Origin of the sequence: Kangiella spongicola (genome assembly GCF_003194565.2) — a bacterium.
Lineage (GTDB): Bacteria > Pseudomonadota > Gammaproteobacteria > Enterobacterales > Kangiellaceae > Kangiella > Kangiella spongicola.
The window spans coordinates 575,833-691,175 of the sequence record NZ_QICH01000001.1; the positions used below are offsets into that span (position 1 = coordinate 575,833).

Consider the following 115,343-nt stretch of genomic DNA (forward strand, 5'->3'; position numbering starts at 1 on the left):
AGAACATATAAACCATACGAAACAGTGAAGTTACTAATGCCAATTAATACTTTAGTAATACCGGGAAGCTCTTCGCCCATGTGTTGAAATTGTTCAACAACTTTAGGCACGGCAAAAACCATTAAGCCCGCAACCACACCAACCGCAACTATAATTAACACGATTGGGTAAACCATTGCTGCTGAAACTTTGCTACTGATTTTTTGGCGTCTTTCGGTGTAGTCGGCCAGTCGATTTAATACTTTATCTAAATGCCCCGCACGTTCACCAGCAGCAACCATCGAGCGATATAACTCGTTGAATACGGCAGGAAACTCAGATAAACCATCGGCTAAGGTATGCCCTTCCATAACCTTTGCGCGCACGCCCAAGAGAATTGTTTTTACTTTAGACTTATCGGTTTGTTCGGCGACTGCTTTAAGCGACTCTTCGATAGGTAGAGCTGCCCGTACTAAGGTGGCTAACTGCCTGGTCACTAGTGCTAGTTCAGCAACACTGATTTTAGGCGCAAAAAAACTCGCAGCGCCCTTCTCGTTTTTTTTATTTGCATCGCCAATATGGTTGACGTCTAGTGGCGTCAGGTTTTTATCACGAAGTTGCTGGCGAATTTGTCGTGCCGTATCACCTTCTAATACACCTTTTTTCTGCTTGCCTTTAACATCAAGCGCAACATACTCGAACGCAGCCATTAATCCTCCCGAGTAACCCGCAGAACTTCTTCTACCGTGGTAATTCCTTGAAGAATACGATGACGTCCGTCAGCACGAATGTTGGGCGTGGTTTGACGTGCGTGGCGCTCCATTTCTTGTTCACTGCTATTATTGTGAATCATGGTGCGCATTTGTTCGTCGATTAAGACCAATTCGTAAATACCTTGTCGACCGCGGAAGCCTTGTTGATTACAAGCGTCACAACCGACAGGGTGATAAATCGTTGGCGGCTTTTGTGGGTCGAAGCCCATCAACTCACACTCTTTAGCATTGGCTGTCGCAGGCTGCTTACATTCGTCACACAACTTTCTCACTAATCGTTGCGCTAATACTCCGAGTAAGCTCGAAGAAAGCAGGAATGGCTCAACGCCCATATCTTGCATACGAGTTACCGCGCCGATGGCGGTATTAGTGTGCAACGTAGACAGTACTAAGTGTCCCGTCAAACTCGCCTGAACCGCAATCTGAGCAGTCTCTAAATCTCGAATCTCACCAATCATGACCACATCAGGGTCCTGACGTAGAATTGCTCTCAAACCACGAGCAAAAGTCATGTCTACTTTAGGGTTGACCTGTGTCTGGCCAATACCATCAAGCAGATATTCGATAGGGTCTTCTACCGTAAGAATATTGCGCGAGGTGTTATTCAATAAGGATAAGCCCGCGTACAGCGTGGTTGTTTTACCAGAACCAGTTGGGCCTGTTACTAATATGATGCCATGCGGTTTATGCAGTAAGTCACTCATCAGTTCCATAGTGTCAGGCTGCATACCGAGGTGAGAAAAATCGAGTCGACCAGCTTCTTTGTCTAATAAACGCAGTACTACTCGCTCACCATGACTCGATGGCATGGTAGAAACACGCACATCGACCGCGCGATTTGCGATTCGAAGTGCAATTCGACCATCCTGCGGAATTCTTTTTTCTGCGATATCAAGCTTACCCATAACTTTGATACGGGAAACTAATAAAGGGGCGAGCTTACGACTTGGTTGTAACACTTCGCGTAATACACCATCAACGCGGAAACGTACCGATAGCGTTTTTTCAAAGGTTTCGACGTGAATATCCGATGCGTTTTCTTTTATCGCTTCGGTTAATAAAGCATTAATAAGCTTAATAATTGGAGCGTCGTCTTCGGCTTCTAATAAATCTTCCGTTTCTGGCAACTCTTCCGCCAATCGGAACAAATCCATCTCATCGCCCAAGTCTTCCATGGTTTGACGCGCATCGGTAGCCCCAGATTGATAGTAAGCACTGAGTTCTTTTTCAAACGCTTCTTCATCTAACCACTCAAGATTAAAGGTTAGTGGATAATGCCTTCTGACTTCGAGCAACGCTTGTGGCGAAGCACCTTCGCGCATAAAACATTTAACGCCGTTGTCAGTTTCGAGCAAAAAGACACCATGTCGCTTAGCAAAACTAAACGGCATGGTCCGGAAGCGCCCAATGTCACCTGTATTTTCGGATTCCGGACTTAATGCTTCTGCTGTATCTAACTGCTCAGACATTAGTCTTCATTTGCCTCTTCTTCTGACTGCGGCTCCTGCCCCTGATCAAGCAACATTTCCTTATCCATGTATGCTTCAAAACTTGGCGGTAATACTAACGCTTCATCATATGTTGGCATCACTGGCGAGTCGACCGTTGGCATTAAGCTAATACCTTTATTCGCTTGCTCAAGCTGCTGCGCTCGCATATAGCTGTATTTTGCATTACTGATTTCACGTAAATCTTTGTCGTCACGCAAAACCCTTGGGTGGATAAACACCATCAAGTTGTTTTTCGTTTTTTGTGTACGCTCAGACTTGAAAGCGTGGCCTAAAATAGGGATATCGCCTAACAAAGGTACTTTTTGCGAACTTTGCTGAATATCATCTTTAATCAAGCCGCCGAGAACAACCAAGCCGCCATCTGGAACCAGGACTGACGTTTTCACTTCACGCTTATTGGTTACAACGTCAACGGCGGTGGTACCGGCTAGCGACGATACTTCTTGCTCGATGTTCAAGCGAACATAGTTACCTTCATTGATTTGCGGAGTAATTTTTAGCATTACACCGACGTCTTTACGATCAACGTTCTGGAACGGGTTGTTATTATTATCGCCGAGCGTTGAGCCTGTAATAATCGGAATCTCCTGACCCGCTTTGAAAATAGCTTCTACGTTATCCAGCGTAGTCACACTCGGACGCGCTAAAGTATTCGAGTCGGTCACACCTTCTAGCGCTTTAATGAACGCCGCCCAGCTTAAGCCCGATTGGCTCATTCGTGCGATACCCAAGCCTGCGCCTTGTAGCCCACCAAGTACTTCAGCGAGCTTAACCCCATTGTCACCACCAGTATTAATCGTTTCCGTTCCGGTTATTCGGCCATCTTCGTCTCGCGTAAAAACCTCTTCCTCTTGTCCACGGTTTGCAAGCGCACCACCAGCAATCTGACCAATACTGGTTCCTGTGTTATTGAAGTTAATAATTCCCGCTGGCTGCGTGCCTGAGCCCGCTGGAGAGAATAACCACTGGATACCAAGCTCTTTCGCTGTGTTATCCGAAATTTCAACAATAATCGCTTCCACATGAACTTGCTTACGGCGAATGTCTAGACTGCGGATCACTGAATCAAACTCACGCATAATATCGGGTGGAGCAGTCAGAACTAAAGCGTTAGTCTCTTCGTGGAACTGAACTGAATAGAGCGAACGTTGCGAAGCGCCACCGCCAGCACCGGCTGCACGACCTGAGTTAGCCGCTTCTTCTTTCTGCTTAATTTCACCAATACCCGACAGAACATCAGCAACCTGCTCAGCATTGGCATATTTTAAAAATATGGTTTTGGTGTTACCGGTAGAATCTAACTGACGATCAAGGCTATGAATTAATGCTCTTAGTCGAACGCGCTGACGATTACCAGCACTCAATAAAATACTGTTAGTACGCTCGTCAGCAACATACTTTGGTGCTTTAACTTGATTAACACGCTCTTGTTGGCCACCACGATTTAAGCTTTCTAAAATACGCACGATTTCGCTGGCTGAGGCGTGCTTTAGTGGAATAACTTCAATTTCTTCGTCATTCGCCTTATCGGTGCGCTCAATAATTTTAGTAATGCGCTGCACGTTTGATGCTGAGTCATGCAAGATCAGAGTGTTGGTACCTTGTACCGCAAATAAATGGCCTGACTGCGGTGATACCAACGGGCGCAACACGTTCATGATTTGCTGTGCATCAACATTTTGTACTGGAATCACTTGGGTAATCGCCTGGTCACCATAGTCGCTTGGGTTAGAGACATTCACAGGCGAGGCTTCATAACGTGCTTTTTGATCTTGTACGATTTTAATAACGCCATTATTTTCAATAGCTTGGAAACCATGAATCTGAATTGACGAGACGAATATGTTGTAGATTTCTTCTTTGCTAAAGTCATTATTCGAGATAATGGTGACCTTCAAGCCTTTGACCCGAGGGTCAACGATCATGGTTTTACCAGTGATCCGTGCAACCGTTTCAACGACTTCTCGAATATCGGCATCACGAACATTTAATCGTTCAGCCTTGGCCATTACTGACGATAGTAATAGCACCAAGGAAAACAGCCCCATGACCGCGCCTTGTTTCCATTTAAGTCGACTCTGTTGATAACTATCCTGACTATTTAATTTGTGTTGCATTGCCTTCTCTCTTGTCTAAGTTCGGCTCTATATTTGGTCTTGAGCGAGGAGGTGAATCTGCTCTTGAGCGCCCATTATTGTTTCCTGAAACCCCTAATAATAATGTTACGGGCTGGCCATTTCGCTGAATCGTTACTTCTACCGACTCAGCATTATTTAGTTCGTTTAATATTCCCATCATTCCCTGACCGTTAAGGTCTTGCCCATTAACCGAAGTAATCACATCATTTCGGCGCAGGCCTAAGCGGGTAAACATTCGAGGGTCTTTACCTGGAGATACTTTAAAGCCAGTAACCTGCCCGCTACCATCTACTACCGGCTGGACATTGGCTATTTCTTGCAAAGCCTGAGGGTTGCTATAAACCTTTTCCTTCATTTCAGCCAGCTCTTGGCTAAGGCGCGCATCGCGACGCTTGTCGATGGTGCGCTCTGGTCCAGCTTTTACTCTCGGTTCGCTCTTTTTAGCCGAAGACATCATTTCTTGGTTTAGGTTTTCGACTAAAGTTAGCGTTTCATACTTGCCACCGTTTTTAAGGATGACCTGCAAAGTATCTACCTGATGCAAAGTGACTTGGCCCCTTACTTTTAGCTTGTCGCCAATAAAGTAAACCCCTTCTTGGCTGCCGTTAGCCTCAATAATGGCGCTACTTAATTTTTCGTCAGACGAAACGTAAGTGCCTAATAACTTTAGATTTAACTGAGTTTCTTCCGCCTCAACTTGCTCTTCTACAGGCGCGTTGGCTTGTCCGAACAAATGCATACTAGCAAGACGTTCGACATTAACCTTTTTCGTTTGGGTAGGGATTGGTGCTGACTTTATTGGCGCGCGCTCTGGCGGCGGCTGAAAATATTCAACCCACAGCCAAACCAGCTTAGCCAAGATATAAAGACTTATAATAGCCAATACCAAGGCTACAATTCGTGCTATTAACCTACCCCGTTGTTGCACGAATTGGGTAACATTGTTCATCATTGAATTCATTTATATTATTTGTGTGGGTGCCCACACAATCCTGAGTAAAGTCCTCAAATATTCTTTAGCCATCTTTCTCTGAGATAGCTTATAATGGCATATTCCCACTGAAAACGCGGAAAAGCAAGACAAGATACTGTAAAGATAAGTAAGGTTCAAGATGACAACTGACAATTCTGTGAGGTTGGACAAGTGGTTATGGGCAGCCCGATTCTTCAAGACTCGATCTATCGCCAAAGACGCTATCGATGGCGGTAAAGTCCATTGTGATGGAGTAAAAGGTAAAGCCAGTCGCGCAGTTACTGTGGGTATGAGCTTAAAAATACGCCAAGGCTCTCACGAAAAAACCGTCATCGTCCAAAGCTTATCCGACAAAAGAGGACCTGCTAAAATAGCTCAGGAACTTTATCAAGAAACGGCTGAAAGCATTAAAAATCGTGAAACCTTGGCTTTACAAAGGCAGTCCATGCCTAAGACTGAGGGTAAACCCGATAAGCGCCAGCGTCGCCAGATTCACCGCTTTAAGCGCGAAAATAGCTAAGCCATCAGCCTATACAGAGAATTCAACAGACACACAGCGGATTTTTATATGTCAGACTCGATTCAAAGATTCACATTTTCACAGCTGCCAATACGCGGCGAGATAGTAACTCTTGAAAACAGTTACCAAACTATTGTCGAGCAACACCAATACCCAGAGGCACAGCGCCAATTGTTGGGTCAAGCTTTGGCAGCCAATGCCTTATTAGCTGAAATGATCAAGATCGAAGGTAAAGTTGCACTACAACTACAAAGCCAGTCAGCCGTTAAGCTGCTGCTGACAGAGTGTACTCACAAGGGCGACCTGCGCGGCTTGGCAAAAATTAATGCAGAACAAGCAACGGAGCAATTGGATTTTCAGCAATGGACACAAAACGGTCAGATGGCGATTACCATTGAACCAGAGCAAGGTAAACGCTATCAAGGCGTGGTGCCCCTAGAAAGCCCAGAGCTTGCTGAGTGTTTGCAGGATTATTTTGAGCGCTCTGAGCAACTGCCCACCCATATTCAGCTGTTTGTCAGCGACAGCAAAGTATTTGGCTTATTTTTACAGGTATTACCGGGCAACTTACAACAAGATGTTAGCGCCGAAGAAAAGTCAAAAGCCTTTGATCATGTTAAGGCCTTAGCCGAAACCTTAAGCGCAGAAGAAGCTTTGGGATTAAACCACCAGGACTTGCTCTACAGATTGTTCCACCAAGATGAAGTGGTGCTATATCCTGAAAAATCGCTTCAATTTCAATGCGTTTGTTCTCGTGAGCGGAATGAAAAAGCGCTTGGAACTATCGAGCCGAAAGAGCTTATTGAAATGGTGCAAGACAGTGGCGGTCAGCTTGAGCTCGCTTGTGACTTCTGTAATAAGAAAGAAATCTTCACCGAGCAAGATATTATGACTTTTTTAAGCAATAGCGCCTCAAGCGACAGTATTAACTAAGCTTATACCTTGCTTCTAATTGGAAATTCTAGGCGGGCTTCAAGTCCGCCTTCTTTACGATTATGAAGCGATACTTTGCCGCGGTGTAACTCAGCAATTCTCTGAACAATAGCTAGTCCCAAGCCAGATCCACCACCACTACGCGCACTATTACCGCGCGAGAATGGCTGGAACAAACGCTCCATTTCTTTTTCGTCGATGCCAGGGCCTTGATCAAACACTGAAACTCTTACGCTATTCCCGACTACCGAAGTTTTTACTTCTAATGGGGCTCCAGCGTATTTTAGACCATTCATAATAAGGTTCGTCACCAAGCGCTTCATTGCCATCGGCTTAAAAGGTAATGGTGGCAACTGATCAAACTCATAACTGATATCTTGGGTTTGTATTCGAGCTGACTTGATACAGTCTTCGACTAGGGCGTTTAGATCGCCCACTTGATCGCGCTCATCACGACCATCACGGACAAAAGAGATAAACTGATCGATAATCTGATCCATATCCTCTGTATCTCGTACGATGCCTTCTCTTACTTCTGCTTCGTCTTCGCCCATAAACTCAGTAGCTAAACGAATACGAGTCAAAGGGGTGCGCAAATCATGAGACACACCGGCCAGTAACAATGTCCGATCTTCTTCGAGCTGCTGTACGTTTCGCGCCATCTGGTTAAAAGCCCGAGTCACAGTAACCATTTCCTCTAAGCCTTCTTCTTTTAGTTGGCCGGGGTTATCACCGCGCCCGATTTCTCTGGCCGCAAACTCTAGACGCCTCAAAGGACGACTGATTTGTTTAGTGAAGATCCAGCCACCTAATAAACTGAGCAGCAGGATTGCCGTAAAATATACAATTGGCGGGTGAATATAGAAGCCTTCGAAGGGCTCCATCGCAATACGGAACCAGACGTTGTTATGTTTCGGTGACTTAATCCAATAATAGATTTTATCCGACTCTTCAACGCGCATCTCTGTGCTCTCTTCTGGCACACCTAAGCTATCCGCCAGCTGCGAAGTCAGTACCGTGTAGAGCCTGGCCTCGCGTAATTGTTTGGGATCGCCCATACGCGTCGAAACCATTTGGATACGCTGATCGTCCATGATTTCAAGGCGCACCTCATTGCTCATTTTCCCCTCAATCTCTAGATCCTGCATGCTCATGGCCGTCTTAACGTCTGACGCCAACAACTGAACCAGCTGTTTCATCGAAGGCTGAGCAACGTACCAGGATATCGACAAATAAGAGACCCATTGGTTAATCAGCAATAGTACGCCGACCAATAAGGCAATTCGTCCAAAGGCACTGTTGGGTAAAATTCGCATAGGCTTAAAGGGCGGTTAGCAAAGCTTAAGCTTCGCCTCCATCAGGAACGAAAACATAACCCACGCCCCAAACGGTTTGAATATAACGCGGGTGCGCCGGGTCTTCTTCAATCAATCGACGCAAGCGCGATACCTGCACATCAATACTACGCTCTAGCGCCGAATAGTCACGACCACGAGCAAGGTTCATCAGTTTATCGCGTGACAAAGGTTGGCGTTGATGCTCGACTAAAGACTTTAGAACCGCAAACTCACCACTGGTCAAAGATATCGACTTACCATCATCCGTCATCTCACGCGTCGCAAGGTTAAGCGTAAAGCGACCAAAGCTTACGATTGATTCAGAGTTACTCGGCGCGCCTGGGATATGCTTTGCCTGACGTCTTAAAACAGCACGAATACGGGCTAGTAATTCACGTGGGTTAAAAGGTTTGGCTAAATAATCATCAGCCCCGACTTCAAGACCAACAATTCGATCGACTTCGTCGCCTTTGGCCGTCAACATGATGATCGGGATCGGGTTATTATTCGAGCGTAAACGACGACAAATCGACAAACCGTCTTCGCCCGGCAACATCAGGTCTAAAACCATAAGATGATAATTTTCGCGCTCTAAGAAGCGATCCATTTGTTCGGCACTTTCGACCGTACGAACGATAAAATCCTGCTCCTTCAAATAGCGCTCAAGCAAGCTGCGTAAACGCACATCATCATCAACCACTAATATTTTCGGTGTTTCCTCAGTCATGGTCTTCCCCATCCTTACCAATCACATATCAAATAAGTCACGTTTTTTTATCAATAAGCACTAAATATGACAATTTGCTGATAATAACCACGGAATGTCGAATTTAGACTTTTTTCATATTTCCACAAGCACTATACTATGACGCCATATTTTTCCCAATACACGAAAATAAGATGTTACAAATTAACCAGCAAATTGCTCAAGAGCTTAATGTCCGCCCTCAACAAGTTGAAGCGGCCGTCAAGCTTCTCGATGAAGGCTCAACCGTACCGTTTATTGCGCGTTACCGTAAAGAAGTTACTGGTGCATTAGACGATACCCAACTTCGTGATTTAGAGCAGCGACTGGGCTATTTGCGCGAGTTAGAAGATCGCCGTAGCGCCATCTTAAAAAGTATTGAGGAGCAGGAAAAGCTCACGCCAGAGTTGGAAAAGGCCATCAAAAGCGCCGACACCAAAAGCGAACTGGAAGACTTATACCTTCCTTATAAGCCTAAGCGACGTACCAAAGCTCAAATCGCTCGAGAAGCAGGTTTAGAACCTTTGGCACACGCCTTATGGCAAGATCCTACGCTTGATCCTGAGCAAGAAGCAGAAAAATACTTGAACGAATTTGACGATAAAGACAAAAACATCGCCACCACTAAAGATGCGCTAGATGGCGCGCGTCAGATTTTGATGGAAGAGTTTGCGGAAAATGCCGATTTACTCAAGCAATTGCGTGAATACTTATGGGAAAACGCTTATATCCAAGCCAAAGTGGTTGAAGGTAAAGAGCAAGAAGGCCTTAAATACTCAGACTATTTCGACCACAACGAAGCTTTCAACGCGATTCCTTCGCACCGAATTTTAGCGCTGCTGCGTGGCCGTAACGAAGGCATCTTGTCGCTACAGATGGTGTCGAACAAGAAGCTGATTGAAGACGAAGACGGCGCTGATCCTTGCGTAGGTACCATTGCGCAACATTTCAATATCCAAGATCAGGGTCGCCCAGCGGACAAGTGGTTACAGCAAGTGGTTCTGTGGACTTGGAAAATTAAACTTCATCTTTACATGGAAACCGAGTTATTAACTAAGGTTCGTGAGCAAGGTGAAGCCGAAGCCATTCGGATTTTTGCTAAAAACCTCAACGACCTATTAATGGCGGCGCCAGCTGGTGCTAAAACCACCATGGGCCTCGATCCTGGTTTACGTACGGGCGTTAAATCAGTGATCGTCGATGATACGGGTAAACTACTTGCGCACAGCACCATATTCCCACATGCGCCACAAAAGCAATGGGATCAGTCACTGCGTAAGCTTGAAACCATGTGTGAAATGCACAAAGTGGAACTTATTAGTATCGGTAACGGAACTGCTTCGCGTGAGACTGACAAGTTAGTGGCTGAGCTGATGAAAAAAGCGCCACAGCTTAAACTACAGAAAATTATGGTCAGCGAAGCTGGTGCATCGGTTTATTCCGCTTCTGAGTTAGCGGCTAAAGAATTCCCCGATCTGGACGTTAGCTATCGTGGCGCCGTTTCCATCGCTCGTCGTTTACAAGATCCGCTCGCAGAGCTAGTTAAAATCGAGCCTAAATCCATTGGTGTAGGCCAATACCAACACGACGTCAGCCAAAGCCAATTAGCCAAAAGCCTAGATGGCGTGGTCGAGGACTGTGTAAACGCCGTTGGCGTTGACTTGAATATGGCGTCTGTTCCTTTGTTAACTCGAGTTTCTGGTTTAAGCAAAACCTTAGCGCAGAATATTTATAACTGGCGAAATGAAAACGGCCGCTTCAGCTCGCGTCAGCAATTATTAGAAGTTGACCGCATGGGTCCTAAGACTTTTGAGCAAGCGGCAGGTTTCTTGCGTATCACCGATGGTGATAACGCTCTAGACAGCTCTGGCGTGCACCCTGAAACTTACCCAATCGTTGAAAAGATTATCAAAGATCTGCAATTACAAGATGTCCACCAGTTAATTGGTAACGACAAGCACTTGAAACAGATCAAGCCAGAAAACTACACCGATGAGCAATTTGGCGAGCATACTATTAACGATATTATTAAAGAGCTCGATAAGCCAGGACGCGACCCTCGCCCAGAGTTTCGTATGGTGCAATATAAAGACGGTGTAGAGACACTTAAGGATCTAAAGGTCAATATGGAGCTTGAGGGTGTCGTCACTAACGTTACCGCTTTTGGTGCTTTCGTTGATGTTGGCGTACACCAAGACGGTCTTGTGCATCTATCGGTGATGGCAAACAAGTTCATCAAAGACCCAAGTGAAGTGGTGAAGGCTGGTGACATTGTTCGCGTCTGGGTTAATGATGTTGATTTACAAAGAAAACGCATCAGCTTGTCTATGATTGGTCCAAACACAGAGAGCCAAGCTAAGTCGAGCGCTCCAACGCAACACAAAAAATCAGGACAGCACAAACCGGCCAAGAAAAAACCGCAGAAACAACCTCAAGGCGCTTTTGCAGACGCACTTTCTGCGGCATTAAAGAAGAATTAGTCACTCGAATGTTAGAGCAGGATTGCGCTGATAGCCCCTGCTCAAGCCTTCGGCAAGCCCCTGCAGGGCGCTAACACTTGCACTTTTTATCAAGTCCATGTAGTGTGCGCTAAATTGCTTGCTCAAACTGAGCCTGTGAAAGAGTCTAAACTAATGAATTTAAATAATCGTGGCTGGAACTTTTTTGGCGCATTTATCTGCTACCAGCTTATCATTACGGCCCTGTACTTTCAGTACGTTGACGGCCTAGAACCTTGTCCTTTATGTATTTTCCAAAGAGTGATGGTGGTTGCCCTTGGCGCAATTTTACTGCTAAACGCAATCCACAACCCCAGCATTCACTCCTGGGCCAATAGGATCTACCAAATTCTAGCACTACTCCCTGCTATCGGTGGCATTATCGTGGCCGGTCGCCATGTGTACTTACAGCACCTGCCTGAGGATGAAGTGCCCGCTTGTGGTGCGCCGCTAGAAACCTTGATGGATGTATTGCCATTTACCCAAGTTATCCAAACGGTACTGTCTGGAGACGGTGAATGCGCAAAGGTTAGTTGGAACTTCTTAGGACTTTCCATGCCTGAATGGATGCTTGTTATTTTTATCATTGCAACTTTGGTCATTGGATTTAGACTTGTTAGGTCTTTCCAAAAACCAAAACCATTTTAACTTTCTACTTTATTAGGTGTCCCAATGGTTCGTATTATTATTGAGCGTAACATTCTCGATGGTAAGCTCGATGACTATCATGCACTCATTCGCCAAGCTAAGAACAAAGCGAGTAACTTACCTGGCTTTTTATCGGGTGAAATCTTTCATGTGAAAGATCAACCTCGCCAAGTAATCGTTATGTCTTGCTGGGATTCTTTTGAAACGTGGGAGGTTTGGGCTGAATCTGAAGAGCGACAAGATTTGCTCGATGCCATGCGCCCGCTACTAGACTCTGATGAAAAAGTGATGGTGTTAGAAGCAACTAGCCTCAAGAAAGATTAGTTTTAATTTCAACTAGTTAGTACCATATACAAAGCCGCTTAGAGCAAATTCTAAGCGGCTTTTTTGATCCCCAGAGCATTTCTGTTGCAGTGCCCTAAGTAAATATATATTGACTTTAGGTTAAATATTATTAACATAGAGTTAAACTTTGTTACTTAAGGAGTCATTCCATGCTCAAGGATTTAACCTTTTCAGAAAAAAGTGCGTTCATTCATATCACGGCTTTAAGCCTCTTATTAATATTCACGCTAGCCACTATATGGCCATTCTTTAGCGGCTTTGAAGAATCTATCTTAGTAGTCAAACCGCTCTGGGTTGCTTTAGTAATTTTTATTCTGATAGAAATAATTGGTCATTCTGTGGTTGCCGCAAGAAACAACAAAGAAGCTAATGCTGATAGCGACGAACGCGAGCGCTTGATAGTGCTCAAGTCGAATTATTACTCTAGCCACCTACTTGGGTTTTGTCTGATTGGTTATCTTCTGATTAGCATGATTTTTCAGATCCCTTTCCTAAGCATATATTTTGTTTTTATTATTTTTGTGGTGGCTGAAATCGTCAATTATGCCTCACAACTGATTTTATTCCGCCGTGGAGTATAGTCATGGCGAAGCAAATACCAATTGACAACAATATCAAGACCTTACGCTTTTTAACCGGCGAGATGACCCAGCAGGAATTAGCCGAGCAACTAGGCGTAACGCGGCAAACGGTGGCGGCGATTGAACAACGTAAATATTCGCCGTCGCTAGAGGTCGCTTTTAAAATTTCCAAGATCTTTGGTAAGTCGTTAAACGAAATTTTTACTTATGAAGAGTCTTAGTTATGGAAGGAGAAGCTCATCAGAAGTATTTCGGCCACTCATGCTTCAAGCGCCCAGTCAAAGCGTAATAAAACATTTTATAATCTGCCGCTAACGACCAAAAGGGGTAGGTAAATGTTGCAGGCCTGTTTTTCTCAATGAAGAAGTGTCCAATCCATGCAGGGCCATAACCCGCGATCAGCACTAGAGGCAGTAACCACCACTTTTGTGCAAGGATCAGCCAAATCAACAAGGTAATTGAAAGGAAGGTTCCGATATAATGCAGGATGCGGTTTCTGGGCAAGCGGTGCTCGCCCAGATAATAAGGCCAAAACTCTGAGAAACTTGTGATTTCTTTCTTAGCCATTACTTTATAACAACTTATTTATCGCAAGCTAGTTATCACTTGAGGTACTAAGTTGGCGACTACTGATCGTCAGCAGTAGCTTCCTCAACCTCTTCTTCAGCTTTGTCTTTTAGCTCATTAAGCTCTGCTTTCGCCTCTGCGGCTGCTTCGCTCGCCTTTTCTTCAACCGCTTCCGCCGCAGCTTCAACCTTCTCTTCTACAGAGGCTTCCGTTTCCGGTGCTTTGTATGGTTCGGTTGGGTTTATGGCTAGTAACTCTACGTCAAAGATCAATGTTGAGTTACCAGGGATTTGTGCACGATCATTCTCGCCATAAGCTAAATCAGCTGGAATAACAAACTGATATTTATCGCCAACAGTCATGTACTGAAGACCTTCCGTCCAACCTGGAATTACGCCATTTAAGTTGAAGTCGATAGGTTTGTTACGGCTGTATGAACTATCAAACTCTTTACCATCGATGAAGGTACCACGATAGTGAACACGCACTGCGTCTTCTGCTGTTGGGCTTTCTGTACCTTCTGCATCTTCGATTACACGGTACATTAAGCCTGATTCTGTTTTAGTTACGCCTTCTTTCTCAGCGTACTCAGCTTGGAACTCTTGACCTTTCTTCAGATTCTCTTCAGCAGCTTTCTTGGCTTCGGCTTCGAGCTCAGCTTGCTGTTGCTTAATCTTCTCGTTTAGGTCGTTTTGGAACGCATTAATATTTTCTTTAACTTCTTCGTCATTAAATTGTGCATTACCCGCAAAGCCATCGCTCATGCCTTTAACAACAAGCTCTTTGTTGATGGTAATGTCGTACTCTTTTAATGAATCAAAGTTTGCCGACATTTGCTTAGAGAATTGCACGCCCATAGAGTAGGCAGCTTTCTCGTGCATATCTTTAAATTCAGTTTTTGTGGCTTCAACTTTTGAATCACCTGATTTATCGGCTTTCTCACCGGTATCACAGGCAGCTAATGCACCGACTAAAGCAAGTGCTACTGCTGTTTTCTTGATCGTTAATTGTGTCATTGACGATTCCCCAAATGGTTAATTAATTATTAAGACATCATATTCTGCATAGAATTCTTAAAATTGCGAATCTAATCACTCAACTTTTGAACCAGAGCACCAAGCGTTATGGCGTCTTGCTCCGCTTCCTCGCTACCGTTCATGGCGCGAACATAAGCAATTAGATTAGGCTCAACGGTATTTTTTTCAAGAATTGAATTGTTAAATCCTAGTAAAGTTTCTACTGCTTTAGATTGAACAAGGTTTTCGCCTTTTAATTCAAGCTGTAGCAGTTCCTCATACTTTTTGCGGTCGGTAAGCTTGATTTTACGCCTGCGTTGGCGCAATTTATCGACTCCTGCGCGTATGGCTTCAGTGCGCTTTCCGATTAGGCGCCAGCCGGTTTTGGATATGAGGTAGTTTCGTTGCCCTAGCCAGATAGCTAATAATAGGAAGTTTACGTTGCAGTTAAAACGATTTTGCATGGCTAAACACAGCGTCTGCACTTCACCATCGGCATAGACCACACAGGTCCAATCCCAAAATTCATCAGCCCAGTCCGCGGCCGATATGTTTTTTTCTTCGAGTACTAAATCCAGGTTACTCATGGTTTACTTTTTCTTGTTTCCCAAAAATTGCCCATATTAAAGCGATCCAGCTCGAAATAAGCAAGACACCACCTACCGGAATGATACTTCTTACCCACTCTTCCTGCGTGATCGCGTAAAAATATAAACCACCACTAAAGCCGACAATGCCCGCGAACATCATCCACCCCGAAAATAGAGTCTTTTTGTTAGGGAATTGCGCAAAAATAATGCCTATCGCTAGTAAGCCAATCGCATGATAAACCTGATAATTAACTCCAAGGTTAAACAGGTACATCGATTTCTCGGTGAGCTTACTTGATAGCGCGTGGGAACCAATCGCCCCCAATGCCACCGCTAACGCCATGAACATAGCGCCATGTAGCAAAAAGTTCTTTTTCATGATGGTGTCTAGTGTTTTAAAGTGACTCGCATTATGACAAAAATTACAGTCGTTGTAATTGCCATCTTACGCGGTAAAATAGCGAAAACACTAACTTTTTACCTATTTTGTCAAACGCTAAAGGTTCACTCAGCTCGCGCATCGGCTTAGGCTTTGCATTCGGCCTCCTCAAGTTATTTGCCAAACTTCCCTATCCAGTGGTTCTAGCCACCGGTCGTTTATTGGGACGTTTACTTTATCGTATCAAGAGCCGACGCCTGATTGTCGAAGCTAACCTGCGTTATTGTTTTAGTAAAAAAGACTTTAACCAGCGCCAAGAGATGACTAAAAAACACTTTTTAGCATTAGGCGAAGGCTTCGCTGAGTTAGCCCTGGCCTGGTATAAACCCTTTAAGAAGCTCGAAAAGTATCATGAGATTAAAGGCTTAGAGCATTATCAAAAAGCTAAAGAAAGTGGTCAAGGAATCCTATTTTTAGGCTATCACACTACAAGCCTTGAGCTCGCCGGCGCCATCATGGCGCGGTATTTAGATTTTGCCGCCTTTTATCGCCCCAATAAAAACCCAGTGCTTGATGGTCATATCCAAGCTGGTCGTAATAACCGCAGCAAAACCATGGGGCGCAATGATATTCGCTCTATTGGCAAGTGGCTAAAAAGTGGTGAAGGATTATGGCTCATGCCAGATCAAGATATGGGTCGCCATAGCACCGAATTTGCCCCTTTCTTTGGTAATCCAGCCTGCACCCTAACCTCGCCACAACGTATCGCAAAGCTAGGAAAAGCTAAAGTTTTACCCGTTAGTTATCACAAAGACGACAAAGGAGTGATGAAAGTCGAGGTTTTGCCTGAGATTGAGTTCACCGGCGATGATTATATCGACTGCACCATGACCAATAAGATCCTCGAAGCTTGTATCATGCAAGCGCCAGAGCAGTATTATTGGGTACACCGCCGCTTTAAAACCTTACCCGAGGGTCAGCGCAGTATCTACTTCCAAAAGCCACCAAAGCTAAAGCTCATCGACAGTAAACAACACGATGGCGCCCTTTATTCCGGTAAAATCCTATCGAGAAGCGATGGTATGCCAAAATTGGTGCGCACTGTAGATGGACAGCTACTCAATGTGTTCTACCGCGGCACCAGCTTAGGGGTTGATTTAACCCGAAAAGAGCTACGTACTATGCTTGATAAGTGCGCCATGCTCACTTTTCGCGGCTTTTACACCATATCGCCGAAAGAATTTACTTATTGTTCCGAGCGCAATGCCTATATGATCCGCTACCAAGAAGCACCGGGCGTGGCTCTACATCATATTCCACAAAGCCGTCGCCACCCGACGGCGATCGTTTTAGGTAACTGGTTAGCACAGCTGCATAACGAAGGGATTCGCCTCGGTGACATTCGAGAAGCTAACATTCAACTGCTACCAAACGGTAGCCCTATTCTACTGAATCCACGTAACTGCGAATTCTATCATCGAGAAATCAAAGAGAGCTTGAGAGAAAAGGATATTGTGGCCTTTATCAACGCCATTGGCTTTATCGAACAGGACGACACCAGCCAACAACTATTCCGTGAACAATATCAGTTGAATCGACTCAACGAGGTTGATAGCCCTTCTAAGTAGAAGGGTTAAAAGTTAGCGAGCACTTGCTTAATTTTTTCTATGACGTCACTTACAGTGATTAATTCCATCGCTTGTCGATCATGAACTCGGGTTCGCCATGGCACCTGTTTAGGATCTTTCTTCAGCAAGGTTTCAACTGCTAACTCGAACTTATCAATGGTTAGGTCGCGGAACAAATAGGGCCCAGACAGACGACTGGGTGCCACTGCATAGAGTCCAATCACAGGTGTCGCCATTGCATTGGCGATATGAGCAGGCCCTGTATCCGGTGCAATGCAAAGGAGGGCATCATCCAAAGTAGCCGCCAACTGCTGCAAACTTGTTTTGCCCACTAAATTTATAACTTGTGTTGAACACTGGCTGCTAATTTCATGAGCCAGCTCTAGCTCAGAGTGAGCTGGCCCTCCAGTTAAGACAGTCGGCAAGTTATATTTATCAGCACAATACTCAATGACATCGACATACCTTTGCTCCGACCAGCTTCTTTCGAGTTTGCTAGCGGCAGGGTTAATTGCTATATAGCGCTGTGGGAGATTAAACTTTTTGTGGTCTTCGGATAGACTGATTCTCCAGTCCAGATCATCAGTGTCCACACCGAGTTTTTGTGCAAATTGGCAAAAGCTATCGTGCAAATGCTCATTCTTAAAGTCGATTGCCTCATTGGTAAAAATCCACTGTAGCTCTCTAGCACGCGTGTTATCGAAGCCTATTTTTCGCCTTGCTTTCACCATAGGGTAAATCAAGTTGGCACGAGTGCTGGCCTGCATTGCCAACAAAACATCGAAAGATTCACCAAGTTTGCGCTTAAGCGAACGATAATCGGTTAATGTTCTAGGCTTATCAATGGCAATAAACTTTAAACGGGGATGTGCCGAATTTTTGAGTAGCTGGTAAGCATCTTTTCCTATTAACCAAGTAAGCGTCGCCTCAGGCTTTTGTTCCAGAATTGCTCGAACCACTGGCAAAACGAGGGTGCAATCGCCAATAGCTGATAACCTTACCAGTAAAATATTCATCCACGGCTCCTGACAAACTGGTTAATGGTTTCTAGCGGAATGTATCGACCCGCTAGAATGCCGCGACGCAGGAACCAGAAAGAGGTTATCGCTCGCATACCAAGGAAGGCGATAAAGGCCCACCAGAGTCCATGATTGCCAAAATCTTTAGTTAAGAAATACAGCGGAATAAAACCCACAAATACAGCTAATATCATGGAGTTACGCATGGTTTTTATGGCCGATGCCCCGATGAAAATACCGTCCAACCAAAAGCCCCAAATAGCGACCAGTGGGATAATAATAATATAAATATGATAGGGCTCTGCTTGCTGTCTCACGGCTTCGATATCAGTGACCCAGCCGATAAAAGTTTCGGTAAACAATAAAAAGACTAAGCAGAAAAGGACACTTGTAACTATCGACCAAAAGCCGCCGACATTAACGCTGGCGCGGAAATCCTGCCACTTATTTCGCCCTAATGCGCGCCCCACTTGTGCCTCTACCGCATTGGCAAAGCCATCGAGTCCATTTGAAATAACTAATAAGAAGTTAAGTAGGACAGCGTTGACCGCCATCACTTCGTTGCCAAGCTCGGCTCCGCGCGCGTGTACGGTAAAAAACACTAACTCCAGTGATAGGGTTCTTAGCAACAGGTCGCCATTTAATCCGAGCAACCTACGAAGCTTTAACCATGCTAATTGTAACTTTTCAGTTATGGGGTGCTCGCTGAGCAATTTCTTTAGACAAATCGCTGCATAAATAAAACCGAGGATTTCAGATATAACGCTGGCAATGGCGACGCCATCAACGGTCATGCCTAGTCCTAAGACAAAAACCAAGTCTAAAACCACGTTACACAAGTTGATGATAAGCAACATCACAAAAGGAATACGGGCATTTTGCATGCCGATAAACCAGCCAATCATCACCGCATTCAAAAGTGTAAAGGGCAAGCCCCAAATACGGGTATTCCAATAGGTTAAGACGCCCTGCTCGACTTCGCTCGACCCATCGACCCACCACAAAATAGCATCAATAATCCAGGGATTAAATACTAAGGTGACCAGCGCCACCGATAAGGCGAGAATTGAAGACAGGTAGAGCCACTGGCGAATATCGTAATGATTACCGGCACCATAAGCCTGCGCCACTAGGCCGGTGGTAATCATTCGCAAAAAGCCCATGGTCCAGACGATAAAGGTAAACAAGGCCGCGCCAAGGCCAACGGCTGCTAAATGATAAGGCTCTGGCAAATGCCCCATAACCGCAGAATCGACAAGACCAACTAACGGTACCGTCATATTCGACAACAACATCGGCGCAGCGATACGCCAAGTACTTCTGTGTTGCTGCTTGTCGCCTAAATCATGCTTAATGTCGCGTAGCGACCATATGCTCACAATGTGCCCTTAACGGTTGTGACAAGGACTTTCAGTCTAGCGGCCAGCGGCGTGAATGTCGCCCGCCTGATCGCGCAAGATGTTGTAATCCTCGGAAACTGTTTTAACTAAATCTTTCTGCTGAGGCGTTTGATCAGGAGAAATATACGCATAGCGACGACCTAGTGGGTCGATAACGAACCAACGCGCGGTATGCTCAACCAAATAGTTGTCAGGGTCGTCGTGACCTGGAACCTTAAAGAAACTCACGCCAATCGATTTAGTGAGCTTACGAGTTTCCTCAAGCCCCGCGTTTACACCAATAAAGTCAGGGTTAAACGCAGGTACATACTTCGCAAGTTTGTCTAATGTGTCGCGCTCTGGGTCAACCGAAACCATAACCACCTGAGTATCTTTTAAGTACTCTGGCTCGATGTTCTTCATCATACCGTTGATATTGCTCAACGCCGTCGGGCAAACGTCGGGACAGGTCGTAAAGCCAAAAAAGACGATGCTCCACTTACCTAAAAAATCGGTTTCAGTGAAACTCTCACCCGTATGAGCTTTGCCTTCAAAGGCATCCACTGAGCGTGCCTGATCGAAGGTGCGGATAATTTCCATACGCTTTTCTGCGAACAGGATTTGATAACTCAAAACGCCCGCCACTAATGACAATAGCGCCACTAGAATGATAATTAAACGCGCAGAACCTAGTTGTTTTTTCATAATCAAACTCGCCTAAGAATCGGTTAAATGAATGGATCGACGTAATGATCAATCAATAGTACCGCAAACAATAGCGTCAGGTAGCCAATGGACACGCCAAAGGTTTTCATCGCTACGCCGTCTTTTTCGCGATATTTCAAAATAATGGTGTAATACAGGAACCACAAACCAAGCCCGACCGCACCAATCAAATAAATAATACCTGACATCTGTGTCAAATAAGGCAGCAAGGTCGATAAAATCAGTAAGATAGTGTACAAGACAATCGAGGTTTTGGTGAAGTCTTCACCGTGGGTCACGGGCAACATCGGAATTTCTGCTTTTGCATAATCCTCAATACGATGAATCGACAGAGCCCAGAAGTGTGGCGGAGTCCAAGTAAAGATGATTAAAACCAACAGCCATGCATGCGGATCCGCACTGCCTGTAACCGAAGTCCAGCCCAATAATGGTGGGATCGCCCCTGAAAGCCCGCCAATCACAATATTTTGTGGCGTTGCACGCTTTAAGAACATGGTATAAACAAAGGCATAACCGACTAGGCCACCAAGCGTTAGTACCGCTGTTAGTGGATTAACTAAAAACCACAACAACACCATAGCGATAATCGCTAAAGTCGCCGAGAAGATAATCGCCTTTCCTGAGCTTACGCGTCCTTGTGCCACCGGTCGTTGCTGAGTTCGAGCCATAAGCGTATCGATCTTCGCATCAACCACGTGGTTCACCACCGCAGCAGCACCCGAAGCAAAAGCAATACCAATAGTACCGAAGATCAGGGCATTAATAGGCGGCAACCAACTCTGGGTCACATCATTCGCTAAAAACATACCAACCACAGCGGTAAACACCAATAGATAGACCACTTTCGGTTTTGTCAGCTCATAATAGTCGCGCCATGTAATCGGACGCGGGTTTGGATAATTTAATTCAGCTGACATTCTTCCCCCTAAATTGCCAGTTGACGACAAAATTCACGGTGATGAGAGCCAATAGTAATATGGCACCACCACCATTGTGTGCCACCGCCACGTAAAGCGGTAAGCCAAATACGATGTTGCTTATTCCCAGTAACATTTGCGCTATTAATATCAATAACACAGCACGTCCTATATGGCGCAACAAAACGCTATCGCGCTCACGAATAAGCAATATTGCGAGCAGGCCTACCAGTAAAAACACAAGGTAAGCGCCGATTCTGTGGGTCACATGGATCGCGACTTTAGCGCTATGATCAAGTACGCCACCTTCATAGTTAATAAAAGATTGCCCTCGTGCATGAGCGAGATCTGCCTGCATTTTTTCCAGCTCGTGAAGCTTAAACTCATCAAAATCGAAGCCTTTTTGCCATAAATCAAAAGCGCCTGCAAAGTCAGCATTATCGGTCCAGCCGCTATTACAGAATGGCAATTCGGTACATGCGGTAGCTGCATAGTTTGATGCAGTCCAACCACCCAGTGCAATCTGAGCAATCACCAAAACCAAACCAACCATGGCAAACTTTTTGAATTTTTTAGCCACCACTTGCGACAATGACACTATCTTCGGACGTAGCTGCAACACATAAAGGAATAGCAAGCTGAGTATTGAAAAGCCACCAAGTAAATGCGCCATAACGATAAAAGGATGAACTTTTAATGTTACCGTCCACATGCCCAGCAGGCCTTGGAAAATAACCAATGGCAATAAAATAGAGGGTAATAAAACCGGAATGCTGGGGTCTTTGCGTCGCCCCACCAGAGTGCCGATAAATAGAATCACGATGACCAAGCCAATGCCTGAAGCAAAGTAACGGTGAATCATTTCTGGCCAAGCTTTTTCGGCTTCAAACTTCTGATTATATTTTAATTCTGCGGCATTAATGAATTCCGCATCGCTTGGCACTGTGTAATGACCATAACAACCTGGCCAATCAGGACACCCCAGTCCTGCGTCACTCAAGCGTGTCCATGCGCCTAATAGAATTACGCATAGGGCTAAGAAGCAGCCAAATATCGCCAAACGGCGTAATGTTCTTTTTTGCATTGCTCTCCCGCTTACTCTATTTTTTATTATTAAGGGCTATGTACTCGTTTTTACCCCACCACTTTCGCTTAATTATTGATTTGCTTCTTGATGCTATTGGCTCTAAAAGCTTAAAGCCCGGTAACCTTGATTGCCTTACGCACATCATCACGCAAACCTTTACTGCTAGCAATCGCCTCATCTTGATTATTGACTGGCTCATACTGCATAAAGACATTGCCGTGGGGGTCCATAAGATAGACCTTACCACGCTCAAGGCTAGTGTCCTTACCTTCGGCACTACCTTTAGCGAGAATGATTTTTTCCGCATTCTCGACTTTATCTTCATAACTAACGTCACTTGGAAAAACCACCAAACGCTTTAATTTATCAGCATTTTTGCCTAAAGCCAGATGATTTCGCGTAAGCCACTTCACCGTAAGGTCGCAAGTTTCCAGACACTCGTTTGATTGAGGCAGATAAATCCACCACCACAAAGTCTCAAAATCACGAAAGTGTAACTTCTCACCGTCTGCGTTGGCCCATTCAAACTGCTCAAAATGCGGATAAGGAGCTTCTAGTAAGGTGCCATGATTCTGTGTCGCAACTTTAAACCACCCCATGTAGTGGGCGACATAGGCTAAGATAACTGGCGCTGCGAAGAGTAACACTAACCCCGATACTACCTTTCGATTTTGCGCTCGTTGCTTTGGATCAACTGCTTGTTGACTCATTATTCTTTACTCGCTTCAAGTTCAGTATGATAAATAATAGGACCAAGGCCAAAGCCATGGCAAACCATTGAATTGCATAGGCGATATGTTTTTCTGGTGGGCTCGCTATCAACTCCCACTGACGCACAAACTCACTGTTATCATCCGCTTTTAAGCGAATGATAAATGGGGCGCTATCATACCCCATCTGCTTCACTTTTTCTGCCAATGTTTGAAAATCGAACTGCCCGATAAGCCAAACACCTTCAAACTGTTGCCACTCAGCATTATTCGCCACAACTGGATTATGCCCTTTTGAATAATACAAGCTGCCTTCGACTGTGTTACCTTCAAACGCAGGAATCTGTGGCACTTTTTGGTAAAAATCTTTGCGTGGTAACCAACCCCGACTAATGATGATGGGCTTATCAACGTTCTTCGCTTGCCATAGACCATAAACTTCATAGCCAAGGCGACCGTTTTTGGTTTGATTGTCGGTAACTAAAGTAATGTTAGGAATGAGTCGTCCTTCACTCGTCACAGGCATCATGTCAGGCTTTTCCTGTTTCAGCGCCTTCGCTAATGGTATGGCTTGGGCTTGTGACTGCTGTTTTAAATCGCTAATTAATTGGTGCTTCTCATCCGCACGGTCGAGCTGCCAGACTCCTAAGCGCAATAATACTGGAAGCAATAGCAGGAACCCAAGCGTCGGCACTATGCTCGGCGAAAAGACTCGCCCGCCTAGCTTCAACTGGAATAATGGTTTTTGCCAAATTTTCTGTTTTTTAGAGGGTTTGGGCAAAGCACTTCCTTCGTAATTTGTTCGCTAAACGGCTGGGCTCCTAAGATTCACTTTCACTCACCATCTTTTCTCGTATAATGAATCCCACAAAGATTCTAATCGCCGTCGAGCATTGTATGTGGATTAAAGTTGTCGTAATTATATTAATACTGGCTATATTATTCAGCCTTTTCCGTGGACTGTTCTTTTTAACAAAAGGCGGCGAAGAAAACAGTAAAAAACTTCTAAAAAGTTTAACTTGGCGTCTCGGCCTCAGTGCCTTGTTGTTCATAGCAGTTTTATTGTTGCATTACTTTGAGGTGATTAATCTACGCCAAACAGTGCTCCCTGTCGACCAAACACAACAAGAAACCCGCACAGATAAGTTAGATCATGAGCAACAACAACAGCCGTAAGAATATAGCAACAAACGACCCAAAGTACTGCCAGCATTGCGGGCAAAAAAACTTTCGCCCGCACCGTAGCGTCAAGGAGCTGGTGTTCGAGTTTGTCGAAAACTGGTTCGGATATGACTCAAAAGCCTTCAAAACCGCACGCGCACTGTGCAGACCTGCAGCCCTGACACTCGATTACTTTCGCAATTCACACCACCATAATCATTATGTAACGCCGATACGGCTCTATATCTTTCTATCGATTATTTTCTTTTTACTAACTAAATTTGGTGGTTTTAACGTTGCCAAAATTGATTTCGAAGAACACACGGGTAATCAAGCCGAGCAACAAGTGCAGCAAGCGGTTACGCAAAGTCCAGTGATTGATGAAGAAGTTAAGCAAAAAATTGCCGAAGGTGACGCCGAACCAACCGATATTCTAGATAAAGATTTATCAAAGGCTGAGACCAGTGACGACTTTGCTAATATGTGCCAAGACCCTGACAGCATGTTCGAGCTGTCCATATCATGGCTTGATAGCTATGTCGACAAAAGGGCCCAATCACTCTGTGAAAGTTACAATAATATCAATTACTTACCTAAAGAAAAACAAGTAAAAGCCAAGGTCTTGTTTGTACTAACTATCGTCCAAAGTGCTATAGAGTCTTTACCCCAAACCTTTTTGTTCACCACGCCCTTATTAGCGCTAGTACTCTTTTTACTCTACCTCAGAAGTCAGCACCTTTATGTCGAGCATTTGGTGCTACTGATCCATTCGCATTGCTTTATATTTGCAGCAATTCTGACTTATCTCGGGTGGCATCAAATCGTTGGTGTCATTCCCTGGCTAGGGTATGTGCCTTTGGGATGGCTTTTGTTGCTGTGGGTCTTCACCTATTTATTTGTCTCGATGAAGCGCTTTTACCGTCAAAGTTACAAGATGACAATTTTGAAATTTGTTGTGTTTAGTATGGTCTATATGGTGGTATTTGGGCTTATAACATTTTTCGCCATTATGGCAGCCCTAATGTCGCTTTAAGCTAAACGAAAGAGCAAGTTTAAGCTTGCTCGTAACCCTGCATCAGCAAATCCCAGTCTGGGCTGCGCCAATGAAACTGAGGGTGTTTACGGCTTTCCTTCATTAAAGAACGTTTAAGACGACTTAGGTTTCCTTCTAAGAGAGACGCATTCGGCTCCACAAAGCGTCCTTTATCAAAATCGATGAGCCACATTTTCCCTGAATCGCTCAGCAAGATATTATGAATATTGAGATCCGAATGATAGACACCTTTATTATGAAACTCTTTGATTAATGCTCCTACACCAAGCCACTCATCGTCAGTAAGCGCTCGCTTACGTAGAATATGAAAAAGATCTTCAGAGTCACTGATTAAGCGAATAATGATAGAAGCTTGGTAAACTAGCCCTTTTTTATGAACCAACATCGCGACTGGCGGTGGAACCGGCAAACCAAGATTATGCATCTTCTCTAGCATGGCCTGTTCGCAGTAGGCGCGCGTCTTGCGGATCCCTAAGTAGAAATAGCTATCTTCGACCCATTTTGATAATAGGCCGCCTCGAAAGTATTGTCTTAATACAAAACCTTCACCTGCTTTTTCAAAAAAATACGTGGTGCTGCGTCCTACAGATTGACCTATAACTTCTTTATTATGTTTTAATCTTTCCGGGTCAAACCAATCCTTTGTGATCCTGTCACGGTACTCTTTGATAGCTACCAGGTAATGGTTGTTATCAATCTGCTGAATTTTCACTCAAACTCAATCAATGACGCGGTTGGTTTAGCGGATACTATACCGCAAAATCTCTGTGATCCCTAGAATCTCTTGTCCTATAAGCTTCTGCCATTTCAATAGATTGATTTTTTGTGTAGATCTAAAGCACTAACTTTATTTTATCCACGACGGTGATAACATACCCTTAGTAACAATGAACCCTTGGACACAACATTGCCTACACCACCAGTCAACACACCAAATTCTATTTGCGTTTTACGCTTGTCAGCGATAGGCGATGTTTGTCATGCGGTCTCGACGGTTCAAGCCATTCAAAGAACTTACCCTAAAGCTAAAATCACTTGGGTTATTGGTAAAGTTGAAGAAAAGTTGATTGGCGATTTGCCAGGAATAGAGTTTGTTGTTTTTGATAAAAGCCTAGGTTGGAAAGCGTATCGTCAGCTAAGACAGTCCATGAAAAATCGTCGCTTTGATGTGTTACTTCACATGCAACTGGCTTTTCGTGCAAACTTGGCGGCCTTTTTTATACCCGCTAAAACTAAAATAGGCTTCGCTAAAAGCCGTAGTAAAGAGTTGCACTCCTTATTCGTTAATCAACACATTAGCGATAGTCGTGGCTTCCATGTGCTTGATGGCTTTCGTGATTTTGCTCGCGCTATTGGCGTTGATGAAGGTTTGCCTGAGTGGGATATTCCGATTCCACACGAAGCAAAGGCTTGGGCAACCAATTTTCTGCCGAAAGAACCTTTTGTGGTGATATCTCCGGCAGCCAGTAAAGCAGAACGAAACTGGGCGACTGAGCGTTACGCTGCTATTTCAGACTATTGCCACGAGCTTGGCTATCAAGTATTACTGACCGGCGGGCCAACTTCTTTTGAGAAGCATCTGTGCGCCGATATTTCAAAGGCATCACGCGCCTATACTATTAATTTGGCAGGCCAAACCGATCTCAAGCAATTGCTACTGACGTTGCAAAAAGCCCAGCTCGTAATCGCGCCTGATTCTGGGCCAGCCCACATGGCGGTTACACAGAACACCCCCGTCATTGGACTTTATGCTCACAGCAATCCAAATCGCACGGGGCCCTACCTCTATCAAAGGTTTACCGCGGACGCATACACGGCACTTGCCTGCAAGGAGCTTGGCGTGGAGCGCCAGCAGATCCCGTGGGGTTACCGCCTAAAGGGCGACAACCTGATGTCTGCGATTAGTGTTGAACAAGTCAAATCACTTATCGATCAGGCCATCGACTTTTACGGGCTAGAGCAACCAGCAGCCGAGCAGTCAAATCCTGAGTAGTTTATAGAGCGGCGTATAACACCATGCCAATTAACAGGATCCCAATAACCGCTTTACAGACATCAAGGAAAATTCCTTCTACGTCATATTCGTGGTCAAGTTCAGTACCTAATTCGCTTTTGTTTTTCATAACGTCATCCCCTACTGATGATTACATTTACTGAAGATGTAGCCTAGTTCCTTCAGTCCATGAATCCATCAAACACTATTTTTAGTGAAGGGGGTGTTTATAAATGTAAATAGCTGTGTCGGTTGCTTACATTTGAGAAAAGATTCAACCACTTAGCCTAAAACCCTTTCAAAATATGTCAAAACACAAAGTTTTAGGTATTTATCTAAGGGTTAAAAACTTGTTTTTAGGGTGATACTGACATCAAAGCCACTTAGGTAGTCTGAATTTAGGGGCGTGGCAAAATCAACGTTGATCACTTTACGTCCACTGGAGCGTGCTATGAATAGTCTCAAGCCGACACCAGCGCTAGCGAGCACTCCATCTTCTTGATTAGGATAAGGCGTATTTCCGCTAACCTGCCCCACATCCACAAAGGCAGCATAACCGACGTTGAGGAGCTTGAACCAAGTGGTACCGGGATAAAATCTGCGCTCTAGATTGAGCAAATAGCTGTTTTCACCATGCTGATACTCTAAAGGATACCCTCTAAGCCCAGACTCCCCTCCTAGCGAAATTGGTCGGTCGATATAGGGATTATCGGCACCACGGTAATGAAATCTTGTGTACCAAATGTGCTCTGGACGAGAATGATAGAAATGCTCAACACCTGCGCTGTAATAAGAAGTACGCCCCAAATAGTTTCCGAGAGTATCTCTACTTTTACCTTCTGCGCTCAAGTTCGCGAATAGGTGCACTAAATGTTTATCGTTAGGTTTAGAAACGTAGCGCCCTTTCCAAAACCCTACGGCACCTTTTTCTTTGCCCAGCTCAGAAGTGTTATAACCAAGCTTTAATCGCTGATACCAGCCAAGTTGGACGTCTTCCCTACGCCCGATCAAATACAAGTTTCGTGTTTCAATAAATTTATCTTGCTGATACTCAAGTCCTGCCCAAAAATACTCAAGTCCACGGTCATAGGGCAATACTTGGGTGCTGGTTAAAGGATCGAAATAGTTCTCTTCATGGCTGTAGCCAAATAAGTAACGTAAGGAATGATCACCTCGTAAACCATGCGATATACCGTAACTAAAATCATACTCATCCACTTCCTGTTCGAAGATATTGACCGCCTCGTCATTACTATAAATGGTATCTCTCAGGCGCTGTGAATTGTAAAAAACACCAGCCGTCCACTTGTCTTCTAAGGTGTAGAAAGGCTTGCGTACAGAAAGAGAGTATTGTTCGCCATCGGAATTGTTAGATAAGGCAACCGCCGCTTGAATGTGATGCTCGGTGGAAACATCCGAGGCCATAATAAAGGTATAACCGGAGCGGTCGTCTTCTTTAAAATATTCTAAGGTTGCTCGAATACCATGACCGAGTAAGTTGTCATCCTCAATGCCATAAGCATACTCAGTAACACCACCTTCACGGCTAATATCGACGGTAGGAACCAGTGTCCAGGTTTCCCAAGTCTCAACAGTGACATCAATGCCCTCACCATTGCTTGTAGGTTTCCAACTCACCTTAGCATCACGTAAAAATCCTTGTCGCCTTAAAATCCGCCCCGCTTCTTTCAATAAGCGTTTATTGACGGTTTCCCCTTTCTTAAAAGGTAGTAAGCGTTCAATCACATAAGGTTTGGTATCAATATGGAGCTCATCGGCAGTTTCATAGATCCAGCCAGTCCGTTCTTCTTCACTGAAAATAGGGTGAATCACGACTTTAATATCGTTAATACGATAACTGCTTTTCTTAGCTGCCTCAGCCACTGATAAACTAAGCGCTAATAGCAACAGTCCTATAATACGTCCCATACATTCCTTATCGTTGTTATCACACCACTAAAAATTATCGAACATTATTATGAATAGTCGATGCCAAGTGCAAATCATAGCCTACCTTTTACAACCCAGTTCACACAAGCATACAGCTTTAAATTTAACTTTTTATAACAATGAATCAGTCAGAAGCAACAAAGTAATATGGAGTCACCATCACCTCTGACCACGAAGCTTATGATAAAAAACAGTTGCAGTACCAGAACACTGTGGTAGGCTTTCAGCATTAGTGAGGGCATTTCCCTCGAGATAAACTCAATCAGAATTTATACATGATAAAACAAGCCCTAAATACATTTTCAATTAACCCAACATCAATTATTGCTGTTGTGATTATTATTGTGGACATTTTAATTCCGCAACGAGGGCGCGTGTGAGTTTATAAATTTAAAAAATACCGAAGCCCTCGAACTGAAAAGTCCGGGGGCTTTTTTTTGGCTTCATGAATATTAATTCGAACTTAACTTAAGGAGATAAAAGCAAACTGACAATTAAAAAAGTATGGCAAAGCAAGACCTAATACGAAGCAGCGCCAAGACTATGTTTATATAGCTTTTTTACTTATGAATATTTTAACCAGCATTATTATCGTCTTCATTATTGTGGTGATTATTTTACCGCAAGGGGGACGCTATTGAGCTAGAAAAATATACCAATACTCAAGCCCCCGCACTGAAAAGTCCGGGGGCTTTTTTTTATCTAATTCAAACAACTATTTAGGAGCAATTATGCAAGTACAATACGACAGCAGCATCAATACCGAGGTCTTAAAGGATAAAAAGATCGTGGTCATAGGCTATGGTTCACAAGGCTACGCTCACTCTAACAACCTGAAGGACAGTGGCTTCGACGTTAAGGTTGCGCTACGAAAAGGGTCGAAAACTTTTAGCAAGCTCGAACACAGTAATTTACCCAGCGCAGAGCTCGAAGAAGCAGTAAAAGACGCTGACTTAGTGATGCTACTGCTTCCAGATGAAAACCAACCCGACGTTTATCGTCAGTATCTAGAGCCACACCTAAAACCTGGCGCCAGTTTAGGTTTCGCCCATGGGTTCAATATTCATTTTAATCAAATCAAACCGCGTGAAGATCTTAATGTTTTTATGGTTGCGCCAAAGGGACCGGGACATACCGTACGCTCAACCTATACCGAAGGCAGTGGTGTGCCTTGTTTAGTGGCGGTTCACCAAGACGTCACTGGCGATACTAAAGAGCTCGCTTACGCTTACGCTAGTGCCATCGGTGGTGGCCGTGCTGGAGTCATAGAAACGAGCTTCAAGGAAGAAACCGAAACCGACTTGTTTGGTGAGCAAGCGGTACTTTGTGGAGGCGTTACAGCACTAGTTCAGGCAGGCTTCGAGACGCTCACGGAAGCTGGATACTCCCCAGAAATGGCCTACTTCGAATGCTTACACGAACTAAAACTGATCGTTGACTTGATGTATGAAGGCGGCATCAACACCATGCGCTACTCCATTTCGAATACCGCAGAGTATGGCGATTTAACTCGTGGAAACCGCTTAATCACAGATGATACCAAGCAAGCCATGAAGAGTATTTTGTCAGAAATACAAAGTGGCCAGTTCGCTAAAGAGTATGTCGATGATTGCCGTAACAATTACCAAAAACTGCACCAGCTTCGTGACTCTCATTCAAAGCATCAAATCGAAACCGTTGGTGAAAAACTTCGTGACATGATGCCTTGGATAAAGAAGAAACCGCTGGTTGATCAAGCCATAAATTAATAAGGGTGGAATTATGCGTGGTGCAGATTATTTAGTGAAAACCTTAAAAGACCATAAGGTCGAAACGGTTTTTGGCTACCCAGGCGGTGCCATTATGCCGGTTTATGACGCTCTATACGAAAGTGGCCTTCGCCATATACTTTGTCGACACGAGCAAGGTGCCGTGTTCGCAGCAGATGGCTACGCCCGCTCTAGTGGTCAACTCGGGGTATGCATTGCAACATCAGGGCCGGGAGCGACTAACCTCATTACCGGTATTGCAAATGCTCAGTTGGATTCGGTGCCCTTGCTGGCTATCACTGGGCAAGTTGCCTCAAACTTTATTGGTACTGATGCATTTCAAGAAATTGATACCTATGGTTTATCGCTGTCTGTTGTTAAGCACAGTTACTTGGTGACCAACATCGAGGATTTACCGCGAATGTTGAACGAAGCAATTTCTTTGGCGCAAAGTGGTCGCCCAGGGCCTGTTTTAATCGACATCGCTAAGGATGTACAAATGGCGGAAATGCCGGCTACAACTTTAGCTTATTGTGAAAAGTCTTCGCCTCATCAAGACGATCAACAAGTCCTAGTTCCGCCATCTGAGGTTATCAGCAAAGCAGCGAGCCTTTTAGCTTCGAGTCAAAAACCATTAGTTTATGCTGGTGGCGGTGTTGGCATTGCACAGGCTTCGGAGTTATTAAAAACACTGGTTGATACATTTAAATTACCCACAGTAACGACGCTAAAAGGCATCGGCTCTATCGAGGGTTCTCATCCCTATAACCTCGGTATGTTAGGTATGCACGGCACTAAATCCGCCAACCTTGCCGTTCAAGAATGTGACCTATTGCTGGTGGTCGGTGCGCGGCTGGATGATCGCGCCACTGGTGACTTAAAGCAGTTTGCTCCCTATGCCAAAGTCATTCATATCGACTGCGACCAAGCAGAAGTCAGTAAGCTGCGGCTTGCAGACGTCAGTTTAGTTGGCGAAATGAAGGAGATATTGAGTGCTATCATTGAGACCGTTTCAGGCAGCTTCGTTCATCAAACAGCTCATCAGTGGCGCCATTCATGTCTAACCAACAAAGAGCAACTGGGCTTTCGTTACGATGCGCCCTTTAGCACTATTTATGCCCCACTGTTACTACAAAAGCTATCACAACGCTTTCAGCAACAGCCCGCCATTGTCGCCTGTGACGTTGGCCAACATCAAATGTGGGTTGCACAGCATATGCAGTTCGACTCATGCCAGCACCACCTGAGTAGTGGGGGTCTTGGTACTATGGGTTATGGCCTGCCAGCAGCGTTAGGCGCGAAGCTTGCCAACCCTGAGCTTACCGTGATCAATGTGTCAGGCGATGGTTCTATCATGATGAACATTCAAGAACTGGCCACTTTAAAGCGCTATAACATCCCCGTAAAAATATTGTTACTCGACAACCAACGGCTCGGCATGGTTCGCCAGTGGCAACAGTTATTTTTTGAAAACCGTTACAGCGAAACGGATCTTTCTGACAACCCTGACTTCACCGAGCTGGCTCATGCCTTCGGCATCCAAAGCAAAAGTATTCATCTAGCCGCACAAGTAGATGATGCGCTGGACGATTTCCTCAGCTCAGAGCAAAGCTTCCTTCTGCACGTGGCGATTGATCCCGATGAAAACGTCTGGCCACTCGTCCCCCCCTGGCAAAAGCAATGCCGACTTTCTCGATGAACAGTCGGCTAACTGCGATACATCTTCAACACAATCGAGTAAGGACTTCCGATGAATACCAATACCTATAAAGTAGTAACTCGGCATGCTAGTGGGACTCTTGAGAGGGTTTTACGTTTAGTGCGCCACCGTGGCTTCGAGGTTAATTACTGCTTTGCCCAAGGCAGTGAAGCGACCAACCACGTAGAAAAAAATATGGAAATCATATTGCAGCTAAGCAGTGACCGCTCTGCCGATAACCTCTACCACCAACTACACAAGCTAGTCGATGTTATTGAAGTTCGTCATTATAACGCGGCGAGCATAAGGAGCAGCCTAAGCCATGAATAAGAAACTATTCTTGTATGACACCACATTACGCGATGGCGCTCAATACAAAGGCATTAGCTTTTCTTTACAAGATAAGCTCAAAATCACCAAGCTGTTGGATGACTTTGGTATGGATTATATCGAAGGTGGTTGGCCCGGTTCTAACCCAAAGGACGAAGCCTATTTTAAGCACGCTCAATACTTAGGGTTAAAGCATTCTAAATTGGTTGCGTTTGGTGCGACACGAAAACCCAATACAGCGACTGGTAAAGATCCACAGCTGGCCTCTTTGTTGAATGCACAAACACCTGTCGTCGCTTTAGTCAGTAAGTTTTGGCAGTACCATGTTAAAACTGTTCTGCGCACTGAGACTTCTGAAAACCTCAAAATGATTTATGACAGTGTCGACTTTTTTAAGTCACGGGGGCGTGAAGTTATCCTAGATGCTGAGCATTTTTTCGATGGCTTTAAGGATAATTCAGACTACAGTTTTCAGTGTCTTAAGGCGGCTATCAAAGCTGGCGTCGACAATGTCACTTTATGTGACACCAACGGCGGCACTATGCCGGATGAGATCGCTACGATTGTCGCGCAAGTAAAAAGTAAATACCCACAACTGAGCCTTGGCATTCACTGTCACAATGATTGTGAACTCGCCGTAGCAAACAGCTTGGCTTCTGTGAATGCCGGCGTGACTTTATTGCAGGGCACAGTCAATGGATATGGTGAGCGCTGTGGTAATGCAAATTTAATATCATTACTCGGAAGCTTATTGCTAAAGCCTAGCTTTAATCAAAACTTTTCATTAAACCCTAAGATTCAAGCATCACAACTTACGACATTATCCCAAAAAGTCGCCAACGTGGCCAATATGCCACTTAAAAATGATGCGGCTTATGTGGGCAACCATGCTTTCAGCCATAAAGGTGGCATCCATGTCGCCGCTATCGCAAAGGCAAGCCAGACTTATGAGCATATTGACCCCGCCCTAGTTGGGAATCAACGTGACATTAGTATTTCTGAGCTCTCCGGAAAATCAAACGTGCTCCTGCAAGCCGAAAAACTGGGGCTCGATGTATCGCAAAACTTTAGCCAAGTATTAAGCAGTATCAAGTCGCTTGAACAAAACGGCTTAACCTTAGAAAACGCTGAAGGTTCCTTTGAAATGTTAGTTCGCAAGCATGAGGAAGGTTTTGCTCCTCTATTCACTGTGGAGAATATTCAAATCACGGTGACTAACCTCAAACGATCATCAGAACTAGACACTGAGCTGTGTACTGCCAGCGTAAAACTCAGCGTAAAAAACAAAACGACTCATATGGTCGAAGAGGCGACTGGACCAGTTGACGCACTCAATCGCGCGCTCAAGAAAGCACTGAGCAACTTTTTCCCTCAAGTCGAACAGATGTTGTTAACGGATTATAAAGTATCAATTTTAGATCCAGAAAATGCTTCGGCAGCAACGACTCGTGTTTGGCTTCAGTCCGGCTATGGCGATGAGCGCTGGGCAACGATTGGTTGCTCAGACAATATTCTAAAAGCCAGCACACAAGCTCTTATCGACAGCTATCAATTGTTTTTAATTAAATTTCAAAATAATGGAATGACAAGTGCTTCTGACACTGACTCACAACACATTAACTTAGACACCAATAATTCTCACCAAGAGGTACAAAACAATGGCAACCTTTAATCCCCCTGAAAATATCTGGTTCAATGGCGAACTAATGCCTTGGCAAAATGCCCAGGTGCATGTACTTACCCATGCACTACATTATGGCTCGTCCGTATTCGAGGGTATTCGCTGCTACCAGACCCATAACGGCCCTTCATTTTTTAGACTTAGAGAACACATAGAACGTTTATATTTGTCAGCGAAAATCTATCGTATGCAAATCCCCTACTCTTTTAATGAGCTAGTAAGCGCTTGTCATGAAGTGGTCAAAAGTAATCTATTGGAGAATGCCTATTTACGACCCGTGGCTTTTTTTGGTTATGGTTCGATTGGCGTCAATCCTAAACATAATCCCGTGGAAGTTTCAGTGGCTGCATTCCCTTGGGATTCGTATTTGGGCAATGATTCGATCGAGCAAGGTGTTGATGTGTGTATTTCTTCGTGGAATCGAGTGGCGCCAAACACTATCCCAGCAGCGGCAAAAGCCGGCGGTAACTATTTGTCTTCGCAGTTGATCGTTGAAGAAGCTACTCGCAAAGGCTATATCGAGGGGATTGCGCTTGACGTTAATGGCTACATCTCTGAAGGCTCAGGCGAGAATGTTTTTGTGGTAAAAAATAATACCCTATACACACCGCCTTTTACCGCTTCGATTTTACCGGGCATTACTCGAGATACCATTATGCAACTCGCGCGTGGTTTAGGCTACGACGTTCAGGAACAAAACATGACACGCGAAGCCTTGTATCTAGCCGATGAAGCCTTTATGACGGGCACTGCGGCCGAAGTGGTGCCGATTAAAAGTGTTGATGATATGCCTGTAGGTTCAGGCTCGCGCGGCCCAGTTACGCAGCAATTACAAGAAGCATTTTTTGGATTATTTAATGGCACAACACAGGACGAGCAAGGGTGGTTAGAGCCGGTTACTACAGTTAAGGATAAAGAGTATGCCTAATTACCGTTCTAAAACATCCACTCATGGTCGAAACATGGCGGGGGCACGTGCTTTGTGGCGCGCGACCGGTGTTAAAGATGGTGATTTTGGCAAACCCATTATCGCCGTTTGTAATTCTTTTACCCAGTTTGTACCCGGTCATGTACACCTTAAAGACATGGGGCAACTTGTCGCTCGAGAGATTGAAAAGTCTGGTGGTATCGCTAAAGAATTTAATACCATTGCAGTAGACGATGGTATTGCCATGGGCCATCAGGGCATGCTTTATTCGTTACCATCGCGTGAAATTATCGCCGACTCTGTTGAGTATATGGCTAACGCACACTGTGCCGACGCTTTAGTTTGCATTTCTAACTGCGACAAAATCACGCCTGGGATGTTACTCGCTTCTATGCGCCTTAATATCCCTGTAATTTTTGTCTCAGGCGGCCCGATGGAAGCTGGCAAGACCAAGCTTTCCGATCAGCTCATTAAGCTTGATTTAGTGGATGCAATGGTAGCTGCTGCGGATGACAATGTTTCTGAAGAAGACAGCAACAATATCGAGCGTAGCGCCTGCCCTACCTGTGGCTCATGCTCGGGTATGTTTACTGCTAACTCCATGAACTGCTTAACCGAAGCTCTTGGGCTAGCCTTGCCAGGTAATGGCACTCTACTGGCCACTCATAAGTTTCGTGAAAGTTTTTTTTTACAAGCGGGCCAACACATTGTCGATCTTTGCAAACGTTACTATGAGCAAGATGACGAGTCGGTTCTGCCTCGCAATATTGCTAATCGCAGCTCTTTTTTGAATGCTATGTCTTTAGATATTGCCATGGGCGGCTCCACCAATACAGTGCTCCATCTTTTGGCTGCAGCTTACGAAGGCGAGATTGACTTCACGATGAAGGACATTGATGCTCTCTCTCGACAGGTTCCAAACCTGAGTAAAATCGCGCCAGCGACAAAAGAATACCACATGGAAGATGTCCACCGCGCAGGCGGCGTAATGGCGATTCTAGGAGAGCTTAAACGTGCAAACCTTTTGGATCTCAATCAACCAACGGTTCTTAGTAAGCCCATAGGTAAAGTCATTGCTGAGTGGGATATCACCACCACTAGCAACCCGCATGTTAAAGAGTTTTATCGCGCCGGCCCAGCAGGCATTCCCACCCAGCAAGCCTTTAGTCAAAGTTGCTTATACGATGATTTAGATCTCGACCGTGAGCATGGTTGTATACGCAGTGTTAAAAATGCTTACAGTCCAGATGGAGGGCTGGCTGTTCTCTATGGCAACCTTGCCAAAAACGGTAGCATCATTAAAACGGCAGCCGTTCCTTCTAAGCTAATGACCTTCACTGGCCCAGCTCGCGTCTTCGAGTGCCAAGACAGCGCCGTCAAAGCCATTCTCAACGACGAGATTTGTAGGGGTGATGTGGTTGTAATCCGCTACGAAGGTCCTGCTGGCGGTCCCGGTATGCAGGAAATGCTCTATCCAACCAGCTATCTAAAATCTAAAGGTCTTGATCAATGTTGTGCATTAATCACTGATGGTCGCTTTTCTGGAGGAACCTCTGGTTTATCAATTGGGCATGTATCACCCGAGGCCGCGAATGAAGGTGTGATTGGTTTAGTAGAAGATGGGGATACTATCGCTATCGATATTCCGAATAGATTCTTAAGCCTTAATGTTAGTGATTCCCTGTTAGAACAGCGACGCCTGCGTCGTGAAGTTGTAGGATGGCATCCTGAACACCGTCAACGAAAAGTCTCTACTTCTTTAAAAATCTATGCAAAACATGCTCTGAGTGCTGACAAAGGTGCTGTTAGGGTGGTTTGATATTTTATGTAAGTTTTTTATTTTGACAAAGCTCTATGGGCTGATAGCAACGTCTTACTGTCAGCCCATATTCCTGCTAGAAAAAAATCAATTATCCGAATACTGCATATCCAACTACAGCTAGAAGTAGTATGACAATTAAAGCGCGACAAAGGTCGAGAAAGATACCTTCCGCATCATGCTCCGCACGTTCTTTTTTTGGGGCTATTATACTTTTCATACGCAAATCCTCTTTTGCTAAGCAATGAAAAAGTCAACGATTACTCTGCTGGCTCACCTAACGAAAGACTATTATACAAGACTAAAAACACGTCTCACAGCAGTCCCTCTCTATAATGAGACACACCATTTATATTCCAAAAATATATTACTATTTCTTTCCCTTCCTGCTGTTTTATGTAAAAAAAATAAACAATCCATCCTTCGTTAAAGCTGTCATATTATTTAACATTTATCCTTGTTGACGTTTTATTTTTATACAATTCAAAGGTTTGTATTCACACTCTAACTCAAACATTTACCTATTCAACAAGTCAGATTTGCATACGTTGACACAAACAAAATCTTCAATTAGCATGAATTTTATACAAAGGATTTTTGTTGTTAACCCAGAGCAAATACAAGGAGTATGGTATGTCTGGATCAAAAGAGGCCGTCGAACTGGCCACCCACCTACCGGAAATTGGTTTTCCGGAATTCACCACCAAGCTCGTTAGTGATGTTTTCGACTCACTCATTGCATCAAACCTTCGACAAACAGAAGCTTACGTTGAACTTTTAAAGCAAACGAGCAAAAACCTCAAAACCTTCATTAACGATACCCGCGATGATATTAGTGGAGAAATGTTATTACAGTTCCTTGGCAGAGTGCTAGGCGCAGACAGTGATAACAACAACCCTGACCTAAAGATAGGTGATTCTTTAACCGCTCAACAAGCAAGTTCACTGAACGATGCATTAGAAGTAAAGGATGCGGATATAGCTTCAGACAATAAAGTCGCAGCTGCCGGTAATGTCACCGAGAATAAGTTTCAAAGCATTCTTGATGCTGTCGCAAACCGCTTGGCCGCCGATAAATATACCCTGCTTAAAGAAATGGTTAAGCAAGGATTACTGCGACTGGTTGTTGAAAACGGTGAAATAGAAACTCGTCTGACTTTTAACACTTATGGTTCATCCTATTACCAAAACCGAACTACCGATTATCAAAGGAAAGACTTTAACTTTAGAGCTAAAGCAAAAACCGGAGGCTTACTTTCTGGTTGGGTCAAGGCATCTGCTTCAACCGCTTACAACAGCGTCAAGATTTCGACAGCCACTAAAACTGATGTCGATCGCTCGAGTAGCAGTGTCCAAATATACGGTCGTGTTTTTATTAATTTCAAAACTGACTATTTACCCTTAGATCAAAATGAAGGTTAGTTAAATGTCTAATGATAATTTAACTCCTATTGATATGGGTTTCGCCGAGTTTGTGGCGAAGCTCATTTCAGAGGTCTTCGATGCGGTAGTGACCTCACAAGCGGAGCAACAAGAAAAATTTAATGAGCTACAAGATCTCATGGCCTTACCGCACGAATCTTTTATCGATCACCTATTACAACAAGATTCTTTTATTCAACAAGTAGATGAACTTTTAGCGGAGCACTTCCCCGCGAATAATGATGAGCAGCTACATGCTATCTACTCAGGTGCTCCTTACCAACCAGCATCTGGCAATACACCCGAGTCTCCAGCAGTGTTTGACAGGCTCGGTATTAAAATGACTAAGTCCGACTTTCATGGTAAGAGTAAAACTCTGTCTGATTCTGGGGTATTAAAGATTTATCGCAAAGCGGCCGAACCCTATGCCGTCCAAAAGCGCAACATCATTATCAAGCTTATCGAACAAGGCCTCTCAAACATTGTAGTCGATAGTGGCAAAATAAACGCCAAGCTAACCTTTAGTACTAATATTGCCAATGGCACCTCTGCTGAAGAAGAGTCTGATACCCAAGCAAATAAATCGAAAAGTTCAGAAGAAACTATTCATAAGGCTTCTAAAGCCAAGCTACACGCAGCCACCATTTCTAATCTAGCCTTAACTAACAAACTAGATCCAATCCAACCGGTAAATCGTTTTGTTGGCATCCTAAAGCCCAATATCAATAAACAAGTGCGATTAACGGTTAAGCCTGCGAGCAACAAGTCACCTCAAGATGTAGAAACAAAAGCTAACATCTTTAGCGAAGTTGAGCTTCATTTTAAAACTATACGTTAGTGCTTGAGAATGTCTAACTTTAGCGTTGAAGATATCTTATTGCTGATTCATGGAGAAATTGCTACTGCAGTCACTAGTGCTGAAGTGTATGGTGCTAGCCCTGGTATAAAACTATCTAATGTGCGTGTTCGTATGGGACAAAGCACACAAGGCCAAGAAGACCGTTCGATATCATTGGATACGGAGCGCTTTCCGCCAGCTGAGCAGGGGTGGCTGATTGATGTAATTTACAGCCCTACAGATAACACTAACCAAGCGCCGATTACTGACAACAACCAGATTCTGCCTAGCCAGCTATCCAAATTTCTTGCTCTTTCCTCTGTCGAAAAACTTAGTGGTGTTGGTAAGCACTACCAAAGTTTATTGAATCGAATCAATATTCAAAGCATTCAAGATCTTGCAGAACTTCAATCGGGAATTAAAGCTTTGGAAGGAATAGCTATCACACCGAGTCAGCTTAGACGCTTCCAAAGCCTCGCACATTTGGCGCTATCAGTGCCTGCCACCAGTATTCCCGTAGATCTTGCAGCGATAACACTTGCCGACCTTCTAGAGCTGTTATGGTCTAAAGCTCATGACACAAGATTATCATCCCTTTCTGGGGAAGCTAAAGGCCAAGTTTTACGTTGGTTACAGCAATTGGAGCTGTGTCTTGATAATGACTTTTTTAATCAGCTTACCTTGCAGAAAATGCTTGAAGAATCTTAAACAATACAGCGCTTCAGGGGTTTGCTTTTATCGTTGTAGCGCAACCGCTTTGAGCATCCTTAGTATTACAGCGCGACCAAACAAGAATCCATTGAAAACAGTTATATTTACATAAAAAAAAGACGCCTTATGGCGTCTTTTTTTTAAACTTTGGTGCTCAGAGCGGGACTTGAACCCGCACGGCCTACGGCCACTACCCCCTCAAGATAGCGTGTCTACCAATTCCACCACCTGAGCTAAATCGTTTTTAGTTGTCGTCTTCTTTCGACTTTTCAGCATCTTCTGCTGCGGCATCGATTGACTCAGCAATTGTCTCTTGATCAGCTGTTGGAATTTCTGTGCTAATTTCAGCTTCGGTTTCAGCTGGAATTTCTGTGCTGATTTCTTCACTAGTTTCGCTAGGGATTTCCGCTGAGCGAGCTGATTCGCCAGTTTGCTCAGTTTGAGCAGCTGCGTCGACTAGGCTAGATTTATTAGCTTCTTCGTTGTTATTGATTGCGCTAATCGCAAGAGCAATAGCAAAGAATACAATTGCTAATATCGTAGTGCTTTTTGTCAAAAAGTTACCTGAACCTGGTGCGCCAAATAGCGTACTAGAGGCTCCTGCACCAAAAGAGGCTCCCATTTCGGCGCCTTTACCTTGTTGGATCAAAATAATACCAATCAGTAGTAGGGCTACTACTAACAGACTGATCATTAAAAATAATTCCATACTCTTAACCTGCTTCTCTTAACCTGCAATTTTACAAATTGCGATAAACTCATCGGCCTTAAGGGATGCTCCCCCTATTAAACCGCCATCAATATCTTTTTGCGCTAGTAATTGCTCAGCATTCGCCGCTTTCATACTACCGCCATATAAAACCTGTACTTTTTCCGCTACCGCTTCATTCATATCTGATAAATACTGACGAATTGAAGCATGTACGTCTTGCGCTTGCTCAGGACTTGCTGTGACACCTGTTCCGATGGCCCATACAGGCTCATAAGCAATCACGCATTGTCCTAGCTTGTCTAATCCTTCAGCCTTATCCTGATAGAAGGTTATTACTGCGTCAATTTGGGCTTTAACGACATCTAATGTGGAGCCATTTTCACGCTGCTCAAGCGTCTCACCCACACATAATACAGGAATTAATCCAGCTTCTAATGCCTTCGCGTATTTCGCGGCTACTAGCTCATTAGTCTCATGATACAGACTACGACGCTCGGAATGACCTACTAAAACGTATTTAGAGCCGATATCTTTAAGCATATCGCCGCTGATTTCGCCGGTGAAAGCCCCTTGGTCCTGCTCCGATAGATTCTGCGCACCAACGGCAATGTTACTACCTTTAGTGAGCTTAACCGCTTTATCTATATGTATAGAAGGTGGGCAGACAAGTATATCGCATTGCCAACTATCATCTAACTGACCTTTAATGCCACTAATCAAGCTCTCTACGGAGTCTAGATTACCGTGCATCTTCCAATTTCCTGCGATCAAGGTTTTACGCACTTCACACCTCTTCTTCTAAGACTTTCGGCTTCTTACCGCTACTACTTAATGTATTAAGGATTGAGCAATCTTTTGAGCTCAAAGGCCAGACAATAAGGAACCCACCTTTTTACAAAAGGGCGCAAATATTAACTGAGCCTTGGCTTTAACACAAGCATTGATGCTTAAGATTTAGAGATTTTAAGTTCAATCCTTGGTTTTATCCCGAAAATCATGGATTTTACCGCTCTGATCCAAGTATAATACGCGCCGTTTGAGGTTATTGAACATTTTTTGACCTCAATGTTGAGCGATTGTAATGGAAATTGACCAAAAAACAATAGATTAGACTGGTTACAGAGTTCTGTACACCAGGTTTTTGTTTTTCATCAATACGACGTTGCAATTATTGAAGTGACAACCATCAGGTATTATTTAAGTAGCGACCTATGATTAAGATTAAAAAAGGCCTGGATCTTCCTTTAGAGGGAAAGCCAGAGCAAACGATCTCAACTGGTGCTACGGTCAAAACCGTCGCCATCTTAGGCGAAGATTATGTTGGCATGAAACCGACCATGCACGTTCAGGTTGGTGATCAGGTTAAGAAAGGCCAATTAATCTTCGAAGACAAGAAAACTCCCGGGGTAAAATACACAGCTCCTGCGGCAGGAACTATTTCTGCTGTAAACCGCGGTGCAAAGCGTAAATTGCTTTCAGTTGTGGTTGAAATCGCAGACCAAGAAGAAGCCGTGTCTTTTAACAAATACTCAGCGGACCAAATCTCAGGCCTTGACCGTCAAGCCATTGTTGATCAAATGGTTGAGTCTGGCATGTGGACTGGTTTGCGTACCCGCCCATTCTCGAAAGTCCCAGCGATTGATTCGACTACTAAGTCGATTGTTGTTAGCGCAACAGATACTAATCCGCTAGCGGGCGATCCAGAAGTGGTGATTAAAGAGCGTAACGCTGACTTTAATCTGGGTTTGGATATCTTGGCTAAACTGGCTGAAGACAAAGTCTTCGTCGCTACTAAAGCCGACTCCAACATTGAGAAGTCTTCTAACGCCAAAGTAAACTACGAAAGTTTCTCTGGCCCACACCCTGCGGGGCTAGTTGGCACTCACATCCATCACTTATGCCCTGCATCAGCCGAAAATGTTGTATGGCACATGGGTTACCAAGACGTTATCGCGCTTGGTCGACTATTTGCGGATGGTGAGCTTTTTGTAGAGCGCATTATTGCTTTAGGCGGTACGGAAGTTAAAAACCCTCGTTTGGTTCGTACCCGTCTAGGCGCTAACGTTGATGAGCTTCTGCAAAACGAAATCAATGATAACGACAATCGCAAAATTGCTGGTTCTGTATTGAACGGTGTTAATGCGGTTGAAGCGCGCGCTTTTGTTGGTCGCTATCATAATCAGGTTACCGTTATCCCAGAAGGCCGTGAAAAAGAATTCTTCGGTTGGGCGATGCCAGGTAAAGACAAGTTCTCAGTAACTCGTGCTTTCCTAGGTCATATCTTCCCTAAGAAGACTTTCAAACTAAGCACTTCTACGGGTGGTTCACACCGCGCAATCATGCCAATTGGTAACTATGAGCGTGTTCTTCCTCTTGATATCCTACCTACACAGCTAATCCGTGCATTAGTGTGTGGCGATACGGATACAGCTCAGCAGCTTGGCTGCTTGGAGTTGGATGAAGAAGATCTTGCTTTATGTACATTCGTTTGCCCAGGCAAATACGAATTTGGCTCAATTCTCCGCGAAAATCTGACTAAGATTGAGAAGGATGGCTAAGATGGGTTTAAAGAATTTAATTGAAAAGAATGAACCGCATTTTGAGAAAGGCGGTAAGTGGGAAAAGTGGTACGCTTTATATGAAGCGGCAGCCACCATCTTCTACACTCCGGGTCACGTCACTAAAGGCGCTACCCACGTTCGAGATAATATCGACCTAAAACGTATCATGATCATGGTGTGGTTCGCTACTTTCCCTGCCATGTTCTGGGGTATGTGGAACGTCGGTTATCAAGCTCAAATTGCATTACAGGCAGGCATGAGCCTTCCTGATATGTGGCAAGTTGACTTCTTCCAGTTCATGGGCGGCGCTATTACGCCTGAGACTGGAGTCTTTGGCCTTATGTTCTATGGCGCGTGTTTCTTCCTGCCTATATATGCTGTGACGTTTATCGTCGGTGGCTTCTGGGAAGTATTATTCGCTACAGTTCGCGGTCATGAGATTAACGAAGGCTTCTTTGTTACCTCAGTGCTATTCGCTCTGATTCTTCCAGCTAAAATTCCACTGTGGCAAGTTGCCCTAGGTATTTCTTTCGGTGTGGTTGTCGCCAAAGAAATCTTCGGTGGTACTGGTAAGAACTTCATGAACCCAGCATTAGCAGGTCGTGCCTTCTTATTCTTCGCCTACCCAGCAGACATTTCTGGTGAAACCGTTTGGGCAGCTGTCGACAGCTACTCAGGTGCAACTCCACTAGCATCTGCAGCGGCTGGCACTATCACTGATTACAGCATCAACGCAAGCTGGTGGGACGCTTTCATGGGTCGCATTCCTGGCTCAATTGGTGAAGTTTCAACATTAATGTTGATGATCGGTGGTTTATTCATTATCTACATGCGAATCGCTTCATGGCGTATTGTTCTGGGCGTGTTGCTTGGCATGATTGCTACCAGCTATATCCTTAACGGTATCGGTAGTGAATCGAATGCAATGTTTGCGATGCCTTGGTACTGGCACTTAGTTACAGGTGGTTTTGCCTTTGGTATGTTCTTCATGGCAACAGACCCTGTATCTGCGTCACTAACTAACAAAGGTAAGTGGATCTTTGGTGCCCTAATCGGCTTCATGGTTGTGATGATTCGTGTCGTCAACCCAGCCTTCCCGGAAGGTATGATGTTGGCCATCCTATTCGCTAACTTGTTTGCGCCGTTAATCGACCACTTTGTGGTACAGGCGAACATCAAACGGAGGACTCGTCGTAATGTCTAAGAAAGAAAGTCCTATCAAAACGATTGTTGTCGCAGTTGTCTTGAGTTTGGTTTGCTCGGTAGTCGTATCTTTTGCGGCTATTCAGTTAAAGCCAAAGCAAGAGCTTAATAAAGAACTCGACCGTAAGCGTAATATTTTGATTGCAGCACGTTTGCTTGAGCAAGGTGGTACTCAATCTGAGATTGATGAGCTATTCAAGCAGGTAGAAACAAAGGTTGTTGATTTATCGAGCGGTGAGTTCATTGAGCCACCTAAAGGCTTTAACCAGCGTAAGTTTGCTAAAGACCCAAAAACTAACAAGGTTTTACAGGGCCAAGAAGATATCGCGGGCATTAAGCGTCGCTCACAGTTTGCTAACGTTTACTTAGTGCACAACGGTGACGAGCTCGACACTATCGTACTGCCAGTACATGGTTATGGCCTATGGTCGACTATGTATGGTTTCCTAGCTCTTGAGCCTGATACTAAAACTGTTGTTGGCTTTAAATATTACGAGCAAGGTGAAACTGCGGGTCTGGGTGGCGAGATTGAAAACCCAACTTGGTTGTCACAGTGGCCTAATAAGCAGGTTCTTAATGAGCAAGGTGACCCAGTAATTAAGTTAGTTAAAGGCTCGGCTCAAACTGAAAACCAAGTAGACGGCCTTTCAGGTGCAACCTTAACCAGTAATGGTGTTGAAAACACACTTCACTACTGGTTAGGCGAGGATGGCTTCGGTCCATTCTTGGAACGTGTAAGAGCGGGAGAAATTTAAGATGGCATTTGATAAACAAGAAGCCAAATCGGTCTTATTTTCACCGATTTTCAATAACAACCCGATTGCTTTGCAGGTACTGGGTATCTGCTCTGCGCTAGCGGTTACGAGTAAGCTTGAAACAGCTTTAGTAATGAGCTTGGCTCTTACTGTGGTTGTTGCTCTTTCGAACATGCTGATCAGTATGATTCGTAAGCAGATTCCATCAAGTATTCGAATCATCGTGCAAATGACGATTATCGCGTCATTAGTAATCCTGGTTGACCAGGTACTTAAGGCATACGCCTATGAAGTATCTAAGCAGCTATCGGTCTTTGTTGGCTTAATTATTACCAACTGTATCGTTATGGGTCGTGCCGAAGCCTACGCTATGAAGAATGGCCCTTTTATGAGCCTTCTTGATGGTCTTGGTAACGGTCTGGGTTACTCGGTGCTCTTGATTGTGGTCGGTATCATCCGTGAACTATTCGGTTCAGGTGAGTTACTGGGTTACACAATCCTACCTTCGACTGCAAACGGTGGTTGGTACGAGACAAACGGTATGTTGGTTCTTCCAGCAAGTTCATTCTTTATTATTGGTTTCCTTATCTGGGCACTTCGTGCTTGGAAAAAAGACCAAGTGGAGGATAAAGAATAATGGAACATTATTTATCATTATTTATTCGCTCTGTTTTCGTTGAAAACATGGCATTGGCATTCCTTCTGGGAATGTGTACTTTCTTAGCGGTTTCAAAGAAAGTTCAGACGGCAATTGGTCTTGGTATCGCGGTTATCATCGTGCAAACCATTACCGTTCCAGTAAACAACTTATTGGTTCATTACCTTTTAGCTGACGGCGCTTTAGCGTGGGCAGGCTTCCCAGAAGCTGACTTAAGCTTCCTAGGCTTAATTGTCTATATCGGCGTTATCGCAGCATTGGTACAAATCTTGGAAATGACTTTAGATAAGTTCTTCCCAGCACTGTACCAATCGTTAGGTATCTTCCTACCATTGATTACGGTTAACTGCGCCATCATGGGTGGTTCACTGTTCATGGTAGAGCGTGACTACGACTTTGCTGAGTCTGTTGTATTCGGTCTTGGTTCAGGTTTTGGTTGGGCCCTAGCAATCGCAGCTTTAGCGGGTATTCGTGAGAAAATGAAGTATTCAGACGTTCCAGATGGCTTACGTGGTTTAGGTATTACCTTCATCACCGTTGGTTTGATGGCGATCGGCTTCATGTCATTCTCTGGTATTAAATTGTAATTTATAAGGAAACAACCAATGAGTGAAATTATTCTAGGCGTTGCCTTATTTACCATAGTAATCCTAGCGCTGGTGATGATTATTCTATTCGCACGCAAGCAGCTAGTGGCTACTGGTAACGTTACAATTAACATCAATGACGACGCTGAAAAATCTATTACAACTGAAGCTGGCGGTAAGCTACTCGGTGCGCTAGCTAACAATGGCATTTTCGTATCATCTGCATGTGGTGGCGGCGGTACTTGTGGCCAGTGTATCTGTAAAGTTACAGAGGGTGGCGGCTCTATTCTTCCAACAGAAGAAAGCCATATCACAAAGAAGGAAGCCGCTGAAGGTTACCGTCTTTCGTGCCAGGTCGCGGTTAAACAAGACATGAAAATCGAAGTGCCTGAAGAAGTTTTTGGTACTAAGAAGTGGGATTGTGAAGTTATCTCTAACGATAACAAAGCAACGTTCATTAAAGAGCTTGTGTTACGTATTCCTGATGGCGAAAGCGTTCCTTTCCGTGCCGGTGGTTATATTCAGATCGAATGTCCTCCGTACAAATTGAAGTACAGTGAGTTTGACATTCCTGACGAGTATCGTCCTGACTGGGAACAGTTTAAGTTATTCGACGTAGAAGCCGAGTCTAAAGAAGATGTGATTCGAGCTTACTCAATGGCGAACTACCCAGAAGAGGAAGGCATCATTATGCTAAACGTGCGTATCGCAACGCCTCCGCCACGCGATATGTCACTACCAGCAGGTAAAATGTCATCTTACATCTGGAAACTCAAACCAGGCGATAAGGTTACTATTTCTGGTCCTTATGGTGAATTCTTCGCCAAAGATACCGATGCTGAAATGGTCTTTATTGGTGGTGGTGCTGGTATGGCTCCGATGCGTTCGCATATCTTTGACCAACTACGTCGTATTAAGACAGACCGCAAGATGACGTTCTGGTACGGTGCTCGAAGCAAGCGCGAAATGTTCTACGAGGAAGATTTTGACATGCTTGCGCGTGAGAATGACAATTTCAAATGGCATGTGGCGCTTTCAGATCCGCAACCAGAAGATAACTGGGAAGGTTATACGGGCTTTATTCATAACGTCTTGTATGAAAACTACTTGAAAGACCACCCAGCTCCAGAAGATTGTGAGTTCTACATGTGTGGACCTCCAATGATGAACGCAGCATGTATTAAGATGCTAGAAGATTTAGGCGTAGAGCCAGAAAACATCTTACTTGATGACTTTGGTGGCTAAACACTACTAACTCTTTTAAAATAGGCGGCCTTAGGGTCGCCTTTTTTGTTTCTGCTTTTCGCAGTTTCATACTTTTCGCTTAGGTACTATGATTATGCGCATTATCTTACTTTCCTTTCTTAGTCTGCTATGTATTTCATGCTCAGAGGAAATTCCATACAGTAAAATTTCTGGCTCAACTATGGGTACGACCTACAGCGTTATCCTAAGATCCGATTCAGTATCGCCCGAAGTTGTGTATAAAGACATAGAAACCGAGCTGAAAGCTATCAACCAGCTGATGTCGACTTATATCCCCGATAGCGAAATCAATCGATTTAATGCGTTAACCAATAACAGTTGCTTTCGTTTTTCAGACAAAAGTTGGGAAGTGCTTGTCGCTGCGCAGAAAGTCTATCAGGCCACTAATGGTGCCTTTGATATTACTATGGGCCCACTAATTTCTCGCTGGGGCTTTAACGTTGAAGAATATGAAGAAAAAGTACCTTCCGCAGCCGAGGTCCAAACACTGTTAACAACAACGGGAAGTGATAAGTTACATTATGACTTCACTAATCAGTGCATCAGCAAGTCACTTCCAGGAATTACGATTAACCTATCGGCCATCGCAAAAGGTTTTGGCGTCGATCGTGTAGCTCATATCGTGGAACAGCATGGCGTTGTTGATTACTTGGTTGAGATTGGCGGGGAGACTAAAGCAAAAGGGCGCAATCCGAACGGCAGTGACTGGCGCGTAGCTGTAGAAAACCCATCAGCAGTTGCACAGCGTAAAATGCTTGTAGTGGGCCTTACAGAGAGCTCTATAGCCACATCTGGTGATTATCGAAACTATTTTACCATTGATGGTAAACGTTTTTCCCATACCATCGATCCTACGACAGGCTATCCAGTCGAACACTCACTAGCATCTGTATCAGTTATACACCCACAAAATATGTACGCAGATGCTTACGCAACCGCTTTTTCAGTGATGGGCGTTAAGCGCTCTCTAGAGCTAGCAAACAGTTTAAACTTAGCCGTTTTTATGGTGGAACATAGCAGTAAACAGGATGAAGAAGCGAAAGTGCACAGTAACGAGGAGTTTGATAGCTATATACTGACTCATTAGATCCTGTGAAAAGAGCTGTAACAGTATTCTTGGCCGTCACTGTTGGTATTCAAAATACTATAATCTGTTTGTTTTTTAATCTGTATATTCGCCATTGGAGTATGGTAAAATGTACCCACTTAACCAAATCTTAGAGTCATTATGAGCAGTACATTTTTATTAGCTTTTGCCCTTTTTATTGGCGTCATAATTATTATGGCCGTTGGTTATATTTTTCAGCAAAAGCGTATTAGCGGCAGTTGTGGTGGATTAGATGCACTTGGCATCGAAAAAGCCTGTGATTGCGATAAACCTTGTGCAAAAAAACGTGCACGTATGCGAAATAATGAACACCGTTTAGATATTACAGTTATTGAAGAGTAATTCAAAAGAATTACTCTTACTCATTCTTAGAGTAATTATACAGAAGGTATTTTACGAGAAGTGTTGGAAAGCCTTAAGTATGCTTTGTCTTGAGATCATTCCAACTAATTGACTCTTTTCGACTACCGGATACATTCGACAGCTATCTTCTAAAAATCTTTCAGCAACATCAGCTATATTGTCATCAGGATGTACCGTTCGCACTTCCTTCGCCATTCTATCAACCACCTGATCACCTAAATCACCATGGTAAATAGCGCTTAATACCGTATGTAAGCAGTCCTTTTCTGATAAATAACCCACTAATCGGTTATGGTCATCAACTACTGGGGCACCAGTCAATCTGTATTCCATCATCGTTTGTGCGGCTTCAACGACATCAGTTTCTGGCTTCAAAGTAATCATCGCAGAAGTCATATAATCACGTACCGTGACTGATTTTAGCATAGGCGGCTCCTTTTCAATTAGGCTTTATAGTTATCACGCTTCATTTGATAGTAGCCTATTTCCTATAAAAAACAAAGCCCAGCAATTGCTGGGCTTTGAACTATCATAACTACTGGGAGTTATTATTTTTTAGTTTCTGCGTGAGCTTCTGCACGACGGTTAAGGGCACGGCCTTCAGCAGTTGAGTTATCTGCAATCGGACGCTCTTCACCGTAACCAACAGCGCTTAAACGAGAACCATCAATACCGAAGTTATTGATTAAGTAATCCTTAACAGCTCCTGCACGACGCTCAGATAAACCTTGGTTGTATTGGTTCGAACCAGTGCTATCTGTGTGGCCTTGGATTTGTGCGTTAACGTCTGGATACTGACGTAAGAACTCTGCAACTTTCGCAATCTCAGAAACCATCTCTGGCTTGATTTGGTACTTATCAACGTCAAAGTTCAAACGCATGTCGACGACTACTTCTTCTTTTGGCTCAATCTTACAGCCACGCTCGTCAACTTTTGCACCAGCTTCAGTACCTGGACATGCGTCCTTGTAGTCCGCTACACCGTCACCGTCACTATCAAGTGCACAACCGTATGCGTCTACTGCAGCACCAGCTGGGGTACCAGGACAACGATCGTCAGCGTCTAATACACCGTCGCCATCAGAATCTTTAGCTTCTTTCTTAGGTTCAACTTTTGGTGCTGGAGCGCCTGCGCGAACCGTCTCACCAAAGAAGTAACCGATGTTGAAATAAGCCATTTTATCGTCGCCACGCTCACCTGAATCTAGGAAATCATAACCTACACGCAGAAATACATTGTCGTTAGCGAAATGCTGAATACCCAAACCAACTTTGTAAAACTCATCTTCAAAGTCAGGGTGGTAAACTTCATACTTGTCTTCGTGCTTACCATAACCAACTTTTAGGAATGGATGTGTTTGCGCACTTCCTAACCAGTTAGTGTCATTGTATAGAACATCTAAGCCATAGGTAATAATATCAGTGCGGGCACTAATAGCATTATTGTAAGCATCATCGGTGTAACTGTATAAGCCTTCAATTTGCCAATTCTTATTGAAAGCCCAACCGAAACCAAAATCGCCACCCATTCTTTCATTAGTTTGGCGGTGTACATCTAAATCTAAGTCATGAAGACCCACATATCCATAGAAACCATGGCGGTCTTGTACTTCACCTTCTCCAGCATAAGCTGTTGAACCTAAGGCCAACAAACAAGCTGCTGCTATTAACTTCTTCTTCATAGTTTTGCCCTCTTCCTTTATTTCTTGAGTTTAAAGAGTACAGCTATTATACATGAAACAATAACTTACACTCCGAAATATACGTAACTTTCAACAATTTTACAATTTTCTATATCAGTTCTTGGACCTTATTAGCTATGCGTTTCGCGCTATTTTGCGCCAACTGTTCTTCAGTAGCCTCTACCATAACTCGTATTAACGGCTCAGTTCCAGACTTTCGAATAAGTACCCGACCTTTATCACCTAATTGAGTTTCAACGTCTTTAATAACCGTTTGTAGCTCTGCTTTTGCTAATATTTCGTCCGCATCTTTAACTCTGACATTGATCAACGTTTGTGGAAATAGCGGATGACTTTCAACAAACTGCTCTAACGTCTGACCCTCATCATTTAAAGCCTTTAAGACCTGTAAAGCCGAGATTATACCGTCACCTGTTGAGTTGTAATCCAAACATATTACATGTCCTGATGACTCACCACCGAGTTTCCAACCGTTCTTTTTTAACGACTGCATTACATAACGGTCGCCAACATTGGTTCTTTCAAAATCGATATTGTGTTTCTTAAAATCTACTTCGATTGCCATATTAGTCATTAAAGTCCCGGCAACACCACTAGAGTCTATATCACTTTTACTCAATGACTTTGCTAAAATCCAAATCAGCTGATCGCCATTTACAAGTCGCCCTTTCTTATCGACCATCATCACGCGATCACCGTCACCATCGAATGCTATTCCTAAATCGGCGTTGTGTTCTAACACAGCTTCTGACAGTGCCTTTGTATCTGTAGCTCCACAGTCTAGATTGATATTCAGCCCATTGGGTTCACAGCCAATTTTTATAACTTCCGCGCCCAACTCTTTGAAGACGTAAGGTGCTATGTGGTAAGTTGCTCCATGTGCACAATCTACCACCAGTTTCTGTCCTTTTAATGACAGATTATTCGGAAAACTGGCTTTACAAAATTCAATATAACGCGCTGATGCATCTTCTAGTCGGTATGCCTTACCTAGCTTGTGGCTTTCCTCTGTGGTCATATCCTTATCAAGTAACGCCTCTATCTCAAGTTCTACTTCATCAGGGAACTTAGTACCATCTGCAGAAAAGAACTTAATGCCATTATCATGATAGGGGTTGTGCGACGCACTGATTACAATGCCAGCATCAGCCCTGAAGGTTCTCGTTAAATAAGCAATTGCTGGTGTTGGCATAGGTCCCACCAACATGCTATTAACTCCAGAAGCAGTTAAGCCAGCTTGAAGTACTGATTCAAACATATAACCTGAAATTCGAGTGTCTTTACCAATGACAACTTTTCCTTTATTCCCCAATACTTGCCCCAAAGCCCAACCCAGCTTTAAAACAAACTCAGGCGTAATTGGAAACTCCCCTACAGTGCCTCGAATACCATCAGTACCAAAATATTTTCTCTTACTCACTTTATGTCCTATTATTATTTGTCGTTATTGAAAAGCGTTTATGATTCTCATTGCCTGCACCGTTTCCTCGACATCATGCACGCGTAAAATCTTCGCTCCATTTAGCGCAGCATAAGTAGCAGCGACAACGCTACCCAAGCCACGTTCAGCTATATCTTTATCCAATATCTGCCCAATCATGGTTTTCCTTGAAACTCCGACCAGTAACGGGCAGTCAATTATTCTAAAGCTCTCAAGTTGCTTCATCAATTGGCAATTGTGCTCTAATGTTTTACCAAACCCAAAGCCAGGGTCAATAATTATTCTGTTCTTCGAAATCCCTTTTTCTTCGCATTCTGCAATGCGCTTTATTAACGCTTCCTGAACCTCAGTGACAACATTGTCATACTGTGGGTTCTGTTGCATGGTTCTAGGCTCGCCCTGCATATGCATGATACATATATGGACATCAGAACTGGAAACAACCTTTAATGCACCAGGAGCTGTAAACGATCGCACATCATTTATGAGGTCGACTTCAAGCTTTAACGCTTCCTGCATCACTTCTGCTTTACTGGTATCAACCGAAACTATGGCGTCATTTTGCTTAGCACACTCAATCATCGGCAGGACGCGGTCTAGCTCCTGCTGCACCGACACTTCTGTCGCGCCTGGTCGCGTGGACTCCCCCCCGATATCGATAATTTCAGCGCCAGCCTCAATCATAGATTTGACCCTAGCTTCGGCAGAAGCCTTATCGACAAATTGACCACCATCAGAAAACGAGTCTGGGGTTGTATTCAGAATCCCCATCACAAGGGGCTCAGGTCTTTGCAGTAGTTTTGCAAGTTTACTCATTATTAACTTTCTAACTCCATAAAAAAAGGGCCTCGAAAGGCCCTTGTTTTAATCTTTTAAGAACGGTCGTCTTCTGTATGATTATCGTCAGGCTCGTGAGCTGATGTTTGCTCTTTGCTCTCCTCTTCACGAGTATTATCTTGACGACTTTGTGTGCTTTTATCCGACCAATCAGCAGGAGGTCTCGGCTCCTCGCCTTTCATAATGTCTTCAATTTGCTTAGCGTCGATGGTTTCGTACTTCATTAACGCTTGCGCCATTGCATGTAACTTATCAATTTCTTCATTAAGAATCTTCTTAGCACGATCATAGTTACGGTCAATAAATTCTCTAATCTCGGCATCGATGATTCTTGCAGTATCATCAGAAATATTCTTATGCTGGGTCACTGAGCGACCTAGGAATACCTCGCCTTCATCTTCCGCGTAAGATAGAGGTCCTAACTTTTCTGACAAGCCCCACTTAGTCACCATATTGCGTGCTATATCGGTGGCCCGTTCAATATCGTTAGAAGCCCCGGTTGTTACTTGATCCGGTCCATTTAAAATTTCTTCAGCAATACGCCCACCAAATAAAGAAGACAGCTGGCTTTCTAGTGCTTCCTTAGATAATGAGTAACGGTCTTGCTCAGGCAAGTACATGGTGACACCCAATGCACGGCCTCTAGGAATAATACTGACCTTATATACTGGATCATGGCTTGGTACACGCAGACCTACAATCGCGTGTCCCGCTTCGTGATAAGCAGTATTCAACTTTTCTTCTTCGGTCATCACCATTGAGCGACGTTCTGCGCCCATCAAGATCTTATCTTTGGCTTTCTCGAACTGCTCCATACCAACCGTACGTCGATTATCACGAGCAGCGAATAGCGCCGCTTCGTTGACAAGATTGGCTAAGTCCGCACCTGAGAAACCTGGCGTACCACGAGCGATCAAACTTGGCTCTACATCGTCACCCACTGGAATCTTTCTCATGTGAACTTTAATAATTTGTTCACGGCCTTTAATGTCCGGCAAGCCTACGATGACCTGACGGTCAAAACGACCTGGGCGTAATAATGCTGGGTCTAATACATCCGGGCGGTTCGTCGCGGCTATAACAATAACGCCTTCACCACCTTCGAAACCATCCATTTCAACCAGTAATTGGTTCAAGGTTTGCTCACGCTCATCATGACCACCGCCAAGACCAGCGCCACGATGGCGACCGACCGCATCAATTTCGTCGATAAAGATAATACATGGTGCATGTTTCTTCGCTTGTTCGAACATATCACGAACACGAGAAGCACCAACACCCACAAACATCTCAACGAAATCAGAACCTGAAATGGTAAAGAAAGGAACTTTTGCTTCGCCAGCGATAGCACGGGCCAATAAGGTTTTACCCGTACCTGGAGGGCCTACCATCAAAACGCCGCGTGGAATTTTGCCACCTAGGCGTTGGAATTTGCGAGGATCGCGCAGGAAGTCAACTAACTCGCCCACTTCTTCCTTAGCTTCTTCTACGCCCGCAACGTCAGCAAAAGTTGTTTTCACCTGATCTTCGCTCAACATGCGAGCTTTGCTTTTACCAAACGATAGCGCACCGCCGCCTTTTCCACCGCCTTGCATCTGGCGCATGAAATAAATCCAAACAGCGATCAATAATAAAATGGGGCCAAAACTTAATAAGAAAGTACCGAAACCACCAGTTTCGCGCTTTTTACCTGAATACTGAACTTTATTCTCGAGAAGAATTTCATTCAGCTTTTCATGGCCGCCAGGAGGAATTTCGGCATTAACCGAGCGATTTGAGCCTGAATCTTTACCTGAAACCGTGCCGGTATTAGGGTCAATTAAGACATTATCCACTTGTTTTGCTTCAATCCTTTCAACAAACTCAGAGAATGCGATTTTACTATCGTCTAGCTGCTTCTCCTGAATGGCATCGATAACGACGAACAAAATAACAGCCGCTATTACCCAAAATAGAATATTTTTCACTAAATCGCTCAAAATTTGACCTCAACTCCGACAGCTACCTGTCTTTACTTACTGACTCAGTATTATGCCACGCTTTATGATATTGGTAAGCCCAATGACTTAATAAATTGGCATAAAAACAAGCCAGTATCTTAACAAAACGTAACCATTTCCATAATGTTTTTTCTAGCAGAACTTGATTAAATACTGCCGAACACTCGCAAATTTAGCCCTTAAAACCCTGTGCAACCACATAGACTTCTCTGGAGCGAGCTCTAGAAGCGTCGGGTTTCCGAATCATGACCTTAGCAAAAGAGTCTTTGCATTGCCTAATATATTCGTCAAAACCTTCGCCCTGGAATACTTTAACCACGTAACTACCACCTTCCGCCAACACATCTCGTGCTAACTCTAGTGCCAGCTCAGCCAGGTACATTGCTTTCGGCTGATCAATAGCATCCATCCCACTCATATTGGGGGCCATATCTGATAATACAAGGGTTGCTTTCTGTGCTCCGATCAGGTCCATCAGCTCATTAAGCACTGACTCTTCTCTGAAATCGCCTTGAATGAATGATACGTCGGGTAAAGGGTCCATCGGCAATATATCAAGCGCGAAGATTTTTCCTTTACTGCCCACCTTATAGGCGGCGTATTGTGACCATCCGCCTGGTGCGGCACCTAGATCAACAATAGTACAACCTGGCTTAATAAGGCGATACTTAAGATCCAGCTCTTCCAGCTTGTAGACAGCACGCGAACGATACCCGTCTTTTTGCGACTTTTTGACATAAGGATCATCGAAATGTTCCTTCATCCAGCGCTGACTGCTTTTTGTTCGTGACATAGCTTAGAAAAATACTTGTATTGATTAAAACTAGTCTCTATTGTACCGTTTTTAAGGTAAAATAACCGCAATTCATAACCATTAAGTCTATTAAATGTCACAAACAAACAAGCCGTTAAGCAAAACTCAAATCAAATTTTTGCGTAGTAAAGCGCATAAACTTAAGCCTGTCGTCATGATCGGTGATAAAGGTTTGACTGAAAACGTATTAGAAGAGATCAATCTTGCTCTAAGTCACCACGAGCTTATTAAAGTTCGCATTCGTACCGAAGAGCGCGACGACAAAAAGGCGATGATTTCTGAAATATGCAAACAAACAAAAGCCCAAGAAGTTCAAGTTATTGGTCATGTCGTGGCTCTGTATCGCCGTTCTGACGACGTGAAAATTGTATTACCGAAATAAAAACTAGTTCTGCCAGAGAGTAACTGACAGAGATTATCAAAGGAGTCATCAGTGGCATATAGTGTTTTACTGGTTGAAGATCATGCAGAACTGGCAGCGACAACTGGCGAGTTTTTGGAGCTTTGCGGTTATATCGTGGATTATGCCAATGACGGTCAAACCGGTTTAAATCTGGCTCTCGAAAATAGCTATGATGCTCTCATCCTTGATGTCATGCTACCTGGCATGAGTGGCTACGACATTTGTCGCAAAGTTCGCCAAGAAGCCAAATCTGATATTCCGATTCTTATGCTAACGGCGCGAGATCAGCTGCAAGATAAGCTAGAAGGCTTCGACACTGGTGCGGATGACTACCTAATCAAGCCCTTTGACTTTGAGGAGCTAAATGCTCGTCTAAATTCTATTATTAAACGACATAAAGGCGACTTTAGTAGCAAACCACTTAAAATCCACGACCTTGAGCTTGATCTTAAAACCATGACCGTGACCCGCGCTGGCAAAAGCTTGAAGCTATCGCCGACAGGTCTGCAAATTCTTAAAGTTCTGATGAGACGCTCGCCAGAGTTGGTTACAAGAGAAGAAATTGAGCGTGAACTGTGGGGAGACTTGGTGCCCGATAGTGATGTTTTGCGCAGTCATTTATACAATTTACGCAAGGTTATTGATAAGCCTTTTGATTGCGCATTACTACAAACAGTACCAAGCTTAGGTCTTAAAATCATACCGCCAGACAATAACTAAGCTCAGCAGTCTAGGACACGCTTTCAGGTACCGTTAGCGTTACTTTGGTGCCTTTCCCCTTCTCACTTTCTATAGACAGTTTCCAGCCCATTTGCTGACAGACTCTATTAACAATTGGTAGCCCAAGCCCAAAGCCTTTAACTTTCATGCTTTCGCGATCTTCGCGAAAAAAGGGCTCATAAACGCGCTTTAATGCATCTGGATGAATGCCACAACCCGTGTCTTCAACTATGATATCGCGTCCCTTCAGAGTAATGACTATTTCACCTTTGTCAGTGTAATTAAATGCATTACTAATGATGTTATTGAGACAAATACAAAACAGGCGTTTTGAGACTTTGGCTTTGATCTGATCTTGGTAAACAGTAGTGACTTTAATATCTTTATCGGCATTAATTTTCTCGATTTGCCTTAATTGCTGTTCGACTAGGTCATTGAGCAAAACTGGCTTGTCTGAAATTTCCGGCGTTTGATCACGTGACAAAAGCAACAGAGCTTCGAGTAATCCTTCCATATCCTTAATCATGGGGTGCATTCGGTTGACCACCGTTTGCTGACGCTCGTTTAAGTCTTGCCGATCAAGTACAGACAGTGAGCCTTTTAAAACAGCCAAAGGGGTTCTCAATTCGTGGCTGGCGTAACGCGTAAAGTTTTTCTCCCTTTCGACATACTCCGCGACCTGTCTGGCATACTTTTTAAAAGCATTGAGCAATACATCAACTTCAGCATTGGCATCATTTTCAATATCAGAAAAATCAATTTCAAAGCCCTCTTTACCGTCTACGCTCTCCATTTTACGCGATAACTTTATCACTGGTGAGACTGCACGCTTTGCCATGTAATAGCTAATCCAAGCGGGTAGGTAGATAATAAGTAGGACAAGGGCGAGAGGCGTTATTCCAAAGAAAAGGGCAAGCTTCGCTACCTGTCCTTCTTCGAACACTAAATACAGCTTTTTACCATGTCGCTCAGAAACGTGAACTAATGGTCTCTTTTCCCGTGTTTCTAGCCGTTGATACCCGATTGGGAGTTGCGCTAAGTCTTCTGGTACAGCTTGCTTGTCACCATCTTTTTCCAGGTAGCCGGTCAAGTTTAATGTTTTAGGTAGGTTACTATTGGGATCTTGCTCATAATGTTGCCAGTAAAATTCAGCCTCACCCTCTAGCGCTTGTTTAATTAATACTTTTTCTACGACTTTACCTGCGCCATAAACACTGAGCAGAGTAACACCACTGATCAGCACAAGCTGAATCAGCATTGCCTTAATCAATTTGTGGTGTATTCGTTTCTGCTTCTTAGCCATTATTTGTGCATTTATTTCTTAAATCGATAGTGAGCGACTAGCCACTCATTGCCATTGTTTAAACCGAAAAGCTCAGCACAAGACATGAAAAATATCCGCCATCGTTGTAACCAAACTTTACCTTCTTTTTCACCATACACTTTTTTAAATAGGCTTAATATAGTTTCCTTATTGCGATCCGTGTTTTCTAACCAAGCATTTGATGTTTTTTCATAATGCTGACCACTTAATAGCCACCGTTTTTCCAGGGTTAAGCCTTGTTGAAAATTTAAAAATGTATCTGCCGCTGGCATCTGACCACCACTAAAGAAGTACTTACCCATCCAGTTGTCGTCACCCTCCTCTTCAAAAGGATACATTAAATACCGGTGACAGAATATGTGAATGAAGCACTTGCCCGAGTCGCTCAACCATTGCTCCATACGCTTAAAGAGTTGTTGATAATTTCTAACATGCTCAAACATTTCGATGGATATAATGCGATCAAATGATTCATTAGTATCAAACTCGTTAATATCCACTGTAATAATTTGAACATTTCCCAAACCTCTTTCTTGGGCTTTCTGCATGATAAATTCACGTTGCGAGTTTGAGTTTGAAAGCCCTGTAATTTGGCTATTTGGATATTTCTTGGCGAGATATAATGTTAAGGAACCCCAACCGCAGCCAAGCTCCAGAATCTTTTGCCCATCCTCAAAATCTCCACGCCTGGTATACAGCTCAAGCATATTGGCTTCTGCGCTAGTTAAATCTTTGGTCTCTTCATGCCACAAGCAGCTGCTGTATTTTAAATGCTCACCTAAAGCTAGCTTGTAGAAATCTGCCGGTACCTCATAGTGCTGTTCATTGGCTTTATCGGTCTTGATAGCTATATCACTGTTGCGTAGCTCCTCTAAGAATCGATTATATTGCTCTCCCTGTGCTTCAATATCATTAACGTGCTCATCAATCAGTCGTTGTTGACATAGTTTTCGAATCCCAGCACGAATAACCGTGTCTGGTAAAGTGCCAGACTCCATAAGTTTAATAATCGTTTGAATCACAGTTAGCTCCAGAGCATTTATTTATTTGGTGGGCCGAGGAAAAATTTATTGGTTCGCTTTTGATACTGACGATAAGCGTCCCCCTTCGAGCGTAAATTTTGTTGTTCGTTAAAGGGGATTCCAGTCAGCTTTAGTAAAAACAAAAGCATAATGAATGGGAATAGAAGCATTAACCAAAATAGTTCGCTATCTATCAATAACAATGGGTATGCGAACCAGTGGGTCCATTCGAAAAAGTAATTTGGGTGGCGTGAGTATTTCCACAGCCCTTGGTCACATACTTTTCCAGAGCCTGACGAGCGTTTCTTGAATTGATGGAGTTGTCGATCTGATTGCCAAACTCCAAAATAAGACAATATAACTACAGCTATAGCGACAAACTCAAATCCGCCGAACTCTCCCTGGTGATTCGCCAACACTGACGCGGGGAAACTAAATAAGCTGATAATGATGCCTTGCCCTACAAAAAAGAATAAGAATTTTAATTGTGTATTCTCTTTCCAATAGCTTCTTAAATAGGCGTAACGACCATCTTCTTTGGATAGATCGTAGCGTGATACTAGGTGCCAGAATAGCCTAAAGTACCAAGCAACTGGAGTCAACAAAACCATGAACCGATAAAACCAGTCACCTTTTGAAATGAAGAAAAGTATGAGGCCATTGACCACTATCATGCCAGACCAAACAACATCCACAATGTCGGCGTGTTGATGTTTTTTTTGCCAAAACCAAGCTATGAGTTGCGCAATTAAGTTTAAGCATAACAATGCAAGGAGTAGTTTAAGACTAGGCATCGGCTACCCACCATTTCTGAAATTGATGAAATCGTTTTGCAACAAAGGTCAACAAGAACCCGGTTAAAAACCAGCCCACTGCCATTAAGCTTAACGTCAATATTGGCGTGTTAATCTCCACAGCGCCAATCCGCTCAGCTCCTAAGTATGAAAGTGGCCCACCTATAGCAAATAAAAGACCCGCTAGGTATGGGCTTGATTGCACCCACTCTAACGAATGGTTAAAGCTAGCTCCTAGCGCAACCCATAGTGCCAATATCCACCAGGGGGCTATACCGGCGGAAGGCCAGTGGTTTTTATAAAGAATTAAATCACTGCTTGACCAGATCGAAGCCAGCACAAATCCAGCCACTATTGAAGCCACAATAACCACGAGGTCGCTATCTTTTCTTACATTGGATCTCAGTTGCCAGCCCATCATCAGTAAAAAAACCAATAAACCTACCCAAACGTAGCCATAAGTTACGCCTAAAATAAAAGCAGCCCATACTAGCTGTAGCAGGATAAAGTTTATAATTTTGTCGCACTTCACTGTTGAGCCAGCCATTGTTTTCTTTTGTTCAGTGGTTTTGCAAACAGTAAGTGGGTGTCACTAATCGATTTTTCGATAAATCCACCTTCACAATAGCTGAAATAGAACAACCACATTCGAATAAACTCTTCGCTGTAGCCTTGCTCTTTTACTTTGTCGAGGTTCTGATTAAAACGGGCTTTCCAGTGATTTAAGGTTTTTGCGTAGCTTTCGCCAAAGTCTTCTAGATTAATTAATCTTAAATCTGATACTTTTGCAGCACTTGATACGACAGCTGAAACACAAGGAATAAAGCTTCCTGGGAAAATATATCGTTTAATAAAATCAACAGACTTCAGCGCTTGTTTGTAGCGGCGGTCTTCGATTGTTATCGCCTGAATCAAAGCCAGTCCATCCGTTTTTAGGAGTTTGCTACATTGCTCAATATAAGTGTCTAAGTAATGATGACCAACAGCTTCAATCATTTCAATCGAAACCAACTTGTCATACTGACCTTTTAGCTCACGATAGTCTTGTTTCAGTAGAGTAATCTTATCGCTTAATCCTTCTTCGGCAATTCTTTGTTTAGTATATTGATATTGTTGTTCTGAAATAGTAGTTGTGGTGACATGGCACCCATAGTTTTTTGCAGCATAAATCGCCATCCCGCCCCAGCCGGTTCCAACTTCAATTACTTTATCCGTTTGCTGTAATGATAACTTTTCGCAAATCGTCTTCAGTTTATATTCTGAAGCCTCTTCTAATGATTCATCACCTTTAAAAATTGCTGAGGAATACATCATGTGTTGATCTAAGAACAGCTTAAAGAAATCATTTCCAAGATCGTAATGTGCAGAAATATTATCTTTACTCCCACCAACGCTGTTCTTGTTGAAATAATGCCAGACTTTTAAGATGCTATTTTTCAACCAAGCCAAGCCACCTTCCATAGCATCTAACAGCTCAATATTTCTCACTAGAATTCGAACAAGGCCAGTAAGGTCATCAACTTCCCACTTGCCATCAATGTAAGCTTGTGCCGCTCCATTACTTCCTTCAAGCGCAACTAGTCGGTAGAAATCTAAATCTCGGATCGTTAAAACAACAGATAGGTCGGTTTGCTGATCACCACAGGCATAAGTTTCGATAGGATCAGCAATAATAATGCCACCTTGAGTAATACCCGCCAAAGTGTTCTTCACTTGCTGCCTAATAATTCGCATCATGCCGCGATTGAGCTCAGCCGGCTCACCACCATTGTTTTCTTCTTTTTCTGCTTGTGTCGCTTGTGACATTATCGCTCCTGATTCTAGTGATGCTTTGGATGGTCATAAACTTTAAATCTTTTCAGCCACAGCTTGAGTGCTTGCCAATAGATTAAAAAACTCATTTTTTGTGGCTGTAAAGCATGCTTAAATGCATAGTCACGCATAGCCTTCTTGTTTAATGGTAAGAGCTTAGCTGTGAAGGTTGTGTCAAAGTACTTTTCACCTTGGGCACTATAGATAACCATGTGCACTCGCAAACTGTCAGGCGCCACCATAAAAGTCCATCGGTAATGCATGTCCATTTTTATAAATGGTGAGACATGAAACTGTTTATTAAATTTAAACTGCATTAACGAACGACGCTTTGAACTATTATCTGCTTCACAATCAAAGATATAACTGTGTCGCTCCCCCCAAGGAGTGTTTGTGATTTCACTAACAATAAACTGAAGATTATCACTTTGGTCATAACAGTAATAAAAGCACACTGAGTTAAAGTTATAGCCATAATTCCTTAAGTGCGCCATCATAAAAATTCGGCCGTTAAAATCCTTGCCTTTTTCTTTCTTAATCGAGTGAATAATATTTTGCTTAGTTACTTCTGGTGGAGTGCGTCGGTAGCTTTTGTCGTTATCGCTTTGATGAAAGTCTGCTTGTCGATAAGAAATTATATTAGCTCTCTCAATACTCCAGAGTTCAGACTTTTCAAACTGCTCTTCTACCTTATCCAGGTCTAAAAGTGTCCATGTCATGTTATATTCGAACTGGTGTTTCTTGGGCTTATATCTGCGATGCCTAACCCAGCCTTTGACTAAGGCATTATTCAGCATAGCCTATATCCTGTAGCAATTTTTGTGCAGCTTCTAAGCCGCTTCTAGCACCGTCTTCATGAAAACCCCATCCCCAATAAGCACCGCAGAAGTAGCTAGATAACTGACCTTGTAGCAAATGTCTTTTCTTTTGCGCTTCTATGGTTTGCTGTGTATATACTGGGTGCTCATACTCGAGGTACTTCCAGACTTTTTCTTTGTCCACTAAATCATTCATATTCAAGCTGACAATGACTGGCGTTTCGGTATCTAATGTTTGTAATAGGTTCATGTAGTAACTTACTGTACAGTTCTCTTTACTTGCTTCACTGCGAATGACGTTCCAACTGGCCCAGGCTTTCTTTTGACGGGGTAGAAGGTTGATATCCCAATGTAAGCAGACATCATTGTGTTGATACTTGATTGCGCCTAGTATTTCTTTTTCATCAGCGGTTGCTGTTTCAATTAGTTTTAAGGCCTGATCGCTATGACAAGCAAAAATCACCTTATCGAACACCTCATCCTCTGCATCATGTGTCTTAATAACTACATTTGTGTCACTTCTTGCCACTGAATGAATCGATGCATTAAGTTTCACCTTAAAGTTTGAGCTCTTCTCAATCTCTTCTAGATACACACGCGAGCCACCACTAATCGTTTTCCAAATAGGTCTATTACTGATTTGCATCATATTGTGGTTTTGCATAAAAGCGACTATATAACGTGCTGGAAATTTTAAGATAAGCTCCGCTTTGCCCGACCATAAAGCACTCGCCATCGGCACTATGTGTTCATCAATAAAGTATTCGCTGTAATGATTCTGGTTTAAATAGTCACCAAGACTGATGTCATTATCAGGCTCACTAAGTAGTGATTTAGCTTCCTTATAGAAACGCTTTATATCGCTAATCATTCGATAAAACTTCAAGTTGAAGATGTTTTTACGCTGACAAAACAGTTTGCCAATAGATGTAGCGTTATACTCCAAACCGCTGAAGCGGTTTGAAACAGCAAAGCTCATATCGCTATCTTTATAAGGCACATCATATTTCGTTAGAAGTTCAGTAAACCTTGGATAGTTCTCTGGGTTAAAAACTATAAAGCCAGTATCAACATCCACTTGCAATCCATCTACATCAATGGTTTGCGTGTCTGCATGGCCACCAATTTTGTCATTTTTTTCAAAGACAGTGACTTCGCAACGCTCTGACAAATACTCAGCTGCCGATATGCCAGAAATCCCCGAACCTATGATCGCCACCCTCATAATTTATGCTCTCTTATTTTTGCTACCTCGGGTTTACGCAGGTCCCAAACTAATCCCAGTTTCTCCATTAACCATAAAAAATAGTAGCTAATATCGATTTCCCACCAACGCAGCCCCTGCCTCACCGATGCTGGAAATTTGTGATGATTGTTATGCCAGCCCTCACCCAACGTTAGGATCGCCAACAATGGGTTGTTGCGGCTGTCGTCGTCGGTATTAAAGGTTCTATAGCCCCAGCGGTGCGCTAAAGAATTAATTAGAAAAGTGACATGCGACAACAATACTGTAGAGACAAAAAAGCCCCAGATTAGAATTTGCCACTTGCTTGCCCCCAAATTTGGATGGACATGCTCTATATATGTGCCTATCATCAAAATAAAAAATGCATAGAGAATTGGCGGTATCACGTCATAGCGGTCGAGCCACTTTAGCTCTTTATATTGAGCAAGGTCTTTAACCCGCTCTTCATTGGTGGCAAAGTTTTTTTTCGTTAAGAACCACAGGGTGTGGCTCCTCAAGAATCCATGTCGTGGAGAATGAGTGTCTTTTTCTGTGTCGGCATGCTTATGATGATGTCGATGGTGTGCAGCCCACCAAAGGGGGCCCCGCTGTGTTGCTGTGGTGCCGATAAAGCCGAAAATAGCCTGCATCACACGGCTTGTCTTAAAGCTTTTGTGCGAGAAGTATCGATGGTAGAAAGCAGTTATTGCAAACATTCTTAGAATGTAACTGGCTATAAAAATAACCACTGCGATCCAACTCACTCCAACTACGAAGATGAAAAGGCAGGTTAGGTGTAGCAATATGTAAGGAATTACCCTCGGCCAGTCAATACCGTCATCGGTCAGAGAGTTAACTGCTTTATTGTCAAACCACTGTTTCAATACAATTAATCCTTTATTAGTTATATAAACAGAATACGGTTTTTGCCGTGAAAATACTGTGAACCATTTGTTCACGAATATTTGACGTTGCCAGCTATATCCTAATATAACATCACAAAGCAGGTACCGTAACAATGAAGCTTCTTAAGCTCTGTATTTTCTTATCATTGAGTTTTCTAATCATTTGCTGCTCGTCTGGAGGAGATCGTATGTACAACGAACGTGTTGAAGATTTTTTATCGGTTATAAAAACCATTCCTTCCACCAGCTCACATCCAGACCCCGCTGCGCATTTTGAAATTGTCTTTAAAGACTTCCACAAAGATGCCAAGGAAAGCAATATTCGCGAAGTTTATGCCGACTCTTTCTATTTCAACGATACTTTTAAAACCTTCCGCAGTATTGACGAGTTAATTCCTTATATGGAAGAAACCGCTGAGAATGTTACGGTCACAACTGTAGAAATACTTGATATTAGTCGTAGTGAAACTGATTATTACTTGCGCTGGAAAATGGTCATGGACTTTAGTGCAAAGGGTCGCGACATACACTCTGTATCGATTGGCATGACCCAGTTGCGTTTTAATGATGAAGGTAAAATTATACTCCACCAAGATTATTGGGATGGTGCAGAAGGCTTTTATCAACACTTACCCTATATCGGCTACTTTGTCCGTAAAGTTAGGGATAGTCTGTAATGAAGATTATTCCATATACATTACTGCTGCTTTTCTCTACAACCTTAAAAGCTCAAATTACCAATACCATACAATACGATAATCAGACCTTCGAGCTTTGCGACAAAGAGCGTGTAACTAAGCTGTGGTTTGATATCGTCGATATTGGAGTTTATTACAAGGATTGCGCTTCAGCCGAAAACATTTTCGATCAAAAATCCAAACTTCTTAGGTTTTCATACTTGCGTGAAGTCAAGGGTAAGCAGTTTACCGAGGGTGCCATTGAATACCTTGAAGCTAACTTGTCTCCCAACAGAAAATCTCTATGCTCAGCCTCATTTGCCAACCTCAATAACGCTTATCAGACTGTCGGGAACGGAGATGTTTATGATTTATATATCCTAAAAGATGAAGGCATTAAGCTTTATCTCAACAAAAAACACCTTCACACCATGCCTAATACAGAGTGTCGCTTAGACTACCTTAATGTTTGGTTTGGCGAAGAAACCATGGATAGCCAATTTCACGCACTAGCGAAGCGAATTAACAACAGCGAAGCGAATCAATAATTAGGCCAAAAGTTCCAATGCTTTTTTTCGAGCTTCTTTATAGTCAATGATCGGCTCAGGATAGCCTAAGCTTTCCCTTTGTGCCTTGCTTGGCTCATGGATTGATTTTTTGTCTAACTCTTTCAGTTCGGGGACATACTTTCGAATAAAATCACCGTTGGCATCAAAGCGCTTAGATTGAGATAGTGGACTCATGATTCTGAAGTAAGGAGCACTATCTGCACCTGTGGAAGAGCACCACTGCCAGCCACCATTGTTTGATGCGAAGTCACCATCTATTAAGGTTTCCATGAAATAACGCTCGCCCCAACGCCAATCCACCAGACAAAGCTTGTTAAGAAACATGGCAGCGTTCATACGTAGACGATTATGCATCCAGCCAGTTTGGTTAAGTTGTCTCATGGCAGCATCAATGATCGGAAACCCTGTCTGCCCTTGTTTCCAAGCTTCAAACAAGTCCTGCCCCCCAGTCCAAATCTCTTTTGCGTCAAGATTATAGGCTTCGTGCTTTGCCAATCGTGGGTTATCTATTAATAATTGTCGGTAAAACTCTCGCCACACTAACTCAGAGAACCAGGTATCACCGTACAGTTTAGCCTCGTCGCCTTCATAGTGACGTAACAAAGCATGAATACATTGCTTTGCAGAGATGGCTCCTATAGCAAGATGTGCAGATAGCATGCTTGTGCCCGCTACCGACGGTATGTCTCTTTTATCCTTGTATAAATCTACGTCATTTAAAAAACTTTCGAGTTTTTCATAAGCTGCGTTTTCTCCCGCACTCCATAAATCGTTACGGTATTCTTGTGCAAATTCACTTGTGACTTGCTCTGTCAGCTCATGATTTTGTTTATTAGGCTTTGGTAGGGGTTCTATTGGCGCAGTTTTATGTTTTTCTATCCAAGCTTTTTTATAAGGGGTAAAGACTTTATAGGGTTCGCCCTGCTTATTTTTCACTAATCCAGGCTCTAGCGCCAGATCACCATGAAAACGTTGTACTCCAACTCCACACTCTTTGAGCTTAGCTTCTAGAGCCGCATCACGCTTCGTTTCGTTTAACGGGTACTCGTTATTGAAGTAGATATCATCGACATTATTTTCTTTTATGATTTCACAGAGTAGCTCTACCTGATCTTCAAAATAATCACAGCTTAAGATATCAAGAGGAATTCCAAGTGCGTTAAGCTCTTTACGAAGCTCAATTAAGCTGTCGTATATAAAGCCAACTTTAGCCTCGGCCTCATGATGCTGCTGACGCTGTTTCCGTGCCTCTATAAAGACCCCGATAACCTCACCATCCTGTGACGCTTGATACAACGCAGGATTATCATGAATTCGAAGATCTTGCCTAAACCACACCAATTTTTTTCCCACGCCAAAATTCCTTAAATCTAGTTCTTAAAGTTAGCTCTTAATATAGCTCTTAAATATAGTTTCTTAAGCCCAGCTCAATCGGGTGAGGATTCAAATACGCTTGTTGTGCAATATAGTCATTCCCATACTGCTTAATGTAATGATTCAGTAGTGTAACTGGTGCGATCAAGGTCAATGAACCATTACGATACTGCTCTATGACATTGACTAACTCTTTTTTAGCCTCAGGTTGCAAGTCCTCTTTTAGATAACCCAAAATATGATATAGCACATTACTATGGGACTTAGGGTTCGCTATCTTCTTTAAGCACTCCATTAACGCGAGCTCATAATTAGCGATTAACTCACTCAGCTCTAAGCCATCGTTGTTAGCAACTAATTGGCCCAGTTTTTTATAATCTGCATAGTTATGAGCCATCACTAAGTATTTATAGCGACTATGAAATTTAACTAGCGCATCCACAGAAGGCTTATCTTTTACGCTATCCTTAAAGTCCTGATAGGCAAATACTCGAGTGATAAAGTTTTCACGAAGCTTCACATCTTGCAATCGCCCCTCTTCCTCAACCGGAAGCTCTGGTCGACTTTTCATGATCTCTTTAATATAGACGCCGCGGTCTGACTTACCGGCTGGATTACCATTTTTGTGATAAACCTTCACTCGCTCCATTCCGCAACTGGGAGAATTGCGAATTACGATATAACCACAAATATCGTCTAGCTCAGGCAGTTTATTCTCTGCATAAGCTTTTAACTCATCGGTGACATCAAAAGACTGGTCATCGACCTGCACAACTCGAATATCGCCCTCATCATCGATCAAACGAATAGGCGGTCGAGGCGCAGGCATACCAATCCCCATTTCAGGGCAAATCGGCTGATACTCAAACCAATCATTTAACGTATCCAGGCAATACTTGGATTGTTTATGTCCACCATCGAAGCGGACTTTGTTTCCTAACAAGCAGGAACTTATAGCTATAGGTATTTTCTTCATAAGTAAATTATTCTTAACTCCGTGTGAAAAAGCCGTGAATTTGTTCGAATTTGTCAGCTTCCTTGTTGTCAATTTCTCCCTAAGCTCACCCCCTTTTTAACTACCCCTTACCTGAGTCTATTTATTTCAATCTCTTCAAATGTTTTTGATTATCTCTACTCAATAAAAGGGGAGTATTTCATTGTCTTTAACAGTTTTCTCTTCTTAGGAACCTATACTGCAGCAAGTAATAACAATTAATATTTTATAATTCACTGTGCCATAAAAAAAGGCTCCCAATTAGGAGCCTTTTTTATTAAAAGTCATGATTAGATATAAAGCACTTCGCCGACTTCATACTCCACTTTACCGCCTGGAGTTTGAATGTTGGCTATGTCGCCCTCTTCTTTACCTATTAAACCACGGGCAATCGGAGAGTTAATTGAGATCTTGTTTTGCTTAATATCCGCTTCATCATCACCAACGATCTGGTAACGCACTTCCGTTTCATCGTCGTCCTCTAGATTAATAAGAACCACTGTTGAACCGAAGATTACTTTTCCGGTGTTAGTAATTTTAGTGATATCCACAATCTGGGCATTTGAAAGTTTCGCTTCAATTTCTTGAATACGGCCCTCAATAAAGCCCTGTTGTTCACGCGCAGCGTGGTATTCGGCGTTCTCTTTCAAGTCGCCATGCTCACGCGCTTCAGCAATGGCAGCGACCACTTTCGGACGCTGCACTTTTTTCAGATCATTCAACTCTTCCTGAAGCTGTTCTGCACCAGCCGCAGTCATAGGAACTCTGCTCATACTGTTTTAACCTGCTTATGTAATTCTTGTACTGAATTAATCGTACTGCGGGTATGCTCTCTCATTGCGGCACATGAAGCCACTGCGCCCGCCAAAGTCGTTGTATATGGAACCTTGTATTGTAAGGCGCTACGACGAATTAAGAAAGAGTCCTTAATTGCTTGCTTGCCTTCGGTCGTATTAACGATGTAGTCAACCTCACCATTTTTGATGTAATCTACGATATGCGGACGGCCTTCAAACATTTTGTTAATACGCTGACAAGGGATGCCGGCTGCGCGAATCGCACGCGCTGTACCGCTTGTCGCCATCAACTCAAAGCCCTGATCAACCAACTTTTTAGCAACATCGACTAATCCAGCGCGGTCTGCTTCACGAACACTGATAATTGCGCGGCCAGATAATGGAACCGTTTGGCCACTAGCACCACCCAGTTTCGCTTTGTAGAAAGCGTCACCAAAGGTTTTACCAACGCCCATCGCTTCACCCGTCGATTTCATCTCAGGCCCTAAAATTGGATCTGAACCTGGGAATTTATTGAATGGGAATACCGGCTCTTTCACTGAGTAGTAAGTTGGGATGACTTCTTTAGTATAACCAACTTCCTCTAAAGTCTTGCCAGCCATGACAGAAGCAGCAATTTTCGCCAACGGCGTACCCGTTGCTTTAGAGACAAAAGGAACCGTACGTGATGCACGCGGGTTCACCTCAAGGATAAAGATCTTATCGCCTTGAATCGCAAACTGTGTGTTCATCAAGCCACGAACCTGAAGCTCTTTCGCCATTTTTAACATCTGATGGCGCATCTCGTCTTGAATTTCTTTATTCAGACTAAATGGTGGAATCGAACAGGCTGAGTCACCCGAGTGTACACCCGCTTGCTCAATGTGCTCCATAACCCCGCCAATTAAGATATTTTCACCATCAAAAATAGCGTCCACATCAACCTCAATCGCATCGTCTAAGAAGCGATCCAGCAATACTGGCGACTCGTTAGACACGCTAACAGCGTCGTTCATGTAGCGGCGAAGTTCATCTTCGTTGTAGACGATTTCCATGGCGCGACCGCCCAGTACGTACGAAGGACGAACTACAAGAGGGTAACCAATCTCTTCCGCTAAACGCACGCCTTCTTCGATGTTTCGCGCCGTACGGTTTGGTGGCTGCAATAAACCTAAGCGGTTAATCGCACGCTGGAAGCGCTCACGGTCTTCCGCACGGTCGATGGCATCTGGTGAAGTACCTATAATTGGAACACCAGCGGCCTCAAGATCACGCGCTAACTTTAGTGGCGTTTGGCCACCATAGTGAACGATGACGCCTTTTGGTTTTTCAACATCAACAATCGCTAAAACATCTTCAAGCGTTAGCGGCTCAAAATAGAGTCGATCGGACGTATCGTAATCCGTCGAAACCGTTTCTGGGTTACAGTTAACCATAATGGTTTCGTAACCGTCGTCACGCATGGCAAAGGCCGCATGAACACAGCAATAGTCAAACTCAATACCTTGACCAATACGGTTAGGTCCGCCACCTAGAATCATGATTTTTTCACGATCCGATGGATTTGCTTCGCACTCTTCCTCGTAGGTTGAGTACATATATGCAGTACTGGTCGCGAATTCTGCGGCACAAGTATCGACGCGCTTATAAACTGGTGTCACGCCAAGCTCTTTACGGCGCTTGCGAATCTCTTGCTGTCGACATGCGAAAATATCCGCCAAACGTTCGTCAGAGAAACCTTTACGCTTTACATGGCGCATCAAGGTTGCATCTAAATCGGACAATGATTTGCCTTTCAGCATTTCTTCGATTTTGATGATTTCTTCAATTTGCACCAAGAACCAGCGGTCGATACCGGTTAAGTCATAAACCTCATCGATTGACCAACCTTTGCGGAAGGCGTCACCAAGATACCAGATACGATCTGTGCCTGGTACACGCAAGTTTTGACGAAGAGTATCAACCCACTCAGGGCTATCTGGATCGAGCTTAGGCTCAAAACCATTCGAACCAACTTCTAGGCCACGAATGGCTTTTTGCATCGACTCTTGGAAAGTTCGACCAATCGCCATCACCTCACCCACAGACTTCATCTGTGTGGTTAGCGTAGCGTCAGTGTTAGGGAACTTCTCGAAGTTAAATCTTGGAATCTTAGTAACAACATAATCAATGCTTGGCTCGAACGATGCTGGAGTTTTACCGCCTGTGATTTCGTTCTGTAGCTCGTCTAGGGTATAACCCACAGCTAGTTTTGCTGCTACTTTTGCGATAGGGAAGCCCGTTGCTTTTGATGCTAGTGCCGATGAACGCGATACACGTGGGTTCATCTCAATGATCGTCATACGACCATTCTCAGGGTTAATCGCGAACTGAACGTTCGAACCACCCGTTTCAACACCAATTTCGCGCAACACCGCAAGCGACGCATCACGCATTCGCTGGTATTCTTTGTCGGTTAATGTTTGTGCTGGCGCTACGGTAATCGAGTCACCCGTATGCACACCCATTGGGTCAAAGTTTTCAATCGAGCAGATGATGATACAGTTGTCGTTCTTATCGCGAACCACTTCCATCTCATACTCTTTCCAACCAATTAACGACTCATCAATTAACAACTCGTTCGTTGGTGATAAATCTAAACCGCGTGTACAAAGCTCTTCGAACTCTTCTTTGTTATAGGCAATACCACCGCCTGTACCACCCATGGTGAATGACGGGCGAATAATACAGGGGAAGCCGACTTCTTTTTGAACTTTCCAAGCATCTTCTAACGTTCTAGCAATATCTTGGCGAGGCTGGTCTAAGCCAATTTTAGCCATCGCTTTAGCGAATAACTCACGGTCTTCCGCTTTATCAATCGCTTCACGGTTAGCACCAATCATCTCCACGCCATGGATTTCAAGAACACCGCGCGAGGCTAAGTCTAGCGCACAGTTTAGTGCAGTCTGACCACCCATGGTAGGAAGGATCGCGTCAGGCTTTTCTTTTTCAATAATTTTCGAAACAACTTCCCACTCAATTGGCTCGATATAAGTCGCATCGGCCATGTTAGGGTCAGTCATAATGGTTGCAGGATTAGAGTTTACTAAGATAACTCGGTAACCCTCTTCTTTTAACGCTTTACACGCTTGCGCACCTGAGTAATCGAACTCACACGCCTGACCGATGATAATTGGGCCAGCGCCTAAAATTAAGATGCTTTCTATATCAGTACGTTTTGGCATATTCTTTATCTCTCCTAGGCTTTGGCTTGTTCCATTAGTTCAATGAAATGATCGAACAATGGTGCGGCATCTTGTGGGCCAGGGCTGGCTTCAGGGTGTCCCTGGAAGCTGAATGCTGGCTTATCTGTGCGATGAATACCTTGTAGAGAATCGTCGAAAAGCGATCTATGAGTAGCTACCAAGTTTTCTGGCAAGCTCTTTTCATCAACCGCGAAGCCGTGGTTTTGGCTCGTAATCATTACGCGATCTGTTTCTAGCGTCTTCACCGGGTGGTTTGCCCCGTGGTGACCAAACTTCATCTTAATGGTCTTCGCGCCACTTGCTAAGGCGAGTAGTTGATGGCCTAAGCAAATACCAAAAATAGGAATGTTAGTCTCTAGAAACTCTTGGATAGCTGTAATCGCATAGTCACATGGCTCTGGGTCACCTGGGCCATTCGACAAGAAAACACCGTCCGGATTCATAGCCAACACATCCTTAGCTGGTGTTTCAGCTGGCACAACGGTTAAATCACAACCGCGGTCCGCGAGCATGCGAAGAATGTTTTTCTTCACACCGTAGTCATAGGCGACTACTTTAAATTTTGATTCTTTGCGTTCGCCGTAACCTTCGACCAAGTCCCAGCTGGTTTGATTCCACTGGTACTGCTCTTTAGTACAAACGACTTTAGCTAGGTCCATGCCCTTTAGGCCTGGGAACTCTTTAGCTAGCTCAAGAGCTCGCGCTTCATCAACCTCGCCAGCAATGATACACCCGCTAAGGGCACCTTTATCGCGCAAGATTCGAGTTAAGCGACGAGTATCGATATCTGCGATAGCGACTTTTTTGTTACGCTTAAGATAGTCAGTTAGCGACTCTTCGCTACGCCAGTTGCTGTGTAGCAATGGCAAATCACGAATAATCAAACCTTCCGCCCACACATGGTCAGACTCAACATCTTCACTGTTGATTCCTGTGTTTCCAATATGGGGATAAGTTAGAGTGACTATTTGTTTAGCGTAAGAAGGGTCGGTTAAAATCTCTTGGTAGCCAGTCATGGCTGTGTTGAAAACTACCTCTCCGACAGCTTGCCCATCAAAACCAATTGATGAACCATGAAAAACGCTACCGTCTTCGAGAACTAAAATGGCGGGTTGCAGACTTGAAAGTAGCTGCTGAGACTCTTGTGTTGGCAAAGAAACCTCCGTTTTTTAGGCGCAAAAAAATCGGATTCATTCAGGGTCTTGTTAGATTAGACCCCATTGACTCCGCACATTTTTTACAAGAAAGACAAATATTCGGCAAATTCCATGTATTGTAAGGGATCACTATATTCATGTCTATGCGCGTGAACTAACAAAGATGAAAAATAGTGTTAAGAATTTACGAAATTTAAATGGTTTCTTTATTTGCGTCCTAAAAATGAAAAGGGCGGTAGTCCCGCCCATTTTCGAATGGCCTCATGCCTTTTTCACGTTGCTCCCTGCGACTTCCTGTTTCACCAAGTCCCTCGGCTAGTCTTCCTTATGTGCGTCCCTTGCACAACTATTACTCTACGCTTAATTTTCTAAAGTACAAGAGCATTAATTTTTGAAGAATTCTAGGTAAATTATTTTTTTCTATTTATTTACAAGGGTTTATGCGTTTAATTATTGCTAGATCGCCAATATCGACTTGTCAATTCCGCTCGAGATTACTTCTGTTTGAGATATCTCTTACAAACCGAATGGACGATCTCCTACAAATATTGGTTGCTCAGTGCCTGATATAAGGCTTGTAGCTCAAGACTGTGTAGCCAAAGTGGCTACAACCCGAGTACATCCTGCATGCTATATAAGCCAGCAGGCTTATTCTCGAGCCACTTAGCAGCAACTACCGCACCACTAGCAAAGCATTGTCTCGATTGCGCCTCATGTCTTAAAGTCACCATCTCTCCGTTTAGGGCAAAGACCACATCGTGGGTTCCGACTATATCGCCGGCTCGCATCACGGAGAAACCAATATTGCCTTCTTTTCTAGGTGACTCGCCTTGACGTGTCCACTCAGCAATATCTTTGAGATCCTCTCCTCGTTCTTTAGCCACGGCTTCGCCAAGCGCTAAGGCAGTGCCCGAGGGCGCGTCTTTTTTATGCTTATGATGGGCTTCGAATATTTCGATATCAGCTTTATCGCCGAGCAAAGCCGTCGCCTGCTTCACTAAGCCAATAAGGCTGTTTACCCCGACCGAATAGTTGGCCGCTAAGACAATTGGGATTTCTTTTGCAGCGTCTTCTATTTGTTGTAGCTGTTGCTGTGAATAACCTGTAGTGCCGATAACCATTGGTGTCTTTGCCGCTACACAGTGCTCTAAGGACTTTATTGAGTAATCTGGCAGACTGAAGTCAATGAGTACCTTATCGGCGCTTAATACATGCTGTAAATCAGCGCTAACAGCCACACCTTGTGTCTCCGCCCCGATTAAGTAAGCAATATCATTGCCCACCATAGGATGATCTGCGCGCGCAATAGCACCGACCAACTCCGCATCTTTGTCATTGACCGTCGCAATCAGTAGCTCTTTGCCCATACGCCCCGTTGCGGCATTAATGATTATTTGTGTTTTACTCATAATGATTATCTTCTGTTAGAGTGCGCCCTGCTCTTGAAGCAGTTCATAAATAGTTTCAGCTAATACTCGGTAGCCTTGGTTATTAAGATGAATTGAATCGGACTTGTAAGATCGTGTTTTCAAGAGATCTGACATGGTTTCACCATCAAACACCACCTTATGCTCACGCGCTAATTCTTCGTAGAACCCCGCCGAATCTGAAAACAGGTTTTTCTCTGGAATACCCATCAATACAACGTCCGCACCAGACAATCGAATCATTTCTATCATTTTCGAAAGGTTTGCCTTGGTCTGAGCTTGGTTTAGGTTACGAAGTATGTCGTTGCCACCTTCCATTAATATCACTAGCTGCGGGTTATGTGTTTCCAATACCAAGGGCAGTCGCTGTACACCTTCTGCGGTCACTTCACCGGATACCCCAGCATTAATCACCTCGAGCCCCGTCAGCTCAGATAAGACATCAGGGTACGCCTTCCCTTCGGATGCGCCGACGCCATCGGTCAAGCTATCACCAAAAGCAACAATAGTTGCATCACTAGCTAGCGGCTCTAAGCTTTGTTCTCCCGAACAAGCAGCCAGCAACATTAACATCGCCCCTAAAAGGAGCATCTTAGTCTTAAATAAAAGCTCTATCATCTCAACTCATCAGCTACATGATAATATGCCCATGAGCATAAATGTTTTTTCTAACAAACACAAAAAAAGCCCACACAGGGTGGGCTTTAAATATAAATTTAAATAGACGACTTAGCTGGTCATAGTATCCCAGAATTTTTTAACGCCATCGAACCAAGAGGTTTGTTTCGGGCTGTTCTTACCGCCCGAGTCATTAACCGTTTGTTGGAACTCTTCAAGAAGCTCTTTTTGCTTCTTGCTCAGCTTCACCGGCGTTTCAAGAATCACGCGACATAGCAAATCACCAACCATGCTGCTGCGAACGCCTTTAACACCCTTACCTTTCAAGCGGAACATACGGCCTGTTTGTGTTTCGGCAGGGATGGTTAAAGCCACCTTGCCATCAAGCGTTGGTACATCAAGCTTGCCGCCGAGCGCCGCCGTCACAAAGCTCAAAGGAACTTCACAATACAAGTTAACGCCGTCACGCTTAAAGATTGGATGCTCTTTTACGTAAACCTGAACATACAAATCACCTGCAATGGCACCGGGTCCGCCAGCTTCGCCTTCGCCACTTAAGCGAACGCGCATACCGTCATCAATTCCTGCTGGAATCGTGACTTTAAGTTCTTTTGTCTTGTGTACGCGACCTTGACCATGACAATCATTACAAGGGTCTTTAATCACCTGACCTGTGCCCTGACAGTCTGGACAAGTTTGCTGTACTGAGAAGAAACCTTGGCTCATGCGAACAGCACCCTGACCGGCACAAGTAGTACAAGTCGTGGTACCAGAACCTGGTTTAGCACCATCGCCGTCACAAGTATCGCAGTTTACGTAAGTCGGAACTTTAATTTCCTTCTCGACGCCTTTAACCGCTTCTTCAAGCGTTATCTCTAAGTTGTACTGTAGATCATTACCGCGAGCTTGGCGTCTGCCACCTCCGCCGCGACGACCACCGCCACCACCGAAGATATCGCCAAAAATATCACCAAAAATATCGTTAAAGTCGCCACCGCCGCCGAAGCCACCTGCGCCTCCACCACCCATGTTTGGATCTACGCCAGCATGACCATACTGATCATACATTTGACGCTTTTGTGGATCGCTCAAAACCTCATAGGCTTCTTTCGCTTCTTTGAAGCGTTGCTCAGCTTCTTTATCATCTGGATTACGATCCGGGTGGTTTTTCATCGCTAAGCGACGATAAGCCTTTTTTAATTCGGCTTTGTCAGCGCCTTTCGACACACCCAATACTTCGTAATAATCGCGTTTCGACATAATTAGCTACTTTTTCTTCAATCTTTTTAAACCGCAAACGCAGGAAACAAATCCTGCGTTTACCTTAACTCTTATCCATGGATATCGCATCCCAAAGATAATCTTTTAAAACGAGCTATTTGGCTTGAAAGCGAGGCGCTGAGTTTTCGAGAAGCGGAGTTTACTCAGGTAAATGAGCACTCGCAGAAAACTCAGCAACAAAGCTATCGAGTCAAAAAGACGTTTTAATTACGACTTAGATTTGTCGTCCTTAACTTCCTCAAACTCAGCATCAACAACATCATCACCAGCATTGCTATCAGATGTTTGCTCACCACCAGCCTGTTGGCCAGCTTCAGCTTGCTGCTGCGCGTTTGCGTACATACGCTCAGCCATCTTCGCAGATGCTTGGCTTAACGCTTCAGTCTTCGCTTTAATATCTTCTAAGTCGTCGCCTTTAATCGCTTCTTCAAGCTCATTAGCAGCTTTTTCAATCGCTTCTTTCTCGCCGTCTTCGAACGTAATACTTTCATCGTTCAATGATTTACGAGAAGCGTGAACTAGGCCATCCGCTTGGTTACGCGCTTCGACCAGCTCCTGGAACTTCTTATCTTCTTCAGCGTGCGCCTCAGCATCTTTTACCATTTGCTCGATTTCTTCATCGCTCAAACCTGAAGAGGCTTTAATCTGAATCGATTGCTCTTTACCAGTCGCTTTATCTTTCGCAGAAACGTGCATGATACCGTTGGCATCGATGTCGAACGTTACTTCGATCTGTGGCGTACCGCGTGGTGCTGGCGGAATATCAGCTAAGTCAAAACGACCTAGTGACTTATTCTGCGAGGCCATTTTACGCTCACCTTGAAGTACATGAACCGTTACTGCTGTTTGGTTATCTTCTGCTGTTGAGAAGGTTTGCGATGCCTTAGTCGGAATCGTTGTGTTCTTATCAATCAGTGGAGTCATTACCTGACCCATTGTTTCGATACCAAGCGTTAGAGGCGTTACGTCTAGTAGTAGAACGTCTTTCACGTCACCACCTAGTACCGCACCTTGAATCGCTGCACCAACTGCTACTGCTTCATCAGGGTTAACGTCTTTACGAGCATCTTTGCCGAAGAATCCAGAAACAGCTTCCTGTACTTTAGGCATACGAGTCTGACCACCGACTAGGATTACGTCGTCGATTTCAGAAGTAGAAACGCCGGCATCTTTTAGTGACTGCTTCACTGGCTCTAGCGTACGCTCAACCAAGTCTTCAACCAATGCTTCTAATTTCGCACGAGTTAGCTTGATGTTAAGGTGCTTAGGACCTGTTGAGTCAGCTGTGATGTACGGTAGGTTTACTTCCGTTTGGCTGCTTGAAGACAATTCAATCTTCGCTTTCTCACCAGCTTCTTTCAAACGCTGCATCGCTAGTGCGTCGCCTTTTAGGTCAATGCCCGAGTCTTTCTTGAACTCTTCTGCTAAGTATTCGATAACGCGCATATCGAAATCTTCACCACCAAGGAATGTATCACCGTTGGTCGAAAGAACTTCAAACGTATGCTCGCCGTCAACTTCGGCAATTTCAATGATAGAGATATCGAACGTACCACCACCAAGGTCATAAACTGCAACCGTGCGGTCGCCACGCTCTTTATCCATACCGTATGCTAACGCCGCCGCTGTCGGCTCGTTAATAATACGCTTTACATCTAAACCAGCGATACGACCGGCGTCTTTAGTCGCTTGACGCTGTGAATCGTTAAAGTATGCAGGAACTGTAATTACTGCTTCTTTAACTTCTTCACCTAGGAAGTCTTCTGCTGTTTTCTTCATCTTTTTCAAGATTTCAGCAGAAACCTGAGGCGGTGCCATTTTCTTATCGTTTACTTGAACCCAAGCATCACCGTTGTCGGCTTCGATAATTTTATAAGGAACCATACCCGTATCTTTTTGAACCACCTGATCTTTGAACTTACGTCCGATCAAACGCTTGATAGCGTATAAAGTGTTCTCTGGGTTAGTTACTGCTTGGCGTTTCGCAGACTGACCAACCAATGTCTCACCGTCTGTATAGGCGATGATCGATGGGGTCGTGCGTGTACCTTCCGCGTTTTCAATAACGCGAGGTTTGTCACCGTCCATGACGGCAACACATGAATTTGTTGTACCTAAATCAATACCGATTATTTTGGCCATGTTTTCACTCCAAAAGGGTCTTTAAATCTTGCTTGTAGCTTATGTGGGGGCTGGGTAAAGTAGATCAACCCCTTAAGCCTACTTTTTTTATGGTTACTCAAAAAGGCCACTCAAATGTTTATCGTCATAATCGAGCAGACCCAACTTAGGAGGGAATATTGGTGGTGGAGTCTGTTTTTCAAGGGGTGTATCTCAAAAAGTCATAAAAAAAGCTGATCCGAAGACCAGCTTTTAAGAAGGAAGCTATGAGCTAGCCTCTTCTCTTGGGGCAAACGCAAAACTCGTTTAGGCTTCTTTACAGGCTTCTCGAGCTTTACCTTTAATCTCCTGCACTTTAGCATGATCGCCATTCTTATTGGCCTCAACTAGCGCTTCATAGTCGGTGTTTTCGACCACACACTGGCAACTCTGCTTCTTTTGCGCCTTGATTTCCTCAGGCAATTGCTGTGTTTTCATATCACAGGCTTGAAGGTCTTGTTGCTTCATGTTTTCTGCGTCATTTGCCATGGCGCTAGTGGTTAAAACTAAGCCTAATACTGTGGATAATGTCATAATTGTCTTTTTCATAATTTACACCTTCCAAATATTTAGATGTTGTGGGGGATTTGTTTAGTTAATACTATTAATTGCAACTATTCAGCGCAGGCTTCTTTGGCTTCTTCGTTGATCTCTTGAATTTTCGCCAGATCACCATTCTTCTTAGCTTCGGCTAAAGCTTCATAGTCAGTGTTTTCAATTTCACACTCACATGGCTTTTGCTCTTGCTCGCCTTCTTGGTTAGTTTTTACTTGGGTTTGTGCTTCACAAGCTCGTATGTCAAGTCGCTTTAATGCTTCTGCATCATTGGCATGAACAGAGCCAGTCGCTAAACCAAAAATGACACCTAATACTACAATTGGAGTTTTCATACTATTTCACCTTTTGTTGTAAATGGACTTTTGTTGTATCACGCAAAACTCACGTTAAGACATGAACCATTTCACACTCGATCCTTTGTAAAATGGGGTTTAACATTTGGCCGCTTTTTTGTGATACATTCGCCTTCATCAGTGCTTATTAGCTAACACTTTCGAGGTGAGGCAGTCGACAGAGCTATCAAATGCAAGCAATTGATAAATAAGGACAAATGCATTCTTAAATATTTGGATATGATAGTTCGCTCACATTATTGAAAGGAACTTTTTAAAGGGGAAACTGTTCATCGGAATAAGAGTCAAAGTTAAGTTTGGTGGCATTAAAAAAGCCCCTTAATGGTGTTCTCACTAAGGGGCTTATCGACAACATCTATTAGATATTATTGTGGTCAGAACTCAGCGTTGTGGTAGACGTTTTGCACATCATCCTGGTCGTTAGCCATTTCCATAAATTTATCGAACATTTCTTTATCTTCACCAGAAATCTGCGTCATCACTTTAGGAATAAATTGGATCTCATCAACGTCAAACTCAATCCCTTCAAAGCTGTCGAGTAGAGCCTGTTTGGCTTTGAAGTATTCTTGTTGGGGTGCAAAGACGGTAATTTTGCCGTCTTCATGTTCGATATCGGTCACATCAACATCCGCCATCATTAATGCTTCGAGCACCGCTTCTTCATCATCATGAGCAAAGACAAAGATAGCGCTGTGATCGAACATGTGCATCACGCTGCCTTCCGTGCCGATCTTAGATTTCGTTTTAACAAAACACTGGCGAACCTCACCAAAAGTACGGTTTGGATTATCCGTTAGACAATCCACAATCACCATAACGTTACCTGGGGCATAACCCTCATAGCGTGCAACCGCGAAGTCTTCGCCCGCTCCGCCTTCAGCTTTGTCGATGGCTTTTTGAATAACGTGAGCTGGGACCTGATCACGCTTAGCGCGGTCAAGTAGGCTTCTTAATGCCAGATTGCTTTCTGGCTCAGGTCCACCCTGTTTAGCCGTTACATAGATTTCTCGACTGTACTTGCTGTAGACCTTGGCGTTTTGATCAGACGTTTTCGCCATTGACTCTTTACGGTTTTGGAAGGCTCGACCCATCTTAATTCTCTCGTGATTGTGGTTTCAAAATTTGGGGTATTGTATTACGAAATGCTCAGAAAGTGGGCATTTATAACCGATAGATATAAAAAAAGCTGCCCTTTCTTAAAGAGACAGCTTTCTTTAATACCTTTGACTAAGTCGTTTTCGCTATTGAGCGACTACAACTCGCGCTGGACGAATCACTCGACCATTGAGTGAATAGCCCTTTTGGAAGACGTCGATCACTGTATTCTTCTCATGATCCGGACTCGGTACCATGGTCATGGCTTCGTGCAGTTGTGGATCGAACACTTCTTCAATCGGGTTTAACTGCTCAACACCAAACTTATTCAAAGTCGATAAGGTTAGCTTCAATGTTAGCTCCATGCCTTCCTTCATTGCTTTCGACTCTTCGTGTTCAGCCTTTGCCTGCAAGCCTTGCTCTAGACTATCGACCACAGCCAACAATTCTTCAGCGAACTTCTCAATGGCATACTTTCGCGCACTGATCACTTCTTTTTCAGAACGACGACGGATGTTGTCAGCTTCTGCCTTAGTGCGTAGGGCTAAATCCATATTTTCAGCAGCTTTCGCTTCTGCTTCTTCTAACGCTTTTTCTAACTCAATGATTTTACGTTCTTCATCGCTTAGATCCGCTAAATTATCTTCTTCAGCCGCTTCAACTGCTTCTTCTAAAGCTTCGTCCACGACTTTTTTCACTTGCTCTTCAGCAGCTTCCATTTGCTCCTCGCTAAGTGCTTCATTTTTTTCAACATCTTGATTTTGCTTGTCTTTCTCAGACATAGGTCTCTCCACACAAATTTTGTTTCTCTGTACCCCGATATTTGGGTTGTAGCTCAAAACTTCAAGTTAAAAATTTGAATAACTCACTATATTTCTCTACTATCATTAATGTTGCAAGATAAGCAACAACCAGCCACTAAGGAAAAAGGAAAAAAGGAAAAAAGGAAAAGTAATGTCTAAAAATATATTTTTATTCACAACCACCATCCTAATAACTGTTTTAGCTAACTACACTCTAGCCAAAGAGCTTACCGAATTAAAAGTAAAGCAATCTTATACAGTTAAGTCATCCGATTATCGCTTTAAAAGTGAAATCAAGCGGCTAAACCCCCTATTGTCACAACTACACTCAAAAAAAATCTCTGGCCCTATTACTGTCATTTACGAACGTCCATACACAACACAAGACTCGACAACTATACCGACACCCCCAGTAACTCCTCAGATCGGAACTGTGCGTACAACAGAGTTTTGCTCTGGAAATTCACGGGTACAATTGACAGAGGAGTTTAGATACACGGCAGATGTTAACGGCGACGGAGCTAATGACTCGGACCCTCAGTGGGTAACAACAGGTTTTAAAGAAATCGCCCAAGAATCAGCAGTTTGCAAAAGTCTTGACCTATAATACCATATCAAGAGCAACTCTTATTTCGAGTTGCTCTTATCTAGAGTAAGACTAATTAATTTTGCCGTAATATCGACCATTGGAATCACTTTGTTATAGTCCATACGAGTCGGCCCCACCACGGCCAAAACTCCTACTGCTTCACCATCTATGCTGTAAGGCGCACCGACAACGCTGCACTGGGAAAAGACGTCATAACCTGATTCTTCGCCGATAAAAAGCTGAACACCATCAGCGTTCAAGCATTTATCCAATAAGGTCAACATCTGTGTTTTCTCAGAAAAGGCGTTAAATACCGACTGTAAGTCCGAAATATCACCAGAATTAACCCAGTTTAATAGTTGTGATTTGCCGGTGACCTGGATTTCGTCGTCTTCGTTGCCTGTAAAACTTTTTTCAGCAACTTCGACCATCGAAGCCATCATCTGATCCATCTTCGCACGATCTGCCTTAAGTTCGTTCAGCAATTCACGGCGCACTGTGTCCAGCTCTTTGCCGGCAAAATGGTGATTCACATAGTTTGATGCTTGCTGTAGCTCTGAGCGCGTTACCGGCGTATCGAGCTGGATTACACGATTCTGCACCTCACCATCGCTTAATACCAGCACCACCAACACTTTATTCTGCGCTTCTGCGTCCTGTGATAAAGGTACAAACTCCACCTGTTTCACTCGTGTCACATCGCGGCGCGGTACTCGCACCAGCCCCGCCATTTGAGTAACCTGAGACAGCATATTGCTGACGCTTGATAACATTTCTCCTGTTTCCGAAACTTTGCCGAGATGTTGCTGCAGCTGCTGTAGGTAAATTTCTTCCACATCGGACACGGTGAGCAGTTGGTCGACAAACAAACGAACGCCTTGTGAGGTTGGGATTCGTCCAGCTGACGTGTACGGTGCGGTTAGTAAGCCCATACTTTCGAGATCTTGCATAACATTGCGCACGGTCGCAGAGCTGACGCTTAACTGTGAGTTTTCCAAAAGCGTTTTTGACCCCACGGGCTGACCGCTGGAGATATAAGTCTCCACCAAGGTTTTCATCAAGATCTGCGCGCGCTGGTCAAATTTGCTCATGGCTATCAGTCAGTTCCTTTATTAAGGTGTTGTCGTTAGTTTGAATTCTGATTGTGTAAAACCCTTGCCTATTGGCTGTATATATTCTTAAATGTGGGTCAATAATGCAATTACAAGGGATAAAGAGCAAACGTGGCTCCTGCTTTAAGCTTTAAAACTATCGGCATCATGGGCAAACCGAAACATAAAGAAGTCGGCGAAACCATTATGACACTCTATCGCCACTTGTTGGACCAAGGCTATCAGCCTCTGGTCGAAGACTCGGTTGCGTCTGATCTAGACGTAAAAGCCGATCACCAAGCCACCTGGCAGACGATTGGCGAGAACGCAAATTTAGTGATCGTAGTCGGTGGCGACGGCTCAATGCTTTACGCTGCACGTTTGATGGCGAGCTACAATATCCCGCTGCTTGGTGTAAACCGTGGTTATCTTGGCTTCTTAACGGACATTCAGCCACAACAAGTCACCGAAAAAGTCAGTGAAGTGTTAAGTGGTGAATACACCCAGGAACGTCGCTTTTTACTAGAAGCGGACATCGATGGCGAAAACAATAAAGAACGCTACAGCGATGCCTTAAACGATATCGTGCTTTATCCCGGTGAAATTTCGCGCATGATCGAATTCGAGGTCTATATTAACGACTCCTTCGTTTACAGTCTGCGCGGCGATGGTTTAATTATCTCGACGCCAACGGGCTCTACGGCTTACGCCTTATCTGCTGGCGGTCCTATTATGTCACCGTCAATTAACGCCATATCACTTGTCCCCATGTTCCCGCATACGCTTTCCAGTCGCCCAATCTCCATTGACGCAGAGAGCAAAGTTGATATCGTATTCAGCCAAGCAAACGAGAACGAAGCCCGCTTAAGTTGCGATGGACAGGTTCGGTTCCCAGTCGCTCCTGGTGAAAAGATTTGTATTCGCAAGCGCAAAGAAGACTTGTGGCTACTGCACCCTAGAGATTACGACTACTTCAGCTTGCTTCGCACCAAACTTGGCTGGGGTTCGAAGCTGTAACTCAGTAAAGAGACAATAAAAATAAGGACTTGCATGATTAACAGACTGGTTGCGATTATCGTGTTATTGGTGACATTATTGCCCTTGGCGATAATTATTTATGCCTACTCAACGGTTATAACGGCTCCATTTGCAAATGGGGGCATTGAATCAATCCAGAACCTAATACTCCCTTATGTCATTCTTAGTATTACATTAATATTAGGCTATACAGTTTTCGCCTTTAAATCGAATCGTGTTCCAAAAGATAAGAAAATGTTGTGGACTATAGCGATAGTGGTGTTTCATATTCCTGCAATGCTTGTTTTCTGGTTCTGCTATATTTGGAAAAGACCAAATATTTCGACTGTAGCTCATCAAACTTAAACAATAATACTGCCTATGCTTTCAAGTATTCATATCAAAGACTTTGCCATTATCGAACAGCTTGATTTGGACCTCCAATCAGGTATGACAGTGGTCACCGGTGAAACTGGTGCGGGTAAATCCATCATGGTGGATGCACTTTCCTTTGCGCTGGGAGCGCGTGCCGATAGCGCCGTGGTGCGAAATGGTGCTAAACGCGCTGAAATTAGTGCCGTGTTTGATATTTCTAAGCTACAGCCCGTACAACAGTGGCTTGAAGAGCAAATGCTGGATGAGGAAGAAGATTGCATTCTTCGTCGCGTGATTAACCATGATGGTCGTTCACGAGCTTTTATCAATGGCCAACCGGTCAATTTGACTCAACTCAATGAGCTTGGCGATTTTCTTGTGGATATTCATGGCCAACATGAACATCAATCATTATTTAAGCCCCAAGTTCATTTACAGCTTCTCGACCGTTTCGCCGATTTAACCCAAGACACTTCGCAGTTACGCGAGCTATCAAAACAAATAAACGCCATTTCAACGAAGTTAACTTCTTTTAAGGAATCCTTAAAAGACAAAAACGACCGTCGCGACTTGTTGACGTTTCAGCTGGAAGAGCTCGAAAAGGCGCCGATTGACCGCGCTAAAGATATAGAAAACGACCACAAGCGCGCAGCCAATGCTAGTAAGCTATTAGAGCAAGGGCAACAAAGTTTGATGGCGCTTAACGAAAACGAAGAAAACTTAGTGAGCCAACTCGGTCGTGTTATTCATACCATTAGCGATATGCAGCAAATGGACGAAGGAGTGACGAGTACACATGATCTTTTGCAGTCGGCGCTGGTTGAAATAGAAGAAGCCAGTCATGAACTTCGTGACTATATTGAGCGCCTCGATATCGATCCGGCTGAGTTTCAGCAATTAGACCAAGAGCTGACGCTACTGCACGACCTCGCTCGTAAACACCAAGTAACCATGGTGGAATTGCCCGAGACTAAACAAGCCATCGAGCAAGAACTCGAACAGCTGTCCGGCGACGAGCAGACCTTCGATGAGCTGGAAAAAGAACTGCAAGCGCAACAATCTAAATATCACAAAGTTGCCTCAAAAGTATCGAAAGAACGCGTTAAGTCCGCTAAAAGCCTCGAAAAACAAGTTGTTAAATTGATGAAAGATCTAGGGCTGGGTAATGGTGTATTCGAAGTGGCCTTGAATCCGGTTGATAAAGAAACTTACAAATCAAATGGCCTAGAAACTGCCGAGTTTATGGTTAGCACCAATCCAGGCCAACAGCCTCAGCCTCTGCGCAAAGTCGCATCTGGCGGTGAATTATCGCGAATCAGCTTGGCGCTACAGGTGATTAACGCACAAACAATACAGCTACCGACTTTGATCTTCGATGAAGTCGATGTGGGTATTGGCGGTGGCACAGCAGAAATCGTTGGCAAGCTTCTCGCGGACTTAGGTAAAAAAGCGCAAACTCTCTGCGTCACACACCAAGCGCAAGTTGCCGCCCAAGGACATCAGCATCTAATGGTCGCCAAGTCGCAAGACAAGAAAAGCACGCAGACAGAACTGCAAGAGCTTAATACAGAGCAACGTATAGAAGAATTAGCACGCATGATTGGTGGCGTCGAAATTACCGAAACCATCCGAAATCATGCAAGAGAGTTATTAAATTAATAACTTCTACCTCACATATTAATTTGTACCATTTAGATTCAGTAGGCCTAATATGCAAACTATCATTATAAACAAAGAACCCGTCGAGCTATTTAAAATTCTTAAGTTTGAAGGGATTGTCGGTAGCGGTGGCGAAGCTAAAACGGTTATCAGCGAAGGCATGGTAAAGCTTAATGGTGCTGTCGAGACACAAAAGCGTAAAAAAATTGTGTCTGGTGACGTTATTGAATTTATGGATCAAAGCTTTAAGATAACCTTAGAAGACTAATTATTTAGCCCATACAGGCGATTTTCTGACATTACCTAGCTTACAGCTTGATTCGCTTACAATATTATAGTCACTAGATTCCGGCTCAAGGCCGGAATGACACGTTTTGAGCGTCAACCAATGCGTATCCTCGATTAGCAATCGCGTAATTGAGGTTTAAACCCTAGAATAAAGCCCCAAAGCAATAACCTTTGAGGCTGTTTTAATCTAGCTACAGCGCTCTATTTATCGTGCATCACTGAGAACTCTGGTCTATGTCTCATAATCTGGAAGCTTAGGCTTTCTACGTGTTTATCAAAGCGACTGAATAGGTCTTTTAGCTTATCCTCTCCGAGCTTTTTAGAGGCAAGCTCTTCGAAACCTGGTTTGGGCTCTTCAAAGCCTGAAAAGTTCTCACTCGGCATTGCCAAGGTTAAATAAACACCGTCCATATCACGCTCATAAGTCCAGCCCCATGATCGTTTCCAGCCAATATCCCGCGCCAGATCTGAAATTTCTTTCACAATTGGGCCTATGTCAGAGTTCGGTTTTAATTTGTGATGGGTCAGACGAAGCAGGTTAGATTTTGTATCTTTCGACCAATTACTATTTTTATGGTCGACCCAAGAATAGAAATGACGACTAAGTTTTACGTACTTACCTGGGCCATTATTCCAGTTCTCCATCAAGTCTTTATGGACACCCAAGTCAGTATATTTTTGATGGTCACTCCATTTAAAGCAGCAGTGACGAATATAGTAGTCGCGCCCAATAACCCCCGTATGCGGTGTATAAGTCCACCAATTTCTAGGATCACCTTTGCTTTTCCTAAACTTGGCATGAGCCGCTAAGGCTTTCTCGAACTTAGCCTGGTCGGCTCCGTCAATTTTAAAATGCCACATTTCTGCCATTGCTGGCGGCGCTTCGTCTGCAGCTTTGGCGGATTGACTGATTAATGACACAAAGGGAATGACTGCCAAGAACAGGCAGATAGTTTGGATACGTTTGTACATCGTTAACTCCTTTTATTAACTGAAGGAAAGATTAAACAAACGCAAGCTTTATGCAGAGGTCAAATTGAACTCCAAGGCAAAAAGTATACGCCTAACTGTGCAAAAAACATACAGTCGGTTTTTTTTACAAATTCTAGATGTCGTCATTGCGACAGGGACTTGCTATTAAATGACTAACTAAATGGCACTTTGGGTACTGCAACTAGATCACAGTTCAAAAGTTAGATTTTACTTTGGGGGCGGGGAAAAGAGGATAAAAGGCTAGAAATTTACAATAAGTAAATGACTAGCCTTGAAGAGTCTTTTAACAAAAAAAACTCGCCAAAAGATGCTTTCACGCCTTCTAGAGTAGTATTTTTGTTCAAGAGCAAGGCGCGAGTGACGAAAAAGCGGAGCTTACCTAATTGGTAAGCGAGTATTTTGCAGTTACTTGCAACACAGCTATTGGGCAAAAAGACGCTATAGAATTATTTCTTCTTTTTTACGTAAAGCACCAAGCTATGCTCGACAATTTCGTAACCATGTTCTTCGGCGATTACGTGCTGTAGGCGTTCGATTTCGTCGTTAATGAACTCGGTAACAGTACCGTCTTCGACGTCGACCATGTGGTCATGGTGCTCGCCATCGTCCAATTCGAATACTGAGTGGCCACCTTCAAAGTTATGACGCACAATTAGCCCAGCGGTTTCGAATTGGGTTAAGACTCGGTAAACCGTCGCTAAACCTACATCATCTCCAGCTTCAAGCAGCATCTTGTAAACATCTTCAGCACTTAAATGGCGTTCCTCGGAACTTTCCAGTATTTGCAAAATCTTAACCCTCGGTAGGGTTACTTTAAGACCTGCTTTTCGTAACTGTTTGCTTTCCAAAAATACATCCTCCAATAGATTTGAGCGACTAAATGATTATACTAGTCAGCAGATTGTATAGAAAGTAAGTTGGAAAGTTAAATAAGAACCTATAAAATCACAAATAACTCAAGAAATTAGGTAATCCATGAAAAAACTGTTTTGTTTATCGCTACTAATCGCGCTCTCGACGGCTTGTGTTTATACCCCAGCCATCCAACAGGGTAATATTTTACAACAAGAAGAAGTCAATAAAATCGAGCCTGGGATGACTAAAGAGCAAATTGCCTTTATTCTGGGTAAGCCTGCTTTGGACACGAATTTAGAAGAAAATACTTGGTATTACTTGTATTACTTGAAGCCTACAAGCGGTGATACGCGCTCCAAGCGCCTAATTCTACACTTTGTTGATAACAAGTTAGAGCGCATGGAAGGCACTATTAAGCCTGAAAAAGAATCGTAATTTTCCTTTTGAGCCACTTTCTTTCGAAAGAGAGTGGCTAATTTTTCTCTATCCCTCTGAAACGGTCTGTTGATACTTACTTTTCAATTGTTCTAGCTGCTCTTGGGTAGGTTGCTTTAGCTGCCATCTCGATAGCATTGCGATCGTTTGTTTAAGCTGCTTCATATAGCGGCGGCAATGCCTACATATCATTAAATGCATTTTCATCTCAGTTTTTTTCCAAAAACCCAACTCTTGATCCAGGTAATCAGTGCCAAGATCGACAATATGCTTACAACTCAACATTCTCCAGTCCTCTGAAACTTTGCAATTACTTGCTGCACTTTATCGCGTCCACGGTGTAACAGTACTCGGGCATTAGATGCTGTGATCTGCAAGATGTTACAGATCGTCTCCATATCCAAGCCGCCTATATCTCTTAAATTTAAAATCTGCTGCTGATTATCGGGTAGCCTGTCGATGTGTTTTTTAAGACAGTCCTTAAGTTCATCGGCCGATAATAGCTCGTCTGGCGACGACATATCCCACTCTGGATTACCCTCTGCCCAGTGCCCGCGCTGAGTAAAGCGGGTATCAGTGGCCCAGTTTTCATTAACCGCTTCGAGCGACACCGAGCGCGATTCTTTGCGTAGGCGACTCTTAGCTTCGTTCGCCGTAATTCGAATCAACCAAGATTTCAGTGCGGAACGCCCTTCAAACTTATGGATGGCGTTTATCGCAGAAATCCATGCTTCCTGCACGACTTCATCGGCTATGGATGAGCCAGCAATGGCGTAAGCTACTGCATACATTGACGAATGGTACTCTTTAACTACCTGATCGAATAGCGCGACATCGTTATTCTTTAATCGTGCCACCAACTCTTTTTCTGATGGTAATGGTTGTGTTTCCATCGACTCCTCTATGGTCTTTTAGCAGGTATTTTTGACTTGCTAGTAAGGTCTCTATTAACCTTAGACTAACCAAGCTTATAAATCACTGATTTATGCTATAAAACATGGCTATAGCGTAAGATAAAAACAGCTTCCAATGATAACCTGAGGAATATTTGATGGAATTCGGCTTCATGGCATTTGCTAAAACCGCTCTTAACTGGATTGGGCTTATTTTCGTTTTGGGGCTAACGCTTTTACTCATTGCCATAGTCATCACCTACATTATCGATAAAACTCAGAAGAAGCACGCAGTTCGCCGAAATTTCCCGGTGATAGGACGTTTTCGTTACTGGTTTGAGCATCTTGGTGAGTTTTTCCGTCAATATTTCTTTACCCTCGATCGCGAAGAAATGCCGTTTAATCGAGCAGAAAGAAGCTGGGCTTATCGTGCCGCCAAAAACGTCAGTCGAACCCTAGCTTTCGGCTCTACACGCAACTTAACGCCTACTGGCACGGTGATGTTCCTTAACGATCAGTTCCCCACTCTGGAAGAAAACGCGGTCGAATCTGAAGCTCTTTTAATTGGTCCTTATTGCCCAAAACCCTATTTAGCCCCAAGCTTTTTTAATATTTCCGGCATGAGCTACGGCGCTTTATCCAAAGTTGCGGTTCAAGCGCTAGCCAAAGGGGCTGCCAAAGCGGGTTGTTGGATCAATACTGGCGAAGGTGGCCTATCGCCTCACCATCTTTCTGGTGGCGGTGATGTTGTGTTTCAAATTGGTACCGCAAAATACGGCGTACGTAATGACGACGGTACTCTATCGGACGAGAAGCTGATCGAGGTTTGCTCCCACGATCAGGTCAAAATGGTTGAGCTTAAGCTGGCGCAAGGAGCTAAGCCAGGCAAAGGCGGTATTCTGCCTGGCAGAAAAGTGACAGAAGAAATTGCTCAAATTCGCCACATCCCAGCCGGCGAAGACTCCATCAGCCCTAATGGGCACCCTGAAATTGATAATGTCAGCGATCTACTCGACATGATCAACCATATTCGTGATTTAACCGGCAAGCCGGTGGGCTTTAAAACCGTTATTGGCACCGATGCCTTCCTGTTCGATCTGTGCGAGGAAATTCACAAGCGTGGCATAAAATCTGCGCCGGACTTTATTACTATCGACAGCGCCGATGGTGGCTCTGGCGCTGCACCACAGCCTTTGTTTGATTATGTCGGTCTTACGATTAAGGAAAGCTTGCCTTTAGTCTTGAGCGTGCTGCAAAAACAGGGACTTCGCGATCGTGTAAAAGTTATCTGCTCAGGCAAGATGATCAACCCATCGGGCGTTGCTTGGGCTTTAGCTATGGGCGCAGACTTCGCCTTATCCGCTCGCGGCTTTATGTTTGCCCTAGGTTGCATCCAAGCTCTTCAATGCAACAAGAACACCTGTCCTACAGGCGTCACCACCCATGATCCTGATTTACAAAAAGGTTTAGTGGTGCCTGATAAAGCTGAGCGCGTTTACCATTATCATAAAAATTTAGTCAAGGCTGTTGGCGTTATTGCGCACTCTTGTGGCGTAACAGAACCTCGCGGCTTGAAGCGACATCACGTAAGAGTTGTAACAGAAACTGGTTTATCGACTCCTTTAGATAAGATACACCCTTATCAAGAAAGCAGTATTCCGACTAAAAAGATCTAGCAGGATTGTAATAGTCAGTCGTGGAATACCCTAAAACGAGGATTTGTTATGAGTCATCTAGTTCAGAGTTACCATAAGTTTCAGACTTGTGCTTGCCACTATCTAAAACATTTAGACGGTATTCCACCACTTCTTTTCCGGTTGATTCTAATCTTCCCGCTTTATGAAGCTGGTATGCGTAAATTCGATAACTTTTCTAGCACATCCAACTGGTTTGCCAGCCTTGGTATGCCACTACCTGATGTGATGACTTTTTTAGCCGCCAGTGCTGAAATGGTCGGTGGTATTTTTATTCTTATAGGCTTTGCTACTCGCTGGGCGGCGATCCCGTTGCTAGTGACGATGTTAGTCGCAGCACTTGCAGTGCACTGGGATAACGGTTGGTATGCCATCGCACAATCGTCCGATCCTGAAGTAGCAAGCCGCTTAGAGATGGGGCGCAGTATTTTACAAGAATATGGCAACTATAGCTGGCTCACTGCGAAAGGCAACTTCGCTATCCTGCAAAACGGCATTGAATTCGCCGCAATCTATTTTGCCATGCTAGCCTCGCTATTCTTTACCGGTGGCGGTCGCTACTTCTCGGTTGATTATTGGCTCGGTAAGTTTTTCACCAAACCACAATAAACCGCTTACGTTTAAAACACCCCAAAAAGCCGTTATTCAACGGCTTTTCCTTAAATACCCTTGTTTGACGGTGCTAATCCGACCACAAATGGCGTACAATAAGCGTATCATTAGAACGCATCACTTCTCACACCTACAATCATGAGCGAGAAAATATAATCATGAGCGAGTTTTTCAAAAAATCCTTAGATATCCACAAATACCTTCGCGGCAAATGGGGCATCAAAAGCAAAGTGCCACTACAAAACCGCGATGACCTCTCTGTAGCCTACACTCCTGGCGTTGCTGCCGTTTCTAACCACATCGCGAAAGATAAGAATTCGAGCTACATTTACACCATGAAAGGCAATTCGGTCGCTATCGTTTCTGATGGTTCAGCCGTTTTAGGCCTTGGCGATATTGGCCCAGAGGCCGCGCTGCCTGTGATGGAAGGTAAAGCTATTTTATTTAAAGAGTTCGCCGATATTGATGGCGTGCCATTAGTAATTGATGCAGCTTCGGTAGATGAAATCGTTACTACGGTAAAAACTATCGCACCGACGTTCGGTGGTATTAACCTTGAAGATATCGCGGCACCAAAGTGTTTTGAAATTGAAGAAGCGCTACAAGATATCGGTATCCCCGTTTTTCACGACGACCAGCATGGCACAGCGATCGTGTTATTAGCAGCGCTAATCAACGCTTGCAAAGTCTCTGGCAAAGATATCGAACAGTTAAAGGTTGTGATTAATGGCGCAGGTGCGGCGGGTACTGCAATTGCTAAGTTATTGCGCTGCGTTGGTCACGAAGAGTCGGCCTGTATTCCAGTGGAAGACGTTCTTGTGTGTGACTCCAAGGGTATCATTTCCTCAGATCGCGATAACCTGAATCACGAAAAAGAAAAGATTCTAGCCTATACCAATCGTCATAATCGCAACGGTAACTTAATCGATGCTTTGCATGATGCGGATGTATTTATCGGCGTGTCCAAAGGCAACTTGCTAACGGGCGACGACATCAAGCTCATGAACAAGGATCCGATCATCCTAGCCATGGCAAACCCAATCCCTGAAATTATGCCTGACGAAGCGAAAGCCGCAGGTGCCTCAGTAGTAGGTACTGGGCGTAGCGACTTCCCGAACCAGGTGAACAACGTGCTAGCCTTCCCAGGCATCTTCCGCGGTGCGTTAGAAGCTCGCGCCACCCGAATCACTGAAGGCATGAAGATTGCAGCGGCGCATGCTTTAGCAGGTGCGGTTAATAAGTTATCACCAGATCACGTTCTTCCAGATCCCCTAAACCGTAACGTTGCGCAGAAGGTAGCCGAAGCAGTTAAAGAGCAAGCGATTAAAGAAAACGTTCAACGTCCTCTTTAACGCTTACTTTTCATCTACTTTGAGCAGGTCAGCACTTTTTCGATGGCCTGCTCAATCAGTTCTGGCTGTGACATCATCAGCAAATGTTCTTTAGTATCCACTGGCCAATAAGCGCCACAATCGCTCGTCTTGGCTAACTCAAAATACCACTCAATACCTTCTTTACGCCATTTTGCAATCGATGCTTTAACCGCTTCGTCCTCAATTGTCGCTAAATAAGCACTCTCAAAGTCGGTGTCCAACACCACCAGGGGTAACTCTGAATCTAGCGGATGCTTAACTGCAGCTTCTAAATCCTCTTTATAAACGCTCGCTTCTAAAAATTTGTGGATTTGATAATCGCGCGTATTCCTAATCGCTTCGACCGCATCGTAATAATCCCAGTCCATAAAATCTTCGAGCTCTTTTGGAATAAGGGTCATTAAATGCTCACGCTCTGCTTTCAGCTTTTGCTCAATTCGCTGCTCATACTTACCCGCTTTAATATAGTCTTTTAAGCCCTGCCAACCTTCTTTGTACCCTTCAGTTTCACTGGTGTAGTGCTGTATCGAGTGTGGTGTTAGCACATCAGGATCGATTAACACTACGCCTCTTGTACGTGTTCTCAGCTTTGGATTGTTGAGCAAAAGCTGTAAGGACAAATTCGAGCTGGCGAATGCCACGAACACTAGTTCCCGCTCTGAGCCGATTACCTCCTCCGACAATAGAAAAGCTTCGAGGTCACTGGCGAACTGACGGTAAGAAGGCGCTTCAATTTGTTTTGACCATGCTTGCCCAGCACGATCGATAGCAATGGACTGATAGCTATCGGCAAGACTTCTGTTAGAAAGATAGTTCTGCGCCAAGATCCACCAAGCACTATCGCTGTGCCAGTTATCAGTTGGCCCAGACAATAAAATTAACAATGGTTTCTGCTCAGCTTGACCTTTTTGGTGGTAATGAAGTTGATGACCATTAACCGACGTTAGATGGCTTTGTAAAGGTATCGCGGGCTTGTCAGCTTTGGCCATTACGCAAAGATTCGTTACCGACAACAATAATGCCACACTCCAAGCAGCTACTTGCTTCATACTATTTGCCTCGTGTTTTTTCTTACGCTATCTGTCCAGGAGAGTTCGCCAATTGGCCTTCCTTCATTTCAAAATAATCATTATTGCTTATCTTTAACAGAATTTTTTCATAGAAATGACCAATTTCTTGGTATAGGCTAGAAAATAGACACTTTTCTGGAGCTCGTCCCCATGAACAAACTGATCTATCTTGCCCTATTAGCAACTGCACCTTTGGCATTTATCACTGAGCCAGTTTCAGCACACAGTGGCGCACACCCTATTCGCTACGTCGCTGAAGATGGTGTCGACCAAGGTAACTGTTCGCAAGTGAAAAATCCTTGCGCCTCGATCAGCTATGCCGTTAACCAGTCGAGCAAAGGCGATAAGATTTATGTTGCTTCCGGTCAGTATTTCGCGCAAGAAATGGATATCTTTTATTTGTTAAACGATATGGTGGCGGTTAAAGGTGGCTTCTCAAAAGAAAATGGCTACCATCAACAAAATCCAGAAAAGAACGTCACCACCATTGTTGGGCTTCCTGCCGAATACCGAGAACAGCTGCAAAAGAAAGGCTTTCGCCTTCTGCAAGACAGTAAGGGAAACCAAGAATTTCGCGTAAAACCTGAATACCTCGACATGCTCGAACGCTACCAGAAGGTTAATCAAACCAATAAAAAACAAATTTCCTGTCAGAACGGTAGCGCTGATGAGTTTCCTTGCTATCAAGTTGATTTGATTTCACAGCATTCTCTAGCCTCTTTGAGCACTTCACCCTCTAGCGCCAGCGATATTTGGGGCTATGTCGATCTCAATAACAATCGTGAATATGCCTTGATGGGGCTCGTTAATGGCACCACCCTTATCGACGTTACGGATGCCGCCAATCCTGCCGAAGTGGGCACTATTTCTGGCGTCAGTAGCACTTGGCGCGACGTTAAAGTGTATCAATACTTCGACCAAGCAAGCGACCGCTATAAGGCTTACGCCTACGTCACCACCGAAGGCCAAGGCGGCCTGCAAGTCATTGACCTAAGCGATGCGCCAAACAGTATTCAGCTGGTCAACACCATAGAAGTTTTCAAAACCGCGCATAATATTTATTTAGGCAACATCGACTACACCAATGGCACCGCGCTTGATGGACACCAAGCTTATTTGTACATTGCTGGCTCTAATTTAGGCAACGGTTCTTATCGTATTTTTGACCTCGTCGATCCTGAAAATCCCGCACTCATCACTACGCCGGACTCCACCGGTTACGTCCACGACGCGACCAACTTGATCATCGATGATAGTCGCACAGAGCAATGCGCCAACGGGCATAATCCTTGTGAGTTATTGGTCGACTTTAATGAAAATACGGTGGATATTTGGGACACCACCGACAAGTCTGCGCCTACAAAAATCAGCAGCACACCATACAACGGTGCTCGCTACACCCACTCTGGCTGGTACTCCAAAGATAAGAACTACATTTTCGTTCAGGACGAGCTCGATGAACGTAACTTAGACGTAAATACTCGCTTGTATGTGATGGATATTACCGACTTAAGCTCACCACAGGTTGTTGGTCAATATGAAGGCCAGACCCGTGCGATTGATCACAACGGTTTTACCCTTGGCGATAAGTATTACATGTCGAATTATAAGCGTGGCCTGACGATTCTGGACGTTGCGAATCCTGCCACGCCAAAAGAAATTGGCTTTTTCGACACTTACCCAATCCCCGAAGCTAACGACCCTCAATTTGATGGTGCATGGGGCACATATCCTTACTTACCGAGTGGCAATATTCTGGTTAGTGATATTTCTAACGGTCTTTTTGTGCTCAAAGACAATAGCCAAATTGGTGACGAAGGCCCAACAGCAACTGAGCCAGAACCGCCAACTACCCCACCCACAAGCGGAACCGGTGGCGGTGGCGGCCCATTGAATATCTTTATTGTGCTAGCTCTAATCGCTATGCTGAACGCACGACGATTACGTTAAACTCAATATTAAGAATTATATGAAAACCATTAATCTTTGGCTGATTATTCTCGGCCTATTAATTGCAGGCTTGCTCGCTGGTAGCAAAGCCGTTGACCATTATGGCGAACAATATACTGACCAAGCGCTTGAGCGTAGCCTTATTGCCTTCGCCGTTGCTCGTGGACTTAATGGTCTAATTTCAGTGGCTCAAGAAGCAGAAATCGCGATGCAGCCCGCTGGTATTGGCTTGACGCTATCGCCAGGTGAAATCCTCGACCCTATTAATGATCTGATTGAACGTTTTTCTGTCGTCATGCTGGTCACCGCTAGCGCACTAGGTATTCAAAAGCTGATGTTATCGATTGGCGTTTGGGATTATTTTAATTACTTTATTATCGCCTTTTGGGCTTTTGCTGCAGGTTATCTACTGTTCCAACATTTCAAACAACGCCAAGCAAATCCACTAATCCTTAAAGTGGCACTGTTTCTTGTTCTGGTACGCTTCGCCACACCAATAATGGCACTAGGCTCGGAAGCGCTGTATCAAGGCTTTCTCGCCAACGACTACCAAGAAGCGAGCCAAGGCTTGCAACAAACTGAAGCTACTATTCGACAAAACACCCCTGACGATGTGACTGGCGACGAAGAACTCTCAGGTCTTGAAAAAACAAAACGCTGGTTCAGCGATGCCGCCGACCAGCTAAACCTTAAAAAGCAAATTGCCTCTTATCAAGAAGCCGCCGAACAAGCGAGCCAAAGCGTGATTCAATTAATCACCGTGTTTATCGTGCAAAACATCTTGTTTCCACTATTGTTCATATGGTTATTCGTGCGCTTTGGTAAAAATATTCTGCGGCGAAGGCCTCTTTCCTAATGTTACGCCTTTTTACTGTTAGCATAGGAATACCCCGCGAGTTTCCGTATAATCTTTTAGCAATTATTCCAGTATTTTCATAAAGAGGAGTCTTTATGCGCCCTAGTGGTAGAAGTAGTAACCAATTAAGACCCGTCACCATCACACGCAATTACACCAAACACGCCGAAGGCTCTGTGTTAATTGAGTTCGGTGAAACTAAAGTATTATGTACTGCCAGCGTCGTCGATAGCGTTCCACGCTTTCTAAAAGGCAAAGGTCAGGGCTGGTTAACGGCCGAGTATGGCATGTTGCCACGTTCGACTCACAGCCGTATGGATCGTGAAGCATCGCGTGGTAAGCAAGGCGGCCGTACGCTTGAAATCCAACGTTTGATTGGGCGCTCATTGCGTGCAGCAGTGGACTTGAAGCAACTCGGCGAGCACACGATCTACATCGACTGCGACGTTATTCAAGCAGATGGCGGTACTCGAACCGCGTCAATTAGCGGTGCTTGCGTAGCTTTGCATGACGCTCTGTTTACCATGCGCCAGCAAGGAAAAGTCAAAACGAACCCGCTTAAGCACATGATTGGCTCTGTGTCTGTGGGCATTTATGAAGGCACGCCTGTTTTGGACTTAGACTACCCGGAAGATTCAAGTGCTGAAACAGATATGAACCTGGTTATGGACGAGCATGACGGCTTTATTGAAATTCAAGGCACGGCTGAAGGTGCGACTTTTAGCGGTGACGAATTGATGCAAATGCTTGAGCTTGGTAAGCAGGGAATCCGTGAGATTTTCGATATCCAGAAAAAAGCGATCGCCAGCTAATCGATTTAAACCAGTGCTGCCAAATGTATTACAGCAAACGGTAGCGCTGGTTACCTTCTCTTATGAATAAGAGTCTCAAATAAGGGTATAAACAAAAGGAGCTTTTGATGAAACTAGTCATGATCCCAGGCCTAAACGGTAACGATGCTTTCTTCATCGACTTTATGGCTCACCTCGAGATTGAAACCTTATTTATTCCACTACCAGAAGATTGCCCACAAGATCATGAAACCCTCGCGCAGCGTATCGCTCCCGAGCTTCCAAAAGAGCCTTTTGTCCTTCTTGTCGAATCGTATGCGGGCTCGATAGCACCCTATCTCAACGCCATGCCAGACGTACAACTCCAAGGCATTATCTTCTTCGTTAGCTTGTTAGCACCACCCAACAAGATGCTCCTTGAGCTGTCTAAGTTTATGTCTGCTAAAACGGTCTTTAAATTGCCATTTGCAGAGCAGCAATTGGCGAGTACCTACTTGAATAATGACGCGACGCCAGAGCAGGTAGAATTCGTCAAAACGGTTGTCGAGAATATTCCAGAACATATCTTAAAAGAAAGAACCGAAGTGCTAAAAACCATTGGCAACTTTCCACCACAGCCGCCAGTGCCGGTCGCCTATGTAGAAGCTAGCAATGACAAGGTGCTCAATCAACGGGCAAAAGATAGCATCGCAAAAGTTTACCCAGGCGCTAGAAAATACCCGATGGAAGGCAGCCACTTTTTGCTTTATACCAAGCCTAAGGAGTCTGCAGAGCTGGTAACTAGGATTTTTACTGAGTTTACGAGTTAGGATTAATGCGTATGCAGAATTCTATCTAATGACGAGAAACCGAGTCATACGCACCAATTAAACTTGATTAATGCCCGCAACTGCCATCTTGATGCGCGTGACCGTGGGCAATTTCTTCATCAGTACCTTTGCGCACCGATAACACTTTAACTTCAACCTTGACCGCTTTTCCAGCGAGCGGATGGTTAGCGTCGATAACCACGATGTCATCACGAATTTCACGCACGATAACCGCGTGAACGCCATCGCTACCTTCAGCTGCTAAGCGCATACCCTCGGTTAAATTCTCTACTTCTGCAAATGCTTCTCTCGGCACTTCAGTTCGCAAGTCATCTTCATAAGGCCCGTATGCTTCTTCTGGCCCCAGCTCCACACGGATCTTCTGTCCGATGGCTTTACCGGTCAGCTCGCCTTCAAGCCCAGGCATCACTTCGCCATGACCATGCAAGTACACCCAAGGGCCACCCTCTTTCGAGCTTTCCCAGACCTTACCGTCAGTATCCATCAGCTGATAATCCAACTCAACTACGCTATTTTTCTCAATCTTCATGCTAAAACTCGCCTAAAATAAAACAATGTCTAAAATTAATACAATCCAAATCGCCGCCAAGGTAAAGTAGCTCAAAATAAAGGCCTTAAAGCGATGAAACACATTATTGTAACCGCAATGAATAAACGCATGAACCACGCGACACGCAACATAAAGCCACGACAAGCCAAGCAGCCATACACTAGCGCTATTGGTCAGAATCGCGATCACCACCGCTAAATAAAATAACACCGGCATTTCAAATAGGTTCATAAAATGATCGGCGGCACGATTGTCCTCCATCATCTTGTTCATATCTTTGCGCGATGCGGTCTTTTGCGGGTGTAAGCGTTGTTCGCGGTAATATCGAAAGCGACGTCGCGCCATCACCACGGCTACCGAAAAGGTTAAAATCACCATCACAAAAACGGGCAGTAAAATTGGTTGGAAAGCCATGTCGAAAACTCCTAAGGATTAACCTTGTACTTTATCTATTGCTAATGATGCCCATGCTTGTGACGTTGGCATCAGCTCAATCGAATTAATATTCACGTGTTGCGGTTGCTCCGCCGCCCATATCACCGCTTCGGCAATATCCTCAGCCGTTAAAGGCTCAGTGCCCTTGTAGACATCATCAGCCTTGTCTTTATCACCACCAAAACGAACCAGTGAAAACTCGGTTTCGGCTAAACCCGGCTCAATATTCGTCACGCGCACTTGCGTGCCTAATAAATCTGCTCGTAGGTTCCGCGTGAACTGCTTAACAAACGCTTTTGTCGCACCATAGGCATTACCGCCTGGATACGCATAATTACCCGCGATAGAGCCGATATTGATGATGTGACCTAACTTGCGCTCGACCATGCCAGGCAAAAGTTTGCGCGTCATTAAGTACAAGCCCTTGATATTGGTATCAACCATACGGTGCCAGTCGTCGAGGTTTGCTTTATGCGCAGGTTCTAAACCTAGCGCCAAACCCGCATTGTTGACTAATATATCAATCTCAGAAAAGTCCTCGGGCAAACTATCGATCATCGAGTCGATCTGCTCTTCCGAGGTAACATCCATCGGTAGAACATAAACGCAGCATTGGCCAAACTCTTGCTCCAACTCGGCTTTAAGTTGCTCAAGACGCTCTTTACGTCGCGCCGCCACAATAACCTTATGCCCTTTCTCCGCGAAACGACGCGCCGTTTCTAAGCCGAAGCCCGAACTTGCGCCAGTGACCATTACCGTTTTTTGTGATTTTTGTGATGCCATATCTGTCCTTACTCTTTCACGATACCAAGTTACTACGATATCAACTTGCTACGATATTGAGTTACTACGATAAAAATTATCTAAATACTACCACAGGCTTGCGCCTAACACAGTTACATTAGAGAATGGGGATATAACACTGGTAACTAGGTTAGTTCTCACACAATGTCACAAGAGTACCAATTTCAAATAACAGTTAACACACAATACATCGAAGAACAGTCTGAGCCTGAAAATGAGCGTTTCGTTTTTGGCTACACCATCACGATTGAAAATACTGGTGAATTAGGCGCGAAACTTGACTCCAGACACTGGGTCATTACCGACGCCAACGGCGAAGTTACCGAGGTTCAAGGCCAAGGCGTTATTGGTGAACAACCTTTCATCGAGCCGGGTAAAAGCTACCAATATTCTAGTGGCGCCGTAATCTCTACGCCTATCGGGACTATGGAAGGCGACTACAAGATGATTGGTCAAAACGGCACCGAGTTTAAAGCACCTATTCCTGTCTTCAGCCTAACGGCTCCAGGAGTGCTACACTAAGTCATGGCGACCTACGCAATTGGCGATATTCAAGGCTGTTACGATGAATTTCGCCTGCTGTTAAAGAAGATACAATTCAACCCCGCCAGTGACCGAATTTGGCTCGCTGGCGACCTCATCAGTCGCGGCCCTAAGTCCCTCGAAGTTTTAAATTATGTTCATCAGCACCAAGATCAGTTCGAGATCGTACTGGGCAATCACGATCTGCACCTGTTAGCCGTCTATTACACAAACAGTAAGCTCAATAAAAAAGACGACCTAAAACGTATTTTAGACGCGGATAATTGCAAGGCGCTGATGGACTGGCTAAGACAACAGCCAATGGCGGTTTACGACAAATCGCTCAACTTTCTAATGACCCACGCTGGCGCTCCCCCAGGCTGGGACCTAAAGCAAACCCTCGCCTGCGCCTATGAATTAGAGGAAACCTTGGCAGACAAAGAATCCGCTACCGAATTCTTCAAGCACATGTACGGCAATAAACCAAACCGCTGGAAAAAATCGCTAAAAGGGCTCGAACGTCTGCGATTTATCACTAACGCGCTCACTCGAATGCGCTTTTGCCACGCCGATGGTACCCTAGACTTTAAAAGCAAATCACCACCCGGCAAGCAAGACAAAGACCTTTATCCCTGGTACGAAATTAGCAAAATACAAAGCGAAACCCGTGTCGTCTTTGGCCATTGGGCTGCACTACAAGGTAAAGCCAAAGAAAAAAACATCTACGCCATCGACACCGGCTGCGTCTGGGGAAATAAACTCACCGCCCTACGACTAGAAGACCAACAACGCTTCTCTGTTAACGCTATTAAACAATGGGCTTAAGGTTACTCTCGTTATAACGAGGAAGCCTGCCACCGCCACACTCTCCTATACCTCGCCATCGCGAGGATACTTAGCACCGCCCCTTTCCCGTCATCGCGAGGGAGCCTGCGACCGTGGCGATCTCTATCACAGAACGCAACACCTTATAACATCAACACCAAAAGCGTTTGCTTCGTTCCACACCTCAGGCATTCTTTTCAGTTTTCGCAAAGACGTACCTTTTACGTCATCTTAAAGATACTTAGCACCGCCCCTTTCCCCGTCATCGCGAGGGAGCTTGCGACCGTGGCGATCTATACAGAACTCTTGTTCTGATTAAACTATCGCCAACTTCGGTAAATATCGTTACAATTACAGGCTTTCTGTATCGATTTTCGTATTAGCAACACAATCTATAAAGCCTAATACATCATCGCACTGAGCCATTGTTCGAACCGGAGTTTATACTCGTATGTTAAAAAGCATGACCGCCTTCGCCCGCCAGCAATTCGCTGCCGAGTGGGGTAACGTAACCTGGGAAATCAAATCCGTTAACCAGCGTTTCCTAGAGCCTAATTTCAGAATGCCAGAGTCATTCCGCCACCTCGAATTCGAACTGAGAAACGTTCTTCGTAAACGCCTCAACCGCGGTAAACTCGACTGTACATTACGCATCGAGATGAATCCGAAGCACGCTGGTCGCATGAAGCTTGACCAAGAAATGGCACAGCAACTGCTAACCGCCCACGAAGAACTGCAAGTCCTAGCCCAAGACAACCAATCAGCCGACTTAGTGCAACTGATGCGCTGGCCAGGGCTTTTACAGCAAGAAGAAACCGACACCAACACTATGGAAAAGGACGTAAAACAAGCCTTTTCTCAAGCCGTAGACCAGCTGATTGAAGTGCGTCAGCGTGAAGGCGAAGCCTTAGCAGCCACTATCGAGCAACGCCTAAAAGGCATTTCTGAAGAAGTGGCCAAAGTGCAACAGCAGATGCCAGACGTTATCAAATGGCAACGCGAACGTATTATCAACCGCTTCGAAGAAGCCAAGGTCGAACTCGACCAAGAGCGCCTAGAGCAAGAAATGGTCTTCCTCGCACAAAAAGTTGACGTCGCCGAAGAAATTGACCGCCTCAATACTCACGTTACCGAATGCCTACGCCTGATCAAAGACAAAGGCCCAGTCGGCCGTCGCCTCGACTTCCTCATGCAGGAATTCAACCGCGAAGCCAACACCCTAGGCTCAAAATCGATTAACGCAGACATCACCAACAGCTCTGTCGAAATCAAAGTCCTCATCGAACAAATGCGCGAACAAGTGCAAAATATCGAATAAAACTTAAAATACAGCACCAACAAAAAAGCCTCGAAGTGCCGAAACATTCGAGGCTTTTGTTTTTAAGCTTTAGTATAGAATCACCGCTAATTTACCGTGGCTTCATCCCTAGTCGTGACATCTAGTTTTTTAACACCTTTCGCTTCTTTTGCATAAGCCTTATGGCGAACATCCCACAGCTCCACAGCATGCTGAATATTCAACCAAAACTCCGGCGTGTTTCCTAAAGCAGTAGCTAGCTTTATCGCCATCGGCGCTCTCAAAACACCCTTATCATTAACGATCCGGCTCAAACTGTTTCGGTGCACGCCCATAGCTTCTGCCAACTCTTTTTGCCCGATACCAGCTGGTTCTAAATACTCACTCAGTAACACCTGCCCTACAGTAATAGGGCGACGCTTTGTACTTCTCATAATTTTTATCCCTTTACCTTTATAAATACCAACAAATTGTCTAGTATTCATTAGTAATACTAAAAGCCGGACATATACTTCAGACCATGATGACTTTTTATAATAAGCAAACAACAGAACAAAAAGAATTTTACGAAAATCTTCTGTCGAGTTTAGCCTCTTTGTCCAAACTATTTTCTAGTAGTGATACTCCATATCTACATTATAGAGCCCATGAAATTTTATTCTGCTACGCATTTGGTGCTAATAATATTTCACGGGGAGATGTTTCCTTTGATGCCACGAAAGATGGGGTGGGTATCGGTCTGAAAACCTTCCTTCATGGTAATGGTAACACATTTCAAAAAATAGCAGAGTTCAACTCAGTTAGCGATGAGATTAGAGAGCTTGGCTCAAATCATAATGACATTGCACACTTTATTGCAGATAAACGTAATGAACGTCTTACTGACACTCTCTCCATAACAAGCACTAAGGAGATGCTCTATCATGTTATAACAAGAAACAATCAAAGTTTAAACATTGCCGAATGTCGCATGTCTTTCGTTGAAAAAGCTAGAATTAAGAAAGTAACACTCAAAAAGAATAACATTTATTTTAAAGACTCACTTCACGAATATAATTTTTCACTTGCAAAAAACACCTTATATAAAAAGTTTGATATCAGTGAAAATATTCTTCATAGTATTGATGTAAACATCATGGGTAATCCATTTCAATTACTAGAAAATTTAAGCGTATTCGATACAAAGGAAAGTACGAAGACAATGGAAATAATATTGCCTCTTTACAGCACCTCAACGGGAGACGTTGGGCGCAGCTCTGGCTTAAACCAGTGGAATGCCTCTGGCAGAGAACGTCATCAAGATGAAGTCTATATCCCTATCCCATCCTGGATACACAATCAATTTCCAGACTTTTTCAACTACAAAGGAAAAACAACCCCATCTTTTATGGTTAAACTACCCAATACTGATCTAGTTCCATTCAAGGTATGCCAAAGTGGGGGGAAAGCTTTAATGTCTAATCCAAACCGACTACTAGGTCATTGGCTATTAAGAGATGTACTTAAGTTGCAAGCTGGGCAACTTGCAACTAGACAACTACTTCGTCAGAAAGATATCGACTCTGTATTAGTGACAAAGGTAGAAGGAAAAGAGTATGACTACGAATTAGACTTCCTAAAATATGGCTCTTACGAAAAGTTTGAAGAAAGCCATAAAGAGTAAGGCCTTAAGTTTATATACCCTTAACCAAGTTTATCAGTTCCCTAAGCTCATGAGCCTCGAGCATGTTACTTCCTGCGTAAAGGTTAAGTCTTGCCAGTTTTTTACGAAAAGTGTCTCTTTCTAAGAGTGCGCCATCATTTTTTTCAGATTCGTCAAGTACATGAATTACTGCTGATAGTAATGTTGAGTTTGTAGAAAGAAATGGCCTTTCAACAATTTGTTGCCTTATATCAGTATTATATAAAAGCAATTCTAATGCTCTCTCAAGTTGCATTCCCTGAACTTTGCTGGCCAAATATCCATTCCACCAAAGCCTAGATACAGCATTGTCTCTTTCAATTCCTCTACTAATACCTTGGCAGAAAAAACGCTGCTTTATGACTTTTACTGTTGCTTTCTCTACTGATGTAATTGCATGCCTCTTTCTACAGTAGTCAGCAAAGTGTGTATGAGTTAAATATGTCCAAAGGCGATTATCTTTTCCGATACTAGGTATAATTCCTTTAATACCTTTGAATACTTTCAGAGACCAGTACTTATCTATTTCATTTTCCTTCTTCTTGAAATCATAATTCCCAATTTCATTACCAATACTCTTTTCTAACCTTATTTCGAATCCTGAATCAAGGGTCTTGTCTTTATCTGAAAAATAGTCAAAAAAGTCCCCATTAACATATTTCTCTATATTATCCTCTATGGCTCCCTCTAATTCGGTTACTGATAACTCTTTAGCAAAAGGAATGTGCATACTAATACTCCCTATTATCAAATACATACTCTAATAGTTTATTTAATGGCCCCTTTAATAGCTCTTGAGCGATTACGTAACTAGAATCATCCTTAGTTACAGTTTCACACTTTTCAATAGCCGCGTGAACGACTCTGGACCACTTTTTTTCATTAATATCGAAGCCACGCTCCTCATCATATATAGTATCTACTGCCTCAACGACAGCCGCAAAATATAAAGAATTTAAAAGGACAGCTTGGTTTGCTTTTAAATTCCTCGCAAGAGTTATTTTCTCATAGTCTTTTGAGTGAAGCTTTATATATACTGTATCTTGCTCTAGATCTATTACCCATTTACCTTGCTCTATTTCCTGATTCTTATCCTCTGCAAGGTTAAATACTGAGGTAACGGGCTTAAACGCTTCACGCTCTATTAGAAAATTCTTTGGCTCAGCACAGGCTAAAATCGCATTCTGCCTGATTGTAAAAGCCTCACCTTCATATTCTTCATTAAACTCTTCAGATGTATACGAGTTTATGATCTCATTTGCAACAACATAAAAGTTCAGCTCCACGTCACCAAACAAGTCTCCGTCAAAAAAATCATGCTTAATAGTACTTTCAAAGCCTTTGAAAGACATACTAAAAAATGTTGTTCGACATCTAACTGTTACAAGATAACTTGCCTTTCTTTGCTGTATTAATTCTATTATAGAGGGAGAGCTTATTAATGATTCAAATTCAAGTATAACTTTGTTCGTTTTTTGGTCCCAAAACAACTTTACCTCAAACCTTATATCTCCTTTTACATAATCATCGCTTAGAGGCCTTAAAACAGGGTGTTGAAATGACTTTTGGATATCAAACTTCATTTGCCACCACCTTAAGTGCAAAGCTCACTTTTTTGCCAATCAATACCTTTTGCGTATATCTTTCACCCTCTATCAACTCATCAACTAAATAACCATTCTTCACAGTACCTCGCTCACTTCCATTTAACTTAATTAGGTAATCGTTATCAACACCCGCTGCGTACAGCCTGATATTCGCTTTACCTGAATGCTCAGGAGTAAAGTATATTGTTAGCCAACCATCCTGCTGTTTTCCTGCTCTAAAATTTCTTAAGGGAATCACTTTCCCTCCTTTAACACCTTTTCCCTTTTTTCCACCTTCAGTAGTCTCTGAACGTCCCCCTTTAGTCTTGCTCTTTTTTTGTTTCGGTTCTATTACACCACCTTTACCAGAATCGCCTCCCCCCTTAGCTCCTGCACCACTTGCTGAATTACTTTTTTTCTTATCTGTAATTTCAATAGTTTTTGGATTCATTTCTTTGTCACCACCACTGTCATTTACTTCATCCTCAAAAAATTCTGACAGTTCATCTATTACAGTAACTTCCTCAATGGGGTTTGTTGCATGGTGCCTAACAACAGTCCTGACCCAATTAGCTAATTTTTTCAGTATTTTGTTACCATTTTTTACTCGGCTAGCTTGAAAGTCATCATGTGCTGGTGGCTCCATTTCCCTTAGTAACGCGTTACCCTGCTTATCTAGACACTCAAATATACCTACAAAATCTTTAAAATTGTTAAACCTCTTAAGTCCTTTTAAGTCATCTGTGATAGTCATACCATTTCTTAAAAAGACAACTTTTTTAGGAAGCTTATCTTTTACTACAAGTTTGAGCTTGCAACGTCCAAGAGATGGGTCCTTATCATAAATTTCTTCTATCACATCAACATCACCAGTATATACATCACAATACTGCTTTGTTTTTGATAAGTTTTCTAGGCTGTCACTATCTGTGAACTCTTCCTCGACTTTTTCAATGATATTCTTTAATGATGCTTTGGTAATTATGAACTTTCCATTTATTTCTACTTCTAATCTTCCAGCCAATACCGCAGCAAAAAAGTTTTCTATTACCACTTCGGCTAATCTAGCTTCCCACTTCTTCCCGCCGTTAAAGCCAAGTGTAAATATACTGGTTCCTACTTCGGCATTTCCACCGCCCTTGCTTGGCCTTTTTAACCAGTCAGGGATACTATCCACGCTGGTAACAGGCTTGCACAAGTCCTTTATTCCCCAGTACCCCGTTGCCTCATACCTTTCTAAGCCTGCCTCATGCTCTTCTTCATAAGACATTAAGATACTCTTTCCTTGTGCTAAAAATTGCTTGTTTTTTTCGTTATTTTGATAATAGGTAGAAACAAAGACAGTTCTAAAATTAGATACAAGATATGGTGCACTTTTCCCTATACCAAAGGATCCACCAGCATCATCAGATGATTTAACGCTCTGCCCCGTGGCTTTCATTAATGCAAAATATGGAGTACCGTTTTCGCAAGGTCCTTTCAATCCAGATGTATTGAAGTCATCAATTCTTAGGACATCAATTTCATCTTTTCCTAAAAGCTCACTTGCTCTTTTAAAGAACTCCTGAGCCCGCTTTCCTTCCCTCTTCGCTCCATTTGCACACGCCTGAATAGTCTTTTGAAAATCTTCATAATCAGGTATGTCGGAAACCTTAACCTTCATTAGATTAAAAGATACTCTTACAGGTATATCTGCAGCCGCATCACTAGAGTTTTGAATGATTTCCCTACCTAGTCCTTTAATCGGGTCTTCTTTAAAGTGCTCAAACCCTGAATCATTAAACCCTTGCCAGCTACCTGTAGTTATAATTCCACGTCGCCAACCAATTGTCTTCCCCATACTCTAAAACTCCTTATTGTTACATTACTCTTATAATCTCCTTTGCTAACCTTTCTATGACTGGAACAGTAACTGAATTACCAAACTGCTTGTATAAATGGCTGTTCGCCATCTCTGGTAATTTAAACTCTTCTGGAAATCCTTGTATTCTTGAACATTCCTTGGGAGTTAGCTTTCTAATTCTATTATTATCGTCCAAAATTAGTGGTACGTTATGCCCACCTGTTCCCATGTTAGCTGTTAGCGTAGGACATACATTATTTTTGTTTTCTCTAACGTATACTCTTCTCCATTGATAAACTGTATCCTTTCTTTTCATTTGCTCTTTTAACTGCTCATAGCAGGCAAATCGTTCATAGTAAAAAGTATCATTAACATTTCCATCCAGCAAGTCTCTAATCGAAACGTCAAGCTTTATAGGTTCTGGCCAACTAAACTCTGAAGTACTTGTTTTTGTATTCTTCGTTTGCCAATCAGCTTCATCCCTAAAGCCAATGATATATATTCTCTCTCTATTTTGTGGGACATTTCCGTAATCCATCGAGTTCAATACATTGGATATTACTGAATACCCTGCTTCATGAAGATACTCAACAATCACTTTAAAGGTGTTACCTCCATCATGACCCTGTAGATTTTTAACGTTCTCAAGCAAAAAAGCTTTTGGCTTCTTTTTAACAATAATATCGTGAATCTTAAAAAATAGGTTCCCTCGTCCCTTTTTATCTGAGAACCCCTCTCTATAACCAGCTACTGAAAATGCCTGACAAGGAAAGCCTCCTAACAGAATGTCATGGTCTGGAATATCACTAGAGTCAATTTTTGTTATATCCCCAAAAGGATATTCTAAGTAGTTTTCTCGATATGTTATTTGTGCAGCTTTTTCAAACTCAGATGAAAATACACAGCTTCCAGCCTGCTTCTGGAACCCCATGCGAATCCCGCCAATACCCGCAAATAGATCAATAAAGGTAAATTTCGGCTTGGGTACTGGTTTTAGCTCTATTTTCTCAAAGACTAAATCATAGAATTCAGTACGATTCTTATAGATTTTAAGCTTCGTTAGGATGCTCTGAACCTGCTTTTTTAATTGTTTTGATTCAGACTTTTGACGATCGCAGTAAAGCTCATGACCAAGCGCAAGAGCATGCGTCCACTGATCGATAACAGCTTCTGGCGTGGTTCCTTCGGGGGCATGTTCTTCGGCGAGTTCGGATAAAGCAACTTTAATCTGTACTAAATGGTCTTGTTCCACAATGCTCATCTTTTGAAATTATATTATTTATACTACGTTCGGCCTAAGAGTCTACCAAGCTCAGCCCTCAATCGGAAGAAGTTCTATCCTAATGGGGATTTTGGTTATTATCTATACCGTTAGTCGTTTAACTTATGTTATCATTACCGACTTTGCGCTCTATGCAATCTTCCCTTTGGTTTTCCGAGCAATTTAGCCCATATTTGAAGGCTTTAGGGGACTTTTGACTCAATTGATTTTCGAGATTATGACGGCAACGACTACTCAAAACAGTTCTCAAAGCACGGCTAAAGGCACTTTATATGTGGTTTCGGCACCTTCTGGTGCGGGTAAAACCAGCTTGTTGAAAGCGGTTTTAGGTCAGATGCCGGAGCTTAAGCTGTCGATTTCCCACACCACGCGCCAACAGCGCCCGGGTGAGGTCAATGGTCAGGATTATCATTTTGTCACTGTTGAAACCTTTCAGCAGATGCTTAAGGAAGAAAGCTTTTTAGAGCACGCCGAGGTTTTTGGCAATTATTATGGCACCAGTCGCGTGTGGCTCGAGAGCCAGCTTGAGCTGGGGCATGATGTTGTTCTAGAAATCGACTGGCAAGGCGCACGTCAGGTTCGTGAGTTGATGCCTGAATGCCGCAGTATTTTTATTCTCCCGCCATCGCAAGACGAGTTACTTAGCCGTTTAACGGGGCGTGGGCAAGATAGCGAAGAAGTGATTCAGTCGAGAATGGCTGCGGCTCATCGTGAGATCGAGCATTTCGATGAATACGACTATATCGTTATTAATGATGATTTTGATTTAGCGTGCAAAGATCTGTCGGCTATTTTTACAGCGCGACGCTTGCGTAAGGAAAGTCAGCTCGTTCGACAGCAGGCTTTGCTCGCTGATCTGCTAAATCAGTAGGTTTTATTGCGCTAGGCTATTGTTTAGCGCCTATTTTTGGTTACACTATTCTGTAGGTCATTGAATAGTGTTATAAGAGATTATTAGCGCGGGTTTTCCGCAAGGTTGTTGAGGTAAGTTATGGCACGAGTAACAGTACAAGACGCGGTAGAAGTAGTTGGTAACCGTTTTGATTTAATTATGTTGGCAGCAAAGCGCGCTCGCCAGTTGGCTAATGGTACACACGACCCTAAAGTTGAGTGGGATAATGATAAGCCGACCGTTGTTGCATTGCGTGAAATCGAAGAAGGCTTAACTACAGCCGAAACGGTAGCAGCCGACGAACGCGCTGCTGAGCAAGAGCAGGAATCTCGCCCAGTATTATTCTAATTGGCTAGAATATCCTGATACGCATGTCCTATTTTGCTGATCTTAAAGACGTTCTTGAAACCTATCTAGAACCTGATCAAGTCTCAGATACGGAACGTGCTTATCAAGTCGCTGAGTGCGCACACGATGGACAGATGCGCTCCAGCGGCGATCCTTATATTACCCACCCCGTCGCCGCCGCTAATATTCTAGCGGAATTACATCTCGATCATCAGACTATCATGGCAGCTTTGATGCATGATGTGATCGAAGATTGTGACGTGACTAAACAAGATTTAACCGAGCAGTTTGGCGAAACCGTTGCCGATCTGGTCGAGGGCGTGAGTAAGCTGACGCTAATCGACTTCCAGTCGAAAGAACAAGCGCAAGCGGAAAACTTCCGCAAGATGATGATGGCGATGACGCAGGACATTCGCGTAATCCTCATTAAGTTGGCTGATCGCCTACACAATATGCAGACACTAGGCGCGTTACGTCCTGATAAGCGTCGCAGAATTGCCCGCGAAACCCTCGAAATCTATGCACCCATTGCAAACCGACTAGGTATTCACCGCATCAAGGAGCAGTTGGAGCTTTTAGGCTTCGCTAACATGTATCCGATGCGCTACCGAATTCTGAAAGAGTCGGTAAAGAAGGTTCGTGGTCACCGTAAAGAGGTCGTCGAGAAAGTCACTAAGCAACTTCGCGAGCGTTTAAAAGATACGGGCTTGAAATGCCAAGTCATTGGTCGCGAAAAGAGTTTATACAGCATTTATAAGAAAATGCGCGACAAAGTCGGCACATTCGCAGAAGTTATGGACATTTATGCCTTCCGCGTGATTACGGATTCAGAAGACTCTTGTTACCGCTCTCTTGGCCAAATCCACAATTTATTCAAACCCATCCCAGGTCGCTTCAAAGATTACATCGCCATTCCTAAAGCTAACGGTTATCAATCGTTGCATACGGTGTTGCGTAGTAAATCTGGCTTGCACCTTGAGGTACAGATTCGTACCAATCTTATGGATCAGATGGCGGAGAATGGTGTCGCCGCACACTGGCTATACAAAACCGGTAATTCAACTCATCACGCCGAAACCAAGGCGCGTGAATGGTTGCAAAGCTTGGTCGAGCTTCAACAAAACGTTGGCGATTCTATTGAGTTTATTGAAAACGTTAAGATTGACCTTTATCCAGACGAGGTTTACCTCTTCACGCCGAAGGGCAAAATTATTGAATTGCCGAAAGGCGCCACACCGGTTGACTTTGCCTATGCAATCCATACAGACGTCGGTAACACCTGTATCGCTTGTAAGATTGATAAGCAGTTTTCACCGTTGAGCACACCTTTAGTTAATGGCCGCACCGTCGAAATTATTACGGCACCAGGTTCACGCCCTAACCCCGCTTGGTTAAGCTATGCGGTTACTGGTAAGGCTCGAACCAATATTCGTAACTTCGTGAAGAATATGCGCCACGATGAAGCGGTGCATCTTGGCCGTCGCTTGCTAGAGCAGTCGCTGAAATTCTCTATTGAAGAAATTGATGAAGAAAAACGTCAGCAAATTACCGAGGTTACGCGCTACCCTAGCTTTGATGATCTCTTAGCCGGTATCGGTCTTGGCAAAATAGCGAGTGCTCTAGTCGCTCACCGCCTTACCAGCGACCAAGAAAAAACTGAAGAAGTGGCTAAGAAAGTGGAGTCTGATGAAGAGCGTTCACCGCTTGCAATTAAGGGCACCGAAGGCTTGGTCATTAAATATGCCCGCTGCTGCCAGCCAATTCCTGGCGATCCTATTATGGCGTACGTTAGCCCAGGTCGTGGTTTTAATATCCACCGTGATAACTGCCCGAACATACAGCGCGCGCACAAGCAAAATGACCACTATGTTCCCGTGGAATGGTCAGACGATTTAGAAGGCGACTTTACCACCGAGCTACGATTGCACGTCTTTAACCAGCGTGGCGTACTGGCTCAGGTGACCAACATTATCGCTAACCAAGAAGGTAACATTATCAACATCGATATTAATGAACTCGATGGTGACGTTAATATTCTGACCTTCCGTGTTGGTGTTAAAAATCGCGTTCACCTAGCTTCGATTATTAAAAAATTACGAGTGATACCTTTTGTGAATAAAGTGTATCGCTACCCAGATATACAACCTAAAGGGCATAAACGTGTCGAAAACAGTCGTTAATACTGATAAAGCGCCAGCCGCGATCGGTACCTATTCTCAAGCCGTTAAAACCGGTAACGTGGTTTACTTGTCAGGTCAGATTCCACTGGTTCCTGAAACTATGGAATTGGTTGAAAACTTCGATGAGCAGGTGCATCAGGTTTTCAAAAACCTGTCTGCTGTCTGTGAAGCTGCTGGCGGTTCATTAGATGAAATCTCAAAGCTCAATATCTTCATGCTCGATTTAGGCCATTTCGCCACTGTTAACGAGATTATGGCCCAGTATTTTACTGAGCCATACCCAGCGCGCGCCGCTATTGGTGTTAAAGAACTCCCGAAAGGCGCCCAGATCGAAATGGACGCTATCATGACTCTTGAGGACTGAGCGTTGCAGCACCCGAGTATGACTGCTGATGGGAAAACCCGTTACGACAAAATTATAGAGCTTCTATCCAATCGTCAGCCTGATCTAACGGTTTTTATGGATGAAGTTCATAAACCGCATAATCTAGCAGCTATTGTTCGCACCGCTGATGCGGTTGGTATTGGCCATGCTCATGCAGTCTTCCCTGAAGGCGTACGCTTTAGTAGTCACCATACTTCTAGTGGCAGTAAGCGCTGGGTTACTACGCACAAACACCCTGATTTAAAAACCGGTATCGCCGAAGTTAAGTCGCAAGGTATGCAAGTGTTAGCCGCCCATTTTTCCGATAAAGCCGTCGATTTCCGCAGCATTGATTACACCAAACCCACTTGCTTATTACTTGGCTCAGAGCTTGTAGGCGTCTCCGAAGAAGCCGCAGAACTGGCTGATGAGCACGTCATTATTCCAATGGTTGGCATGGTGCAATCGCTCAATGTTTCCGTCGCCGGGGCTTTGATTATGTATGAAGCACAACGCCAACGCGCAGAAGCGAATATGTATGGCGAACTCAAAGTGCCTCAAGAAGAAGTCGACTATATTCTTTTTAATGCGCTCCACCCCACCATTAAAAAATACTGCGACAAGCACAATATCCGCTACCCGCAGCTTGATGACCGTGGCAATATTGACGACCCAGAATGGGATCAGTTAAGACGTAAGATTTAAAGGAAAGAATAACAATAAGCAGACAAGGGATTATCTGCTTACGGCAATTAACACTACAGGGTGTAACCTCAAATGAAGAAGCTAAGCTTAACTGCGGCTTTCCTAGTAGTCGGCCTCATCAATACCTCGTGTGAAACAAGACCGGTTTTAGAAGGTGATACACTGCTGAAAAGCTCACTACAGATTGATAACTCTCTAAAGCAATGT

General features: G+C 43.8%; 118 protein-coding genes and 1 tRNA gene (2 of these 119 only partly in view). 54 read left to right on the forward strand and 65 right to left on the reverse strand.

The features are described from left to right. The 4 genes in view from gspF to gspC are tightly spaced (each overlapping or abutting the next) and all read right to left on the reverse strand, a layout consistent with a single transcriptional unit that may run on beyond the window. Positions 1-689: the 5' portion of a type II secretion system inner membrane protein GspF gene (gspF, locus tag DL796_RS02495; protein WP_110199656.1), read on the reverse strand. The gene continues 535 nt to the left of window position 1, outside the view; only the first 689 of its 1,224 coding nucleotides appear in the window; its start codon is at positions 687-689; the stop codon falls past the left edge of the window. Beyond that, positions 689-2,221 (reverse strand): type II secretion system ATPase GspE, encoded by a 1,533-nt coding sequence (gspE, locus tag DL796_RS02500; RefSeq protein WP_110199658.1) that lies wholly within the window; start codon positions 2,219-2,221, stop codon positions 689-691. The genes gspF and gspE overlap by 1 nt, the downstream gene beginning before the upstream one ends. Continuing rightward, complete coding sequence (gspD, locus tag DL796_RS02505) at positions 2,221-4,380, reverse strand: type II secretion system secretin GspD (protein ID WP_227592938.1); 2,160 nt, start codon at positions 4,378-4,380, stop codon at positions 2,221-2,223. Before gspD ends, gspE begins: the two co-directional genes overlap by 1 nt. Then, entirely contained in the window at positions 4,361-5,362 is a 1,002-nt protein-coding gene (gspC, locus tag DL796_RS02510; protein ID WP_110199660.1) for a type II secretion system protein GspC, read from the reverse strand. Before gspC ends, gspD begins: the two co-directional genes overlap by 20 nt. 151 nt (positions 5,363-5,513) lie before the next feature. Between gspC and DL796_RS02515 the strand changes: the two genes are divergently transcribed. Both DL796_RS02515 and hslO read left to right on the forward strand, forming a co-directional pair. After that, the gene (locus tag DL796_RS02515; RefSeq protein WP_110199662.1) at positions 5,514-5,894 is read left to right on the forward strand and encodes an RNA-binding S4 domain-containing protein; all 381 of its coding nucleotides are present in this window, start codon (positions 5,514-5,516) and stop codon (positions 5,892-5,894) included. A gap of 48 nt (positions 5,895-5,942) precedes the next feature. Further along, positions 5,943-6,827 carry an Hsp33 family molecular chaperone HslO gene (gene hslO, locus DL796_RS02520; protein ID WP_110199664.1) on the forward strand — a complete coding sequence of 295 codons (885 nt, stop codon included), beginning with the start codon at positions 5,943-5,945 and terminating at the stop codon, positions 6,825-6,827. 2 nt (positions 6,828-6,829) lie between these two features. Here hslO and envZ read toward each other — a convergent pair whose 3' ends face one another. Both envZ and ompR read right to left on the reverse strand, forming a co-directional pair. Beyond that, positions 6,830-8,143: a two-component system sensor histidine kinase EnvZ gene (envZ, locus tag DL796_RS02525; protein ID WP_110199666.1), complete on the reverse strand. Its 1,314-nt coding sequence runs from the start codon at positions 8,141-8,143 to the stop codon at positions 6,830-6,832. Positions 8,144-8,168: 25 nt separating this feature from the next. Further along, complete coding sequence (gene ompR, locus DL796_RS02530; RefSeq protein WP_110199668.1) at positions 8,169-8,891, reverse strand: osmolarity response regulator transcription factor OmpR; 723 nt, start codon at positions 8,889-8,891, stop codon at positions 8,169-8,171. A 173-nt stretch (positions 8,892-9,064) separates the two neighbouring features. Between ompR and DL796_RS02535 the strand changes: the two genes are divergently transcribed. The 5 genes from DL796_RS02535 (at position 9,065) to DL796_RS02555 (ending at position 13,202) form a co-directional block, all read left to right on the forward strand. Further along, on the forward strand, positions 9,065-11,389 hold the full coding sequence (locus tag DL796_RS02535; RefSeq protein WP_110199670.1) for a Tex family protein: 2,325 nt from the start codon (positions 9,065-9,067) through the stop codon (positions 11,387-11,389). A gap of 153 nt (positions 11,390-11,542) precedes the next feature. After that, the gene (locus tag DL796_RS02540) at positions 11,543-12,055 is read left to right on the forward strand and encodes a disulfide bond formation protein B (RefSeq protein WP_110199672.1); all 513 of its coding nucleotides are present in this window, start codon (positions 11,543-11,545) and stop codon (positions 12,053-12,055) included. Positions 12,056-12,079: 24 nt separating this feature from the next. After that, complete coding sequence (locus DL796_RS02545; protein ID WP_110199674.1) at positions 12,080-12,379, forward strand: antibiotic biosynthesis monooxygenase family protein; 300 nt, start codon at positions 12,080-12,082, stop codon at positions 12,377-12,379. Between the two features lie 170 nt (positions 12,380-12,549). Further along, positions 12,550-12,981: a hypothetical protein gene (locus tag DL796_RS02550; RefSeq protein ID WP_110199676.1), complete on the forward strand. Its 432-nt coding sequence runs from the start codon at positions 12,550-12,552 to the stop codon at positions 12,979-12,981. 2 nt (positions 12,982-12,983) lie between these two features. Beyond that, on the forward strand, positions 12,984-13,202 hold the full coding sequence (locus tag DL796_RS02555) for a helix-turn-helix transcriptional regulator (protein WP_110199678.1): 219 nt from the start codon (positions 12,984-12,986) through the stop codon (positions 13,200-13,202). Positions 13,203-13,221: 19 nt separating this feature from the next. On the opposite strand, the gene DL796_RS02560 is transcribed toward DL796_RS02555, so the two are convergent. The 4 genes from DL796_RS02560 to DL796_RS02575 form a co-directional block, all read right to left on the reverse strand. Next, positions 13,222-13,548, reverse strand: a complete 327-nt coding sequence (locus DL796_RS02560) for a DUF962 domain-containing protein (protein WP_110199680.1) — start codon at positions 13,546-13,548, stop codon at positions 13,222-13,224. Positions 13,549-13,607: 59 nt separating this feature from the next. After that, on the reverse strand, positions 13,608-14,564 hold the full coding sequence (gene fkpA / locus DL796_RS02565; RefSeq protein ID WP_110199682.1) for an FKBP-type peptidyl-prolyl cis-trans isomerase: 957 nt from the start codon (positions 14,562-14,564) through the stop codon (positions 13,608-13,610). Positions 14,565-14,635: 71 nt separating this feature from the next. Then, entirely contained in the window at positions 14,636-15,151 is a 516-nt protein-coding gene (locus DL796_RS02570) for a TIGR02444 family protein (RefSeq protein WP_110199684.1), read from the reverse strand. Beyond that, positions 15,144-15,533 (reverse strand): DUF423 domain-containing protein, encoded by a 390-nt coding sequence (locus tag DL796_RS02575; RefSeq protein ID WP_110199686.1) that lies wholly within the window; start codon positions 15,531-15,533, stop codon positions 15,144-15,146. The genes DL796_RS02570 and DL796_RS02575 overlap by 8 nt, the downstream gene beginning before the upstream one ends. Before the next feature lie 107 nt (positions 15,534-15,640). On the opposite strand from DL796_RS02575, the gene DL796_RS02580 reads away from it, so the two are divergent. Next, entirely contained in the window at positions 15,641-17,161 is a 1,521-nt protein-coding gene (locus DL796_RS02580) for a lysophospholipid acyltransferase family protein (protein ID WP_227592939.1), read from the forward strand. 5 nt (positions 17,162-17,166) lie between these two features. Here DL796_RS02580 and DL796_RS02585 read toward each other — a convergent pair whose 3' ends face one another. From DL796_RS02585 to DL796_RS02615, 7 genes are all read right to left on the reverse strand, one after another. After that, positions 17,167-18,177 (reverse strand): glycosyltransferase family 9 protein, encoded by a 1,011-nt coding sequence (locus tag DL796_RS02585; RefSeq protein ID WP_110199689.1) that lies wholly within the window; start codon positions 18,175-18,177, stop codon positions 17,167-17,169. Beyond that, on the reverse strand, positions 18,174-19,559 hold the full coding sequence (locus DL796_RS02590; protein ID WP_227592941.1) for an MATE family efflux transporter: 1,386 nt from the start codon (positions 19,557-19,559) through the stop codon (positions 18,174-18,176). Before DL796_RS02590 ends, DL796_RS02585 begins: the two co-directional genes overlap by 4 nt. A 36-nt stretch (positions 19,560-19,595) precedes the next feature. Continuing rightward, positions 19,596-20,264 carry an SCO family protein gene (locus DL796_RS02595; protein ID WP_110199691.1) on the reverse strand — a complete coding sequence of 223 codons (669 nt, stop codon included), beginning with the start codon at positions 20,262-20,264 and terminating at the stop codon, positions 19,596-19,598. Positions 20,265-20,287: 23 nt separating this feature from the next. After that, entirely contained in the window at positions 20,288-21,202 is a 915-nt protein-coding gene (gene cyoE, locus DL796_RS02600; protein WP_110199693.1) for a heme o synthase, read from the reverse strand. Beyond that, positions 21,192-22,286 carry a COX15/CtaA family protein gene (locus DL796_RS02605; RefSeq protein ID WP_110199695.1) on the reverse strand — a complete coding sequence of 365 codons (1,095 nt, stop codon included), beginning with the start codon at positions 22,284-22,286 and terminating at the stop codon, positions 21,192-21,194. Before DL796_RS02605 ends, cyoE begins: the two co-directional genes overlap by 11 nt. Positions 22,287-22,396: 110 nt before the next feature. Then, positions 22,397-22,999: a hypothetical protein gene (locus DL796_RS02610; protein WP_110199697.1), complete on the reverse strand. Its 603-nt coding sequence runs from the start codon at positions 22,997-22,999 to the stop codon at positions 22,397-22,399. Further along, entirely contained in the window at positions 22,980-23,780 is an 801-nt protein-coding gene (locus DL796_RS02615; RefSeq protein ID WP_227592942.1) for an SURF1 family protein, read from the reverse strand. The genes DL796_RS02610 and DL796_RS02615 overlap by 20 nt, the downstream gene beginning before the upstream one ends. A gap of 116 nt (positions 23,781-23,896) precedes the next feature. Here DL796_RS02615 and DL796_RS02620 point away from each other — a divergent pair, with 116 nt between their 5' ends. Both DL796_RS02620 and DL796_RS02625 read left to right on the forward strand, forming a co-directional pair. After that, positions 23,897-24,175, forward strand: a complete 279-nt coding sequence (locus tag DL796_RS02620) for a twin transmembrane helix small protein (RefSeq protein WP_110199699.1) — start codon at positions 23,897-23,899, stop codon at positions 24,173-24,175. Then, on the forward strand, positions 24,153-25,193 hold the full coding sequence (locus DL796_RS02625) for a DUF3667 domain-containing protein (RefSeq protein ID WP_110199701.1): 1,041 nt from the start codon (positions 24,153-24,155) through the stop codon (positions 25,191-25,193). Before DL796_RS02620 ends, DL796_RS02625 begins: the two co-directional genes overlap by 23 nt. 19 nt (positions 25,194-25,212) lie before the next feature. Here DL796_RS02625 and DL796_RS02630 read toward each other — a convergent pair whose 3' ends face one another. Next, entirely contained in the window at positions 25,213-25,926 is a 714-nt protein-coding gene (locus tag DL796_RS02630; protein ID WP_110199703.1) for a 3-deoxy-D-manno-octulosonic acid kinase, read from the reverse strand. Positions 25,927-26,121: 195 nt separating this feature from the next. Between DL796_RS02630 and DL796_RS02635 the strand changes: the two genes are divergently transcribed. Next, positions 26,122-27,207, forward strand: coding sequence for a glycosyltransferase family 9 protein (locus tag DL796_RS02635; protein WP_110199705.1), 1,086 nt, complete (start codon positions 26,122-26,124; stop codon positions 27,205-27,207). A 1-nt stretch (position 27,208) separates the two neighbouring features. Here the strand turns inward: DL796_RS02635 and DL796_RS11745 are convergent, their stop codons facing one another. Together DL796_RS11745 and DL796_RS02640 are read right to left on the reverse strand one after the other, a co-directional pair. Further along, on the reverse strand, positions 27,209-27,337 hold the full coding sequence (locus tag DL796_RS11745; RefSeq protein WP_265090341.1) for a hypothetical protein: 129 nt from the start codon (positions 27,335-27,337) through the stop codon (positions 27,209-27,211). A gap of 212 nt (positions 27,338-27,549) precedes the next feature. Then, positions 27,550-29,136: a BamA/TamA family outer membrane protein gene (locus DL796_RS02640; protein ID WP_227592944.1), complete on the reverse strand. Its 1,587-nt coding sequence runs from the start codon at positions 29,134-29,136 to the stop codon at positions 27,550-27,552. Positions 29,137-29,888: 752 nt separating this feature from the next. On the opposite strand from DL796_RS02640, the gene ilvC reads away from it, so the two are divergent. From ilvC to ilvD, 6 genes are read left to right on the forward strand one after another with little or no spacing between them, the layout of a single operon-like run. Continuing rightward, positions 29,889-30,905: a ketol-acid reductoisomerase gene (ilvC, locus tag DL796_RS02645; RefSeq protein WP_110199707.1), complete on the forward strand. Its 1,017-nt coding sequence runs from the start codon at positions 29,889-29,891 to the stop codon at positions 30,903-30,905. 13 nt (positions 30,906-30,918) lie between these two features. Further along, positions 30,919-32,604, forward strand: a complete 1,686-nt coding sequence (ilvG, locus tag DL796_RS02650) for an acetolactate synthase 2 catalytic subunit (RefSeq protein ID WP_110199709.1) — start codon at positions 30,919-30,921, stop codon at positions 32,602-32,604. A 51-nt stretch (positions 32,605-32,655) separates the two neighbouring features. Further along, positions 32,656-32,934 (forward strand): ACT domain-containing protein, encoded by a 279-nt coding sequence (locus tag DL796_RS02655; protein ID WP_110199711.1) that lies wholly within the window; start codon positions 32,656-32,658, stop codon positions 32,932-32,934. Beyond that, positions 32,927-34,606: a citramalate synthase gene (gene cimA, locus DL796_RS02660; protein WP_110199713.1), complete on the forward strand. Its 1,680-nt coding sequence runs from the start codon at positions 32,927-32,929 to the stop codon at positions 34,604-34,606. Before DL796_RS02655 ends, cimA begins: the two co-directional genes overlap by 8 nt. After that, the gene (locus DL796_RS02665) at positions 34,593-35,543 is read left to right on the forward strand and encodes a branched-chain amino acid transaminase (protein WP_110199715.1); all 951 of its coding nucleotides are present in this window, start codon (positions 34,593-34,595) and stop codon (positions 35,541-35,543) included. Before cimA ends, DL796_RS02665 begins: the two co-directional genes overlap by 14 nt. Next, the gene (ilvD, locus tag DL796_RS02670; RefSeq protein ID WP_110199717.1) at positions 35,536-37,362 is read left to right on the forward strand and encodes a dihydroxy-acid dehydratase; all 1,827 of its coding nucleotides are present in this window, start codon (positions 35,536-35,538) and stop codon (positions 37,360-37,362) included. Before DL796_RS02665 ends, ilvD begins: the two co-directional genes overlap by 8 nt. A gap of 91 nt (positions 37,363-37,453) precedes the next feature. Here ilvD and DL796_RS11750 read toward each other — a convergent pair whose 3' ends face one another. Continuing rightward, positions 37,454-37,582, reverse strand: coding sequence for a hypothetical protein (locus DL796_RS11750; RefSeq protein WP_265090342.1), 129 nt, complete (start codon positions 37,580-37,582; stop codon positions 37,454-37,456). A gap of 413 nt (positions 37,583-37,995) precedes the next feature. On the opposite strand from DL796_RS11750, the gene DL796_RS02675 reads away from it, so the two are divergent. Genes DL796_RS02675 through DL796_RS02685 form a run of 3 tightly spaced genes read left to right on the forward strand, consistent with a single transcriptional unit; the run spans position 37,996 to position 40,330 of the window. Next, positions 37,996-38,784, forward strand: a complete 789-nt coding sequence (locus tag DL796_RS02675) for a hypothetical protein (RefSeq protein WP_110199719.1) — start codon at positions 37,996-37,998, stop codon at positions 38,782-38,784. Between the two features lie 4 nt (positions 38,785-38,788). Then, the gene (locus tag DL796_RS02680; RefSeq protein ID WP_110199721.1) at positions 38,789-39,622 is read left to right on the forward strand and encodes a hypothetical protein; all 834 of its coding nucleotides are present in this window, start codon (positions 38,789-38,791) and stop codon (positions 39,620-39,622) included. 9 nt (positions 39,623-39,631) lie between these two features. Then, positions 39,632-40,330: a hypothetical protein gene (locus tag DL796_RS02685; RefSeq protein WP_110199723.1), complete on the forward strand. Its 699-nt coding sequence runs from the start codon at positions 39,632-39,634 to the stop codon at positions 40,328-40,330. A 151-nt stretch (positions 40,331-40,481) separates the two neighbouring features. On the opposite strand, the gene DL796_RS02690 is transcribed toward DL796_RS02685, so the two are convergent. The 3 genes from DL796_RS02690 to tpiA form a co-directional block, all read right to left on the reverse strand. Further along, a tRNA-Leu gene (locus DL796_RS02690) sits at positions 40,482-40,567 on the reverse strand. 10 nt (positions 40,568-40,577) lie between these two features. Further along, positions 40,578-41,042, reverse strand: coding sequence for a preprotein translocase subunit SecG (gene secG, locus DL796_RS02695; RefSeq protein WP_110199725.1), 465 nt, complete (start codon positions 41,040-41,042; stop codon positions 40,578-40,580). A gap of 18 nt (positions 41,043-41,060) precedes the next feature. Then, positions 41,061-41,828 (reverse strand): triose-phosphate isomerase, encoded by a 768-nt coding sequence (gene tpiA / locus DL796_RS02700; protein WP_110199727.1) that lies wholly within the window; start codon positions 41,826-41,828, stop codon positions 41,061-41,063. Between the two features lie 428 nt (positions 41,829-42,256). On the opposite strand from tpiA, the gene DL796_RS02705 reads away from it, so the two are divergent. The 8 genes from DL796_RS02705 (at position 42,257) to nqrM (ending at position 49,525) form a co-directional block, all read left to right on the forward strand. After that, the gene (locus DL796_RS02705) at positions 42,257-43,603 is read left to right on the forward strand and encodes a Na(+)-translocating NADH-quinone reductase subunit A (protein WP_110199729.1); all 1,347 of its coding nucleotides are present in this window, start codon (positions 42,257-42,259) and stop codon (positions 43,601-43,603) included. Position 43,604: 1 nt separating this feature from the next. Next, positions 43,605-44,810: an NADH:ubiquinone reductase (Na(+)-transporting) subunit B gene (locus DL796_RS02710; protein WP_110200699.1), complete on the forward strand. Its 1,206-nt coding sequence runs from the start codon at positions 43,605-43,607 to the stop codon at positions 44,808-44,810. Next, entirely contained in the window at positions 44,803-45,564 is a 762-nt protein-coding gene (locus DL796_RS02715) for a Na(+)-translocating NADH-quinone reductase subunit C (protein WP_110199731.1), read from the forward strand. Before DL796_RS02710 ends, DL796_RS02715 begins: the two co-directional genes overlap by 8 nt. A gap of 1 nt (position 45,565) precedes the next feature. Beyond that, positions 45,566-46,201, forward strand: coding sequence for an NADH:ubiquinone reductase (Na(+)-transporting) subunit D (locus tag DL796_RS02720; RefSeq protein ID WP_110199733.1), 636 nt, complete (start codon positions 45,566-45,568; stop codon positions 46,199-46,201). Further along, complete coding sequence (gene nqrE / locus DL796_RS02725) at positions 46,201-46,809, forward strand: NADH:ubiquinone reductase (Na(+)-transporting) subunit E (protein ID WP_110199735.1); 609 nt, start codon at positions 46,201-46,203, stop codon at positions 46,807-46,809. The genes DL796_RS02720 and nqrE overlap by 1 nt, the downstream gene beginning before the upstream one ends. An 18-nt stretch (positions 46,810-46,827) precedes the next feature. Further along, complete coding sequence (nqrF, locus tag DL796_RS02730; protein ID WP_110199737.1) at positions 46,828-48,054, forward strand: NADH:ubiquinone reductase (Na(+)-transporting) subunit F; 1,227 nt, start codon at positions 46,828-46,830, stop codon at positions 48,052-48,054. 94 nt (positions 48,055-48,148) lie between these two features. Continuing rightward, positions 48,149-49,162 (forward strand): FAD:protein FMN transferase, encoded by a 1,014-nt coding sequence (locus DL796_RS02735; protein ID WP_110199739.1) that lies wholly within the window; start codon positions 48,149-48,151, stop codon positions 49,160-49,162. A gap of 141 nt (positions 49,163-49,303) precedes the next feature. After that, on the forward strand, positions 49,304-49,525 hold the full coding sequence (gene nqrM / locus DL796_RS02740) for a (Na+)-NQR maturation NqrM (protein ID WP_110199741.1): 222 nt from the start codon (positions 49,304-49,306) through the stop codon (positions 49,523-49,525). A 51-nt stretch (positions 49,526-49,576) separates the two neighbouring features. Here nqrM and DL796_RS02745 read toward each other — a convergent pair whose 3' ends face one another. The 6 genes from DL796_RS02745 to rlmE form a co-directional block, all read right to left on the reverse strand. Continuing rightward, positions 49,577-49,972: a CBS domain-containing protein gene (locus tag DL796_RS02745; RefSeq protein ID WP_110199743.1), complete on the reverse strand. Its 396-nt coding sequence runs from the start codon at positions 49,970-49,972 to the stop codon at positions 49,577-49,579. A gap of 122 nt (positions 49,973-50,094) precedes the next feature. Beyond that, positions 50,095-51,228, reverse strand: coding sequence for an OmpA family protein (locus tag DL796_RS02750; protein ID WP_110199745.1), 1,134 nt, complete (start codon positions 51,226-51,228; stop codon positions 50,095-50,097). 109 nt (positions 51,229-51,337) lie between these two features. Beyond that, entirely contained in the window at positions 51,338-52,669 is a 1,332-nt protein-coding gene (gene glmM, locus DL796_RS02755) for a phosphoglucosamine mutase (protein WP_110199747.1), read from the reverse strand. 24 nt (positions 52,670-52,693) lie between these two features. Further along, entirely contained in the window at positions 52,694-53,506 is an 813-nt protein-coding gene (folP, locus tag DL796_RS02760; RefSeq protein WP_110199749.1) for a dihydropteroate synthase, read from the reverse strand. 56 nt (positions 53,507-53,562) lie between these two features. Continuing rightward, positions 53,563-55,506: an ATP-dependent zinc metalloprotease FtsH gene (ftsH, locus tag DL796_RS02765; RefSeq protein ID WP_110199751.1), complete on the reverse strand. Its 1,944-nt coding sequence runs from the start codon at positions 55,504-55,506 to the stop codon at positions 53,563-53,565. A 193-nt stretch (positions 55,507-55,699) separates the two neighbouring features. Continuing rightward, complete coding sequence (rlmE, locus tag DL796_RS02770; protein WP_110199753.1) at positions 55,700-56,320, reverse strand: 23S rRNA (uridine(2552)-2'-O)-methyltransferase RlmE; 621 nt, start codon at positions 56,318-56,320, stop codon at positions 55,700-55,702. A gap of 94 nt (positions 56,321-56,414) precedes the next feature. Between rlmE and yhbY the strand changes: the two genes are divergently transcribed. Continuing rightward, positions 56,415-56,723 carry a ribosome assembly RNA-binding protein YhbY gene (gene yhbY, locus DL796_RS02775; protein WP_110199755.1) on the forward strand — a complete coding sequence of 103 codons (309 nt, stop codon included), beginning with the start codon at positions 56,415-56,417 and terminating at the stop codon, positions 56,721-56,723. 51 nt (positions 56,724-56,774) lie between these two features. Further along, positions 56,775-57,464 carry a response regulator transcription factor gene (locus tag DL796_RS02780; protein WP_110199757.1) on the forward strand — a complete coding sequence of 230 codons (690 nt, stop codon included), beginning with the start codon at positions 56,775-56,777 and terminating at the stop codon, positions 57,462-57,464. A gap of 10 nt (positions 57,465-57,474) precedes the next feature. Here DL796_RS02780 and DL796_RS02785 read toward each other — a convergent pair whose 3' ends face one another. Genes DL796_RS02785 through DL796_RS02820 form a run of 8 tightly spaced genes read right to left on the reverse strand, consistent with a single transcriptional unit; the run spans position 57,475 to position 65,349 of the window. Next, on the reverse strand, positions 57,475-58,767 hold the full coding sequence (locus DL796_RS02785) for a sensor histidine kinase (protein WP_110199759.1): 1,293 nt from the start codon (positions 58,765-58,767) through the stop codon (positions 57,475-57,477). 11 nt (positions 58,768-58,778) lie between these two features. Further along, entirely contained in the window at positions 58,779-59,786 is a 1,008-nt protein-coding gene (locus DL796_RS02790; RefSeq protein WP_110200700.1) for an SAM-dependent methyltransferase, read from the reverse strand. A 41-nt stretch (positions 59,787-59,827) separates the two neighbouring features. Beyond that, positions 59,828-60,604: a DUF1295 domain-containing protein gene (locus DL796_RS02795; RefSeq protein WP_110199761.1), complete on the reverse strand. Its 777-nt coding sequence runs from the start codon at positions 60,602-60,604 to the stop codon at positions 59,828-59,830. After that, on the reverse strand, positions 60,597-61,151 hold the full coding sequence (locus DL796_RS02800; RefSeq protein WP_110199763.1) for a DUF2878 domain-containing protein: 555 nt from the start codon (positions 61,149-61,151) through the stop codon (positions 60,597-60,599). The genes DL796_RS02795 and DL796_RS02800 overlap by 8 nt, the downstream gene beginning before the upstream one ends. Then, on the reverse strand, positions 61,133-62,410 hold the full coding sequence (locus tag DL796_RS02805; protein WP_110199765.1) for an SAM-dependent methyltransferase: 1,278 nt from the start codon (positions 62,408-62,410) through the stop codon (positions 61,133-61,135). Before DL796_RS02805 ends, DL796_RS02800 begins: the two co-directional genes overlap by 19 nt. Positions 62,411-62,424: 14 nt before the next feature. After that, positions 62,425-63,213, reverse strand: a complete 789-nt coding sequence (locus DL796_RS02810; protein WP_110199767.1) for a DUF1365 domain-containing protein — start codon at positions 63,211-63,213, stop codon at positions 62,425-62,427. Beyond that, positions 63,203-64,459 carry an NAD(P)/FAD-dependent oxidoreductase gene (locus DL796_RS02815; RefSeq protein WP_110199769.1) on the reverse strand — a complete coding sequence of 419 codons (1,257 nt, stop codon included), beginning with the start codon at positions 64,457-64,459 and terminating at the stop codon, positions 63,203-63,205. Before DL796_RS02815 ends, DL796_RS02810 begins: the two co-directional genes overlap by 11 nt. Then, entirely contained in the window at positions 64,456-65,349 is an 894-nt protein-coding gene (locus DL796_RS02820) for an acyl-CoA desaturase (protein WP_110200701.1), read from the reverse strand. The genes DL796_RS02815 and DL796_RS02820 overlap by 4 nt, the downstream gene beginning before the upstream one ends. A 203-nt stretch (positions 65,350-65,552) precedes the next feature. On the opposite strand from DL796_RS02820, the gene DL796_RS02825 reads away from it, so the two are divergent. Both DL796_RS02825 and DL796_RS02830 read left to right on the forward strand, forming a co-directional pair. Then, positions 65,553-66,041, forward strand: coding sequence for a nuclear transport factor 2 family protein (locus DL796_RS02825; RefSeq protein WP_110199771.1), 489 nt, complete (start codon positions 65,553-65,555; stop codon positions 66,039-66,041). Then, positions 66,041-66,589 carry a chalcone isomerase family protein gene (locus DL796_RS02830; RefSeq protein WP_110199773.1) on the forward strand — a complete coding sequence of 183 codons (549 nt, stop codon included), beginning with the start codon at positions 66,041-66,043 and terminating at the stop codon, positions 66,587-66,589. The genes DL796_RS02825 and DL796_RS02830 overlap by 1 nt, the downstream gene beginning before the upstream one ends. On the opposite strand, the gene phrB is transcribed toward DL796_RS02830, so the two are convergent. The 13 genes from phrB to grpE form a co-directional block, all read right to left on the reverse strand. Then, complete coding sequence (phrB, locus tag DL796_RS02835; protein ID WP_110199775.1) at positions 66,590-67,963, reverse strand: deoxyribodipyrimidine photo-lyase; 1,374 nt, start codon at positions 67,961-67,963, stop codon at positions 66,590-66,592. It lies immediately after the preceding gene. 49 nt (positions 67,964-68,012) lie between these two features. After that, positions 68,013-68,960 carry a YbgA family protein gene (locus tag DL796_RS02840; protein WP_110199777.1) on the reverse strand — a complete coding sequence of 316 codons (948 nt, stop codon included), beginning with the start codon at positions 68,958-68,960 and terminating at the stop codon, positions 68,013-68,015. 308 nt (positions 68,961-69,268) lie between these two features. Beyond that, complete coding sequence (gene greA / locus DL796_RS02845; protein WP_110199779.1) at positions 69,269-69,751, reverse strand: transcription elongation factor GreA; 483 nt, start codon at positions 69,749-69,751, stop codon at positions 69,269-69,271. Then, the gene (gene carB / locus DL796_RS02850) at positions 69,748-72,978 is read right to left on the reverse strand and encodes a carbamoyl-phosphate synthase large subunit (protein WP_110199781.1); all 3,231 of its coding nucleotides are present in this window, start codon (positions 72,976-72,978) and stop codon (positions 69,748-69,750) included. The genes greA and carB overlap by 4 nt, the downstream gene beginning before the upstream one ends. 14 nt (positions 72,979-72,992) lie before the next feature. Continuing rightward, positions 72,993-74,153, reverse strand: coding sequence for a glutamine-hydrolyzing carbamoyl-phosphate synthase small subunit (gene carA, locus DL796_RS02855; protein WP_196597942.1), 1,161 nt, complete (start codon positions 74,151-74,153; stop codon positions 72,993-72,995). A gap of 608 nt (positions 74,154-74,761) precedes the next feature. Continuing rightward, positions 74,762-75,565 (reverse strand): 4-hydroxy-tetrahydrodipicolinate reductase, encoded by an 804-nt coding sequence (dapB, locus tag DL796_RS02860; protein ID WP_110199783.1) that lies wholly within the window; start codon positions 75,563-75,565, stop codon positions 74,762-74,764. A gap of 15 nt (positions 75,566-75,580) precedes the next feature. Then, the gene (locus DL796_RS02865) at positions 75,581-76,201 is read right to left on the reverse strand and encodes an arylesterase (protein WP_110199785.1); all 621 of its coding nucleotides are present in this window, start codon (positions 76,199-76,201) and stop codon (positions 75,581-75,583) included. A 111-nt stretch (positions 76,202-76,312) separates the two neighbouring features. Beyond that, entirely contained in the window at positions 76,313-77,461 is a 1,149-nt protein-coding gene (gene dnaJ, locus DL796_RS02870; RefSeq protein ID WP_110199787.1) for a molecular chaperone DnaJ, read from the reverse strand. Between the two features lie 228 nt (positions 77,462-77,689). Next, positions 77,690-79,624: a molecular chaperone DnaK gene (dnaK, locus tag DL796_RS02875; RefSeq protein WP_110199789.1), complete on the reverse strand. Its 1,935-nt coding sequence runs from the start codon at positions 79,622-79,624 to the stop codon at positions 77,690-77,692. Positions 79,625-79,909: 285 nt separating this feature from the next. Further along, positions 79,910-80,191, reverse strand: coding sequence for a hypothetical protein (locus DL796_RS02880; RefSeq protein WP_110199791.1), 282 nt, complete (start codon positions 80,189-80,191; stop codon positions 79,910-79,912). 65 nt (positions 80,192-80,256) lie between these two features. Beyond that, a complete protein-coding gene (locus DL796_RS02885) occupies positions 80,257-80,532 on the reverse strand; it encodes a hypothetical protein (RefSeq protein ID WP_110199793.1) in 276 nt (91 codons plus the stop codon). A gap of 395 nt (positions 80,533-80,927) precedes the next feature. After that, on the reverse strand, positions 80,928-81,644 hold the full coding sequence (locus DL796_RS02890) for a YebC/PmpR family DNA-binding transcriptional regulator (RefSeq protein WP_110199795.1): 717 nt from the start codon (positions 81,642-81,644) through the stop codon (positions 80,928-80,930). Between the two features lie 150 nt (positions 81,645-81,794). Continuing rightward, positions 81,795-82,430 carry a nucleotide exchange factor GrpE gene (grpE, locus tag DL796_RS02895; protein WP_110199797.1) on the reverse strand — a complete coding sequence of 212 codons (636 nt, stop codon included), beginning with the start codon at positions 82,428-82,430 and terminating at the stop codon, positions 81,795-81,797. Positions 82,431-82,602: 172 nt separating this feature from the next. Here grpE and DL796_RS02900 point away from each other — a divergent pair, with 172 nt between their 5' ends. Then, positions 82,603-83,058: a hypothetical protein gene (locus DL796_RS02900; protein WP_110199799.1), complete on the forward strand. Its 456-nt coding sequence runs from the start codon at positions 82,603-82,605 to the stop codon at positions 83,056-83,058. Between the two features lie 20 nt (positions 83,059-83,078). On the opposite strand, the gene hrcA is transcribed toward DL796_RS02900, so the two are convergent. Next, entirely contained in the window at positions 83,079-84,131 is a 1,053-nt protein-coding gene (gene hrcA, locus DL796_RS02905; protein WP_110199801.1) for a heat-inducible transcriptional repressor HrcA, read from the reverse strand. 132 nt (positions 84,132-84,263) lie between these two features. On the opposite strand from hrcA, the gene nadK reads away from it, so the two are divergent. The 3 genes from nadK (at position 84,264) to DL796_RS02920 (ending at position 87,450) form a co-directional block, all read left to right on the forward strand. Then, positions 84,264-85,148 carry an NAD(+) kinase gene (gene nadK / locus DL796_RS02910; protein ID WP_110199803.1) on the forward strand — a complete coding sequence of 295 codons (885 nt, stop codon included), beginning with the start codon at positions 84,264-84,266 and terminating at the stop codon, positions 85,146-85,148. 381 nt (positions 85,149-85,529) lie between these two features. Further along, complete coding sequence (gene recN / locus DL796_RS02915) at positions 85,530-87,182, forward strand: DNA repair protein RecN (protein ID WP_110199807.1); 1,653 nt, start codon at positions 85,530-85,532, stop codon at positions 87,180-87,182. 52 nt (positions 87,183-87,234) lie between these two features. After that, entirely contained in the window at positions 87,235-87,450 is a 216-nt protein-coding gene (locus tag DL796_RS02920; protein ID WP_110199809.1) for an RNA-binding S4 domain-containing protein, read from the forward strand. Between the two features lie 221 nt (positions 87,451-87,671). Here the strand turns inward: DL796_RS02920 and DL796_RS02925 are convergent, their stop codons facing one another. Beyond that, entirely contained in the window at positions 87,672-88,442 is a 771-nt protein-coding gene (locus DL796_RS02925; protein WP_110199811.1) for a hypothetical protein, read from the reverse strand. A gap of 467 nt (positions 88,443-88,909) precedes the next feature. Further along, positions 88,910-89,311, reverse strand: a complete 402-nt coding sequence (fur, locus tag DL796_RS02930) for a ferric iron uptake transcriptional regulator (protein ID WP_110199813.1) — start codon at positions 89,309-89,311, stop codon at positions 88,910-88,912. A gap of 127 nt (positions 89,312-89,438) precedes the next feature. Here fur and DL796_RS02935 point away from each other — a divergent pair, with 127 nt between their 5' ends. Further along, complete coding sequence (locus tag DL796_RS02935) at positions 89,439-89,753, forward strand: outer membrane protein assembly factor BamE (RefSeq protein WP_110199815.1); 315 nt, start codon at positions 89,439-89,441, stop codon at positions 89,751-89,753. Between the two features lie 48 nt (positions 89,754-89,801). Here the strand turns inward: DL796_RS02935 and DL796_RS02940 are convergent, their stop codons facing one another. Together DL796_RS02940 and DL796_RS02945 are read right to left on the reverse strand one after the other, a co-directional pair. Then, positions 89,802-90,038 (reverse strand): zf-HC2 domain-containing protein, encoded by a 237-nt coding sequence (locus DL796_RS02940; RefSeq protein ID WP_110199817.1) that lies wholly within the window; start codon positions 90,036-90,038, stop codon positions 89,802-89,804. After that, positions 90,032-90,646: an RNA polymerase sigma factor gene (locus tag DL796_RS02945; protein ID WP_110199819.1), complete on the reverse strand. Its 615-nt coding sequence runs from the start codon at positions 90,644-90,646 to the stop codon at positions 90,032-90,034. The genes DL796_RS02940 and DL796_RS02945 overlap by 7 nt, the downstream gene beginning before the upstream one ends. Positions 90,647-90,804: 158 nt before the next feature. Between DL796_RS02945 and DL796_RS02950 the strand changes: the two genes are divergently transcribed. From DL796_RS02950 to DL796_RS02960, 3 genes are all read left to right on the forward strand, one after another. Then, positions 90,805-92,322 (forward strand): FMN-binding glutamate synthase family protein, encoded by a 1,518-nt coding sequence (locus DL796_RS02950; RefSeq protein WP_196597943.1) that lies wholly within the window; start codon positions 90,805-90,807, stop codon positions 92,320-92,322. 48 nt (positions 92,323-92,370) lie between these two features. Beyond that, entirely contained in the window at positions 92,371-92,949 is a 579-nt protein-coding gene (locus tag DL796_RS02955; RefSeq protein ID WP_110199822.1) for an HvfX family Cu-binding RiPP maturation protein, read from the forward strand. 161 nt (positions 92,950-93,110) lie between these two features. Continuing rightward, positions 93,111-94,304: an NAD(P)-dependent malic enzyme gene (locus tag DL796_RS02960; protein WP_110199824.1), complete on the forward strand. Its 1,194-nt coding sequence runs from the start codon at positions 93,111-93,113 to the stop codon at positions 94,302-94,304. Positions 94,305-94,318: 14 nt separating this feature from the next. Here DL796_RS02960 and DL796_RS02965 read toward each other — a convergent pair whose 3' ends face one another. Further along, positions 94,319-95,374 carry an alpha/beta fold hydrolase gene (locus DL796_RS02965; RefSeq protein WP_110199826.1) on the reverse strand — a complete coding sequence of 352 codons (1,056 nt, stop codon included), beginning with the start codon at positions 95,372-95,374 and terminating at the stop codon, positions 94,319-94,321. A 171-nt stretch (positions 95,375-95,545) separates the two neighbouring features. On the opposite strand from DL796_RS02965, the gene DL796_RS02970 reads away from it, so the two are divergent. From DL796_RS02970 to DL796_RS02985, 4 genes are all read left to right on the forward strand, one after another. Beyond that, positions 95,546-97,345: a choice-of-anchor B family protein gene (locus DL796_RS02970; protein ID WP_110199828.1), complete on the forward strand. Its 1,800-nt coding sequence runs from the start codon at positions 95,546-95,548 to the stop codon at positions 97,343-97,345. Positions 97,346-97,364: 19 nt separating this feature from the next. Continuing rightward, the gene (locus tag DL796_RS02975) at positions 97,365-98,201 is read left to right on the forward strand and encodes a hypothetical protein (RefSeq protein WP_110199830.1); all 837 of its coding nucleotides are present in this window, start codon (positions 97,365-97,367) and stop codon (positions 98,199-98,201) included. 95 nt (positions 98,202-98,296) lie between these two features. Next, positions 98,297-99,013: a ribonuclease PH gene (gene rph / locus DL796_RS02980; RefSeq protein ID WP_110199832.1), complete on the forward strand. Its 717-nt coding sequence runs from the start codon at positions 98,297-98,299 to the stop codon at positions 99,011-99,013. Between the two features lie 107 nt (positions 99,014-99,120). Further along, on the forward strand, positions 99,121-99,801 hold the full coding sequence (locus DL796_RS02985; RefSeq protein ID WP_110199834.1) for an alpha/beta fold hydrolase: 681 nt from the start codon (positions 99,121-99,123) through the stop codon (positions 99,799-99,801). A 67-nt stretch (positions 99,802-99,868) separates the two neighbouring features. Here DL796_RS02985 and DL796_RS02990 read toward each other — a convergent pair whose 3' ends face one another. Genes DL796_RS02990 through DL796_RS03000 form a run of 3 tightly spaced genes read right to left on the reverse strand, consistent with a single transcriptional unit; the run spans position 99,869 to position 101,590 of the window. Continuing rightward, positions 99,869-100,351: an FKBP-type peptidyl-prolyl cis-trans isomerase gene (locus DL796_RS02990; protein WP_110199836.1), complete on the reverse strand. Its 483-nt coding sequence runs from the start codon at positions 100,349-100,351 to the stop codon at positions 99,869-99,871. Between the two features lie 12 nt (positions 100,352-100,363). Next, positions 100,364-100,786, reverse strand: a complete 423-nt coding sequence (locus DL796_RS02995) for an MAPEG family protein (RefSeq protein ID WP_110199838.1) — start codon at positions 100,784-100,786, stop codon at positions 100,364-100,366. 18 nt (positions 100,787-100,804) lie between these two features. After that, entirely contained in the window at positions 100,805-101,590 is a 786-nt protein-coding gene (locus DL796_RS03000; RefSeq protein ID WP_110199840.1) for an SDR family oxidoreductase, read from the reverse strand. A 165-nt stretch (positions 101,591-101,755) separates the two neighbouring features. Here DL796_RS03000 and apaG point away from each other — a divergent pair, with 165 nt between their 5' ends. The 3 genes from apaG (at position 101,756) to DL796_RS03015 (ending at position 104,276) form a co-directional block, all read left to right on the forward strand. Continuing rightward, positions 101,756-102,133: a Co2+/Mg2+ efflux protein ApaG gene (gene apaG / locus DL796_RS03005; protein ID WP_110199842.1), complete on the forward strand. Its 378-nt coding sequence runs from the start codon at positions 101,756-101,758 to the stop codon at positions 102,131-102,133. A 3-nt stretch (positions 102,134-102,136) separates the two neighbouring features. Then, positions 102,137-102,958 (forward strand): symmetrical bis(5'-nucleosyl)-tetraphosphatase, encoded by an 822-nt coding sequence (locus DL796_RS03010; protein ID WP_110199844.1) that lies wholly within the window; start codon positions 102,137-102,139, stop codon positions 102,956-102,958. Between the two features lie 451 nt (positions 102,959-103,409). Then, a complete protein-coding gene (locus DL796_RS03015) occupies positions 103,410-104,276 on the forward strand; it encodes a YicC/YloC family endoribonuclease (RefSeq protein WP_110199846.1) in 867 nt (288 codons plus the stop codon). 86 nt (positions 104,277-104,362) lie between these two features. On the opposite strand, the gene DL796_RS03020 is transcribed toward DL796_RS03015, so the two are convergent. Continuing rightward, positions 104,363-104,689 carry a HigA family addiction module antitoxin gene (locus DL796_RS03020; protein ID WP_110200703.1) on the reverse strand — a complete coding sequence of 109 codons (327 nt, stop codon included), beginning with the start codon at positions 104,687-104,689 and terminating at the stop codon, positions 104,363-104,365. 86 nt (positions 104,690-104,775) lie between these two features. On the opposite strand from DL796_RS03020, the gene DL796_RS03025 reads away from it, so the two are divergent. Beyond that, positions 104,776-105,918, forward strand: coding sequence for a phospholipase D-like domain-containing protein (locus DL796_RS03025; RefSeq protein WP_110199848.1), 1,143 nt, complete (start codon positions 104,776-104,778; stop codon positions 105,916-105,918). 10 nt (positions 105,919-105,928) lie between these two features. Here DL796_RS03025 and DL796_RS03030 read toward each other — a convergent pair whose 3' ends face one another. Genes DL796_RS03030 through dcm form a run of 4 tightly spaced genes read right to left on the reverse strand, consistent with a single transcriptional unit; the run spans position 105,929 to position 110,368 of the window. After that, positions 105,929-106,666 carry a DUF6339 family protein gene (locus DL796_RS03030; RefSeq protein WP_110199850.1) on the reverse strand — a complete coding sequence of 246 codons (738 nt, stop codon included), beginning with the start codon at positions 106,664-106,666 and terminating at the stop codon, positions 105,929-105,931. Position 106,667: 1 nt separating this feature from the next. Then, positions 106,668-107,519, reverse strand: coding sequence for a hypothetical protein (locus tag DL796_RS03035; RefSeq protein WP_110199852.1), 852 nt, complete (start codon positions 107,517-107,519; stop codon positions 106,668-106,670). Continuing rightward, on the reverse strand, positions 107,509-109,362 hold the full coding sequence (locus DL796_RS03040; RefSeq protein WP_110199854.1) for a hypothetical protein: 1,854 nt from the start codon (positions 109,360-109,362) through the stop codon (positions 107,509-107,511). The genes DL796_RS03035 and DL796_RS03040 overlap by 11 nt, the downstream gene beginning before the upstream one ends. 19 nt (positions 109,363-109,381) lie before the next feature. Then, entirely contained in the window at positions 109,382-110,368 is a 987-nt protein-coding gene (dcm, locus tag DL796_RS03045; RefSeq protein ID WP_227592986.1) for a DNA cytosine methyltransferase, read from the reverse strand. A 496-nt stretch (positions 110,369-110,864) separates the two neighbouring features. On the opposite strand from dcm, the gene gmk reads away from it, so the two are divergent. The 6 genes from gmk to DL796_RS03075 all read left to right on the forward strand — a co-directional run. Next, positions 110,865-111,518, forward strand: a complete 654-nt coding sequence (gene gmk / locus DL796_RS03050; RefSeq protein WP_110199858.1) for a guanylate kinase — start codon at positions 110,865-110,867, stop codon at positions 111,516-111,518. A 120-nt stretch (positions 111,519-111,638) separates the two neighbouring features. Further along, entirely contained in the window at positions 111,639-111,887 is a 249-nt protein-coding gene (gene rpoZ, locus DL796_RS03055; RefSeq protein WP_110199860.1) for a DNA-directed RNA polymerase subunit omega, read from the forward strand. A gap of 23 nt (positions 111,888-111,910) precedes the next feature. Then, positions 111,911-114,067 carry a bifunctional GTP diphosphokinase/guanosine-3',5'-bis pyrophosphate 3'-pyrophosphohydrolase gene (gene spoT, locus DL796_RS03060; protein WP_170114201.1) on the forward strand — a complete coding sequence of 719 codons (2,157 nt, stop codon included), beginning with the start codon at positions 111,911-111,913 and terminating at the stop codon, positions 114,065-114,067. Next, positions 114,048-114,431 (forward strand): RidA family protein, encoded by a 384-nt coding sequence (locus tag DL796_RS03065; RefSeq protein ID WP_110199864.1) that lies wholly within the window; start codon positions 114,048-114,050, stop codon positions 114,429-114,431. The genes spoT and DL796_RS03065 overlap by 20 nt, the downstream gene beginning before the upstream one ends. Positions 114,432-114,449: 18 nt before the next feature. Further along, positions 114,450-115,136, forward strand: a complete 687-nt coding sequence (gene trmH, locus DL796_RS03070) for a tRNA (guanosine(18)-2'-O)-methyltransferase TrmH (RefSeq protein ID WP_110199866.1) — start codon at positions 114,450-114,452, stop codon at positions 115,134-115,136. 72 nt (positions 115,137-115,208) lie between these two features. Next, on the forward strand, positions 115,209-115,343 hold the start of the coding sequence (locus DL796_RS03075; protein WP_110199868.1) for a DUF2195 family protein. It continues 264 nt past the right edge of the window; the window shows 135 of its 399 coding nt (coding positions 1-135); the start codon lies at positions 115,209-115,211; the stop codon falls past the right edge of the window.

Excerpts from the sequence above, each read along its gene's own strand:
- carB (WP_110199781.1), bottom strand. The coding sequence starts at position 72,978 with ATGCCAAAACGTACTGATATAGAAAGCATCTTAATTTTAGGCGCTGGC.
- dnaJ (WP_110199787.1), bottom strand. The coding sequence starts at position 77,461 with ATGTCGAAACGCGATTATTACGAAGTATTGGGTGTGTCGAAAGGCGCT.
- hrcA (WP_110199801.1), bottom strand. The coding sequence starts at position 84,131 with ATGAGCAAATTTGACCAGCGCGCGCAGATCTTGATGAAAACCTTGGTG.
- DL796_RS02595 (WP_110199691.1), bottom strand. The coding sequence starts at position 20,264 with ATGAAAAAACAACTAGGTTCTGCGCGTTTAATTATCATTCTAGTGGCG.
- fkpA (WP_110199682.1), bottom strand. The coding sequence starts at position 14,564 with ATGACACAATTAACGATCAAGAAAACAGCAGTAGCACTTGCTTTAGTC.
- DL796_RS02620 (WP_110199699.1), top strand. The coding sequence starts at position 23,897 with ATGTGGATTAAAGTTGTCGTAATTATATTAATACTGGCTATATTATTC.
- DL796_RS03030 (WP_110199850.1), bottom strand. The coding sequence starts at position 106,666 with ATGCACATTCCTTTTGCTAAAGAGTTATCAGTAACCGAATTAGAGGGA.
- DL796_RS02955 (WP_110199822.1), top strand. The coding sequence starts at position 92,371 with ATGAGTCATCTAGTTCAGAGTTACCATAAGTTTCAGACTTGTGCTTGC.
- cimA (WP_110199713.1), top strand. The coding sequence starts at position 32,927 with ATGAATAAGAAACTATTCTTGTATGACACCACATTACGCGATGGCGCT.
- hslO (WP_110199664.1), top strand. The coding sequence starts at position 5,943 with ATGTCAGACTCGATTCAAAGATTCACATTTTCACAGCTGCCAATACGC.
- DL796_RS02985 (WP_110199834.1), top strand. The coding sequence starts at position 99,121 with ATGAAACTAGTCATGATCCCAGGCCTAAACGGTAACGATGCTTTCTTC.
- dapB (WP_110199783.1), bottom strand. The coding sequence starts at position 75,565 with ATGAGTAAAACACAAATAATCATTAATGCCGCAACGGGGCGTATGGGC.
- DL796_RS02830 (WP_110199773.1), top strand. The coding sequence starts at position 66,041 with ATGAAGATTATTCCATATACATTACTGCTGCTTTTCTCTACAACCTTA.
- DL796_RS02545 (WP_110199674.1), top strand. The coding sequence starts at position 12,080 with ATGGTTCGTATTATTATTGAGCGTAACATTCTCGATGGTAAGCTCGAT.
- rph (WP_110199832.1), top strand. The coding sequence starts at position 98,297 with ATGCGCCCTAGTGGTAGAAGTAGTAACCAATTAAGACCCGTCACCATC.
- DL796_RS02705 (WP_110199729.1), top strand. The coding sequence starts at position 42,257 with ATGATTAAGATTAAAAAAGGCCTGGATCTTCCTTTAGAGGGAAAGCCA.
- DL796_RS02840 (WP_110199777.1), bottom strand. The coding sequence starts at position 68,960 with ATGAAGAAAATACCTATAGCTATAAGTTCCTGCTTGTTAGGAAACAAA.
- rlmE (WP_110199753.1), bottom strand. The coding sequence starts at position 56,320 with ATGTCACGAACAAAAAGCAGTCAGCGCTGGATGAAGGAACATTTCGAT.
- nqrE (WP_110199735.1), top strand. The coding sequence starts at position 46,201 with ATGGAACATTATTTATCATTATTTATTCGCTCTGTTTTCGTTGAAAAC.
- DL796_RS02625 (WP_110199701.1), top strand. The coding sequence starts at position 24,153 with ATGAGCAACAACAACAGCCGTAAGAATATAGCAACAAACGACCCAAAG.
- DL796_RS02785 (WP_110199759.1), bottom strand. The coding sequence starts at position 58,767 with ATGGCTAAGAAGCAGAAACGAATACACCACAAATTGATTAAGGCAATG.
- DL796_RS02990 (WP_110199836.1), bottom strand. The coding sequence starts at position 100,351 with ATGAAGATTGAGAAAAATAGCGTAGTTGAGTTGGATTATCAGCTGATG.
- DL796_RS02880 (WP_110199791.1), bottom strand. The coding sequence starts at position 80,191 with ATGAAAAAGACAATTATGACATTATCCACAGTATTAGGCTTAGTTTTA.
- apaG (WP_110199842.1), top strand. The coding sequence starts at position 101,756 with ATGTCACAAGAGTACCAATTTCAAATAACAGTTAACACACAATACATC.
- recN (WP_110199807.1), top strand. The coding sequence starts at position 85,530 with ATGCTTTCAAGTATTCATATCAAAGACTTTGCCATTATCGAACAGCTT.
- cyoE (WP_110199693.1), bottom strand. The coding sequence starts at position 21,202 with ATGTCAGCTGAATTAAATTATCCAAACCCGCGTCCGATTACATGGCGC.
- DL796_RS02900 (WP_110199799.1), top strand. The coding sequence starts at position 82,603 with ATGTCTAAAAATATATTTTTATTCACAACCACCATCCTAATAACTGTT.
- DL796_RS02540 (WP_110199672.1), top strand. The coding sequence starts at position 11,543 with ATGAATTTAAATAATCGTGGCTGGAACTTTTTTGGCGCATTTATCTGC.
- DL796_RS02800 (WP_110199763.1), bottom strand. The coding sequence starts at position 61,151 with ATGGCTGGCTCAACAGTGAAGTGCGACAAAATTATAAACTTTATCCTG.
- dnaK (WP_110199789.1), bottom strand. The coding sequence starts at position 79,624 with ATGGCCAAAATAATCGGTATTGATTTAGGTACAACAAATTCATGTGTT.
- DL796_RS02750 (WP_110199745.1), bottom strand. The coding sequence starts at position 51,228 with ATGAAGAAGAAGTTAATAGCAGCAGCTTGTTTGTTGGCCTTAGGTTCA.
- DL796_RS02665 (WP_110199715.1), top strand. The coding sequence starts at position 34,593 with ATGGCAACCTTTAATCCCCCTGAAAATATCTGGTTCAATGGCGAACTA.
- nqrF (WP_110199737.1), top strand. The coding sequence starts at position 46,828 with ATGAGTGAAATTATTCTAGGCGTTGCCTTATTTACCATAGTAATCCTA.
- spoT (WP_170114201.1), top strand. The coding sequence starts at position 111,911 with ATGTCCTATTTTGCTGATCTTAAAGACGTTCTTGAAACCTATCTAGAA.
- DL796_RS02550 (WP_110199676.1), top strand. The coding sequence starts at position 12,550 with ATGCTCAAGGATTTAACCTTTTCAGAAAAAAGTGCGTTCATTCATATC.
- DL796_RS02890 (WP_110199795.1), bottom strand. The coding sequence starts at position 81,644 with ATGGGTCGAGCCTTCCAAAACCGTAAAGAGTCAATGGCGAAAACGTCT.
- DL796_RS02605 (WP_110199695.1), bottom strand. The coding sequence starts at position 22,286 with ATGCAAAAAAGAACATTACGCCGTTTGGCGATATTTGGCTGCTTCTTA.
- DL796_RS02950 (WP_196597943.1), top strand. The coding sequence starts at position 90,805 with ATGGAATTCGGCTTCATGGCATTTGCTAAAACCGCTCTTAACTGGATT.
- DL796_RS02920 (WP_110199809.1), top strand. The coding sequence starts at position 87,235 with ATGCAAACTATCATTATAAACAAAGAACCCGTCGAGCTATTTAAAATT.
- DL796_RS02970 (WP_110199828.1), top strand. The coding sequence starts at position 95,546 with ATGAACAAACTGATCTATCTTGCCCTATTAGCAACTGCACCTTTGGCA.
- DL796_RS02680 (WP_110199721.1), top strand. The coding sequence starts at position 38,789 with ATGTCTAATGATAATTTAACTCCTATTGATATGGGTTTCGCCGAGTTT.
- DL796_RS03040 (WP_110199854.1), bottom strand. The coding sequence starts at position 109,362 with ATGGGGAAGACAATTGGTTGGCGACGTGGAATTATAACTACAGGTAGC.
- DL796_RS02610 (WP_110199697.1), bottom strand. The coding sequence starts at position 22,999 with ATGAGTCAACAAGCAGTTGATCCAAAGCAACGAGCGCAAAATCGAAAG.
- DL796_RS03025 (WP_110199848.1), top strand. The coding sequence starts at position 104,776 with ATGATGACTTTTTATAATAAGCAAACAACAGAACAAAAAGAATTTTAC.
- DL796_RS02685 (WP_110199723.1), top strand. The coding sequence starts at position 39,632 with ATGTCTAACTTTAGCGTTGAAGATATCTTATTGCTGATTCATGGAGAA.
- DL796_RS02925 (WP_110199811.1), bottom strand. The coding sequence starts at position 88,442 with ATGTACAAACGTATCCAAACTATCTGCCTGTTCTTGGCAGTCATTCCC.
- nqrM (WP_110199741.1), top strand. The coding sequence starts at position 49,304 with ATGAGCAGTACATTTTTATTAGCTTTTGCCCTTTTTATTGGCGTCATA.
- DL796_RS11750 (WP_265090342.1), bottom strand. The coding sequence starts at position 37,582 with ATGAAAAGTATAATAGCCCCAAAAAAAGAACGTGCGGAGCATGATGCG.
- grpE (WP_110199797.1), bottom strand. The coding sequence starts at position 82,430 with ATGTCTGAGAAAGACAAGCAAAATCAAGATGTTGAAAAAAATGAAGCA.
- ilvD (WP_110199717.1), top strand. The coding sequence starts at position 35,536 with ATGCCTAATTACCGTTCTAAAACATCCACTCATGGTCGAAACATGGCG.
- DL796_RS02805 (WP_110199765.1), bottom strand. The coding sequence starts at position 62,410 with ATGTCACAAGCGACACAAGCAGAAAAAGAAGAAAACAATGGTGGTGAG.
- DL796_RS02655 (WP_110199711.1), top strand. The coding sequence starts at position 32,656 with ATGAATACCAATACCTATAAAGTAGTAACTCGGCATGCTAGTGGGACT.
- greA (WP_110199779.1), bottom strand. The coding sequence starts at position 69,751 with ATGAGCAGAGTTCCTATGACTGCGGCTGGTGCAGAACAGCTTCAGGAA.
- DL796_RS03010 (WP_110199844.1), top strand. The coding sequence starts at position 102,137 with ATGGCGACCTACGCAATTGGCGATATTCAAGGCTGTTACGATGAATTT.
- DL796_RS02995 (WP_110199838.1), bottom strand. The coding sequence starts at position 100,786 with ATGGCTTTCCAACCAATTTTACTGCCCGTTTTTGTGATGGTGATTTTA.
- DL796_RS02795 (WP_110199761.1), bottom strand. The coding sequence starts at position 60,604 with ATGCCTAGTCTTAAACTACTCCTTGCATTGTTATGCTTAAACTTAATT.
- DL796_RS02735 (WP_110199739.1), top strand. The coding sequence starts at position 48,149 with ATGCGCATTATCTTACTTTCCTTTCTTAGTCTGCTATGTATTTCATGC.
- DL796_RS03000 (WP_110199840.1), bottom strand. The coding sequence starts at position 101,590 with ATGGCATCACAAAAATCACAAAAAACGGTAATGGTCACTGGCGCAAGT.
- DL796_RS02935 (WP_110199815.1), top strand. The coding sequence starts at position 89,439 with ATGAAAAAACTGTTTTGTTTATCGCTACTAATCGCGCTCTCGACGGCT.
- folP (WP_110199749.1), bottom strand. The coding sequence starts at position 53,506 with ATGAGTAAACTTGCAAAACTACTGCAAAGACCTGAGCCCCTTGTGATG.
- DL796_RS02865 (WP_110199785.1), bottom strand. The coding sequence starts at position 76,201 with ATGATAGAGCTTTTATTTAAGACTAAGATGCTCCTTTTAGGGGCGATG.
- DL796_RS02945 (WP_110199819.1), bottom strand. The coding sequence starts at position 90,646 with ATGGAAACACAACCATTACCATCAGAAAAAGAGTTGGTGGCACGATTA.
- DL796_RS11745 (WP_265090341.1), bottom strand. The coding sequence starts at position 27,337 with ATGAAAAACAAAAGCGAATTAGGTACTGAACTTGACCACGAATATGAC.
- DL796_RS02555 (WP_110199678.1), top strand. The coding sequence starts at position 12,984 with ATGGCGAAGCAAATACCAATTGACAACAATATCAAGACCTTACGCTTT.
- DL796_RS02585 (WP_110199689.1), bottom strand. The coding sequence starts at position 18,177 with ATGAATATTTTACTGGTAAGGTTATCAGCTATTGGCGATTGCACCCTC.
- gmk (WP_110199858.1), top strand. The coding sequence starts at position 110,865 with ATGACGGCAACGACTACTCAAAACAGTTCTCAAAGCACGGCTAAAGGC.
- ilvG (WP_110199709.1), top strand. The coding sequence starts at position 30,919 with ATGCGTGGTGCAGATTATTTAGTGAAAACCTTAAAAGACCATAAGGTC.
- DL796_RS02885 (WP_110199793.1), bottom strand. The coding sequence starts at position 80,532 with ATGAAAACTCCAATTGTAGTATTAGGTGTCATTTTTGGTTTAGCGACT.
- DL796_RS02745 (WP_110199743.1), bottom strand. The coding sequence starts at position 49,972 with ATGCTAAAATCAGTCACGGTACGTGATTATATGACTTCTGCGATGATT.
- DL796_RS03015 (WP_110199846.1), top strand. The coding sequence starts at position 103,410 with ATGTTAAAAAGCATGACCGCCTTCGCCCGCCAGCAATTCGCTGCCGAG.
- rpoZ (WP_110199860.1), top strand. The coding sequence starts at position 111,639 with ATGGCACGAGTAACAGTACAAGACGCGGTAGAAGTAGTTGGTAACCGT.
- ompR (WP_110199668.1), bottom strand. The coding sequence starts at position 8,891 with ATGACTGAGGAAACACCGAAAATATTAGTGGTTGATGATGATGTGCGT.
- DL796_RS02570 (WP_110199684.1), bottom strand. The coding sequence starts at position 15,151 with ATGAGTAACCTGGATTTAGTACTCGAAGAAAAAAACATATCGGCCGCG.
- DL796_RS02790 (WP_110200700.1), bottom strand. The coding sequence starts at position 59,786 with ATGGAGTCTGGCACTTTACCAGACACGGTTATTCGTGCTGGGATTCGA.
- DL796_RS02815 (WP_110199769.1), bottom strand. The coding sequence starts at position 64,459 with ATGAGGGTGGCGATCATAGGTTCGGGGATTTCTGGCATATCGGCAGCT.
- DL796_RS02640 (WP_227592944.1), bottom strand. The coding sequence starts at position 29,136 with ATGGGACGTATTATAGGACTGTTGCTATTAGCGCTTAGTTTATCAGTG.
- DL796_RS03020 (WP_110200703.1), bottom strand. The coding sequence starts at position 104,689 with ATGAGAAGTACAAAGCGTCGCCCTATTACTGTAGGGCAGGTGTTACTG.
- secG (WP_110199725.1), bottom strand. The coding sequence starts at position 41,042 with ATGGAATTATTTTTAATGATCAGTCTGTTAGTAGTAGCCCTACTACTG.
- DL796_RS02575 (WP_110199686.1), bottom strand. The coding sequence starts at position 15,533 with ATGAAAAAGAACTTTTTGCTACATGGCGCTATGTTCATGGCGTTAGCG.
- DL796_RS02560 (WP_110199680.1), bottom strand. The coding sequence starts at position 13,548 with ATGGCTAAGAAAGAAATCACAAGTTTCTCAGAGTTTTGGCCTTATTAT.
- gspC (WP_110199660.1), bottom strand. The coding sequence starts at position 5,362 with ATGAATTCAATGATGAACAATGTTACCCAATTCGTGCAACAACGGGGT.
- DL796_RS02975 (WP_110199830.1), top strand. The coding sequence starts at position 97,365 with ATGAAAACCATTAATCTTTGGCTGATTATTCTCGGCCTATTAATTGCA.
- yhbY (WP_110199755.1), top strand. The coding sequence starts at position 56,415 with ATGTCACAAACAAACAAGCCGTTAAGCAAAACTCAAATCAAATTTTTG.
- DL796_RS02515 (WP_110199662.1), top strand. The coding sequence starts at position 5,514 with ATGACAACTGACAATTCTGTGAGGTTGGACAAGTGGTTATGGGCAGCC.
- DL796_RS02965 (WP_110199826.1), bottom strand. The coding sequence starts at position 95,374 with ATGAAGCAAGTAGCTGCTTGGAGTGTGGCATTATTGTTGTCGGTAACG.
- envZ (WP_110199666.1), bottom strand. The coding sequence starts at position 8,143 with ATGCGAATTTTACCCAACAGTGCCTTTGGACGAATTGCCTTATTGGTC.
- gspD (WP_227592938.1), bottom strand. The coding sequence starts at position 4,380 with ATGCAACACAAATTAAATAGTCAGGATAGTTATCAACAGAGTCGACTT.
- DL796_RS02940 (WP_110199817.1), bottom strand. The coding sequence starts at position 90,038 with ATGTTGAGTTGTAAGCATATTGTCGATCTTGGCACTGATTACCTGGAT.
- DL796_RS02715 (WP_110199731.1), top strand. The coding sequence starts at position 44,803 with ATGTCTAAGAAAGAAAGTCCTATCAAAACGATTGTTGTCGCAGTTGTC.
- gspE (WP_110199658.1), bottom strand. The coding sequence starts at position 2,221 with ATGTCTGAGCAGTTAGATACAGCAGAAGCATTAAGTCCGGAATCCGAA.
- DL796_RS02720 (WP_110199733.1), top strand. The coding sequence starts at position 45,566 with ATGGCATTTGATAAACAAGAAGCCAAATCGGTCTTATTTTCACCGATT.
- DL796_RS02675 (WP_110199719.1), top strand. The coding sequence starts at position 37,996 with ATGTCTGGATCAAAAGAGGCCGTCGAACTGGCCACCCACCTACCGGAA.
- DL796_RS02535 (WP_110199670.1), top strand. The coding sequence starts at position 9,065 with ATGTTACAAATTAACCAGCAAATTGCTCAAGAGCTTAATGTCCGCCCT.
- ilvC (WP_110199707.1), top strand. The coding sequence starts at position 29,889 with ATGCAAGTACAATACGACAGCAGCATCAATACCGAGGTCTTAAAGGAT.
- DL796_RS03035 (WP_110199852.1), bottom strand. The coding sequence starts at position 107,519 with ATGAAGTTTGATATCCAAAAGTCATTTCAACACCCTGTTTTAAGGCCT.
- trmH (WP_110199866.1), top strand. The coding sequence starts at position 114,450 with ATGACTGCTGATGGGAAAACCCGTTACGACAAAATTATAGAGCTTCTA.
- DL796_RS02710 (WP_110200699.1), top strand. The coding sequence starts at position 43,605 with ATGGGTTTAAAGAATTTAATTGAAAAGAATGAACCGCATTTTGAGAAA.
- DL796_RS02825 (WP_110199771.1), top strand. The coding sequence starts at position 65,553 with ATGTACAACGAACGTGTTGAAGATTTTTTATCGGTTATAAAAACCATT.
- DL796_RS02960 (WP_110199824.1), top strand. The coding sequence starts at position 93,111 with ATGAGCGAGTTTTTCAAAAAATCCTTAGATATCCACAAATACCTTCGC.
- DL796_RS02810 (WP_110199767.1), bottom strand. The coding sequence starts at position 63,213 with ATGCTGAATAATGCCTTAGTCAAAGGCTGGGTTAGGCATCGCAGATAT.